This is a genomic window from Herbiconiux sp. FW305-C-125, from assembly GCF_058783455.1.
In genome coordinates, this window is sequence record NZ_JBYSYO010000008.1 from 1 (window position 1) to 114,084 (window position 114,084).

Genomic DNA, 114,084 nt, shown 5'->3' on the forward strand with positions numbered 1-114,084 from the left:
ACAACCTGCGCGCCAACACCAACCTGCGCATCGCGCTCCGGATGGCCGACGCCGACGACTCCAGCGACATCCTCGGCGACCCGATGGCCGCCTACTTCGACCAGTCGATCCCCGGCCGGGGCGCCGCGAAGACCGGTCCCGGCCGGCTCGCCGCCTTCCAGACCGGGTATGCGGGCGGCTGGACCACCAACGCCCCCACCCGCCCGCGCATCGACCTGGTGGAGATGGACTTCGGCTCCGGCGCGGTCTGGGAACAGCCCGAGGTCGAGGCGCCCGAGCTCGCCGACCCGGGGCCGACCGACATCGCCCGGCTCGTGTCGAGCATCCGCACTGCCGCGAAGATGGCCGACATCCCCGAGCCGCGCAAGCCCTGGCTCGACGAGCTCGCCGCCGTCTACGACTTCTCGCTACTGCCGAACCCGCGCACCGACGAGCGACTGCTGCTCGGCGTCATCGACGACCCGGCGTCGCAGAGCCAGCCGACCGTCTTCTACGAGCCCGACCGCGACGGCAACATGGCCGTCTACGGCACCGGTGGCTCGGGCAAGAGCGCGACGCTGCGGATGATCGCGGTCGCCGCCGCCGTCACGCCCCGTGGTGGGCCCGTGCACGTCTACGGTCTCGACTTCGGTTCGTCGGGCCTCAGCATGCTGCAGGAGCTGCCGCACGTGGGCGCGATCATCGACGGCGACGACGAGGAGCGGGTCATCCGCCTGCTCCGGATGCTGCGCGACCTCGTCGACGACCGCTCCGAGCGGTACTCCGCGGTGCGCGCCGGGTCGATCGGCGAGTACCGGCGCATCGCGAACGCGCCCGGTGAGGCGCGCATCCTGGTGCTCGTCGACGGCATCGGGGCGTTCCGCGAGCAGTACGAATTCGGCGGCCACTCGGCCTGGTTCACGACCTTCTCGCAGATCGCCACCGACGGCCGGCAAGTCGGCGTGCACATCGTCGTCGCCGGCGACCGACCCAACTCGGTGCCGGCCTCGCTCGGCTCCACCATCCAGCGCCGCCTGGTGCTCCGGATGGCGAACGAGGACGACTACTCGCTGGTGAACGCGCCGAAGGACACGCTCTCGGCCGTGTCACCGCCAGGCCGTGGCGTGATGGACGGCGACGAGGTGCAGATCGCGATGCTCGGCGCCGACCCGAACGTGGCGATCCAGGCGCGCGAGATCGCGAAGCTCGCCGAAGCGATGACGCGCCAGGGGGTGGCGCCGGCTGAGCCCGTGCGCACGCTCGGCGACTCGATCGCGCTCGGCACGCTTTCTGCCACCACCGCCGGCCCCGGGGCCGAACCGCAGCCCGTCATCGGGATGCGCGACGACACGCTCGGGCCGTTCGGGGTGGCGGCGCGAGGAGCGCTGCTCGTGGCCGGATCGGCCGGCAGCGGGCGCTCGACCGCGCTCGCCACCATCGCGACGGCGCTGCGGCGGGCCGACCCGAGCATCCGTCTGGTGCACATCTCGCCGCGCAAGACGAGCCTCACGCCCCTGCCGCTGTGGTCGCTCTCGCTCTCCGACCCGGCCCAGATCGCCGCGTTCGCCGATGACGTCTCGGCCCAGCTCGACGCCGAGACGCTGAAGCCCACCCAGTTCGCCCTCGTCATCGAGAACGTGGGCGAGCTGAACGGGTCGCCGGCCGAGAACGACGTCGACCGGCTGATCAAGCGCGCGCTCCGCGAGGACGTGTTCGTGATCGGCGAGAGCGAGTCGTCGACCTGGTCGGCGGCGTGGACGCTCGGCGGCTCGTTCAAGAACGCCAAGCGGGGCCTCTTACTGGTGCCCGGCGAGCTCGACGGCGACACCCTGCTCGGCACCTCGCTCGGCCGCTTCAAGCGCTCGGATCTGCCCCCTGGCCGGGGCTTCTTCGTGCAGGGCGGCCGCGTCACGAAGCTGCAGGTGGCGACCCGTGACGACTGATGGGGACGAATGGGTACTTCTCCCCATCGCGGGTTTCGACAGTCGTCCGTAGTGTCTTTCTCGTGAGGACGACCTCACAGGAAGTAGCGGAACCGGACAGCCCGGTCCGCGGAATGAAAGGGAGAGAATCATGGCCGTTTGGGGTCTCGATGTCGAGCAGGTCCGCTCGCTCAGCAAGCAGCTCAACACCCAGTCGCAGCAGGTTCAGCAGATCCTGACCACGCTCACCAGCGCTCTGCAGTCGGTGCAGTGGACCGGCCCCGACGCGGAGAACTTCCGCAACGAGTGGAACACCACCCACACCGCCGCGCTGAAGCAGGTCATCACCGCGCTCGAAGACGCCTCGCAGAAGGCCTCGAAGAACGCGTCCGACCAGGAGGCCACCTCGAACGCGTAGTTCGAGTTGGGCGGGGGTTCCGACGCGGAGCCCCCGCCCTTTTTCCTTCCACACATCGATCACACACATCGATCTGCACGCTTGAGAGGGTGTCATGGCTGGTGGTTTCTACGGGGCGGACGTCGAACAGCTCCGGCAGCTGGCGAAGAAGTTCGACAGCGCCGCTGACAATCTGAACACGGTGACGTCGACGCTCACCTCGAGCGTGAACCACACGCCGGCCTGGCAGGGGCCGGATGCGACGACCTTCCGCTCCGACTGGAACGGCACGCACACCGCTCAGCTGAAGGCCGCCATCCAGGCGCTCCGTAACGGCAGCAGCGACCTCGTGAAGAACGCCGAGGAGCAGAACACGGCGTCGACCGACGGCGGGGCGTTCGGCGGCGGATCGGGCGGGGGCGGGGGCTCGAACGGCGGCGGCAACGGTTCCGGCGGCGGCGGCTCGAACGGCGGCGGCTCCGCGGGTGGCGGAGGCGGCGGCGGTGGAGGTGGCGGCACCGGCGATGACACCACGACGCACTCCTCGAGCGATGCCCACGGCTTCGAAGCCGACGGACATGCGAGCGCCGGCACCGAGACCGGCCCCACGTCCGCCGAGGCGAACGCCGAAGCGGGCTGGCAGTGGGGTGCGGGCGCCAACGCCACCGGCGGCTGGGAGAACGGCTGGTCGGAGGGCGAGGGCACGGCCGAAGCGTTCGTGGGCCTCGACTCCAACGCAGAGGCGAGCGCGGGCATCAGCCTCGACGGGGCGGAGGCAAGCGCATCCGCTGACGCCATGATCGGCGGAACTGCCGGGGTCAACGGCAACGTGCAGGTGCTCGGCGGGCTCGCCGGCGCCGAGGGCAGCGCCGAGGTGATGGCCGGTGCCGAGGCCCAGGTGAACGCCGGCGCCACGATCGGCCCCGACGGCATCGGTGCCAACGCCGGCTTCGACGGCTTCGCCGGCGCCCAGGCCGGTGTCGACGGCAGCGTCTCGGCGGTCGGCGTGACCGTCGGCGGTGGCGCGGAGGTCTACGCCGGCATCGGCGCCCACGCGAACATCGACGCCGAGGTCTCCTTCGACAACGTCGGCGTCTCGGTCGACATCGGAGCCGCTCTCGGCATCGGCGCCGGCGCCAACTTCGACATCTCGTTCAGCCCGCAAGACGCCGTCGACTCGGTCGCCGGATTCTTCGGAATCGGCTGAGCGTCGGCCGACCCCCATCCGTTCGTCCCCGTTTCCTGAAAGGCTGGACCCATGACTCACACGCTGACCTTCCCCGGCGAATCCGCTCCCGCGTTCCCGTCGCTCACCCTCACGGTGCCCGACGACTGGCACGCGCTCTCCGTCACCGGTGCCGTACTGGCGGCCGGCAAGACCGTCGAGCAGGGTGAGTTCCGCCCCAACATCGTCGTCGCCGTCTCGCGTTACGCGGCCGGCTACACCCTGCAGACCGCCATCGACGCCGTCGTCGCCCGGGTCGAGTCCATCGAGGGCAAGGTCGAGCTGGTGCGCGACGAGCACGAGGTGCTCGGCCTCCCCGGCTTCCGCATCGAGTTCAGCTATCCGGATGCGCGGGTCGGCACCCTCATGCAGGGCGTGCGTCTCGCCGTGGTCGAGAACGGGCCCGTGGTCGACCTCGTGCAGCTGACCGCCACGGCCACCGGCACGCAGGCCACCGAGCTGTGGGGGGAGCTGCGCGAGATCCAGTCCTCGGCGGGTCTCTCGGCGGTCTCGGCGTAGGGCGCGGCATGGCCGACTCCGTCGCCGACGCGCAGGCGCGCGTGCTCGCCCTCAACAGCCCCGAGCTGCCCTTCGTCTACGAGGCGACTCCCGACGGCATCCGGGCCACCTGGAAGTACGCCGATGTGAAGTGGGCCGCGGTCACGGCCGCAGGTCTCATCTCCTCGGCCTACGAGCTGCGGGTGACGCTCGACCCGGCCGAGGCCGAGTGGACCTTCGACGAGACCGACACCCAGTCGTCGGCCACCGTGCACGCCACGGGCGACGGCGGCTTCGGCATCTCGGGCGGCACCTCGACCTTCAAGGGCCGGGAGAAGAAGGTCTCGTTCCAGTTCGGTGCCGGCACCGCCGCGAAGACCACCGACCGGCAGGGCTCCACCGAGGGCAACCTCTACGGCTGGTCGTTCTCGACCGACGAGGTGAAGCAGCCCCTCATCGACGCCCTCACCGCGGCGGGCTGGTCGCCGAAGAAGAAGGGCTTCTTCGGCAAGCTCTTCGGCGGCTGACCGCTCAGCTGAGTTCGGCGCGGCGGAAGCCCAGCTCGCGCTCGGCGCGTCGAAGCGGCGAACCCGCGAATGGCAGCTGTGACAGGTCGACCGCCGACGCTGCGGTGAGTGCGACCGCGTTGGCCGAGGCCGCCGCGCGTTCCGGCAGTCCGATGGCTGCGGCGAACTCACGCCAGTGTCGTGCTTTCACGCCGCGAGTGCGACCAGCCACCGGGAGCGCCAGGCTGTCGTCACCGTAGACGAGCGTGCACGGGAGGTCGTACATCGGCGCGATGGCCGTCTCGCCCGACGCGCTGCCGAGCATCGAGACGTTCTTGCCGTGGAGGTCGCCGTTCCCGGTGAGCCAGGCGAACACGAACTGCAGATAGAGGTTGCGGACGGCGACGGCCGGCGCGGTGCAGTGCCCGGAGAGCGCTGCGACCACCCGCTCGGAATCGATGTGGTACTTCGATGCGGGCGGCAGGCCGAGAACCTGGGTCGCGTCTTCGAGCGGTAGGCGTTCCCATCGCCCGCCGCCAGCGCGAACCCGGTCGAAGCGGGTCACGAGAAGGCCTTCGCGCCCCAGGCGATCGGTCACCTTTTGCGCGTCGGCGACCGCGATCTTCAACTTCGTCGCCGAACGGAGGTGCAGATCCTCGTTCTGCACCAAGTACGGATAGTCGGGCGGATCGAGCTTCAGGATGTATCGACCCGAACGGGTCGCGACAGGGGTGCTGATCATCTCCGCGCTCAGCTTGTCCTGCACGCCGGGGAGCGCATGCCGGTCGACCTCGTCGGCGAGCTCGAGGAAATCGAGCGTGGCGACCTCAACCGCATCCACCGCGGGTGGCGGCTCTGTCGGCGGGGCACCAGCCGGTACCACCTGCACATCGCCCGGCACGTCGGCCCCGACCGCGAGGAGGAGCGTCAGCTCGTCGTCGAGACTCGTCTTCACCGCATCCTGCAGCACTCTGAGCCGGCGGCCTTCGGGCAGCAGGCCGGCGAAGAAGGCCGGGACCGAACCGTGCGGTGACGAGACGGAGCCGTCGGTCACCGGCAAGGTCGACGCCACGGCCAAAGGCGACGGGCCATCGCGGTACTCCGAGAGGTACGCGAAGACCACGGAGCCGTCGGATGTTCGAGTCAGGCGGCCGGCGAGACGCCCCTGCTTGTAGACGTCGGCCGACGCCACGAAGCGGAGTTCGTCGAGACCGGCCACCATCAGCGCGCCTCCACTCGCAGGCCGAGCACGGCGGCGACAGCGATGACCGCAGCGAAGCTCACCGAAGCGGAGCCCTTCTCGATGTCGCGCACGGTTCGCTCGGAGATTCCGGCCAACTCGGCGAGTTGAGGCTGGGTCAGCCGGTGACGCTTGCGGGCAGCGCGGATGGCCGAGCCGACTTCTTTCGAGGCCTCCATCACGTCCTTACCGGCAAGATCTCACCGGATCTCCCCTCACCAGCCTCATTCTAGGGGATTCGAACGCGAATCGGCAGGATCACGCCGGAATGCGTCAAACCCACGGGGAAACGCCTCCCGAGCTCGCCAAGCGGCACGATGCTGCCGGTTCCACCCGACAAGCGCGGCGGGCAGATCGGGGGTGTCAGTGGCGGCGCGGCGACAGGCGCGCGGCCAGCACGGCGGCGCCGGCCCCTGCCGTGGCGAGGCCGGCGGCGACCGCGGCCAGCGGCGCGGCCTCGATGCCCGTCGCGGCGAGCGCGGGCGGATCGACGGGCGCGACCGGTGCGGGCGGAACCGGTGGCGCGGGCGGGGCGGGGGGCACGGGCATCCGGCCGAAGATGCCGTCGAGCCAGTCGTAGACCACCTCGTTGCGCACCTGCGGGGCCATCGGTGCGCAGTGGAACTGCGCCCCCTCGGCGGAAGTGAAGTCGTGCTGATCGACGGATGCCGCACTTGTCAGCCAGGGCCGGACGTCAGCCGCTTGGCCGACGAAGAAGTCGTCACCCTCGTAGGTGAGGAGGAGCGAGTGGGCGGTGACCGAGCCGAAAAGCGTGCTGTCGCCCGTGTAGGTGGCGATGGCGTCGAGCAGGCCCACCAGGTCTTGGATGACGACACCCGTCAGCGCCTGATCGTGGAACGCCTTGCCGAAGATCTCGCCGCGCTTGTTGAGCAGGAAGCGCAGTGAATCCTGCCCCGGCACGCCGTGCACGGGGAAGGAGGGGTAGACGTCGTTCACCCAGTACTCGTTCGGGATGCCCTTCAACTGCGCATAGGGCGCGGTGGCGTCATAGAACACCGGGTCGGCCACGACGGCCGCGAGACGGTGCTCGTACGCGGCCGCGCGCATGACGAGGAGGCCGCCGAAGCTCCAGCCGGTGAGCGCCACGGCGGCCGGGTCGGTCTCCGGCTGGGCGAGCACGAAGTCGACCAGCGGCGTGATGACGTCCTGCCAGAACGGGGTGAACGGGATGTTCTGCTCGAACAGCAGCGACCCCTGACCGGGGCCCTCGAACATCAGCGCGTTGTAGCCGCGGTCGAGAGCCGCCGCGCCGCCGAAGGCGAAGGTGTCGACCAGTTGGGCATCGCTGCCGTTGTTGATGATGACGGTCGGCTTCGGGCCGGGGCCGGCGGCGCGCGCCCAGTAGGCGGGCACCGTCACGGTCTGCACGACGGGGGTGCCCCCGGCATCCGGAAACCGCACCGCCATCGGGATCTCGACACGGGTCCAGACCGGCTCGAGCAGGGCGGCGGCTTCGGCCCAGCAGCGCTGCATCGCCTGGTAGATCTCGGGCTCGCGAGTGGGCGCGTCGCCGCCCAGCACGAAGAAGAGCACACCGGTGTAGTAGCCGGCAGCCCGCAGGTACTTCGACCGGGCACTGGCCAGGCGGCCCGCGGCCTTCTCGTCGTCGGCCGCAGCGGCGAGCTTCGCCGCCAGCGCCTCGAAGGTGTCGTTGTAGGGCTGGTACACCGGCAGGTTCGCTGTGCCGATCACGGCGAGCGCCGCCTGGACCTCCTGCACCGCCTCGGCGACCTCGCCCACTTCGGCGGCGCCGTACGCGGCCTCGCCGTAGTTGAACTGAGTCTGGAAGTTCAGGTCGTCCTGCTGCGGAAACGGGGTCAGACCGGAGGTGACCGCCGGCGGGTCCGTGGGCGCGGCCGGCACGCCGAGCCGAGCCGTGGTGGCGAGCGTCGCCGCCCCGGCGCTGGCCGGCGCCGCGACCGAGGCGAAGGCCGCGCCGACACCACCCACCGCTGCCAGGCCGAGCAGTCCGCGCCGGCTGACCGTACGCCGCTCGGCGCGCTCACCCTCGTCCGTCGTCGCCATGAATTCCCCCACCTCGTCGTGCCGCGCGCCGCGGACGCTCCTGGCAGCGTAGGGAGGAGCCCGGCGGCGGGGAAGCCCCCGTTCGGGATGTGCGCATCCGGTCGACGCCTGCTACGGCGCGGCCGTCCGCGGGAGATCGTTTCGAGTTGAGAAGTAGTGTTCAGCGGGTGTAACTTTGCAGTCTGCGCAAAGTTCGCGCGCCCTCCCCCATCTGCTTCGTCTGAGGATGCCCATGTCTCGCACCACCCCGTCGTCCGCCCGTCGCGCGACCAAAGCCGAAGCCCGAGCGGAGGAGTTCCGCGAGGCCGGCGGCAAGATGACGCACCGGCAGATCCTGTTCATCATCTTCGGCCTGATGGCCGGCATGTTCCTCGCCTCGCTCGACCAGACCATCGTCGGCACGTCGATGCGCACCATCGGCGACGACCTCGACGGCATCAGCCTGCAGGCCTGGGTGACGACCGGTTACCTCATCCTGTCCACCATCTCCACGCCGCTGTACGGCAAGCTCTCCGACATCTTCGGGCGTCGCCCGCTCTACATCATCGCCATCGCGATCTTCCTCGTGGGGTCGCTGCTGGCGGGCATCGCCACGAACATGTACGAGCTCGCCATCTTCCGCGCCATCCAGGGTCTCGGCGCCGGCGGCCTGATGTCGCTCGCGCTGACCGTGATGGGCGACATCCTCGCGCCGCGCGAGCGCGCCAAGTATCAGGGCTACTTCCTCGCCACCTTCGGCATCTCGAGCGTCATCGGCCCGCTGCTCGGCGGACTGCTCTCCGGCGCCGACCAGATCCTCGGCATCACCGGGTGGCGCTGGATCTTCCTGCTCAACCTCCCCATCGGCGCCATCGCGATGGTGATCGTGCTGCTCTTCCTGCACATCCCGCACACGAAGCGCACGGTGCGCATCGACTGGTGGGGGGTGGCCGCGGTCATCCTCACCGTCGTGCCGATCCTGCTGGTGGCCGAGCAGGGTCGCGAGTGGGGCTGGGGTTCGTGGGGCTCGATCCTCTGCTACGTCATCGCGCCGCTCGGCCTGGTCATGTTCATCCTGGTCGAGCGCCGGATGGGCGACGACGCCATCATCCCGCTGAAGCTGTTCAAGTCGCCCACCTTCTCGATGGCGACCATCCTCGGCGTGCTGGTCGGCTTCGGCATGTTCGGCGCCATGATGACCATCCCGAACTACCTGCAGATCGCCACCGGCGCCACGCCCACCGAGGCGGGCCTGTTGATGATCCCGATGGTGCTCGGCCTCATGATCTCCTCGATCGTGTCGGGTCAGCTCATCTCGCGCACCGGCCGCTACAAGATCTTCCCGATCGTCGGCACCGGGCTCCTCGTCGCCGCGTTCACCTACATGAGCTTCGTGTCGGCCGACAAGCCGGTCTGGTACGTGCTGATCGGCATGCTGGTGATCGGCCTCGGTCTCGGCCAGCTGATGCAGACCCTCACCATCGCGTCGCAGAACTCGGTCGGCCCGCGGGACATCGGTGTGGCGACCTCGTCGTCGACTTTCTTCCGCTCGATCGGTGGAACGCTCGGCACCGCCGTGGTGTTCTCGGTGCTGTTCTCGCGGCTCGGGCAGACCCTGGTCGCGTCGTTCACCGACCCGGCGATCATCGCCCAGACCCGTGCGGCGGCCGCCGACCCGGCGGTGCAGGGCAACCCGGCGAACGCCGCCATCCTGCAGGTGCTGCAGAACGCGCAGACCGACCCCTCCTCGCTCGGCACCGCGCTGAGCGGCGACACCTCGTTCCTCGTCGGCGCCGACTCGCGGCTCAGCCTGCCGTTCGTCGACGCCTGGGCGAACGCGACCTCGACCGTGTTCATCGTGTGCCTGGCCGTGGTGAGCGTGGCGTTCATCCTGAGCTTCTTCCTCAAGGCCACACCGCTGCGCCAGAAGTCGGCCCTCGAGGAGGCCGCCGACAACGACGCCGCCGTGCAGGCGCAGCTCGCCGCGGAGGAGATGGGCGCGCTCGTGCTGCCCGACGTCACCACGGGCTCGGTAGCCGTGCAGAAGCCGGCGGCGGATGCCACGGCCGACGCTCCCGCGCCCGCCCCGTCCGGCCCCCGGCACTAGGGTGCCCGCACGGGGCCGGCCGGCAGGCGGGCTCAGAAGTCGCGGAGGTTGCCGCGCAGGCCGCCCGTGCCGAAGGACGTGCGGAGGATGCCACGGCGGCGCAGGATCGGCACGAGCTCGTCGAGCATCCGGTGGATGGTCACCGGGTGCAGGTCGCCCGAGAAGATGAAGCCGTCGTTGTCGGCCTCCGCACCGAGCTCCTCGATGAAGTCGGCGACCTCGTCGGCCGTGCCGACGTAGCCGGCGCGCTCCGAGATGCGGCCGAGCCGCGCCTTGGCGGTGAGCAGCTGCCGTAAGGTCGCATCCGCGAAGTCGTCGAAGGCCCCGAGCAGGCCCTTGATGCTGCCGCGCGAGACGTGGTCGCCGAAGATCGCCGGATCGACCGGCCGGTCGAGGTCGAGCCCGGTGAGGTCGGTCTCGAGATCGCTCGACTGCCCGGCCGCGACCTGCAGCAGCGCCTCGTCGGAGGGGTGCGCCGACGCATCCACGATGCGCTGCGCCTCCTCGGGCGAGCTCACGATGATGGGTTTGAACACGAACAGGATGTCGATGTCGGCCGCCGAGCGGCCGTGCGCGCGGGCCGCGTCGAGCACCTTCGCGCGGTACGAGCGGATGCTCGCGACATCGAGCGAGGCCAGCGCGAGTTGCACCTCCGACTGCTCGCCGGCGAAGTTCAGGCCACGGCCGGAGCCGCCGGGCGAGACGACGACCGGGTCGACCGGGAGCGCGGAGCCCGTGCCCGTGCCCGACGCTCCCCCGAGCGACGGGAACGGCAGGGCATTCAGGGGCCCGTCGAAAGAGTAGTACTCCCCGCGGTGCTGCACGGGGTCGAGCCGCGACCCGTCGGCGAACCGGCCGGTCGAGGGGTCGGCGATGAGTGCATCCGTTCCCCAGCTGTGCCAGAGCGCCCGCACCGCGGTGAGCCACTCCTCGGCCCGGTCGTAGGCGGCGTCGTGCGCGAGCGGCTCGGCGCCGAAGTGGCGGGAGGAGCCGACATCCGTCACCACGTTAATGCCGAAGCGGTAGTCGCTCAGGTGCTGCAGCGTCGCGAACTGCCGGGCGGCCTGGTAGGGCGAGTAGGCGAGCGGGTTCACGGTGGGCGCGATGCCGATGTGCTCCGTCACGTCGAAGAGGTAGGGCGCGAGCAGCAGCGGATCGTGCTTCGGCCCGCCGTAGGCGCTGCGGATGCGCAGGTCGAGCGTGTCGGCATTGCCGAGCGAGAGCGCGTCTTCGATGATGACGAGGTCGAAGCCGGCCTGCTCGAGGGCGCGCACCGACTGCTGGTACAGGTCGGGCCGGTGCCAGGGGTAGTTCCACTCGTAGTACGGATGCCCCCACCCGTGCGGCCCGAACCCCCGCGACAGGAACCACCCGAAGTGCTGCTGCCGCGCCATCAGGCCGCCTCCCCCGCTCCGACCGCAGCGTCCGCGCCCGCCCGTTCAGCCCCGGCAGCGACGAGCCCGTCGGCACCCACCTCGCCGGGCTCGCGTCGGAACGACGGAGATTCGGCCGGGCGCGCGGTTTCGACGGAAAAATGGACGGCGTGTCGCGCCGACTCTCCGTCGTTCTGGGCCGCAGGAGCGGGAGCGGCGGCGGGCCCGGGAGCCGACGGCGCGGCGGCGGGCACGAGAGCCGACGGCGCGCCGGCGGACGCGGAAGCAGGAGCTGCCGCGAGCGCCCGCACGGCGGCGAGGCCGCGCTCGAGGTCGGCGAGCAGGTCGGCGACGTCCTCCACCCCGATCGACAGGCGGATGAGGCCGGGGCCGATGCCGCTCTCGCGCAGCTGCTCCTCGGTGCGGAACGCGTGCGACGTGGTGGCGGGGTGGATGATGAGCGACCGCGTGTCGCCGAGGTGCGTCATGTGCGTGAACAGCTGCACCGCGTCGATGAACGCCGCGGCCGCGGGCAGCCCGCCTGCCACCGTGAACGAGAACACCGACCCCCGGCCGCGCGGCAGGTACCGCGTGCCGAGCGAGTAGTACGGACTGGACGGCAGCCCGGAGTAGTCGACCGCCTCGACCTCCGGCTGCTCCTCGAGCCAGGCTGCCACCGCCTGCGCCGACCCCGACTGCCGGTCGACGCGCAGCGACAGCGTCTCGATGCCCTGCTGGATGAGGAACGCGTTGATGGGCGACGGCGTCGGCCCGAAGCGCAGCGCCACCACGTCGCGGGCGTAGGCGATGAACGCATCGGCGCCGTAGCGCGAAACGAAGCTGCGCCCACTGAGACCGTGCACGGGTTGGGTGAGATGTGGGAACAGGGTGCCGGATGCGCTCCAGTCGAACCCCGAACCGCTCACGATCACGCCGCCCAGCACCGCGCCGTGCCCGGCCAGGAACTTGCTCGCCGAGTGCACCACGATGTCGGCACCGTGCTCGAGCGGTCGCAGAAGGTAGGGGGTGGCGAAGGTGTTGTCGACGATGAGCGGGATGCCGTGGCGGTGCGCGACCGCCGCGACGAGCGCGAGATCGACGAGATCGTTCTTCGGGTTCGGGATCGACTCGACGAACAGGGCGCGGGTGCTCGGACGGATGGCCGCCTCCCACGCGGCGGCGTCGTTGGCGTCGACGACGAACGAGGTGTCGATGCCGAGCCGGGAGAAGTTGTCGAGGAACAGGCCGCGCGAGCCCTCGTAGATGCTGTTCGCCGATGCCAGGTGGTCGCCCGCCTGCAGGAGCGCGAGCAGCGCCACCGACAACGCGGCCTGACCCGACCCCACGAGGATGGCGTGCGACCCGCCCTCGAGCGCGGCGATGCGCCGCTCGACGGCGGCCGTGGTGGGGTTGCCGACCCGGGTGTAGCTGAAGCCGTCGTCGGCTCCGCCGAATCGGTCGCGCGCCTGGGCGAAGTCGTCGAACACGAAGCCGGCGCTGAGGTAGATGGGCGTCGCCCGGGGGTTGACACCGTCGTCGGGCACCGCCCCGGCGTGCACCTGCTGGGTCGCGAAGCCGAGTGACTGGACTCGCGTGCTCTCTCCGGTCATCGACCTCTCCTCTCGTGCGTCACCGATAGGACAGGGTGCCACGACCACTGTCTGACCAGGCCGTTTGCGAAGTTCTGTTACGTCGGCACCGCGCTCCGCCCGAGCGACGAAGGCGGCGAGCATCCGTATTCCCGAACAGGAATATGCGGCGGGCTTGACATCGCCCGAATTTCTCGCCTACGGTTGCCCACGAATCGTGAGAGCGCTCTCACGCATCGTTGTGAGAGCGCTCTCAATCCCTATCGACAACAATCCACGCACACAAGGGAGTGACCGTGAAGTTCTCACGACGCACCACAGCAGGGACCATCGCCATCGCCGGCGCGGCAGCGTTCGCACTGCTCGCCAGCGGATGCTCGTCCTCCGGCAGCGCAGCAGGCACCGCCGACGACCCCATCACCCTGACCGTCACCACGTTCGGCACGATGGGCCTCGACGACCTCTACAAGCAGTACGAGGAGCAGAATCCCGGCATCAAGATCGAGGCCACCAACATCGACACCGGCGGCAACGCCAAGACCGACTGGCAGACCAAGCAGGCCGCCGGCGCCGGGCTCCCCGACGTGCAGGCCGTCGAGGAGGGCTGGCTGAGCGCGGTGATGCAGGTCTCCGACCAGTTCACCGACCTGAGCGACTACGGCGCGAAGGACATCGCCGACCAGTGGGTCGACTGGAAGGTGAAGCAGGCGACGGATGCGAACGGCCGCATCATCGGCTACGGCACCGACATCGGCCCCGAGGGCCTCTGCTACAACCGCGACCTGTTCCAGGCGGCGGGCCTGCCGACCGACCGCGACGAGGTCGCGGCGCTGTTCGGCGGCGACGACGCCACCTGGGCCGACTACTTCAAGGTGGGCGAGCAGTACCACGCCGCCACCGGTAAGCCCTGGTACGACCAGTCCGGATTCATCTGGAACGCCATGGTGAACCAGCAGCCCGAGGGCTACTACACCGCCGACGGCGAGCTCAACATCGAAGACAACGCCAAGCTCAAGGAGCTGTGGGGCGAACTCGCCGGGGGCGCCGCCGCCGGCCTCTCCTCCGGCCAGACCCAGTGGGACTGGGGCAAGGGCAAGGCCTTCACCGACGGCTCGTTCGCGACCTTCGTCTGCCCCGGCTGGATGCTCGGCGTCGTGAAGGGCCAGGTCGAAGCCGCGGGCGGCGACGCCAGCTCGGGCTGGGACTTCGCCAACGTCTTCCCCGGTGGCCCCGCCAACTGGGGCGGTAGCTTCCTCACCGTTCCCACCTCGTCGAAGCACCCGAAGGAGGCAGCGGCCCTGGCCCAGTGGCTCACCGCCGCCAAGCAGCAGGCGGCCGCGTTCACCGTCGCCGGCACCTTCCCGAGCAACATCGAGGCGCAGAGCGACCCGGCCGTGACCGGCACCAATGAGCTGTCGACGTTCTTCAACGACGCGCCGCTCGGCTCCATCCTCGCTGAGCGCTCGAAGGGCGTCGTCGCCCAGTTCAAGGGCCCGGACGACTCGGTCATCCAGGAGCAGGTCTTCGGCCCGTCGGCGCTGTCGCTCGACTCCGGCACCGACGGCCAGACCGCGTGGAACAACGCGATCGAGCTGCTGAACCAGCTGGTCGTCAACAAGTAGTCCGCACCGCCGGGGCCCCAGGATCCACCACCGCCTGGGGCCCCGGCACTTCTCCGCCACCCGTCTCGCCCACCCGCCTCTCGACCGTCAGGGAACCACCGCATGACCGCAACGATCACCCCGCCGGTGAAGACGCCGGCGACGGATGCGCCCCCGCCGCCCCGCGCATCCGGCATGACCTTCCGTCAGCGCCTCAACAAGGCCGACGTGAAGTACTCGCCCTACGTCTACATCGCGCCGTTCTTCGTGCTGTTCGGGCTGGTGGGGCTCTTCCCGCTCGGCTACACCTTCGTCGTGTCGCTGAACGACTGGAATCTGCTCTCGGGCCCGGGCGAGTGGGTGGGCCTCGACAACTTCACCACCGAGCTCACCGATCCGTTCTTCTGGAACTCGCTGTTCAACACGGTCAGCATCTTCTTCCTCTCTGCGGTGCCGCAGCTGATCGCGGCGGTCGCGATCGCCGCCGTGCTCGACCAGAACCTGCGGGCGAAGACGTTCTGGCGCATGAGCGTGCTCATCCCCTACGTCGTCACCCCGGTGGCGGTCACCCTCATCTTCTCGAGCGCGTTCTCGGAGAAGTACGGGCTCATCAACAACATCCTCCAGGCCGTGCACCTCGGCCCGGTCGACTGGATGACGGATGTCTTCCCCTCCCACATCGCCATCGCCACCATGGTGAACTGGCGCTGGACGGGCTACAACGCACTCATCCTGCTCGCGGCGATGCAGGCGGTGCCCCGCGACATCCACGAGTCGGCCGCGCTCGACGGGGCCGGGCAGTTCCGGCGGTTCTTCTCGATCACGCTGCCGAGCATCCGGCCCACCATGATCTTCGTCATCATCACCGCCACCATCGGCGGCCTCCAGATCTTCACCGAACCGAAGCTCTTCAACCCCACCGTGTCCACTCCTGGCGGCAACGACCGGCAGTACCAGACCACGGTGCTCTACCTCTGGGATCTCGCGTTCAACCGGCAGAGCTTCGGCCGTGCCTCGGCGGTGGCGTGGCTGCTCTTCCTCGTGATCGTGCTGTTCGGGGTGCTCAACTTCCTCATCTCGCGGCGGATCGCGTCGACCGAGGCGCGGGTCGCGAAGAAGCGGAGCACCCGTGCCCTGGCCCGCTCGCGCGCCGAAGCGGAGCTGTCGAGCGGATTCGTGCCCGGCGTCTCCCCCGAGCTCGCCGAAGCCCACCACCCGACAGCCCCGTCCACGCCGGCCACCCCGTCCGACACGTCCGTCCCGTCCGCCCCGGAGGAGAACCGATGACCGCCACCGCGACGCGCCCCGCAGCCGCGGCGGCAGCATCCGCTCGGCCGGCACGCGCCACCGCCCCGCGCCGTCGCCGGCGCGACCACGGCATCGACCGCCGGCCCGGATTCGTGACCTACGGCATCCTGCTCGCCGTCTTCCTCGGCGGCGCGCTGCCGCTCTGGTGGTCGTTCGTGGTCGGCTCGAGCGACAGCCAGGTGCTCACCGCGACCTGGCCACCGCTCCTGCCCGGCGGCCAGTTCTGGGAGAACGTGAGCCAGGTGGTGAGCACCGTCCCGTTCTGGACCGCCCTCGGCAACAGCATCATCGTCGCGGGGGTGATCACCGCATCCGTCGTCTTCTTCTCGACGCTCGCCGGTTACGCGTTCGCGAAGCTCCGCTTCCGCGGGCGGGAGGGGCTGCTCGTCTTCGTCATCGCCACCCTCGCCGTGCCCACCCAGCTCGGCATCATCCCGCTGTTCATGCTGATGCGGCAGTTCGGCTGGACGGGGTCGCTCGGCGCCGTCATCGTGCCCACCCTCGTCACCGCCTTCGGCGTGTTCTTCATGCGTCAGTACCTGGTCGACGTCATCCCCGACGAGCTCATCGAGGCGGCCCGGGTCGACGGCGCGAGCATGATCTCGACCTTCTGGCACGTCGGGGTGCCGGCGGCGCGGCCGGCCATGGCCATCCTCGGCCTCTTCACCTTCATGACCGCCTGGACCGATTACCTCTGGCCGCTGCTCGTCGTGCCGCAGAACCCCACACTGCAGGTCGCGCTCAGCCAGTTGCAGTCGGCCAAGTACGTCGACTACTCGATCGTGCTCGCCGGCGCGGTGCTCGCGACGCTGCCGTTGCTGCTGCTGTTCGTGCTCGCGGGCAAGCAACTGGTCTCGGGCATCATGGCCGGCGCGGTCAAGGGCTGAGCGGGCACGAGCCGCGGCGGCCCTGCCGTCGGCTCGCGCTTGCACGTACCATTGCACAACCACCATTCAAGGAGCAGTAACCCCGCATGAGCACCTCATTCCCTCCCGGCTTCCTCTTTGGCTCGGCCACGGCCGCCGCACAGATCGAAGGCGCCGCGTTCGAAGACGGCAAGGAGGCCTCGATCTGGGACACCTTCGCCCGCGTGCCCAACGCCGTGCTGAACGGCGACACCCTCGACGTGGCGGTGGACCACTACCACCGGATGCCCGCCGACGTCGCTCTCATGAAGGAGCTGGGTCTGCAGGCCTACCGGTTCTCGACGAGCTGGGCACGCATCCGGCCCGGTGACCTGCACGTGAACACGGTGGGGCTCGACTTCTACTCGCGGCTGGTGGACGAGCTGCTCGAGGCGGGCATCCTGCCCTGGCTGACGCTCTACCACTGGGACCTGCCGCAGGCGGTCGAGGACAAGGGCGGCTGGGCGAACCGCGACACCGCGTATCGCTTCCGCGACTACGCCGAGATCGTGTACGGCGCGCTCGGCGACCGGGTGCGGCACTGGACCACCTTCAACGAGCCGTTCTGCTCGTCGCTGCTCGGCTACGCGGCCGGCGTGCACGCCCCCGGGCGGCAGGAGCCCGCGGCCGCGATCGCCGCGGTGCACCACCAGCACCTCGCGCACGGGCTCGCGGTGCAGCGCCTGCGCGACCTCGGGGCGCAGAACCTCGGCATCACGCTGAACCTCACAAACTCCATCCCGCTCGACCCGAACGACCCGGTCGACGTCGAAGCGGCACGCCGCTTCGACGGGCTGCAGAACACGATCTTCCTCGACCCGATCGTGCGCGGCGAATACCCCGCCGACGTGCGCCGCGACCTGGCCGCCTACGGCCTCGACGAGGTGACCGAGACCGGTCTGGTGCGCCCCGGCGACCTCGAGATCATCGCGCAGCCGCTCGAGTTCCTCGGGGTGAACCACTATCACGACGACGTGGTGAGCGGGCATCCGCTCGACGGGGCCGACGACCCGCACCTCGTCGACACCGGCCGACCGCTCAGCTCGCCGTTCGTCGGCTCGGAGTACATCACCTTCCCGCTGCGCGGGCTGCCGCGCACGGCCATGGGCTGGGAGGTCAACCCGGCGGGTCTGCACACCCTGCTGGTGCGCCTCGGCCGCGAGTACCCCGAGCTGCCGCCGCTCTACGTCACCGAGAACGGTGCCGCCTACGACGACGTGGTCGCGCCCGACGGCGCGGTGCACGACGAACTTCGCACCAAGTACGTGCTCGACCACATCCAGGCGGTGTCGGATGCGATCGCCGACGGAGCGGATGTGCGCGGGTACTTCGTGTGGTCGCTGCTCGACAACTTCGAGTGGGCCTGGGGGTACGGCAAGCGCTTCGGTATCGTGCGGGTCGACTACGACACTCTCGTGCGCACGCCGAAGGACTCGGCGCTGGCGTACGCCGAGGTCATCCGTCGTGCCGAGGGCGCGGCGGAGGCGGAGGACGCCTCGGCGGCCGCGCTCGACAGCGCAGCGCCGGTATCCTAGGCGGCAGCACACTGCTCGAGCGCTGGAGGTCTGCATGACGATCGACACCAGCGCGTCGCGCGCGCCGACCCTCGAGATGGTGGCCGCGGAGGCGGGAGTCTCGCGCGCCACCGTCTCGCGCGTGGTGAACGGGTCGCCGAAGGTCACCGCCGAGGTCACGGCCATCGTGAACGACGCGATCGCGCGCCTCAACTACGTGCCGAACCGGGTCGCCCGTTCGCTCGCCAGCCGGCGCACCGACGTGATCGCGCTGATCGTACCGGAGTCGACCTCGACGGTGTTCGCCGACCCGTTCTTCGCGCCGGTGGTTCGGGGCGTGGCCCGAGCCCTCTCCGACACGGATTACACGCTCAACCTGCTCATCGCATCCGAGCTCCGGCCGCAGAAGACCAGGCGGTACCTGCTCGGCGGCAACGTCGACGGGGCGCTCGTGGTCTCGCACCACGCCGAGGACCACTCGTACGTCGGCCTCGGCTCGCAACTGCCGATCGTGTTCGGTGGGCGGCCGATCAACCCGGAGACCTTCGACAGCTACTTCGTCGACGTCGACAACGTGCAGAGCGCGCGCACCGCCACGGAGCACCTGGTGGGTCTCGGGCGCCGGCACATCGCCACCATCGCGGGGCGGCAGGACATGCCGGCCGGCATCGACCGGCTCACCGGCTGGCGGGAGTCGATCGAGGCCGCGGGCGGTGACACCTCCCTCGTGGAGATCGGCGACTTCTCGCAGGACTCGGGCGCGTCGGCGATGAGCCGGCTGCTCGACCGCGGTGTGCCTCTCGACGGCGTGTTCGTGGCCAACGACCAGATGGCGGCGGGTGCCATCCAGCTGCTGCACGCCCGCGGGCTGTCGGTGCCGGGCGACGTGGCAGTGGTGGGCTACGACGACGACACCTTCGCGTCGACCCTCACCCCGCCGCTCACCACCATCAACCAGCCCTCGGCCGACCTCGGCGCCACCATGGCCGAGCTCCTTGTGCGCCTGATCGCGGGCGAGGAGGTGCCGCGCCGCACCGTCATCCCCACCCACCTGGTGCGCCGCGAGTCGGCCTGACGGGCGGGGCCTGGCATCCGCTCTGCTATTCCTCGAGATTCCGGATGAAGACGGCGAAGCCCGGGATGGTGAACTCGAGGCTGCCGCGAGTGGCCGGCTGGATGAATCCCTTGTCGATGAGGCGGGCGCGTGGAACTCCGAGGCTCTCGGCCGTCGTCCCCATCGTGTCGGCGATGTCGGCGCGTTTGACCGGACCGTCGCCGAGGCTGGCCATCGCGGCCATCAGCTGGCGTTCCTGGGCCGTTGCATTCGCCCATCGGCCCCGGAACAGTGCTTCGAGATCGGCTTGCATGGTCACCCGGCCGGCGCGTACGTGATCGGCGTTGATCGTCGATCCGGGTCCGGGCCTTCCCGCAGCGATCCACGAGGCGTCGGCGATGAGTTGCAGCGTGTAGGGGTAGCCAGAGGCGATGCTCACCGCTTCGGCCAGGGCCACATCGTCCCACGCGACACCGAGGCGGGCGGACGGTTCGATGATCGCGATCTCTTCCGCCTCGGTCGAAAGCAGTTGTAAAGGCCGGAAAGCAAGCCGCTCGGAAAAGGTGACGGCAGCAGCGACGACGTCCGGGGTGTTCGGCAGGCCGGCAGCGAAAACGGCCGCCGGCACATCGATGCCCTCGGCCTGCAGATGCTGCCACGTGTACGCGAGTGTTCGCAGGCCGGAGGCATCAGCCGCCTGGATCTCGTCAATGAGGATGACCAGGGCGGCGCTCTCTCCGTCGGCCGTGACCGCGCGGATGACATCTTCGAATTCGCGGGCCCCGGCAGGGGTCGCCGCATCGTCGGCGCCTCTCGGACGGAGGGTCGCGTCCACCCGAGCCACCCCGGGGACACCGACGCTGAGCGTGAGAGTCTGGAGGGAGGATCGGATGCGTGATCGAGCTTCGGAACGCCACGTCGTCGTGGCACGGCCGAGCGCATCCGCGATCTGGGAGATCAGTCCGGCGGGCTCGCCGGCGGTGACCCAGATCGTGAGAGCGCCCCTGCTCTCGGCGCGGAGCTGGTACTGACGCAGAAGAGACGTCTTGCCGTAACCGCGGGGGCCATGATCGACACGGATTCGTCCAACGAGACGGCGAAGGTCGACGAGATACGACAACCGCTCGTCGAACTCACCGAGCTGGGATGCCCGACCCGGAACCTCTCGGGCCAGCTCCCCTGGCGTATACGGACTCGGTTGCATGAGCGGCTACCTCTTACTGTTTGTTACTGAATCGGAGAACTGTAACAGACAGTAAGAGGATGACGACGCGCTGCAAGCAGATGCATCCTCCCCGAACTTCGTCATATTGTCGTACAATCGACACAACGGACCGATGGAGGTTGGCGTGACGTATTCGACGATGGTGCCGAGCGGCGTGACGACGGCTGCTGATTCCATGACCCATCTCCCCACGGGCGAGTCGATCTACGAGATCGTCGACCCCCGGTTCCTCGAGTGCATCGACCAGGTGGCACAGCTGGAGCGATTGCACGGCGGGCTGCGCTGGGCCGAGGGGCCGGTGTACTTCGCCGACCAGCACGCGCTGCTGTTCAGCGACATCCCGAACCGGCGCATCCTGCGGTACGACGAGCACTCGGGCGTGGTGACGACGTTCCGCACCGGCTCGCACAACGCCAACGGCAACACCCGCGACCTCCAGGGCCGCCTCATCACCTGCGAGCAGGGCGCGGGCCGCGTCACCCGCACCGAGCCCGACGGCAGCGTGACGGTGCTGGCCGACTCGTTCGAGGGGCGGCGGCTGAACGCCCCCAACGACGTGGTGGTGAAGTCGGATGGCACGATCTGGTTCTCCGACCCGTCGTACGGCCGCGAGACCAGCTTCGTCGGGGTGCCTCGGCCGCGCGAGCTCGACGTCGACGGCGTGTACCGGTTCGACCCGGCATCGGGCGCACTCGCGCTGGTCGCAGCCGACTTCAGCAAACCGAACGGCCTGGCGTTCTCGCCCGACGAGACGAAGCTCTACATCGTCGACTCCGGCTTCCTGCCCGACCCGGAGGGGCCGCGGCACGTGCGGGAGTTCGACGTCGGGCCGGACAATGCGCTGAGCGGCGGCGACGTGCTGGTGGAGATCCAGCCGGGCATCCCCGACGGCCTCCGCATCGACGACGCCGGCCGGCTCTGGATCGGTGCCGGCGACGGCGTGCACTGCGTCGCTCCCGACGGCACGTTGCTCGGCAAGATCCGGGTGCCCGAGGCATCCGCCAACCTCGCCTTCGGCGGCCCCGAGCGCAACCGCCTCTACATCACCGCCACGACCTCGCTCTACGCGGTCTTCGTCAACGTGCGCGGCGTGCAGCGCCCCTGACCGCGGCGGCCGTGGCTCCTCCCCGGCGAGCGCATACTGGATGAGGGGCGAAGCCCACCCGGAACGTTCGCCGCGCGCACGAAGGAGACCCCCCGATGCCCGAGATCGACACCCGGTTCGGCACGATCCACTACGAGGAGTTCGGAGACCGGCAGCTACCTCCGCTGGTGCTCGTGCACGGCCTGATGGGTGACGGGTCGACGGTCGCCCTCCTCGCCCAAGGTCTCAGCGCGGCCTTTCACGTGATCGCTCCGGATGCGCTCGGGCACGGCGAATCCGCCCGACCGGAGGGCTTCACCCTCCAGGACCAGGGCGCGATGCTGGGCGAACTCATCACCGGGCTCGGTTACGCTTCGGCGAACCTGGTCGGCATCTCGATGGGCTCCTACCTCGCAGCGCAGGCCGCCATCCTGGCCCCCGACCGGATCGCCGGACTCGTTCTCGTCGTCAGCAAGGCTCACGGCCAGACCTCCTCGGTGGCCGCCTACGCGGCGCGGCGCGGCGTCGACCTCAGCACCCTCAGCCCGGAGGAGACCATGGCGGTCATGGCGGATGCGGTCTGGTCGCCGCACACCCCGCCGGAGCGACGCGAGAACCTCCTCACGGCCACGACGGTGCGCACGCCGCTGAACCCCGAGGAGCAGGCCGCGGTCGAGCGATCCCTCGCGAATTTCGACCTGCGCCCCGGCCTGCCGTCGATCACCGCCCCGACCCTCGTGATCTCCGGCGCGTCGGACGGGCTGAACCCGCCCGAGGCCGGCCGCGAGGTCGCCGACGGCATCCCGGGTGCCCGGTTCGTGGTCTACGAGAACTCCGGGCACATGCTCCCGTACGAGGAGCAGGACAGGCTCGTCGAAGACATCACGGCGTTCCTCACGGCCTGAATGGACGGGGCCGATCGCGTGCCTGCGCGAGGATGCCCTGCACGATCGCGGTCGTCGCCCACTTCGTCCGCTCCTCCGGCGTGCCGGACGTGAACACCGCCGACCCCGCCCGATGCAGTGACGGATGCCGATCGGCCGACGCCGCGTCCAGCGTCTCGGTGAGGTCGGCGAGGTCCTGACCGGCCGGCGTCGCGTGCGCCGCCCACTCGGCCGCGGATGCCGTGGCGTGCTGGAGCAGGAGGTCGATGCCGCGCGCCGCGGTCTCCGTGTCGACACCCGCCGCATCCAGCAGTCGCATCAGCAGCTCGAGCAGATCGAGGTAGTGCGGGCCGTCGGGCCAGGTGGTGAGTGCCGCCGCGGCGAGCCCGGGCTGACTCGCGAGCAGCGCCGCGTAGTCGTCGACCACCCGCTGCAGCCGCTCCCGCCACTCCTCGCGACCGTCCCACGAGAGATCGAGTTCGGAGAGGTACCGGTCGATGAGCAGCGCGTTCAGCTCCGTGGTGTTGCGCACATAGACGTAGAGCGACGCCGGCCCGGTGTCGAGCTCGGTCGCGAGCCGGCGCATGGTCAGCGCCGCGGCGCCGTCCTGTCGCACGATCGCGACCGCGGCGTCGAGGATGGCCGCCCGCGAGAGCGGGGGCTTCGCGGGCCGATCGCGCCGGCTGATCGGTTCAGGTCGTGCCATGTGTTCAGCGTAGCGCTTGATCGTGACGAACATGTTCGTTACGATGCTGTTCGTACCACGGCGAGCGCCGGATGCACGCCCGCCACCGCGCCGAAGGGACCCCCATGACCAGCACACTGCCGACAGCCACACCCCCCGCCCTCTCCGCCAGGGGCGTGTGGTTGACGCTCATCGTCGTGCTCCTCGCCGACGCGATGGACCTGATCGACTCGACCATCACGAACATCGCGGCACCGTCGATCGTCGCCGACCTCGGAGCCGACGAGAGCGTGATCAAGTGGCTGGGCGCCGCCTACGCCCTCGCCCTGGGCTCGCTCCTCGTGCTCGGCGGCCGGATCGGCGACAAGTTCGGCCAGCGCGGCACCTTCATCGCCGGGATGGCCGGCTTCGTCGCCGCCTCTGTCGTCGCCGGCCTGTCGCTCTCGCCCGAGATGCTGATCGGCGCCCGCGTCGCCCAGGGCGTCTTCGGGGCCTTCCTCATCCCGCAGGGCATGGCCATCATGACCGCGACCTTCCCGAAGCCCGCCCTGCAGAAGGCGTTCAGCGTGTTCGCACCCATGCTCGGTGTCTTCGCCGTGGCCGGCCCCATCCTCGGCGGGCTGCTCATCGACGCGAACCTGTTCGGGCTCGAGTGGCGCCCCGTGTTCCTCATCAACCTCGTGCTCGGCGGGGTCGCCCTCGTCATGGCGGTGAAGTTCCTGCCCCGCGTGGCGCCGCGGCCGGCCACCCGCATCGACGTGCTCGGCAGCGTGCTGCTCATCGTGGCCCTCTTCGGCGTGCTCTTCGGGCTCATCCAGGGCTCGAGCGACGGCTGGGGGCCCTTGGCCATCACCGCCGTCGTCGGCGGCGCCGTCGTCTTCGCCGGCCTCGTCTGGCGGCAGGCGCGCACACCCGATCCGCTCCTCCCCCGCACCCTGCTGGCGAACCGCGGGTTCACCGCCGGCCTCGTGGTCGGGCTACTCGTGTTCGCCGGCTTCAGCGGGCTGATGTACGTGATCTCGCTCTTCCTGCAGCTCGGGCTCGGCTACTCGCCCACCCAGACGTCGCTCAGCCTCATCCCGCTCACCCTCGGCATCATGGGCGGCTCCGGCATCGCCGCCGCCCTCATCGTGAAGCTCGCCCGCCGTCTGGTCGTGCTCGGACTCGGCGCCATCCTGGCCGGCGTCGCGCTCATGCTCGTGTTCGTCACCACCACCGACGCCGACCTGACCTGGTGGCAGCTCGCCATCGCCACCCTCTTCATGGGTCTGGGTGCGGGCGTCTGCTTCAGCTCCATCTTCAACACCGCCCTCGGCGACGTCGATGCGCACGAAGCGGGCTCGGCCAGTGGATCGCTGAGCGCGGTTCAGCAGGTCGCCAACGGCATCGGATCGGCTCTCGTCACGAGCATCTTCCTGACCCTCCTGCCCACCGGCGACGTGGCCGCGGTGACCGTCACGCTCGTCGTGCTGCTGGCGGTCCTCGTCGCCTGCCTCCTCGTCGTGCCGCTCCTGCCCCGCACGGCGGTCGCCGAGGTGGAGTGACCCCGCGCCCGATCCGACCCCGCTCACCCGACCCGAAGGAGACGCCGATGACCGGCCACCCACTCACCCAGGCGGATGCCGAAAGCGCAGCCGACCGCATCCTCACCGCCTATAAAGAGGCCTGGGACGCCGGCGACGCCGACGCGTTCGGCGCCCTGTTCACCGCTGACGCGACCTACGTCATCTTCCTCGGCGACGCGCTCGTCGGCCGCGCAGCGATCACCGAGAACCACCGCGACGTGTTCACGACGTGGCAGGCCGGCACGAAGCTGCGCGTCGAGCCGATCGCCGTGCAACCACTCGGCAGCGACGCGGTGAGCGTGCTGACCGCGGGCGGCATCGACACGAACCCGGATGCGATCGTGCTCGACAAGCTCCAGACGTTCACCCTGGTGCAGACGGCGGAGGGATGGCGGATCGCCGCCTTCCACAACACCTCGATGAGCCGGCGGCGTTGACCCGGGCACGACCCGCACCCCGCACCCCGCACCCCGCGGTCAGCGGCGCGCGATGGGGTTGCGCGAGAGCGCCAGCACCACCACGATGAGCAGGCCCTGGATGATGAACTGCCACCCACCGCTCAGCCGCGTGATGTTCGCGAGCGTCGTGAGCAACGTCAGCAGCACCGCGCCCGCCCACAGGCCTGAGACGATGCCGCGACCACCGGCGATCAGCGATCCGCCGAGCACGACCACCGCGATCGACGCCAGCTGGTAGCTCGATCCGAGGCCGAGTGAGGGGCCGCCGCTGTACGCCGCGAGCAACACACCGGCGAGGCCCGCCATCCCGCCCGAGAGCACGTAGGCGGAGGCCCGGATGAGGGCCGGCCGCGCGTTCGCGAAGCTCGCCGCCACCGGCTTCTGCCCCACGGCCTCGACGCGGCGGCCGTAGCTCGTGCGCTTCAGCACGATGAACGCCACCACCGCGATCGCGACGCCCACGACACCGAAGACCGGGATCGGCCCGATCTGCGCCGTGGTGAACGACGACAGGGCGGGGCTCGCGACGCCGACGACGCTGCCCGAGTACACCAGCGTGATGGTCTGCAGGCCGAAGCCGACGGCGAGCGTTCCGACGAGCGGCGGCATGCCGACGAATTCGATCAGCACGGCGCTCACCGCTCCGGCCACGAGCCCCGCGACCACCGCGACCAGGATGCCCGCGGCGATGTTCACATCCTCACCGGCCATGATCTGGCAGGCGAGGAAGGCACTGAGCGTCATGACGTACGACACCGAGAGGTCGATGCCGCCGTTGCCGACGGTGATGACGAACAGCTGCCCGATGCCCACGATCACGAGGAAGGTGGCGATGATGATGCCGGCGCTGATCGTCTCGACCAACCCGCGGCCGGCGATGATGCCGATGGCGAGCCAGATGGCGATCATGCCGATGAAGGCCGGGGTGGCCGGATGCCGCAGCACCGTCAGTACCGTCGAGCCGAGCGAGGGGCGCGGCGCCCGCGCCTCCGGGGGCGTCTTCTCGGTGCGCGTTTCGAGTCGGGTCACAGCGTCCTCCGCACTTTCCGGATCCAGTTGACGAGGGCGCGCAGCACCAGCACGAGCACCAGCACCAAGCCCTGAGCGGCGGCCTGGAAGCTCGAGGACACGCCGATGAACTGCAGCAGCGAGCCCAGCAGCCCCACCACGAGGCCACCGGCGACCGCGCCGACCACCGACACCTCGCCGCCGCGGAAGCTGCCACCGCCCACGATCACGCCGGCGATGCTCAGCAGCACGTAGCTCTGCGCGATGTAGGGGTCGCCACCGCCGGTCTGCCCGCTGAGGTACAGCCCCGACAGCAGCCCGAAGATGGCGGCGAGCACGTAGAGGCTCACCTTGGCGCGGATGACCGACCAGCCGGCCCGGCGCACCCCCTCGGCGTTCGAGCCGGAGCCGCGGAGCACCGCACCGTACTTGCTGCGGTGGAGGAACAGCGCCACCACCACGGTCACCACCGTCAGCACGATGATGACCCCGGGCACGACGGCCGGGTTGAACCGCACGAACGACACGACACCCGGGGGCACCACGCCGCCCGGAGTGGGCAGGATGAGGATGGCGACACCGAGCCAGACGAACGACATGCCGAGGGTCACCACGATCGAGGGCAGTCCGCGCACCGCGATGAGCACGCCCATCGCACCGTAGGCGACCACCATCCCCGCCAGGAACAGGATGCCCGCGACGGGACTGTCGGGCAGGATGACCGCGATCACCACGTTGGCGAGCCCGATGAACGAGCCGATGCCGAGGTCGATGTCGCCCGCGGCGATGATGAACATCTGCGCCAGCACGGCGAAGATGAGCGGGATGAGCGGTGCGAGCACCAGGTTGATCCCGGTCGGCGACGCCACGAGCGGGCGCAGTGACACCATGATGCCGAAGATGACGAGCGCCGCGACGCTCGGCAGGAACCAGGGCCCGAACACGCCGCCGAGGCGGTCGCGCAGCGTCTGGCCGAGCGCCGGCGACGAACCGGGGCCACCGGTGGGAGCGGATGGAGCGGTGGTCATCGCACGGCCTCCTCGACATCGATCGGGTCGGCGTCCTGGCCGCCGAACGAGAGGGCGATCACCGCATCCTCCGTGGCCTCCGCACCGGTGAGAGTGGCGACGATCGTGCCCACCCGGAACACGAAGACGCGGTCGCAGTTGCGCAGCTCCTCGTTCTCGGTGGAGTACCAGACGACGGTCTGGCCCTCGGCCGCCTGCTGCCGCAGCAGGTCGTAGACCTCGCTCTTCGTGGCCTGGTCGACGCCGCGGGTGGGGTCTTCGAGCAGCAGCAGATCCGATCCCGCCGCCATCGCGCGGGCCATCAGCGCCTTCTGCTGCGTGCCGCCGGAGAGGCTCGTGATGCCGTCGGTCGGGCGACCCTTGATGCCGAGCCGGGAGTACCACTGGTTCACCAGGCTCCGCTCGGCGCTCGGCCTGATGAGCCCGGCGGTGGTCACCTTGCCGAGGCTCGTGAAGCTGATGTTCGACGCGACGTCCCAGAGCGGGAAGATGCCGCGCACCCCCCGGTCGCCGCTGACGTAGGCGGCGTCGCCCACCACCGACACCACGTGGTGCGTGGTGCGCTTGGGCGCCCGGCGCCCGCCCGGCCGGCGAGCGGATGCCCGGTACACCGCCTCGAGCGCGAGCAGTTGCCCGTGCCCTTCGAGACCGGCGAAGCCGATGATCTCGCCCTGGCGGATCTCGAACACCTCGGTGCCGCCGGTACCCGCCTCCTGTTCCAGCCGCACGACGACGTCACCCGAGCCGGTGCGCGCCGCCGCGGAAATCACCGCGCCCCCATCCGCCGTCGCCGTCTCCGGGGCGACCCGCGCACTCTCGTGCGCCGCCAGGCCCATCGCCGTGACGATCGAGTCCTTGGTGGCGGTGGCGGCGGGCTGCTCGCTGAGCACCCGCCCGTCGCGCATGACGTAGATGCGGGAGAGGTGGTCGATCATCTCCTGCAACCGGTGCGTGGTGATGATGACCGAGACCCCGTCTGCGGCGCGCTTCTCGAGGTAGGCGTAGAAGCTCGCGGTCGAGGACGCATCCAGCGACGACGTCGGCTCGTCGAGGATGACCAGTTGCGCCGGAGTGGTGCTGTCGATGAAGGTGCTCGCGCACTCGATCATCTGCCGGCGGGCGATCGAGAGCTCGTGGATCTTCGCGTCGGGGCGGATGCCGTGGCCCGGGAACATCTCGTCGAGCACGGCCCGCAGATTGCGCCAGGCCGTGCGCCGCCAGGAGATGCCTCGCGCCGAGTGGTCGAAGATCGCCGCGGTCTCGTCGACCCGGAGACTCGCACAGAGCGAGAGCTCCTGGTAGACGGTGCGCACCCCGAGCTTCTCGGGATGCGCCACCGCTTCGGTGGCCGGGCGCTCGACGCCCCCGATCGTCACCGTGCCGGAGTCGCCCGCGATGGTGCCGTTCACGACCTTGAGGATCGTGCTCTTGCCGGCGCCGTTGTGGCCCGCGATTCCGATGAGTTCGCCCCGCCTGGCGGTGAACGACGCGTCGTCCACCGCCAGGGTCGAGCCGAATCTCTTCGACACCCCTTGAACGATCAGGGTGTCGGGTGCTGACTGCTCTGGCATGCTGCCTTCTTCTCCGCCTCGGGTGGGTGGTGCTGCTCTCAGTTGCTCGGCGGCAGCGGCTCGTCCTGCAGCACCGGGTCGCCGTCGATGGCGGCCTTCACGTAGGACTGGGCCTGCTCGAGCGTGGTCGGGTTCTCGGCGATCTCGGTGTACTCGAGGGCGTTGGCCCAGGCGTCGCGGTTCTCCTCGGGAATGATGAGCAGCGGCGCGTAGACCGTCTTGTCGGGCAGGCTCGACGCGTCGTTCTGGTTGTTGATGAGCATCCAGGACAGCCACAGGGCGGTCGAGGAGATGCTCGGCTGCGACGAGATCGACATGGTCTTGTAGTCGGGGTTCTGCTGCGCGACCTTCACCCAGCCCTCGAGGCCCTGGCCCGAGTTGCCCTGGATGACGAGCGGCACCGGGTTGGTGCCGGCCTGGAGGAACGCGTCCAGCGTTCCGCCGCCGTCGTTCCCCTCGGTGAGCACACCGTCGATCTTCGGCAGCGACGGGAGGATCTTTGCCACCTCCTGCTGCGCAGTCGACTCGGTGAACTCGCCGTAGACCTCGCCGACGATCTTCATGTCGGGGTAGTTCTTCAGCACCTCGGTGGCGCCACGGTAGATGTCCTCGTCGACCGTGATGCCCGCGATGCCGCGCACGAAGAGGATGTTGCCCTTGCCGCCCAGCTGGTCGGCCATGAACTGGGCCTCGACCTTGCCGTAGGTCTCGTAGTCGAAGGCGACCTTGTAGGCGCAGTCGGCGGTGGCCAGCGAGTCGAAGACGACGACGGTGACTCCGGCGTCGCACGCCTCCTGGATGGCGCCGTTCAGGGCGGTCGGCGACGCGGCGTCGATGATGATCGCGTCGTAGCCCTCGAGCACCAGCGACTGGATCTGCTGCGCCTGCTGGGGCGCGGAGCCGTCGGAGTTCACGACCTTGAAGTCGCTGATCTTGTCGGGGTTGTCCTTCGCGGTCGCCTCGAAGCTCGCCTCCATCTGCTTGCGCCAGATGTTGCCGTTGAAGTAGTTGCTGAGGGCGATCTTGATCGGCTTGTCGCCGCCGCCGTCACCCGCGGAGTCGGTGGAACCCGCGTCGGAGCCGGAGCCGGAGCCGGCACAGCCGGTGAGAACCGCGGCGGAGGCCACGATCAGCGCGCCGACGGCGAGCTGACGGCGGAACCGCGATCGGAATGAGTTGATCATCGTTCGTTTCTCCTCGTTGAGAACGGGCAGCTATTGTAGGATTGTCGTACAACTGACGGGACCACCGTATACGCGACCCTCGAGCGGGCGCAACTCCCGTTGCCGAGTCGTGATCATGACGCACCGCCGTCGATGACCAGCGCGTGCCCCGTCACGAACGAGGATGCGTCGGTCGCGAGGTAGAGGAACGCCTCGGCGATCTCGTCCGCCCGGCCCTGTCGCTGAAGCGGCACCCCGGCCCGCACCGCCGCATCCTGAGCGGCGCGACCGCCCATGTGCGACACGATCGGATCGTTGAACGGCGTGTCGACCCAACCGGGTGCGACGCAGTTGACGCGGATGCCCTCCGGCCCGAGTTCGGCCGCCAGCGTGCGCGTGAACGCGATGATGGCGCCCTTCGACGCGGAGTACCCGGCGAGACCGGCCGGCGCCTTGAACCCGCCGACCGACGCCATGTTGACGATGGCCGGGGAGACGCCGTCGCGGAGGTAGGGCACCCCGTACTTCGCGGCGAGGAAGCACGAGCGGGCGTTGACCGACATGTGCAGATCCCAGTCCGACTCGGCCATCTCGGTGATCGGCGACGACCGTTGCACGCCCGCGTTGTTGGCGATGACGTCGATGCCGCCCAGCTGTTCGGCCGCCTCGCGGAAGAGGTTCTGCATCGCCTCGCCGTCGGAGACGTCGGTCGGCACGAACCAGGCATTGCCGCCACTCTCCCGGATTCTCGCGGCAGTTTCGCCCGCACGCGGGTCGATGTCGCCGATCACGACGCTCGCGCCCTCGGCCGCGAAGAGCTCCGCCGTGGCGGCTCCGATGTTGGCCGCGGCGCCGGTCAGCACGACGCGACGGCCCGCCATCCGGCCGCTCATCGGGCCCACCCCTCGAACAGGTCGACGGCCGCCCGGGCGATCGCCAGGTCTTCTTCGACCGACCCGCCGCTCGCACCCACCGCCCCCGCGACCTCGCCGTCGACCATGAGCGGGAAGCCGCCGCCGAAGGTGATGAGGCCGCGCTCCGACCCGTGGGCGAGACCGGCGAACGGGCCACCGGGCCCGGCCGCCTCGGCAAGATCGCCCGACGGCTGACGGAGCGACGCCGCGGTGTAGGCCTTGGCCGTGGCCACTTCGCCGGTGAGCACTGGCGCTCGGTCCTGGCGCCCGAAGGCGACGAGCTCGCGGGTGGCGTCGAGGATGGCGACACTCGCCGGCACGCCGATCTCGACCGCCCGGTCGAGTGCCGCGTCGAGCAGCAGCCGCGCTTCTTCGTAGCTGAGTACCCGCGCGGTGCGCGCCGCGGGTGAGGGGGTGGAGGTCATCGCCGTCCTTTCTCGTCGGCCACGGCGAGCAGCTTCAGAGAGGCGACCCTGCCGTTGACCTGTTACGGTCTTTCGTCATACGATCGTACAAGAGTCGTCCGAAGGCAGCCAGCCCCCTGACGCACTCGACGCACGATTCATCCGCCGAACGAAGGTGTTCATCCGATGCTCTCCCCCTCCGCTGATCCCGGCAACGACGATCGCGCCGATGTCGTCATCGTCGGAGCAGGCCCGGCCGGCGCCGTGGCGGCACGGCGCTTCGCCGAGGCGGGCTACCGGGTGGTCTGCATCGAGCAGGGCGACTGGCCCGACTACTCACAGTCGCACGTCGCCGACGAGTTCCTCGAGCTCAGCGCGGGCAAGCAGTGGAACCCGCAGCCGGCGGTGCGCCGTTCGTTCAGCGACTACCCCATCGACACGGCGCGGTCCGACGTCGAGCCCCTGCTCTGGAACGGAGTGGGCGGCAGCGCGGTCATGTACGCGGGCATCTGGATGCGCCTCATGCCCTCCGACTTCCGTGTGCGGTCGCTCGACGGCGTCGCCGACGACTGGCCGCTGAGCTACGAAGACCTCGCCTCCTATTACGAGCGCATCGAGCGCGACTTCGGCGTCTCGGGGTATCCCGGCGATCCGGCGTTCCCCGACATCGAGGCCTACCCCATGAAGCCCGCCCCGATCGGTGCCGGCGGCCGCATGATGGCCGAGGCGCACAACCGGCTGGGCTGGCACTGGTGGCCCGGCAGCAACGCGATCGCCACCGAGGACTACCGCAACCAGGGTGCCTGCGTGCAGCGCGGAGCCTGCATGTGGGGCTGCATCAACAAGGCGAAGGCCTCACCCGACGTGACGCACTGGCCAGACCTGCTGAAGCAGGGCGTGCGGCTGATCACCCGGGCCACCGCGCAGGAGATCGAGACGGATGCGCGGGGCCTCGCCACCGCGGTCGTCTACGTCGACGACGACGGAGTCACACACCGGCAGGAGGGCGACCTCGTCGTGCTCGCGGCCAACGGCCTCGGCACGCCGCGGCTGCTCCAGCTCTCCACCAGCGCGCGATTCCCGAACGGGCTCGCGAACGGCTCGGGGCTCGTCGGGAAGCGGCTCATGATGCATCCGTTCGCCACCGTCGTCGGCGTCTTCGACGAGCAGCTCGACCCGTGGAAGAGCGTCTGGGGTCAGCCCATCTACTCGCTCGAGTTCTACGAGACGGTGAAGAGCCGCGGCTTCGTGCGCGGCGCGAAGTGGAACGTCACCCCCACCGGCGGCCCCCAGGCCATGTCGGCGGCCTTCCCGTGGGGCGGCTCGGCCATCTGGGGCGACCGGTTCCACGAGACGGTGCGGGAGCGGCTCGGCCACTCGCTGGCCTGGGGAATCGTGGCCGAAGACCTGCCCGAGGAGCACAACCGGGTGGAGCTCGACGAGACCACGCGCGACCGCAGCGGACTGCCCGGGGTGCGCATGATCTACGAGACCTCGAAGAACACCAAAGACCTGCTCGCCTTCAACGTCGAGCGGGCGACCGAGTCGCTGCGCGAGGCCGGGGCGACGGAGACCATCGTGGCGCCCATGATCCGGGAGACCGGCTGGCACATCCTCGGCACGGCCACGATGGGCGACGACCCGGCAGCGTCGGTCGTCGACGGCTGGGGTCGCGCGCACGAGGTGCCGAACCTCATCATCGTCGACGGCAGCACCTGGCCGACCTCCTCCGGCATGAACCCGACGCCCACCATCGCGGCGTTCGCCCTGCGCGCCGCCGAGCACGCCGTGGCCGAGCGCCGCAGCCAGGCGGTGGCGCGATGACCGGCCTCGCCCCCACCGGACCCGGCCTCACCGCCGACGAGCGCGCGAAGCTCGCTGCCGTCGGCGACCTCCTGATCACGCGGTCGGGCGGGATGCCCAGCGCCTCCGACGCCCGCGTGCAGGAGGAGTACATCGACCAGGTCGTGTCGGTGCGCCCCGATCTGCTCGACGCCGTCCGCTCGGGCCTGACCGAGATCGCGGAGCCACTGCCCGCGAGCTTCGACGAGCTCGAGGCCCGCCGTCTCCCCGGCCTCCGGGCTCTGGCCGACGCGGTGACGGCCGCCTACTTCTTGAACCCCGACGTGGCCCAGCTGGTCGGGTACCGCAAGCGCTCGGTCATCCCGATCCGCTTCGACGACGACCTCGAAGGGCTGGTGGCGCCGGTGAGCGCCCGCGGCCCGATCTACCGACCCACCCCCTGAAAGGACGACGCGTGGCTTTCGATCATCGCGACGGCGGACCAGCCGAGAACCCCTACGCCCCCGAGATGGGCCGCACCTTCGTCGATCTCGACGAGACCGGCGAGCTCACGGTGCTCGACCCGGCGCGCGCCGAGACACTGGGCGCCTGGGTCGCACGGCTCATCCCCGGAAACGACGTGTGGCCCTCGGCGGCCGAGCTCGACACGGTCGCCTACATCGACGCCGTCGTGCGCAAGGCGCCGACGCTGCGCCCGGTGCTCCTCGCGGGTGTCGACGCCGCGGATGCGTCCGCGCGCGCCGCCCACGGCTCGCCGTTCACCGCCCTGCAGCCCGAGCAGCAGGTCGCGGTGCTCCGCGAGATCGAGTCGAGCGGGCATCCTGGCGCCTTCTCGATGGTGCTCGAACTGAGCTACGAGGCGTACTACCGGGCGCCGAGGGTGCAGGAGATCGTGCGCGAGCGCACCGGCTTCGACGTGCGCAACACGGTGGTCGGCAAGCCCATGAAGCCCTTCCCCGTCGAGCGGCTCGAGACCATCAGCACCCGACCCGACCACTTCCGGAGCGTGACCGCATGACCGATTCGATCGATACGGCCGAGGTGCTCGTGATCGGCGCGGGTGCTGCCGGCGCCGCCGTGGTGTGGAGCCTCGCCCGCCGGGGTGTCGACGTGCTCTGCCTCGAGCAGGGCGACTGGGTGCCGCAGGCCGAGATCCCCAAGAACCACGCCGACTGGGAGGTGCGCGGGCGCCACTACTGGAACCCGAGTCCCGGCAAGCGCCGCGGCGCGGCCGACTACCCGGTGACCAACCGCGGCGAGAACCCGGTCGACGTCTACATGTACTCAGCCGTCGGTGGCAGCGCCATCGGCTACGGCGCGCACTTCTGGCGCTTCGAACCCTCCGACTTCAAGGCGAAGACGATCGACGACTTCGGCGTCGACTGGCCCATCGACTACGACGACCTCGTGCCCTACTACGAGGAGAACGAGCGGATGATGGGCATGTCCGGCGTCGGCGGAGACCCGGTGCAGCCGGGCCGGCCAGCGGTGCCGCTGCCGCCCATCCCGATCGGCCGGCAGGGCGAACGCTGGATCGACGGCTTCGACCAGCTCGGCTGGTACTGGTGGGCGCAGAGCCAGGCGCTGCTCTCCGAGGACTACAAGGGCCGGCCGGCCTGCGTGAACCGCGGCTTCTGCGCCTTCGGCTGCCCGAGCGGCGCCCTCGCGCTGCCCTCGAACACCTACTGGCCCGAGGCGCTGGCCGCCGGCGCCCGGCTGCGCACGAACGCGCGGGTGCGTGAGGTGACGGTCGACGAGAACGGCGAGGCCACGGGGGCGCTCTACTACGACGAGAACGGACGGCTGCGGGAAGCCCGCGCGAAGATCGTGGTGATCTGCGGCAACGGGGTCGGCACACCGCGGCTCCTCTTGATGTCGAAGTCGGCGCAGTTCCCGAACGGCCTCGCCAACTCGAGCGGTCAGGTCGGCAAGAACTTCATGCCGCACGTGCAGACGATGGTGATCGGGCACTTCCCGGAGCCCACCGACGCCGACCACGGGGCCTGGGGCGGCACCGTGTCGTCGCGGCACTTCTACGAGACCGACCCCGGGAACGACTACGTGCGCGGCTTCACCATGGTGGCCATGCGCGGATACTCGCCGCTGAACACCGCGCTCGCCACCGCGCCCTGGGGTGAGGGTCACCACCAGGCCCTCGAGCACCACCTCAACCACGAGGCCACGATCTGGGTGTGCGGCGACGACGCACCCGAGGAGCACAACCGCATCGAGCTCGACGAGGAGAACCTGGACGAGTTCGGGCTGCCCGGCGTCGTCACCTATTACACGCTGAGCGAGAACTCGAAGCGACTGGGTGCCGACGGCGTGCGCCGAGCGACCGAGCTGGCCCACGCCGCCGGAGCGGACTCGGTGCGCACCACCGGGTTCGACTCCATCCTCGGCTGGCACCTGCTCGGCACCGCGCGCATGGGCGACGACCCGGCGAACTCGGTGGTCGACGCCGACAACCGGGCCCACGACGTGCCGAACCTCTACATCGTCGACGGCTCGAGCTTCGCCACCGGCGGCGCCGTGAACCCGACGCACACCATCCAGGCGCTCGCGCTGCGCGCGGCCGACCGGATCGGGGAGGCGCTCCGTGGCTGAGGGTGAGGGCGCTGAGGGTGAGGGGCCTGAGGGGCAGAGCGCGGTGTGGCAGGTCACCATCGTGCGCCTCGGCACGCGCAGCACCTCGCGCAGCGACGTCTACCTCAACTACCCGCTCTACCACGAGGCCGATGGGCCGATCGACATGGACTACTTCTTCTGGGTGCTCCGCAACGAGGAGCAGACCATCCTCGTCGACACGAGCTTCTCCCGGTACGGCGGCGAGTCGCGTGGCCGCACGGTGCTGCTGGAGCCGGCGGATGCGTTCCGCCGCGCGGGCGTCGAACCCGGGAGCACCCCGACCATCATCGTGACCCACGGGCACTACGACCACATCGGCAACCTCGCCCTGTTTCCCGAGTCGCCGCTCGTGCTGAGCCGGGCGGAGTACGAGTTCTGGACCGGACCGCACGCCGACAAGCCGCTGTTCGCCCACTCGGTCGAAGCCGACGAGCTCGACCACCTGCGGGCTGCGGTGGCGGACGGGCGGGTGCGCTTCGTCGCCGGGGAGACGACGGTGGCGCCGGGCATCCGGGTCGTCGAGGTCGGCGGTCACACACCCGGCCAGTGCGTCGTGTTCGTCGAGACGACGGAGGGCACCGTGCTGCTCGCCTCGGACGCCGTGCACTACTACGAGGAGTACGAGCGCGACATCCTCTTCACCTCGGTGAGCGATCTGGTGGAGATGTACGACAGCTTCGCGCTCATCCGCGACTGGGAAGCGAGCGGTGCCGTCGCGCACGTCGTCTCGGGCCACGACCCGTCGACGCTCGGGCGGTTCACGCCAGCGACGGGCGAACTGGCCGGCATGGCGGCGACCATCGGGAGCGACCCGGGGTCGGCTGCCGGAGAAGAAGGAGTGAATCGGTGACCAGCAAGAGATTCGACGGCGCGATCGCCGTCGTCACCGGAGCCGGCAACGGCCTCGGCCGCGCGTCGGCCGAGCGGCTGTCGGCGGAGGGGGCGTCGGTCGTGGTGGTCGACGTCAACGGCGAGTCGGCGGAGCGCGTCTCCGGCGCTCTCGCCGGCCCGTCGATCGCGGTGCAGGCCGACATCTCCACCGAGGAGGGCGTGCAGCGCTACATCGATGCGGCGGCCGCCGAGTTCGGCCGCATCGATCTGCACCACCTCAACGCCGGCATCTTCGGCAGCTTCGCGGCACTGCCCGACCTCTCGGTCGACGACTTCGAGCGGGTGATGGCGGTGAACGTGCGCGGTCAGTTCCTCGGGCTGCGGGCGGCGTTCCGCCGTTTCCGCGAACAGGGCGGCACCGGCTCGATCGTCGTCACCGCCTCGATCGCGAGCCTCACGGGGAGCGCCGACCTCCTGCCGTACGTCACGTCGAAGCACGCGGTGGCCGGCCTCATCCACGGCGCCGCGATGTACGGCGGACCGCTCGGCATCCGGGTGAACGGCGTTGCGCCCGGCATCGTGCCCACCGACCTGTTCGCGGCCGCCGCCACCACTTCTGGCGGCAAGAACGACATGGAGCAGCGCGCTTCAACCACGCCCCTGCGCCGCGCCGGCACCGCCGAGGAGATCGCGGCCGTCGCCGCGTTCCTGCTCTCGGACGACGCCGCCTACCTGACCGGACAGATCGTGTCGGCCGACGGCGGCGCCACGATCGTCAACACCGTGCGGCCCTCCGGCGGCGCCGGTGCCTGGAACACCGACCGCGTCGACGAGGCGCTGTACGGCGCGAACTGGAAGGACAGCGCACGATGACGGATGCCACGATCGGGTTCATCGGACTCGGCAACATGGGTGGGCGGATGACCCGCTGCATCACCGGCGCAGGCCGGGAAGTGATCGGCTTCGACGCGCACACTCCCAACATCGAGGCGGCCGGGGCGACTCCGGTCGGCTCCGCCGCGGAGGTGACCGACCGCGCCGACATCGTCTTCCTCTCCCTGCCCGACAGCCGCGTCGTGGAAGCGGTCGTGCTGGGCGAAAACGGCGTGCTGGCGCACGCACGCGACGGGCTGATCGTCGTGGATCTCAGCACCGCGAATCCGGACTCCACCCGGCGCATCACGGCCGCCCTCGCCGAGAAGGGCGCCCGCTACCTCGACGCCGGCATCTCGGGCGGGGCGGCGGCCGCCGAGAAGGGCACGCTCACCCTGATGGTGGGCGGCGACGAGGCGGCGCTCGAGACCGTGCGACCCGCCATGGAGTACTTCGCTTCGAACATCGTCTTCATGGGCGAGTCCGGCGCCGGGCACACCACCAAGCTGCTCAACAATTTCTTGAACGCCGTGGCCCTGTCGGCCACCGCCGAGGTGATGGTGGCGGGCCGGCGAGCAGGGCTCGACATGGATGCGCTGCTCGGCGTGCTCAACACCAGCTCGGGCGTGAACTTCGCCACCCTCAACCGCTTCCCGAAGATCGTGCACGGCGACTACCTCAAGGGCGGCCTGTCGAACGCGCTGATGATGAAGGACGTACTGCTGTACACCGAGCTCATCTCGGGTCTCGGAGTGGCCGGGCTGCACGCATCCGGGCCGCTCGCGAGCTTCGGGGCGGCGCTCGCCACAGGCCGCCAGAGCGAGATCAGCAACACCGTGGTCGACGTGCTGGGCGACCTCTCAGGCGGGGTGCGCCTGTACGACGAGACCGAGACAGGGAGCGACTCATGAGACTCATCCGCGCCGCCGAGCGGGCCGGAACGGCCGGCAAGACCGGATCGCAGTTCACCGGGCAGGTGTTCAACTTCCTCACCATGCCCGCGACCGACGGGATCACCATCAACACGGTGACCTTCACGCCCGGCGCCCGCACGTTCTGGCACAGCCACAGCCAGGGTCAGATCCTCGAGGTGCTGGCCGGGCAGGGCCTGGTGCAGTCCGAGGGCGGCCCTGCCGTGACCATCGGCGCCGGCGACACCGTCTGGGTGCCCGCGGGTGAACGGCACTGGCACGGCGCCGCGCCAGACTCCTTCATGACCCACACCGCGATCTCCCTCGGCCCCACCGACTGGAACGAGGAGGTCGCCGACAGCGACTACGACCCCCGCCTCAACGAAACGGACGAACGATGAACGAATCAACCCACGCCGAGACCTACGAGGCCGGGCTCGCCATGCGGCGCCAGGTGCTGGGGGCCGAGCACGTCGACCGGAGCCTCGGCAAGGTGACGGAGTTCTCCCGCCCGATCCAGGAGCTCGTCACCGAGTACTGCTGGGGCGAGGTGTGGACGCGCGAGGGGCTGCCGCCGCGCACCCGGAGCCTGCTCAACATCGTGATGCTCACGGCGCTGAACCGCTCGCACGAGCTCGGCGTGCACGTGCGCGGCGCGATCACGAACGGCGTGACCGAGGCCGAGATCCAGGAGGCACTGCTGCAGACCGCGATCTACGTGGGTGTGCCGGCCGCGCTGGAGTCGTTCCGGGTGGCCGAGAACGTGCTGGTGGAGCTGCGCGGGGCGGCGAACGATGGCTGAGTGGCCGGTCGTCGCCTTCGTCGGGCTCGGCAACATGGGCTTCCCGATGGTGTCGCGTCTGGTGTCGGCCGGGTTCGACGTGCACGGCTACGACGTCTCGCCCGACGCCATCGAGCGGCTCGTCGCCGTCGGCGCGCACGGCAGCGAATCGGCGGCCGAGGCCGCGAAGGGTGCCGCCATCGTGGTGCTGATGCTGCCCAACTCGGCGATCGTGCAGTCGGTGGTCGACACACTGATCGCCGCCGATGCGGTGGCAGGGCGGGTCATCGTCGACATGAGCTCCTCCGAGCCGCTCGCGACCCGTGCGCTCGCGGAGACACTGGCCGAGCACGGCGCCACGCTCGTCGATGCGCCGGTCTCCGGCGGCGTGGGCGGAGCGGTGGCCGGCACCCTCACCATCATGGTCGGCGGCGACGACGAGGGGTACGAGCGTGCCGTGCCGGTGCTGCGCGAGCTCGGCAAACCGGTGCGCACCGGACCGGTCGGTTCGGGCCACGCCGTCAAGGCGCTCAACAACCTGCTCTCGGCCACGCACCTCTGGGCCACCTCCGAGGCGATGGAGGCCGGAGTGGCCTTCGGCCTCGACCCCGAGGTGATGCTCACCGTGTTCAACGGCTCGAGCGGGCGCAGTGGCTCGACCGAGGCGAAGTGGCCGAAGTTCGTGCTCCCCGGCAGCTACGACTCCGGCTTCGGGCTCGCCCTCATGCTCAAAGACATGAAGATCGCGGTCGGCCTCGCCGAATCGACGGAAGCCCCGCACGAACTCGGCTCGCGCGCCGTCGATCTCTGGGCCGAAGCCGCCACGAAGCTGCCTGCCACGGCCGACCACACCGAAGTGGCAAGATGGGTGGCGGCCACCGGGTCCCGGGCGCGCCCCCGTTCCGCGGCACCGCGCCCGGTCGAGGGGAGCTGATTCTCATACCTGATCGCCGAGAGCACTGGGGGTGGGCCGCCGGCCCGCTGGGGATTCGAGGAGGCACATCGTGACGACGCCCAACTCGCTGTCCGGGTCGTGGGACGCCGTGCCCCTCGGCCGGGTCGCCGCGCCGCTGCGCGAGCAGGTCACCGACTCCATCCGGCAGGCGATCATGGACTTCTCGCTGCAACCTGGGCAACGCCTGGTCGAGCGCGAGCTGATGGAGCGCCTCGGCGTCTCGCGCACCACCATCCGCGAGGCCATCCGCGAGCTCTCGGCCGAGGGCCTCGTGACGGTGGTGCCGCAGAAGGGCGCCATCGTCGCCGCACCCTCCCTCGAAGATGCGATCGACCTCTACGAAGTGCGCGCGTCGCTCGAGTCGCTCGTGGTGCAGCGCTTCGTCGAGCGCGCCACCGACGAGCAGGTCGAGCGGCTCACCGGCGCGGTCGACTACCTCGAGTCGGTCACCACCGCCACCACCGCGGTGCGCGACGTGCTTCGGGCCAAGGACAGGTTCTACGTGGTGCTCATCGAGGGTGCCCGCAGCGCGGCGCTGCAGCAACTGCTGGAGAGCATCCAGGCGCGGGTGCAGGTGCTGCGCGCCACCTCGCTGTCGGAGTCCGGCCGGCCGCTCGAAGTGGTGCGGGAGCTCCGGGCTATCGTCGACGCGGTGCGGCGGCGGGATGCGCACGCGGCGTCGGCGCTGTGCGCGCTGCACATCCGTGCCGCGTCGGTGACGGCGCTCGCGCACCTGCGCGCGGAGGCCTAGGGGGCGTCTGGCGGCCGGGCTGCGGCGCTCGGGCTACCGGAACTCGGCGTCAGGCAGGCGGCGGCGGATGACGTCCACCGCATCCGGGCTCTGGTCGATCAGCACGTAGTTGCGCCCGAGCGCGGCTGCCACCGCGCCGGTGGTGCCGCTCCCCGCGAAGAAGTCGAGCACCCAGTCGCCTTCGCGGCTGGACGCCTGAACGATACGGCGCAGGATGCCCTCGGGCTTCTGCGTCGGATACCCGGTCTTCTCGCGGCCCGTCGGCGACACGATCGTGTGCCACCAGACATCCGTCGGCAGCTTGCCGGCCGCCGCCTTCTCCGGGGTCACGAGCCCGGGCGCCATGTACGGCTCGCGGTCGACGGTCGCCGAGTCGAAGTAGTACCCGCTCGGGCTCTTCACGTAGACGAGGATGGTGTCGTGCTTCGTGGGCCAGCGCTTGGTCGACTTGGCCCCGTAGTCGTAGGCCCAGATGATCTCGTTGAGGAAGCTCTCGCGGCCGAAGAGGGCGTCGAGCAGCACCTTCGCGTAGTGCGCCTCGCGGTAGTCGAGGTGGAGGTAGAGAGTGCCGTCGTCGGCGAGCAGCCGCCAGGCCTCGACGATGCGTGGCTCGAGGAACTCCCAGTAGTCGTCGAAGCGGTCGTCGTAGCTCAGCAGGTCGCCTTTGATGCGGTCGTAGGCCTGGCCCTTGAAGCCGGTGATGCGACCGGGGGTGCGGGGTGCATCCGGGTCGGCCGCCGCAGCCGTCGCCCGGGTCGCGGTCGACGAGCGGCGCACCTGCTGCCGCCCGGTGTTGAACGGCGGGTCGAGGTAGATGACGGTGAAGGATGCGTCGGCGAACGCGGGCAGAACCGTCAGATTGTCGGCGTGGTAGACGAGACCTTCGCCCCGGGCCGCCGCGTCGAAGGCGGCGAGGGGTGAATCGGCGACGGGCACCCTGCAATTGTGGCAGTCCCCAGGCACGCGGCGTATTCTCGGGCTCGATGAACACCGAGACCCGCGCCGAGATCCGCAACGAACAGGCGCAGAACCGCTACACCATCACTCTCGACGACGAGCTGGTGGGGTTCGCCGACTACCACCTGGTCGGCCACTCGATCGTGTTCACGCGCACCGAAGTCGACCCGCGCCGGCGGGGCAACGGTGTCGCCTCGCAGCTCGTACAGGGCGCGCTCGACGACGTGCGGGTCGGCGCGCTGGCCGTCGTGCCGCAGTGCAGCTTCGTGTCGTACTGGATCGACGCGCACCCCGACTACCAGGAGCTCGTCGACCGCGGCTAGGGGCTAGCGGCGGTCGCGGAACGCGGCGACGGCGTCGGCCGCGAGCTGGTGGTCGATCACGTCGGGCTCGCCCGATGCCGTGATGGTGCCCACCGGCGTGCCCTCGGCGAAGATCGGGATCGAACCGCCGTGCGCCCGCATCACCGAGTGGTCGATGTTGGGGTCGACGATGTCTTCGAACCGCGTTCCCGCCTGCTCGTGCCGACGGCGCACCAGGAGCGACGGAACGCCGAAGTACCAGGCCACCGCCGCCTTCCCGGCCAGCCACGGATCGTTTCCCGGGCCGGTGCCCGCGCCGATCTTCGCGCGGTAGACGAGATCACCCTCGAGCACGACGTCGACCGCCAGGTCGAGCCCGCGCTCGCGGATGAGCTCGGCGGCGATGGTGCCGAGCTCGTAGGCATCCGCTCGCCCGAACGACGGCAGGTCGAGGCTCGGCACCGCCTCGAGGCTCTCGACGGTGAAGACGGGAGGGTCGCTGTTCGTCGTCACGGGACGCGTCCGATCCATTCGGGGGTGCTGAACTTCGAGGTCACGAGAGCTTCGGCCGCCGCGCGCTCGTCCGGTGTGATCTCGGAGGGGGTCGCGCCGTAGAGCGCGGTGAAGGTGGCGATCAGGCGGTCGATGATCTCGCCGCGCGAGAGCCCGGTCTGGCTGCGCAACGGGTCGACCCGCTTCGCGGCCGACTTTGTTCCCTTGTCGCTCATCTTCTCGCGGCCGATGCGCAGCACCTCGGTCATCTTCTCGCCGTCCATGTCGTAGCTCATGGTGGCGTGGTGCAGCACGGCGCCGTTGCCGAGCCGCTTCTGGGCAGCACCGCCGATCTTGCCCTTCGCCGACGAGATGTCGTTGAGGGGCTGGTAGACCGCCTCGATGCCGAGCGACTTCAGCGCCTGGATCACCCACTCGTCGAGGAACGCGTAGGAGTCGGCGAAGCTCATGCCCTGCACGAGCGCGGCCGGGGCGTAGATGGAGTACGTGACGACGGCATCCGCATCCATGAACATGGCGCCGCCGCCGGAGATGCGGCGCACCACCTCGAAGCCGTACTTGGCGGCGTTGTCGAGGTCGACCTCGTTCTTCACCGATTGGAAGCTGCCGATCACCACGGCGGGCTGGTTCCACTCCCAGATGCGGAGGGTCGGGCCGCGCCGGCCCTCGCCGACCTCGTTCGCCAGCACCTCGTCGAGCGCGAGCTGCATCTGCGGCGTCTCCGGGCCGGAGTGGATGAGCTGCCAGTCGTAGTCGGAAAAGCTCGTCGCCGACGCCAGCGCGCGACGGATGGCGACCGCCACCCCCTCGGGCGAGAACCCGAGCAGCACCGCGCCGGCCGGCAGCGCCGCCGAGATCGCGGCCGCGATGGTCGCCGCGTCGGAATCGGCCGCCAGCCCGTTCACCGCCTGATCGATCAGCGGCAGCGCGTCATCCGGTTCGAGGAAGAAATCGCCGGCCAGCCGGAAATTGCGGATGCGCCCCTCGACCACGTCGAGATCCACCACCACCAGCTTCCCGCCGGGCACCTTGTATTCACCGTGCATCTGAGCCCTCTCTGCCGAACTCAGCCTACTTCGGCGCCCGGCGGTCGCGCCGTGCTCTTAGTCGAAGGTCACCAACCACGACGTGCCGTCGGGGCCGCCGGTCGAGCTCACGACGCTCGATGCGGCGACTGCCAAGGTCGACTTGTCCCAGACCGTCGCGAGACACGACCCCGGAGAGACGCCAGGCGAGGTCCACGCCTGAAACCACAGAGTGGGCGCGTACACGCCACCCACCGTGAGCGGCGAGGACATGTAGATGCCATTCGTGCAGCTGATGGACGCGTGATACCGGCTGAGGTCACCGTACGCGAGGCCCGACACGGCGCTCGGCGGCACGTTCTGCACGACGACCATGAAGGCGTTACGCACTGACCAGTCAGGACTGAAGCGGGCGGACGTGGCGTCATCCACGCTGGGAGTCGTCGAGGGCTTCGGGGTCGGTGCGGTGCAAGCGGGAACGTCGGAATCGCTCGAGCAATGTGGCATCGCGCTGGCCCCGGAGACGCCGGCGCCGACCAGAGCGCCGGCCAGGGCGAGACCGGCGGCGATGCGCATCAAGGCGTTTCGATGGGTGGTGAACATGAATCAGGTCCTTCATCTCAATGGCCCGACCCATCGCAGTGCATGACTTTACCTCATTTCAGGATGCTCGCCCGACAGCGATGGAAACACCGCGTTGACACGGCGTTCACGGGGAGCGATTAGCGTTGGGGTATGACTTCAACCGTCACTCGCGATGCAAGCCGTCTCGCCACGGCCCAGGCCATCCTGTTCGACCTCGACGGCGTGCTCACTCCGACCGTCGAGGTGCACATGCGTGCCTGGGAGCGCCTGTTCAGCGGCTATCTCGCCGAGCACGGCGCTGCGCCCTACACGGTCGACGACTACTACCTCCACATCGACGGCAAGCCCCGGGTCGACGGCGTGCGCTCCATGCTCGCCTCGCGAGGCCTGGAGCTGCCGCTCGGCACCCCGGACGACGCCCCCGGCGGCCCCACCGCGTGGGGCCTCGGCAACCTCAAGAACGGCGAGTTCGCGGCCGAGCTCGCCGAGCACGGCATCGCGCCCTACCCGGGCTCCCTCCACTTCCTCACCGCCGCCCTCGACGCCGGTTACGAGGTGGCCGTGGTGTCGAGCTCGCGCAACGCGGTGGCAGTGCTGGAGGCAGCGGGCATCCGCGACCGCTTCGAGGTCATCGTCGACGGCGAGGTGGCCGCGGCCGAGCACCTCCCCGGCAAACCCGCACCCGACACGTACCAGCGCGCCGCGGAGCTGCTCGGGCTCTCACCCGAGGAGTGCGTCGTGGTGGAGGACGCGCACTCCGGCGTCCAGGCCGGCCGCGACGGCGACTTCGGCCTCGTCGTGGGCGTCGATCGCGGCGTCGGCGCGCAGGAGCTGCTCGACTCCGGAGCCGACATCGTGGTCACCGACCTCGACGAACTCACCTCGGCGCTGCGCTGAACCTGCGCCGCGCCGCCGCTTTCGCTAGCATCGACCGACCGCGTCCTCCTCGTCCGAGAAGAAGCCCATGAATCCGATCGCCTCCGACCCGCTCGACCGCTCCCAGTTCCCGCTCGACGAGTGGGCGCTCACCGAGGCCGAGTTCCACACGTCGACCCAGGGCCGCACCGAGACGCTCTTCGCCATCGGCAACGGCTACCTCGGCCTCCGCGGCAACTTCGAAGAGGGCCACAAGGCCCACGCCGAGGGCACCTTCATCAACGGCTTCCACGACACCTGGACCATCCGGCACGCCGAGGAGGCCTACGGCTTCGCGCGCGTCGGCCAGACCATCGTGAACGCACCGGATGCCCGGGTCATCCGCCTCTACGTCGACGACGAACCGTTCGTGGTGGCCGATGCCGACACGATCGAGTACTCCCGCCGCCTCGACTTCCGCACCGGCGTGCTCGAGCGGGTGGTGGAGTGGCGCACGCCCTCGGGGAAGCGGGTGCTCATCCGGTCGCGACGGCTGGTGTCGTTCACCGACCGCCATCTCGCCGTCATCGACTACGAGGTGACGATGCTCGATGCGGATGCCTCGGTGCTCATCTCGAGCCAGATCCTCAACCGGCAGGACCGCGTCGACGAGTACTCGGCGGCGGGAGTCGGCGGCAACGGCGGTGGCAGCGCGGTCGCGGCGGGCGGCGCCATCGCCGACCCGCGAAAGGCCTCCGGGTTCGGCGACCGGGTGCTGCTGCCCCGGTTCAAGTGGGTGCACGAAGGGCGTTACGTGCTGGGCTACCGCACGGCGAACTCGGGCATGACGATCGCGGTCGGCGCCGAGCACCACCTCGAGACCGAGAACGACTGGGACGAGACGGAGCAGATCGACGACGACATCGCGAAGCACGTCTACCGCATCCACGCGAAGGCGGGTCAGCGCATCCGTCTGGTGAAGACGCTGGCGTACCACACCTCGTCGACCGTGCCCACGACCGAGCTCGCCGACCGCGCGAACCGCACGCTCGACCGCATCCGCGAGTCGCCGATCGAGGAGGTGTTCGAGCGCCAGCGCGAGTGGCTCGACGACTTCTGGGAGCGCTCCGACATCGTGGTGGCCGGCCAGCCCGACGTGCAGCAGGCCATCCGCTGGAACCTGTTCCAGCTCGCGCAGTCGACCGCCCGCACCGACGGTGGCGGCATCGCGGCGAAGGGTGTGTCGGGCTCGGGCTACGGCGGGCACTACTTCTGGGACACCGAGATCTACGTGCTGCCCTTCCTCACCTACACCTCGCCGCAGGTGGCCCGTAACGCGCTGCGCTTCCGGCAGGGCATGCTGCCGGCAGCCCGCGAGCGCGCGATCGAGCTCAACCAGCGTGGCGCGCTGTTCCCGTGGCGCACCATCAACGGCCTCGAGTCCTCGGCCTACTACGCGGCCGGGACGGCGCAGTACCACATCGACGCCGACATCTCGCACGCGCTGTCGCAGTACGTGTCCGCCACCGGCGACGAGGATTTCCTCTCCCGCGGCGCCATCGACATCCTGGTCGAGACCGCGCGGATGTGGGCCGACCTCGGCTTCTGGCGCGGGCACGGCGGGGCGTCGGAGACCTTCCACATCCACGGTGTGACCGGGCCCGACGAGTACACCACGGTGGTCAACGACAACCTGTTCACGAACGTCATGGCCCGCGCGAACCTGCGCGCGGCGGTGCGCCAGACGCGCCGGATGCGGGAGCGGGACCCTGAAGCATACGAGCGGATGGTGAAGCGGCTCGACCTGCAGGAGGACGAGATCCTCGAGTGGGCGACCGCGGCCGAGGCGATGCACATCCTCTACGACGACGACCTGGGCATCCACCCGCAGGACTCGCAGTTCCTCGAGAAGGAGCTGTGGGACCTCGAGAACACCCCGGCATCCAAGCGCCCACTGCTGCTGCACTTCCACCCGCTCGTGATCTACCGCTTCCAGGTGATCAAGCAGGCCGACGTGGTGCTCGCGCTGCTCCTGCAGGGCGACGAGTTCACCACCGACGAGAAGCGGCGCGACTTCGAGTACTACGACGCGCTCACGACGGGCGACTCGACGCTCTCGGCGTCGACGCAGTCGATCATCGCGGCCGAGGTGGGCTACCGGGAGCTCGCGCTGGGCTACTTCCACGCCGCCCTGTTCGTCGACCTCGGCGACCTGCACAACAACACGGCCGACGGCATCCACGTGGCCTCCACCGGCGGTGTGTGGAGCGCCCTGGCGTTCGGCTTCGGCGGGATGCGCGACTACCTCGGGACGTTCACCTTCGACCCGCGGCTGCCCGAGGAGTGGGAGTCGCTGGTGTTCCACGTCACGATCCACGGCTCGCTGATCGAGGTCGACCTGCGGCAGGACCGCATGACCTTCACGATCGAGAAGGGCGCCGCGGTCGAGCTGTTCGTGCGCGGCGAGCGGATCGAGGTGGGTCCGGGCGCACCGGTGACGGTGGCGCTGGCGGACGACCGCCCCTCGATCGAGGGCGCACCCACGACCTCCGACATCGAGGGCACCGTGCGGGCAGACGGCTCCGTCATCACGGCCTCGATGCCCACCATCGTGGCCGACCACGACGACGCGGAGGTCGTCGTCGGGATGGACTGATGGGTCACCCCGTCGGCGGCGCCAGGCCGAGGCGGGGGTAGAGCACCTCGAAGCCCTTCTCGAAGCCGCCCTCGAGCGCATCGACCACGTGGCCGGCGCCCGGGATGACGTAGTACGTCGTGTTCCAGCCGGCCGCCTTCGCCGCCTCCGAGGAGCCCTGCGCCTCGGGGATGAAGGTGGGATCGTTGCCCCCGACGGTGAAGATCGCGGTGGTGTCGGGGTACGCGTGCGCGCCCGACTTCAGGATGGCCTCCGGCTTCTGCGCCTCGAACGCCGCTGCGTCCCCGCCGAAGAGGTTCGCGATCACCTGGTCGGGCTCCTCCGACCCCGGGTACTCCTCCCCTGAGATGTCGAGCACGTTGCCCCACAGCTCGGGGTATTTGGCGCCGTACTTGAATGCGCATCCGCCGCCGTTCGAGTAGCCGGCGATCACCCAGTGCGCCGGATCGTCGATGATGCGGAGGTTCGCCCGCGCCCACGCCACGACGTCTTGCGTGATGAACGACTCGGCGTTGCCGAGCTTCGCGGTGTCGGCGCAGACGGGATCGACGTCGGGGCTGCCGAGCTGGTCGGCCACGATCACGATCGGCGCCAGGCCTTTGTTCTTCGCCGCGTACTCGTCGAGCACCGTCGCGATGTACTGCACGTCAGGGTTGCCCGGCTGGCCCATCATGAGGATGACGAGCGGCAGCTCGGGCGCGTTCGGCACCTGCGCGGCGGGCGGCAGGTAGATGCCCGCGGGCCTGCTGGCGAAGCCGGAGGCGGTAGCCGGGATGACCTGCGTGCCCGTCTTGCTCGTGGTCGGCATGTCGGCGGGCGGCGTCCAGGTCTCGTAGAGGGGCTTGCCGGCGGTGTCGGGGTCGGGGCTGCCGGTCGGCGTCGGATTGGGCTTGTTCGCGATGTCGATCGGGTTCTCGATGGTGATGCCCAGGAGCGCTGCGATGGTCGGGTTGAGCCCGAAGTAGGCGTTGATGCCCAGGGTTCCGGATGCCGCGAACAGCACGATGCCCACGATCGCGACGAGTTTGCGCCACCACCGCGACCGCCACAGGTTCACCACGGCGAGGCCGATGGCGGCGAAGGTGGCGACGATCCAGGCGTCGGTCTGCACGGTGAGCGGCACCCCGAACACGTTCAGCACCTCGACGACGGCGATGGTGCCGAACGCGACCAGGGCGCCGCCGAGCAGGCCGACCAGGGCGGTGAGCACCCAGCGGATGCGCGGCGGCCGCACGAGCAGGTAGACGAACGCGGCCGCGGCGAGCGCCCACACCACCCAGGGCACCGGCCCGTCGATGATGCGGATCTGGAGGATGGCGTCCACCTAGCGGGTTCCGGGTTCGTCGGGGCGGTGGTCCGAGCGGTCCGCGTCGTCCGGGTCGGGCGCGGCGAAGTGCTGGTCGAGCCAGGCGACGAGGTCGGCGACCACCTCGGCGCGGTTGGTCTCGTTGAAGATCTCGTGGCGCGCATCCGGGTACACCGTGAGCTGCACGTCGCTGAGACGCGACCGGTGGAGGTAGGCGTCGCGAAGCTTCTGGGCGCTGCGTTCGCCGCCCAGGGTGTCGTCGGAGCCGACCATGATGAGCAGGGGCACATCGGCGGCGAGTCGCTTCGCGGGTCGCCCGAACAGGCGCAGGGCGTCGGCGAGGCCGAACAGTTTCAGCACCTCGGCGGCGAACATCAGTTCGTCACCGGCGGCCCGCTCCTGGGCGGCGATGTCGCGGCTCAGCCACTCGTAACCGTTGCCCTGCCCACGGCCGGGGCGGTGCTTGCGGGTGAGGTCGCCGCCGTCCATGTGGCCGGGCATCCGGTACGCCGTGCCACTCAGCACGACGCCGGAGTAGTGGCGCAGCGCGGGTGTGTTGACGAGCTTCTGCACCATCAGCGAGCCCCAACTGTGCCCGAGCACGATGAGGGGGACGTCCGGATGCTCGCGACCGAGTTGCACGCCCAGCTGACGGATGTCGTCGACCGTCGCCCGCAGTCCGCCCTCGCCGAGGTCGCCGAGCCGGCTGCGGTCGTCGCCGTGCTGGGCGAGTCCTGTCGCGCCGTGACCCCGCTGGTCGGCGGCGTACACGCTGTAGCCCGCAGTGTTCAGATCGGCGGCGAGGGTGCCGTAGCGGAGGGCGTGCTCGCCGACGCCGTGGGAGATCTGGACGACCGCCTTCGGGTTCGGCACCGTCCACCCGTAGTAGGTGATCGTCACGCCGACTTCGTCGGTGAAGTGAGCGGTGAAATGGGCTGCCGGATGCGCGGCGGCGGGGTCCTGCGGCATACGTCATTGTTGCATGTTGTCCACAGGCCGAGGCGGATGGCGCGTTGTCCACAGATTGGGCGCCGGCCCTCGGTGGTCGCGGAAGTCGACATATCGTCAGTTCATGACCAGATCGAACAGTCACTCGTCCCGTCCCTCCCGCCTCTTCTCCCCGGCCGCCGGTGCCGGCGCTGCGATCGCCGTCGTGCTCGCGCTCGCCGGCGGTTCGACCGCCGCGTTCGCGGCGCCCCCACCCGATCACGCCGCGATACCTCGGGCGGTGAGCGGGGAGGAGCTCTCGGAGTCGCTCGTCGAGCGGATAGACGGTGCCGACCGCTATGCGGTGTCGGCGGCCATCTCGGCCCACAGTTACGACCCCGGCTCACCCGTCGCCTACGTCGCGTCGGGCGAGGTGTTCTCCGATGCGCTGTCGGCGTCGGCTGCGGCCGGAGCCGAAGGGGGAGCCGTCCTGCTCACCCAGAAAGACGCAATCCCCGCCGTCATCGCCACCGAGCTGCGCCGGCTGAAACCGCACGACATCGTCGTGCTGGGCGGCACGGCCACCATCTCCCCCGGCGTCGAGACGGCGTTGCGCGCCTTCGCGACCTCGGTGACCCGGGTGTCGGGCGCCGACCGCTACGAGGTCTCCGCCGCCGTCTCGGCGCGAGTGTTCGGGTCGCATCGGCCCGTGGCGTACGTCGCGTCGGGCTCGTCGTTCTCCGACGCCCTTTCCGGATCGGCGGCGGCCGGGAGGTTGGGCGGCCCGGTCCTGCTCGTGACGCACGACGCCGTCCCCACCCTCGTCGCCGACGAGCTGCGGCGCCTGGCTCCGGGCAAGATCGTCGTGCTCGGCGGCACGAGCAGCATCTCCGATTCGGTGGTGACGACCCTGCGGTCGATGGCGACGACCAGTCGCATCGATGCGCCGGACCGCTACGCCGTGTCGGCCGCGATCTCGGCCGACGCCTTCCCGCCGAGCGCGCAGACGGTCTACGTCGCCTCGGGCACGGTGTTCGGCGACGCCCTCTCCGGCGGCGCTGCCGCGATCGCGAACGCCGCGCCGATGCTGCTGGTCACCGCCGACGCGGTGCCGTCGTCCGTGGGCGTCGAGCTCGATCGGCTACGGCCGCACCGCATCGTCGTGCTCGGCGGCACGGCATCCGTCTCGAGCGCGACCCTCGAGCAGCTCCGCGACTTCCTCCGGCGGTGATGACCGTGGGCATCCCGGCCGGTGACGGCTCACGACTCGCGCGTGATCTCGACGGTCACGAACAGTTTCGACCCGAACGGCCCGGCGTAGACGCCGCGCAGCGGCGCCACGTCGTTGTAGTCGCGGCCCCGGCCGACGATCACGTGGCGGTCGCCGATCTCGATGGAGTTGGTGGGGTCGAAGCCGCGCCATTCGCCGCAGAACCACTCCACCCAGGCGTGGGACTCACCGGCGATCGTCTCACCGATCGCGGCGTCCGGCTTCGGGTGCAGATAGCCGGAGACGTACCTGGCCGGGATGCCCACCGACCGCAGGGCACCGATCGCGATGTGCGTGATGTCCTGGCAGACCCCGCGCTTGTCGAGCCACGCCTCGCGCGAGGTGGACTGCACCCCCGTCACACCCTGAACGTACTCGACGCGCCGGCCAATCTCGGTGCAGATCTCGAGGGCGGCGTCGCAGGGCGAGTCGTGCCTCGCGGCGATCTCCTCCGCGAGAGCGGCGAGGTCGGCGGCCGGCTCGGTCAGCCGGGTCTGCTTCGTCTGCTCCACCTGACTCGTGGCCTGCGCGGCCGCGGCGACCAGCGAGTCCCAGTCGATCGGGTGCGGCTCATGGGTGCGGGGTCGCACCTCCACCAGAGAGGTCGCGGTGAGCGAGAGCTCGCGGTGCGGCGTCAGAATCTCGAACGACGAGACCCGGGTGCCCCAGTAGTCCACGTAGTTGTGCGAGGAGGAGACGGGCGCGATCTCGAGCGAGGAGTGCAGCACGAACTGGCCCTCAGACGAGACAGGCAGCATGCGCGCCTCGTTGTAGGAGGCCTGCACCTCCCCTTCGTAGCGGTAGCCGGTGACGTGGCGGATGCGGAGACGTTTCATGCGCTTTCCCCGATCCAGCTCGGTGCAGCGTTCGTGGGGAAGTACCGTTGACGAACCGCCTCCGATGCCGCGCTCGTGGCCTCCTGCACACCGTCCATGTGGCGCGGCAGCTCCTGCAGGATGTCGGTGATCGGCCGGTACTCGAGTTGCGAGCGGATCTGTCCGAGCAACCGTTGGGCGCTGTCGGAGACTCCGACCCGCTCGTTCCGGGGAGCGAGGTCACGCAGGCACTGCTCGGCCCGGGTCACGGAGTAGAGGATCGAGCGAGGGAACAGCCGGTCGAGCAGGAGGAACTCGGCTGCGTTGCGCGCCGAGGGCACACCCCGGTATGTCCGCAGGTACGCCTCGTACGCCCCGCACGAGCGCAGAATGGTCGTCCACGACGGGCCGGAGGCCTCGGTGAGCGACCGCGTGGCGAGCAGCCGGGCCGTCATGTCGGCCCGTTCGATCGACCGGCCGAGGGTGAAGAAGTGCCATGCCTCGTCCCGGCTGGCCGACGAGTCCATGATGCCCACGGCGAGCGCGGAGCGGTCACGCACCCAGCCGAAGAACTCGTGGGTCTTCTCGGCGGCGACGCGTCGCGGCATCCTGGCCCGGGTCGTGTTGAGGCACTCCCAGAGTTCGGTCGACACGATCTCCCTGGCTCGTCGGGCGTTCTCGCGTGCGGCACCCAGCGAGTAGGCGATGGAGGCCGGGTGAGCGCGGTCGACGGCGAGCGTGGCGAGTACGTCGGCGCGGGTGAGCGACCGGGCGTCGTCGGGCACGTCGCTGCCCATCACCGAGAGCAGCGAGCGGCAGGCCAGGTTCTCCTCGATCCACGGGTCTTCGAGCAGCAGCTGGAGGTGCACGTCGAGGATGCGAGCCGTGCCGTCGGATCGTTCGATGTATCGCCCGATCCAGAACAGCGATTCGGCGATTCGCGAGAGCATGGCCATCACGACTCCTCTCCGCGGCCGGCCGGCTGATGGCTGCGCTGTTGCTGTTGCTGCTGCGCTTGATCCTGGTTTCGCGGACGATCCTCCGGCGAGTGGTCGGGCTGGTGCCCCACGATGGTGATCGACTGCGTGTTGGCGGCCTGTTCGGCGACGAGACCTTGGATGTTGTGCCCGTCGGCCGACGACGAGAGCACGTCCTGGCCCACCACCCAGGTGTCCTTCGATCCGCCTCCCTGCGAGCTGTTCACCACGAGTTGCCCCTCAGGCAGGGCCACCCGGGTCAGCCCACCGGGCAGCACCCAGATGTCGCTGCCGTCGTTGACGGCGAAGGGCCGGAGATCGGCGTGGCGGGGCCGCATGCCCTCCTCGACCAGCGTGGGGATGGTGGAGAGCTGCACCACGGGCTGGGCGATCCAGCCGCGGGGGTCGTCGATGAGACGAGCGCGCAGGGTCTCGAGCTCCTTCGGGGAGGCGTCGGGGCCCACGACGAGACCTTTGCCGCCCGAGCCGTCGACGGGCTTCACCACGAGTTCGTCGAGCCGGTCGAGCACCTCCTCGAGCGCCCCCGGGTCTTCGAGCCGCCAGGTGTCGACATTCGGGATGATCGCTTCCTCACCGAGGTAGTAGCGGATGAGGTCGGGCAAGTACGTGTAAACGAGCTTGTCGTCGGCCACGCCGTTGCCCACCGCGTTCGCGATGGTCACGTTGCCGAGCCGGGCGGCGAGCAGGAGCCCGGGCGAGCCGAGCATCGAGTCGGCGCGGAACTGGAGCGGGTCGATGAACTCGTCGTCCACACGGCGGTAGATGACGTCGACACGGGTCGGGCCGGCCGTGGTGCGCATCCACACCTTGCCGCCCGAACAGAACAGGTCGCGGCCCTCGACGAGCTCAACACCCATGAGCCGGGCGAGCAGGGTGTGCTCGAAGTACGCCGAGTTGTACACACCCGGGGTGAGCACCACGACGGTCGGGTCGTCCACGCCCGACGGCGCCGACGCGCGCAGCGCCTGAAGCAGCTTGTTGGGGTAGTCGCCCACCGGGCGCACCCGCATCGACACGAAGAGCTCCGGCAGGGTCTGTGCCATCACGCGGCGATTCGAGATGACGTAGGAGACGCCGCTCGGTACGCGGACGTTGTCCTCGAGCACCCGCCACGCGCCCTTCTCGTCGCGGATGAGGTCGATCCCCGACACTTGGATGCGCACGTTGTTCGGCGAGACGATCCCGGCTGCCTCGCGATGGAAGTGGTTCGACGAGCTGATCAGGCCGGCCGGGATGACGCCGTCGCGCACGGCGGCCTGCGACCCGTAGATGTCGGCGAGGAAGGCCTCGAGGGCGCGTACGCGCTGCTTGACCCCGGCCTCCACATCGACCCACTCCTGCTGCGCGATCACGCGCGGGACGGCGTCGAGCGGGAACGGCCGCTCCTCACCCGCGAAATCGAAGGTCACGCCCTGGGCGAGGTAGGAGCTCGCGAGCGCATCCGTGCGGCCGCGCAGCTCCTCTTGCGTCATGCGCGCCAGCGCGGTGTAGATGTCCTTGTAGGCCTCACGCGCCTCGACCGGGTCGTGCGACTTCGGTTCGGGGAACATCTCGTCCCACGCGGGGGCCGCGCCTCGCCGCGTCCGCGGCATGAGGGTGGCGCCGTAGCCGTCGAACAGGTCAACCATGCGGGCGAGCCTACAGCGGCGGTGTTGCGGCGGTGTTTCCGAGTTCTGCGGCGAAGTGCCTCACGGGCCCGCCGTCGATTCGCGAACGATCAATTCGGGCTGGAAGACCACGTGCCGGCAGTCGGTGGTGCCGGGCTTCTCGATCTCGGCCATCAGGAGTTCCGTCGCCGTGCGGCCCATCTCCCACGCGGGCTGACGGATCGACGAGATCGGGATGGCCGCGTTCGCCGCGAACGAGATGTCGTCGTACCCGATGAGCGCGATGTCGTCAGGCACCCGCACCCCGGCGTGCGTCAACGCTTGCAGCGCCCCGAGCGCGATCAGGTCGTTCGCCGCGAACACCGCATCGGGACGCTGGGCCTTGGGCAGAGCGAGCAGCTGCTCGACTCCGAGACGTCCTGCCTCGGCCCGCATCGAGTCGAGCTCCAGCACGCGCACCGGGCGCGCATCCCGTTCGCGCGCAGCGTCCTGCGCGCCGCCCGCGCGCTGAGCAACCTGCACGATGGCGCGGGTGCCACCGACGAAGGCGAGGCTCGTGCGCCCGGTGTCGAGCAGGTGCTCGGCCGCGATCTGGCCGCCCCGGTAGTCGTCGACCGAGACCGACGAGAAGCTCCGCGCGTTCTCGTGCCGGTCGACCAGCACGACCGGCGAACCGCGTTCGCGCAGCCGCTCCAATCGGGCGAGCACGTCGCCGACGGGGGTGATGAGAAGGCCCGCCACGCGCTGCTCCTCGAACAGGTCGAGGTAGGTGAGTTCGCGCGCCGCGCTCTCGCCGGTGTTGCCGAGGATGAGAGAGCGGTTGAAGTCCATGAGGGTGTCCTCGACTCCCCGCGCGATGTCGGTGAAGAACGGGTTGCTGACATCGAGCACCATGATGCCGACCGTGCGGCTCTGGCCGACCCGCAGTTGGCGGGCGGCGTCGTTGCGAACGAAGCCCAGCTTGTCGATGGCCGCCTGCACCCGCTTCGCCGTCTCCGGCGCCACGGGCTTCGACTGGTTCAGCACGTTCGAAACCGTTCCCACCGACACTCCGGCGAGCGCCGCGACGTCACGCACGTTAGCGGTTGCCATTCACACCTCACTGTGGCCGAGACGGTGTCGTTGCGACGCGGAGCCACTCGAATTCGAACGTTTCACGACAATAGCGCGCCAGCGCCACCGTTGACGAGTGCGGACCCCATGTCGTAGATTGTGGGTTCGTCGTTATAACGTTTCACCAGCCTGTCCACCGTCGGCCAGGCCCCACCCGATGAGGGGAACCCGATGCAGCGCGTGTGCTTCCAGCTCCAGGTGAAGCCTGAGCACATCCCGGAGTACACCCGCCGGCACGCGGCGATCTGGCCCGAAATGGCTGAGGCGCTCGCCGCGAGCGGCTGGCACAACTACTCGCTGTTCCTGCGCCCAGACGGCCTGCTGATCGGCTACTTCGAGACGCCGTCGCTGGAGGCGGCACAGGCCGCCATGGCGGCGACCGAGGTGAACGCTCGCTGGCAGGCCGAGATGAGTGCCTTCTTCGTCGACCTCGACGGGGCGCCGGATACCGGATTCCTGCAACTGACGGAGATCTTCCACCTCGAGGATCAGCTGGCCTGACCGAGCCCGACCCGAGCAGTGAATCGTTTCATCGACGCCGCCCGACCACCTCGACCACCTCGACCACACGATCGAACACACGAAAGAGATATCCCCCATGGTTCAGTTCAGCGACATCGCTTCCGACCTCGAACGTCAGGCCATCGAGTTGCCGAGCTGGGCGTTCGGTAACTCAGGCACCCGGTTCAAGGTCTTCGGTACACCGGGCACTCCCCGCACACCGGAGGAGAAGATCGCGGATGCGGCGGAGGTCAACCGCTACACCGGTCTCGCCCCGAAGGTGGCACTGCACATCCCGTGGGACAAGGTGGAGAACTACTCGGCGCTGCGCTCCTACGCCAACGACCTCGGCGTCGACCTCGGAACCGTGAACTCGAACACCTTCCAAGACGAGGCGTACAAGTTCGGCTCGCTCACCTCGAGCGACCCGGCAGTCCGGCAGAAGGCCATCGACCACCACCTCGAGTGCATCGAGATCATGCACCTGACCGGCTCCCAGGATCTCAAGATCTGGCTCGCCGACGGCACGAACTACCCCGGGCAGGGCGACATCCGTTCGCGCCAGGACTGGCTCGCCGAGTCGCTCCACACCGTCTACGACGCCCTCGGCAACGAGCAGCGTCTGGTGCTCGAGTACAAGTTCTTCGAGCCGGCGTTCTACCACACCGACGTGCCCGACTGGGGCACCTCCTACGCGCACGTCTCCGCCCTCGGCGACCGCGCGTTCGTCTGCCTCGACACCGGCCACCACGCGCCGGGCACGAACATCGAGTTCATCGTGGCGCAGCTGCTGCGGCTCGGAAAGCTCGGCTCGTTCGACTTCAACTCGCGCTTCTACGCCGACGACGACCTCATCGTGGGCGCGGCCGACCCGTTCCAGCTGTTCCGCATCCTGTTCGAGGTGGTGCGGGGCGGGGGCTACGCCGCCGACTCCCCCGTGGCCTTCATGCTCGACCAGTGCCACAACATCGAGGACAAGATCACCGGCCAGATGCGCTCGGTGCTCAACGTGCAGGAGATGACGGCCCGCGCGCTGCTCGTCGACCGCGAAGCCCTGCTCGCGGCCCAGAACGCGAACGACGTGCTGGGCGCGAACGGCATCCTGATGGATGCCTTCTACACGGATGTGCGCCCGCCCCTGGCCGAGTGGCGCGAATCGCGCGGCCTTCCTGCCGGCCCGATCGCCGCCTTCAAGGCGTCCGGCTACCAGGAGAAGATCGTCGCGGAGCGGGCCGGCGGGGCGCAGGCGAGCTGGGGCGCCTGACCCGCGCCCACAGGTTTGCGGCCCGGGCCCTGGTGGTGGGAGTCCCGGGCCGCAATTCACAGCGACATAAGGCTGGGGCCGCAGTGACGCCCCGCACCGGCGGCGCGAGTGTGCCGTAGGGTCAGTGAGTGGCGAACGACGGATCGGCGGCGGGCGAGGGCGTGAGCGCGCTCCGGCCGCCCGCGAATTCAGCGCCGGTTCACGCCGAGCAGGCGCGACAGCGCACCGTCGGGGCCGCCGTGCAGCTCGGTACCGAGGTGAGCATCAACCTTGGCTCCGCCCTAGCGGGACTCGTCATCCCGATCGTCGGCGCTCCCATCGTGGTGGCCGCCCGTCAGCTCGTGATGGCAGCGGTGCTGCTCCCCTTCTACCGCCCGAAACGAGCCGAGCTCAGCTGGCGCCGGCTCTGGCCCGCGATCGCGCTCGGCGTGGCCCTCGCGGCGATGAACCTCAGTTTCTACCAGGCCGTGCACATCCTCGGCCTCGGCATCGCCGCGACCATCGAGTTCCTCGGCCCGCTCACCCTGGCACTCGTCACCTCCCGCCGGCTGCTCGACGTGATCTGCGCGATCGCCGCCGGAGGCGGGGTCTTCCTGCTCACCGGGTTCGACGGCACCGTCGACGGCTGGGGCATCCTGCTCGCCCTCACCGCTGCGGCGGCCTGGGCCGCGTACATCGTGCTCACCCGCCGCGTCGCCACCCGGCTGCCCGGCCTCGAGGGGCTGACGGTCGGCGGCATCGTGAGCCTCGTCATCCTGCTCCCATTGGCTGCCGTGACCATCGACCCCGGCGCCTTCGACTGGCAGGTCATCGCCCTGCTCGTCGGGGTGGGCATCCTGTCATCGGCGCTGCCCTACAGCCTCGACACGTTCATCCTGCGCCGCATCACCCCGCGGTTGTACGCCATCATCACGGCCTTCGGCCCGGTCGTCGCTGCCGTGTTCGGCTGGCTCATCCTCGCCGAGCAGTTCACCGCGCTCGAGGTCGTGGCGATCGCCATCGTCTGCACCGCCGCCGGTACCGCCATCGCCACCCAGCGCGAGCAGCCGGGCCCTCGAACGTCCGACCTCAAGCGCGCCGCCGAGATCACGCCCTGACAGCAGGCCGAAGGGCACGAATGCGTTGAGCATCCGCTAGCGTCGGCTGTGGACAGGAGAGCAATGGGAGGCGTGCGGTGATCGGCGCGGAACGCCGCGAGCGCCTGCTCGGGCGGCTGGAACAGGACGGCGTCATCCGGCTCGAGGAGACGGCCGCCGAGCTCGGCGTCTCGACCATGACGGTGCGCCGCGACCTCGAGGCGCTCGAGCGTGAAGGCGTTGCGGTGCGCGTGCGCGGCGGTGCGGTCGCCGCCGTGAAGGCCCGCTCGTTCGAGGAGCGCCAGGGAGTCGACGACGCCGCCAAGACCGAGATCGCCCGCAAAGCACTCGACCTCGTGCCGGCGTCGGGCGCGATCGCGGTCGACGCGTCCTCGACCTCCGGCCACCTGCTGAGCCAGCTGCGTCACGCCTCAGACCTGGTCGTGGCCACCAACTCCGCACACAACCACGCCCGTGCCGCCGCCGCGCGGGGCACCCGCGCCATCCTGGTCGGCGGAGAGCTCGAACCGCAGACCGACAGCTTCGTCGGGCCGATCGCCTGCGCCGCGGCCGGGATGCTCAACTACGACCGCTTCTTCACCTCGGCCTCGGCCGCCGACCTCGAGTACGGCACGAGTGAGACGATCCTCGAGGAGGCCCAGGTCAAACGCGAGATGGTGCGGGCCGCGCGCGAGACCGTGCTGCTCATCAACGCCACCAAGCTCGGCCGCCGCGCCACCGCGGCCGCCATCCCGTGGGAGCACATCTCGGTCGTCGTGACCGAACTCGATCCCGCCGACTCCCGCTTGGACGCCCTGCGCCCGCTCGTCGAGCTCCGCTGACGCCGAACGTCTCGAATCCGTTCACCGCCGCGTGGTTGACGGTCAGAAACACCGCTGTTAGGTTTTGTGAAGTTCACATGATTTGACATGACCGGAGAACCCATGACCTCCCGCGCCGCTGCCGACCTCATCGCACGATCGAACCGCCTCGGTTCCGACCCGAAGAACACCAACTACGCCGGCGGCAACACCTCCGCCAAGGGCCTCGACATCGACCCGGTGACGGGCGAGGAGGTCGAGCTGATGTGGGTGAAGGGCTCCGGCGGCGACCTCGGCACCCTCACCGAGAGCGGGCTCGCGGTGCTCCGCATCGACCGGCTGCGCGCGCTGCAGAACGTCTACCCCGGCGTCGACCGCGAAGACGAGATGGTGGCGGCGTTCGACTACACGCTCTTCGGCAAGGGCGGCGCAGCCCCGAGCATCGACACCGCCATGCACGGCCTGGTCGACGCCGCGCACGTCGACCACCTGCATCCCGACTCGGGCATCGCCATCGCCACAGCGGCCGATGGCGAAGCGCTCACCACCACCGTCTTCGGCGACAAGGTCGTCTGGGTGCCGTGGCGCCGCCCCGGCTTCCAGCTCGGCCTCGACATCGCCGAGATCAAGCGCAGCCACCCGGATGCGGTGGGCTGCATCCTCGGCGGTCACGGCATCACCGCGTGGGGCGACACCAGCGACGAAGCCGAGGCGAACTCGCTGTGGATCATCGACACCGCCGCCGAGTACATCGCCGCGCACGGCCGGCCCGAACCCTTCGGCCCGGCCCTCGCGGGCTACGGTGCCCTGCCGGCGGCCGAGCGGCGCGCCAAGGCCGCTGCGCTCGCGCCCACGATCCGCGGTCTCGCCTCCACCGACAAGGCACAGGTCGGCTCGTTCACCGACGCCGAGGTCGTGCTCGACTTCCTGGCTTCCGCCGAGCATCCGCGGCTCGCCGCTCTCGGCACGAGCTGCCCCGACCACTTCCTCCGCACGAAGGTCAAGCCGCTCGTGCTCGATCTGCCCGCCGACGCCTCCGTCGAGGAGTCGATCGCCCGCCTGAAGGAGCTGCACGCCGAGTACCGTGCCGACTACGCCGCGTACTACGACCGCAACGCCAGCCCCGACTCCCCCGCCATGCGCGGCGCCGACCCGGCGATCGTGCTGGTGCCGGGCGTCGGCATGTTCTCCTACGGCGCCAACAAGCAGACCGCCCGGGTCGCCGGCGAGTTCTACATCAACGCCATCAACGTGATGCGCGGCGCCGAATCGCTGAGCAGCTACGCGCCCATCGACGAGGCAGAGAAGTTCCGCATCGAGTACTGGGCGCTCGAAGAGGCGAAGCTCCAGCGGCTGCCCAAGCCGAAGTCGCACGCCACCCGGGTCGCCCTCGTGACCGGCGCGGCCTCCGGCATCGGCAAGGCCATCGCCACCCGGCTCGCCGCCGAGGGCGCCTGCGTCGTCGTGGCCGACCTCGACCTGGCGAAGGCCGAGGCGGCGGCCGCCGAACTCGGTGGAACGGATGTCGCGATCGGGGTGCAGGCGAACGTCACCAGCGAGGCCGACATCGAGGCGGGCATCCGCGCCGCCCTGTTGCAGTTCGGCGGGCTCGACCTGGTGGTGAACAACGCCGGGCTCTCGATCTCGAAGCCGCTGCTCGAGACCACCGAGGCCGACTGGGACCTGCAGCACGACGTCATGGCCAAGGGCTCCTTCCTCGTGTCGAAAGCCGCCGCCCGCGTGCTGATCGAGCAGGAGATGGGCGGCGACATCGTCTACATCTCGTCGAAGAACTCGGTCTTCGCGGGCCCGAACAACATCGCCTACTCGGCGACGAAGGCCGACCAGGCGCATCAGGTGCGGCTGCTGGCCGCCGAGCTCGGCGAGCACGGCGTGAAGGTGAACGGCATCAACCCCGACGGCGTGGTGCGGGGCTCCGGCATCTTCGCCGGAGGCTGGGGCGCGAAGCGCGCGGCGGTCTACGGCGTGCCCGAGGAGGAGCTCGGCGCCTACTACGCCCAGCGCACCCTGTTGAAGCGCGAGGTGCTGCCGGAGCACGTGGCGAATGCCGTCGCCGTGCTGACGGGCAGCGACCTCACCCACACCACGGGCCTGCACGTCCCGGTCGACGCCGGCGTCGCCGCCGCCTTCCTGCGGTGACCCCCCGCACAATCCTCGCGACCCGTCAGTTTTGGCCCTATAGTCCGAGTTTCAGGGCCAAGATCGACGGGTCGACAGGAGGGGGCGCGCGATGACCGCAGCGGTTGCCGCCGTCGACCTGGGCGCCACGAGCGGGCGCGTGATGCTGGGCTACGTCGGGCACGACGAGTTGCGGCTCGTGCCCGTCGCCCGCTTTCCGAACAACCCCGTGCGGGTGCTCGACGGGTTGCACTGGAACATCCTCGAGCTCTACCGCAACGTGCTCGCGGGCCTCGGTTCGGCGCTCCGCGACGAGCCCGACGTGCGCAGCATCGGCATCGACTCCTGGGCGGTCGACTATGCGCTGATCCAGGGCGGCCGGATGCTCGGCAACCCCTACCACTACCGCGACGAGCGCACGGCGGCAGGTGTCGACGCGACACACTCGGTGGTCGGGCCGGCGGAACTGTATGCGGCCAACGGACTGCAGTTCCTGCCGTTCAACACGCTCTACCAGCTCGCCGCCGAGCAACTCGAGGGGTCGCTCACGGCGGCCGAGACGATGCTGCTCATCCCCGACCTCCTCGGTTTCTGGCTCACCGGCGAGCGCCGGGCCGAGCAGACCAACGCGTCGACGACCGGGCTGATCGACGTGCACACGGGCGAGTGGAACGAGGAACTGATGCGGCGCCTCGGGTTGCCGCGCGGCCTCTTCCCCGAGCTGATCGCGCCCGGCTCGACCGTCGGCAGCCTGCTTCCGGCGGTGGCGGCCGAGATCGGCGCCGCCACGGCGCGTCCGGTGCCGGTCAGCGCGGTCGGCTCACACGACACCGCCTCTGCAGTGGTCGCGGTGCCCGCCACCGGTGAGGACTTCGCCTACATCTCCAGCGGCACCTGGTCGCTCGTGGGCGTCGAGCTCGAGCATCCGGTGGTCTCCGACGACAGCCGGGCCGCCAACTTCACCAATGAGGGCGGCGTCGACGGGCGCATCCGCTACCTGCAGAACGTGTCGGGGTTGTGGCTGCTCTCGGAGTCGGTGCGCACCTGGGAGCGCGAGGGCGAGCAGATCGACCTGCCCACCCTGCTCTCGGCCGCGGCCGCCGTGACCACACCGGTCGCGGTGTTCGACGCCGCCGACCCGGTGTTCGTGGCGCCCGGAGACATGCCGGCGCGCATCGCGGCGTGGTGCTCAGCACGCGGGGTGGCGGCGCCGCAGAGCCGGGCCGAGGTGGTGCGCAGCATCCTGGAGAGTCTGGCGGATGCCTACGCCCGCTCCCTCGAGACCGCTGCGGCGCTCTCGGGCAAGCGGATCGACGTGGTGCACGTGGTGGGCGGCGGTTCACAGAACGCGCTGCTCTGCCAGCTCACCGCCGATCGCACCGGGCGCACCGTGCTCGCGGGCCCCGTCGAGGCCACCGCCGTCGGCAACGTGCTCGTGCAGGCGCGCGCTCAGGGGCTCGTGGCCCGTGACTCCTCGCTCGAGGCGCTGCGCGCGATCGTGGCGAAGACCTTCGCACCCGTGCGGTACACCCCCACCTCGCACTGAGCCGTCCGCGACTCGGCGCAAGACGGGCAACGGGCGCGTCATCGTCCGGTTTGCGACGAGTAGCGGTCGCTGCTCGCGGGTAGGGTGGCGGCGTGGGTGCGGGAGCGGCGGAGCGGTCGGATGCGACCGGCGCTACGGGCGCGACTCCGGTCGTGAGCCGGGGTGTGCTGTTCCCTGAGGAGTCGGCAGCCTTCGTGCGGCTCGAACGGTACCGGCCGAGCGACGACCTCGCGGGGCTGGTGCGGCACTACTGGATTCCACGCTGGAGCCTGCCCACGGGGCGGTCGCACGAGGAGCTGCTGCTGCAGTACGCGACCTGCAACCTCGTGGTGAGCGACGAGTACGCCGCGCTGTTCGGCCTCGCCCGCGGGGTGGGGTCGCGCACGCTCACGGGCACGGGATGGGCGTTCGGCGTGATGCTGCAGCCGGGGACGGCGCGCATCGTGCTCGACGCGGACGCGGGCCCCAACGCGGGCGCGGGCCCGGACGGCGACGCGGGCCCGGACAGCGGCGCCGGCGGCGTCGCGGGCGGCGGCGTTCGGCCGAGCGGGGCGGATGCACGGCCGAAGCGCACCGTCGCGAGCCTGTCCGACGCTCCCGAGCCGATCGCCGGGCTGGTGCCGGGGGCGGTCGAGGTGACGGCGCGCATCCGCTCGCTCCGGGACGACGACACGGGCATGATCGCAACCTTCGAAGCCTGGCTGCGCGGGCTGCGGCTGGACGCGGGGCGAGGTGCCGTCATCAACGACGTGGTGCGGGCAGTGGAGTCGGAGCCGGGCATCCGCAGCGTCGAGGAGCTCGCGGCGCGGTTCGGGCTCGGGGTGCGGAGCCTGCAGCGGCTCACCGCCGAGTTCGTGGGCATGAACCCGAAATGGCTGCTGCAGCGCCAGCGGTTGCAGGATGCCGCGGCGCGGCTGCGCGAGCATCCGCCCGCCGCCCTCGCCGAACTCGCCGCCGAACTCGGCTACGCCGACCAGGCCCACTTCAGCCGTGACTTCACCAGGGCCGTCGGGCTGGCTCCCGGCGAGTACTCACGGCGGACTCAGGTCGATTCCGGGCGGAACGTGTCAGAATTGCCGAACCAGAAGGTGCAGGCAGAATGAAGATGGGACGCGAACTGAACATCGTCAGTTACAACCTCCGCAAGCACCACGCCAGCGGTGAGCTGCGCGATCTCAGCCGGCTCTACGACGTCGACGTCATGTGCCTCCAGGAATGCGACACCGAAGACATCCCGGAGCGGATCGACCACCTCGTGCTCGCCGACTCCACGAAGACCAATCGGCTCGGCCTCGCGGTGTACTACCGCGACGAGCGCTTCGACCTGCAGGCCACCCGGGTGTTCGCGCTCCGCAAGTCGATGCACGACCGCGTGATGGCGCCGGCGCACGAGCGGCTGCTCGCGGCGAAGCTGTTCGACAAGGAGATCGGCAAGGAGATCCTCGTGGGGTCGTTCCATGCGGCGCCGCTCACCGCCTCGAACTCCCTGCGACGCAAGCAGATCGCGGCCGCCCACAGCGCGTTGCGCGTGATGGGGCCGGGCCTGCCGACCGTGATGGTGGGCGACTACAACTACCCGTGGTTCCGCGCGAACCTCTCGGAGCGCATGGAGGAGTCGGGCTACCTGCTCTCGTTCAGCGACAAGCCCACTTACGCCCGGTACAAGTACTTCAAGGGCCACTTCGACTTCGTGACGAGCGCCCACACCCGCATCGACTCCATCGACACGCTGCCCCAGGGCCAGAGCGACCACCTGCCGATCCTGGTGCGGGCGGGCGTCGAGGACTGACTCGGGCGGGCTGACTCAGGCGGGCCGACTAGTGCGGGCCGACTAGTGCGGAGCGCTGTCGTAGTGCTCCTGACGTTCTGAGACGGCGTCGCGGTTGCGCTCGGCCCACTGCTTGAGCTGGCGCACGGTGCCGTGGAGCGACAGGCCGAGCGGAGTCAGCTCGTAGGAGACCGTGACGGGCACGGTGGGCGTCGCCGTTCGGGTGACGAGCCCGTCGCGCTCGAGGGTGCGGAGGGTCTGGGAGAGCATCTTGGGGCTCACCCCGGCGAGCACCCGAGTGAGCTCGGAATACCGCATCGGCCGTGGCTCACCGTCGCAATCGGGGCCGCTGCCGAGCGCGGAGAGCACGAGAGTCACCCACTTTCCCGAGATCTGCGCGAGCACGCGCTGGCTGGGGCAGGCAGCCAGGAAAGCGTTGTACTCGGTCTTCGCGCTCGCCCGGCGCTCTGCGGCGGTCATCGTCGTCATCGTCGTCTCTTCTCGCTCGGGTAGTAAGGCACTTCTGGGTAACTACTACCCAAAGGGTAGCCGAGGAGCGAGGCTGAAGGGGTTCGTTGATCCGATCTGAAAGGTTCTCGCATGCGCGACACCCTCCCGCAGCTCCCCGGTGGCACCTGGACCCTGGGCGACAAGCCCGTCTCCCGCTTCGGTTTCGGTGCCATGCAACTCGCCGGCCCGTGGGTGATGGGGCCCCCACGCGATCGCGACGGGGCGGTCGCGGTGCTGCGCGCGGCCGTCGCCGCCGGTATCACGCACATCGACACCGCAGAGACCTACGGTCCTCGCGTGGTGAACGAGCTGATCCGGGAGGCGCTGCAGCCCTACCCCGACGAGTTGCTCATCGCGACGAAGGCGGGCGGCCGACGCGACGCGCAGGGCGGCTGGCCGCCGGCACGGACCCCGGATGAGCTGCGCGCCCAGATCGACGACAACCTCGAGCTGCTCGGCGTCGACGCGCTCGATCTCGTGCACCTCCGCCTCGGCGACGCGAACGGACCCGTCGCGGAGGACATCGAAGCAGCCTTCGGCACGCTCGCCGATCTGCAGCGCCAGGGAGTCATCCGGCACCTCGGCGTCAGCAACGCCACCGCCGAGCAGGTCGCCCAGGCGCAGTCGATCACACCGATCGTCTCGGTGCAGAACGGTTACAACCTCGCCAACCGGCAGGATGACGACCTCATCGACCGGCTCGCCGCGGAGGGAGTGGCGTACATCCCGTTCTTCCCGCTCGGCGGCTTCACCCCGCTGCAATCCGAGACGCTCTCCGCGGTCGCCGCACGACGCGCGTCGACCCCGATGTCGGTGGCGCTGGCGTGGTTGCTGCGCCGCTCGCCGAACATCCTGCTCATCCCCGGCACCTCGTCGGTCGCGCACCTGCACGAGAACATCGCGGGCGCCGGGCTGGAGCTGTCGGATGCCGACCTGCGAGATCTCGACGGCATCGCCGGCTGACGCCCACCTCCGCGGGCGGGTCCGCGGCGGCTCTAGTAGCCGTCGCGGTCGCGGCGGGAGTTCGCGCCCGGGCCGTAGACCACGATGCCGGCGATCGGGATGAGCACGAAGAAGATCCACGACCAGCGGAACCCGTCGGGCGTGTAGTACCCGAAGAGGAAGAACAGGCCGAGGGCGATGAACGGCGACAGCGAGACGATGACGCGGCCGGCGGTTCCGCCGAGGGGCTGACGGCGGCCCCCGCCGTTGCCACTGGGGTCGTAGACCTGCTCGCGGGCCACCGGCGGTGCGAAGTCGGGGTCGGGCGCCGGTGCGGTCGCCGACGCCGGGATGCTCTGCGCCGAGGTGTCGGGCAGGTCGGCGAACAACGGAGCGAGGTCGCCCCGGGTCACGGCGCTCTTGGCCGCCGTGGAGCGTTCGGTGAACTCGTCGGTCGTGATGCGGCCGTCGGCGAGCGCGCGCGCCAGCGCCGAAACGGCACCGTCGCGGTCGGAATTGCTCAGTCGCTGTGCGGCGGTGGCGGGGTCGCTGTAGTCACTCATCCCCCCAGAGTGCCGCATCCCGCGGCATCCGGGAAGCGGCCATGCCACCGCAGTTCGTGTAGAGTGTGGTCGGACCATGTGGTCTGACCACACTCGGGAGGGGGAACGGATGAGCGGCACGGCGCTCGAGACCGCCCGCGCCTGGGAGGTGGTGCTGCAACGCATCGAGAGCGACCTCCTCTCCGGCGCCCTCAAACCGGGCGACCACCTGCCGGCCGAACGTGCCCTCGCTGCCGAGCTCGGCGTGGGGCGTTCGAGTGTGCGCGAGGCGCTGCGGGTGCTCGAGGTGCTGGGGCTCATCCGCACCGCCACCGGGTCGGGCCCGCAGTCCGGCGCCATCATCATCGCCCGGCCCACCGGCGGCATGTCCGCGTTGGTGCGGTTGCAGGTCGCGGCGAGCGGATTCGCGGTCGCCGACGTGGTGAAGACCCGGCTCGTGCTCGAGTCGGCCGTCGTCGGGGAGCTGGCCGAGGCATCCGCACCCGACCTCTCGGCGGCGCTCGAACTGCTCGACGCGATGGAGCAGGATGCGCCGCTCACCCGCGACGAGTACCTCACCCTCGATCAGGCGTTCCACCTCGCGCTCGCGGTGGCGTCGGGCAACGAGGTGATGGCGTCGATGATGGCTGGGCTGCGCGACTCCATCGAGAGCTACGTGCGCGCCGGTGCGAGCGGCCTGCCGTCATGGCCGGACACCGAACGGCGCCTCAAGGCCGAGCACCGGGCCATCGTGGCCGCGATCGAGACGCACGACGCCGAGCTGGCGCGCACGCGCATCCGCCAGCACATCGAGACGTATCACACCGAGACGAAGGTCTCTCTTGGCACCGAGACGAAGGTCTCTGAAGGCACCGAGACGAAGGTCTCGGGCATCCACCCGACCGCCGATTGAAGAGGAACACCATGGTTCAGCGTCGCATCCCGAAGATCAAAGACCTCGCCCCGCTCATGCAGTTCAAGGCGCCCGAGCTCAACGCGAAGAAGCGGCGTCTCGACGCGGCGCTCACGATCGCCGATCTCCGCGCGATCGCCAAGCGCCGCACCCCGAAGGCTGCGTTCGACTACACCGAGGGGGCGGCGGAGGGCGAGATCAGTCTGCAGCGGGCGCGGCAGGCGTTCGAGGACATCCAGTTCAACCCGTCGATCCTCCGCGACGTGTCGACGGTGAACACCGGGTGGGATGTGCTCGGCGCCCCGGTCGCCCTCCCCTTCGGCATCGCCCCGACGGGGTTCACGCGCATGATGCAGACCGAGGGGGAGGTCGCGGGCGCGGGCGCCGCAGGGGCAGCGGGCATCCCGTTCTCGCTGTCGACCATGGGCACCACCGCGATCGAAGACGTGAAGGCGGCGAACCCGAACGGGCGCAACTGGTTCCAGCTCTACATGTGGAAAGACCGCCCCCGCTCGATGGCGCTCGTCGAACGCGCCGCGGCGGCCGGCTTCGACACGCTCCTCGTCACCGTCGACGTGCCCGTCGCCGGGGCGCGGCTGCGCGACAAGCGCAACGGATTCTCGATCCCCCCGCAGCTCACGGCCGGCACCGTGGTGAACGCCATTCCCCGACCGGAATGGTGGATCAACTTCCTCACCACCGAACCCCTCGCCTTCGCGTCGCTCGACCGCTGGTCGGGCACGGTGGGCGAGCTCCTCGACTCGATGTTCGACCCGACGGTGACCTTCGAAGACCTCGAGTGGATCAAGGCGCAGTGGCCGGGCAAGGTCGTGGTGAAGGGCGTGCAGAACATCGAGGATGCCCGGCGCCTCGCCGATCTCGGAGTCGACGGCATCACCCTCTCGAACCACGGCGGGCGCCAGCTCGACCGTGCGCCCATCCCGTTCCATCTGCTGCCCGACGTCGCGCGCGAGCTCGGCTCGGAGTTCGAGGTGCACCTCGACACGGGCATCATGTCGGGCGCCGACATCGTTGCCTCGGTCGCGCTCGGTGCGCGGTTCACGCTCGTGGGCCGGGCGTACCTCTACGGTCTGATGGCGGGCGGCCGACAGGGCGTCGACCGGATGATCGACATCCTCGGCACCCAGCTCGCCCGCACCATGCGACTCCTCGGCGTCAACTCGCTCGAAGAGCTGAACCCCTCGCACGTGACGCAGCTCGAGCGCCTCGTGCCGCGCGCCGTGGCGCCGGCCGCGGTCGCCGCGGCGGAGGCGGCACCCACGGCGGCCGCAGCCGCCCGCGCGCGCAGCGCCCGCACCGGCGCCGCCGCGACGAAGGCGCCGGCGAAGCCGGCCGCGTCCCGCGCCCGCAAGCCGGTCACGAAGTCCGAGGCGGCCACCGCCGCCGACGCCTGACGCCACCCCCACGCGTCCGTAACGACGGACATTCGGCCCGGAACGCGGGTACGACGGAGCGCCGACGGCGTGTCACGACGAGGTTCCGTCGTTCCGGGGCGCACGCCGCCCGCGTGGTTCGCGGCGCGGGTGCGGCGCCCCGGGCCAGCGGGCCGGCGGGGGGGGCGCGGCGCGGGTCAGGCGGTGAGCTCGGCGAGGAGGGGTGGGTTGGCGCCGGCACGCGAGACGGTGATGGCGGCGCAGCGCACGGCGAAGGCGCCGATGTCGGCGAGCGCTGTCGCGTCGAAAGCGGAGCCGTCGCGGAGGGCTTCGGCCGGCGTGCCGGCGTCGAGCAGCTCGGCCAGGCGGAACACGAGCGCGCTCATCAGCGAGTCGCCCGCCCCGATGGTGTCGACCACCTCGACGCGCACGCCCGGAATCGCGACCCGATCGGTCGCCGTGGCGAGAATCGCGCCCTCGCCCCCGCGCGTCACGACCACCAGGGCCGGGCCGAGGGCGAGGATGCGCGTGACCGCCGCATCCGCATCCGTCGCGAGTTCCGGGTAGAGCCACGCCGCATCCTCGTCGCTGAGTTTCACGACGGTGCTGAGGCCCGCGATCTCTGCGAACCGTTCGAGCGCCTCGGCGTGCGTGCCCACGAGGGCGGGCCGGATGTTCGGATCGAACGTCACCAGCGCCCCGCGCGCCGCAGCAGCCCGCACGGCGTCGACGACCGCGCGGCCGCCCGGCTCGATGAAGGCGCCGATCGAGCCGACGTGCACGATCTCGGCGGCCGGCACCGCGACATCCGTCGGCAGCGACCAGCGCAGGTCGAAGGTGTAGTGCGCCGATCCGTCGGGCTGGAGTTCGGCGGTCGCGCTCGAGGTGGGCTCGTCGCGGAAGGAGGCGGGAGCGATGGTGACGCCCGCCGATTCGAGGTGTTCGGCGATGGCGCGGCCCCGCGCATCCGGCCCCAGCGCCGTGAGCAGGGTCACGGGCCGGCCGAGGCGCGCGAGCCCGTAGGCGATGTTCATGGGCGAGCCGCCCGGATGCTCGGCGCCGTCGACCACGTCGACGAGCGACTCTCCGATGGCGAGCGCGGCAACAGGCATCGGGACAGGCCTCTCTACGGTGGGGGGGTGGCTGCGAGTCAGTCTAGGGCGCGCCGGTGTGCGAGGATTGCCGCCGAGGGAACGGGGTGCGGATGGGATTCTTCGACAAGCTGTTCGGCGGCGGCCGGAGCGGTGAGCCGATCACGGCGGCCGATCTCGACGCGCGCACCTTCACCGTGACCGCGCTGCGCGAGGGGTACGACAGCCAGGAGGTCTCCGACTTCCTCGACCTCGCCGTCGCCACGCTCGCCGCCTACGAACGCGGAGAGACCGACGGTCTCGACCTCCTGACCGCCCGACAGGTGGTCGAGAAGCGCTTCACGCAGACGAAGTTCCGCTCGGGCTGGGACCAGGGCGAGGTCGACGATGCCCTCGACGACGTCGCCGTCACCCTCCGTCAGTTCGAGGGCCAGTTCGAGGGTGCGGGCGAAAGCACCAGCGCCGGCTGAGCGGATTCGCGCACGCCGGGCCGGATGCGCCGCCCTGCCTCGGCGCGCACGTAATCTTGTGCGGTGCCCGCTGACTACGACCGCTATGGCTCCGACGTGCTCGCCACGTACAACCGCCGCGCCAAGCCGGCCGAGCTGCCGAAGGTGGAGGCCGAGTTCGACCTCGTGGTGGAGGAGGTGGCGAGCGACTTCTGCGGCAGCGTGACCCGGGTCGAGGGCCGCACGGTCGAACTCGAAGACCGGCACGGCAAGCGCCGGGTGTTCCCGCTCGGCCCCGGCTTCCTGCTCGAAGGGCGGCCGGTGCAGCTCGTGCACCCGAAGACGGCGGCGACGCGGGCCGCCCAGACCGGACTCAAACGCACCGCCTCCGGCTCCATCGCCGCGCCGCAGGAGCGCGCCCGGGTCGCCCGCGCCAGCCGCATCTACGTCGAGGGCCGGCACGACGCCGAGCTGGTCGAGAAGATCTGGGGCGACGACCTCCGCGGCGAGGGCGTCGTGGTCGAGTACCTCGAGGGGGTCGACGACCTCGACGCCGTCGTGCGCGAGTTCGCGCCTACTCGCGAGCGCCGCATCGGCGTGCTGGTCGACCACCTCGTCACCGGCTCCAAGGAGAGCCGCATCGCCGAGGCCGTGGCGCGCGGGCCATTCGGGGCGAACGTGCTGGTGGTGGGGCATCCGTTCGTCGACATCTGGCAGTCGGTGACGCCCGCGGCGCTCGGCATCCGCGCGTGGCCCGTCGTGCCGCGCGGGGTGGAGTGGAAGCACGGCATCTGCGAGGCGTTCGGCTGGCCGCACGCCGACCAGGCCGACATCGCGCGGGCCTGGAAGCGCATCCTCTCCCGGGCGAAGAGCTACACCGACCTCGAGCCGGTGCTGCTCGGGCGGGTCGAGCAGCTGATCGACTTCGTCACCGAGCCGGTCTGACCCGCCCGGCCGTCACGTCGTCGAGACCCGGGGTGGCGAGGAGCCCGGCCAGCAGCTCCAGGTAGGCGCCGCGGTCGACGCGTTCGATGACCGTCGCGTTCGCCGGCACGCCGAACTTCGGCCACGCCATGGCGGAGTGACCGCGGGTGACCTCCCCCATCGTCTCGATCTGCACCCGGTAGCGCCCGGACTCGAGCACCAGCTCCTCGTGCAGCACGGTCGCGACGGTCATCGAGTCGGGATGCGTCGACCCCGCCAACCCCACCGCCTCACACACCTCGAGGGTCCTGTCGCACGCGGCGCGGAAGAACCGCTGCAGGGGCAGACCCTTCGCGGTGATGGTGTCGTACTCGGCCCGGGTCACGGTGGCGTCGCGCACGGTCACCGGCGCCCACGGGAGCACCCGGATGTCGTCGAAACCGGCCTCGAAGACGATGCGCGCGGCCTCCGGGTCGGCGTAGAAGTTGAACTCCGCGCTCGGCGTGGTGTTGCCACGGTCGTTGTTGGAGCCGCCCATGATGACGAGGCTCTTCACCGTTGCCGGGAACGAGCGGTCTTTCACCACAGCGGTGGCGACGTTCGTGAGGGGCCCGATCGCGACGACCGTGACCTGCCCGGGCTCGTCGGCGCACAGCCGGATGAGGGCGTCGACGGCGTGCTCGCCGGCGACGGAGCCGAGACCGGCGGTGTCCAGCGCTCCGTGGGCCGTACGTCCGATCAGGCCGCCGACACCGTCTCCGTGCACCTCCGCCGCCGAAGTCCACGGCCGGAGCATGGGCCGTGTGCAGCCCCGGTGCACCAGCGTCTCCTCGCCCCGGCCGGCCGCCTGCACCGTCAGGAGCGCGTTCGCGACCTGCTGCTCGAAGTCGACGTTGCCGGCGACGATCGTGATGGCCCGCAGCTCGGCCGCCGGGTCGAGCAGGCCGAAGAGCAGCGCGATGCAGTCGTCCTGCGCCGTGTCGGTGTCGATGATGAGCGGGATGCTCATGCCGCCTCCCCCTGCTCGAAGTGCTCCCGCACGGTGGCGAGGTAGCGGTCGCGAGACGCGTCGTCGAGGAACGACGAGCGGAACGAGTTCTCCGCAAGTACCCGCAACGCGTCGCGGTCGAGGCCCGCCTCCGCGTGCAGAGCGGCGAAGGTGTCGCCGACGTAACCGCCGAAGTACGCGGGATCGTCGGAGTTCACCGACACGAGGAGGCCCGCGTCGAGCATCCGCCCGATCGGATGACCGGCGAGCGCACCCACCACCTTCAGCCGCACGTTCGAGAGCGGGCAGACCGTCAATGGCACCCGCTCGGCCACGAGGCGCGCCACCAGGGCGGGGTCGTCGAGGCATCGCACGCCGTGATCGATCCGTTCGGCGCCCAGCCGGTCGAGCGCCTGCCAGACGTAGTCGGCCGGCCCCTCTTCGCCCGCGTGCGCCACGCGGCGTAGTCCGAGCTCGGCCGCCCGCGCGAAGACCTGCTCGAACGCAGCCGGCGGGTAGCCGACCTCCGCGGAGTCGAGCCCCACGCCCGCCACCCGGTCGAGGAAGGGAACGGCGCTCTCCAGGGTCTGCGCCGCTTCGTCGGCACCGCGGTCGCGCAGGAAACACAGGATGAGCGCGCTCGTGACGCCGTGACGCTCCGCACTCGTCGACATCGCGGCCCACAATCCGCCGATCACGACTCCGATGTCGACACCGCGACTCGTGTGCGACTGCGGGTCGAAGAAGATCTCGGCGTGGCGCACCCCCTGACGCGCCGCGCGCTCGAAGTACGCGTCGGCGATCTCCGTGAAGTCCTCCGCCGTCTGCAGCACGGCGGTGACCGCGTAGTAGACGTCGAGGAACGACTGCAGATCGGCGAACTCGTAGGCTGCGGCGAGCGCACCGGCGTCGGCCCAGGGCAGCGTCACGCCGTTGCGCGCCGCCATCCGGAAGGCGTGCTCGGGTTCTATCGTGCCCTCGATGTGCAGGTGCAGTTCCGCCTTGGGGATGGCGTCGATGAATGCGAGGTGCACGGGAGTCCTTTCAGCTGATGTTGTCGAGTTGATCGCGGCCCGCCGCGGCGAGCACGGCCCGGAGCACGGCGGGGTCGAGCGGGATGCCGTGCTCCAGCCGCTCGGCGCGGAGCCGGCGCGAGCGGTCACCCGGCACGAACGGCGACCCGCGCCCGTCGTCGCGGGAGGTGCGGATGCGGTCGAGGTACTCGCCGAGCGATGCTCCGCCCGCGCCGAAGGCCCGCGGGTCGATGCCGACCACGAGGTCGGCCTTCGTCGACGGCGAGGTGGTGTCGAGCGTGCCACGCACGTGCTCGCCGAACGGCGCTGCGGCGAGGAGGGCGGTGATGACACCGAGGCAGAGCGACAGCCCGTAGCCCTTGCTGCCCCCGAAGGTGGAGAGCGTCGTGAGCAGGGCGGCCTCGGCCGCCGGCTGCCCGGACGCGTCGATCCCCCAGCTGGCAGGCACGGGCGCCCCGGCTGCCGCCAGCCGGATGACCTCGCCCATCGAGACGGTGCTCGTCGCCATGTCGAGCACGAGCGGCCCATAGGCCCCCTCGACCGGCACGCCGATCGCCACGGGGTTCGTGCCGAGCAGAGCCTCGATCGAGTGCGGCGGGTGCACCATCGCCTCGGTGGTGGACGTGACGATTCCGATGACGCCGGCGCGCGCCAGCCGCTCGACGTAGGTGCCGAGGAGGCCGAGGTGGTTCGCTCGCCGCACCGCGACCACGCCCACGCCGTGCGTCCGCGCCGCTGCCAGTGCCAGCTCCAGCGCGAGGTCGGCGGCGCACGGGCCCAGTTCGCCGCGCGCATCCACCGTCGCAGCCACCGGGCTGTGCCGCAGGACTTCGGCTTCAGCATTCACGTCGATCACCCCGTTCGCGATCCGGGCGAGCAAGACGGGCAGTCGCGCGAGGCCATGCGAGGCATGGCCGCGCAGATCGGCTTCGACCAGGTTCTCCGCCTGCAGGCGCGCTTTGGCCCGAGGCACCCCCGCTCGCTCGAGCGCGGCGACACAGGCCGCCCGGAGCTCGGCGGCGGAGACGACCGCGGTGCCCGCGGCCGTGACGCTCACGCGCCGAGCGGGGTGACCGACCCGCTCAGGATGGTCATGGCGTACCAGTAGTGGTAGCCGCGCCCGGCGGTGATCGGACCGAGCTCGTGCAGTTCCTCGTACTCCGACTCGCCGAACTCGAGGGTCGCGTCACCGGAGTAGACGCTGCCGATCTCCATGTCGCGCAGCATCAGCGTCGAGAGTTCCAGCACCGACGCCTCGGGGCCGGCGAGGCTCGGGAACATCCGCAGGTACAGGTGCGGGATGCTTGCGGGCGGCGGCACGTAGCCGGCCTCCTCTGCGGTGTCGAGAGTGACAGATGCGGTGGCCAGCCGCCGGTTCATGCTGCTGACGTGCGCGTGGAAGGTGTGACCGGGCTCGCGCCGTGGCCCGCCGGTGCCGATCTCGACCGGCCGGGAGAGGAACGCCGACCCGAGCTTCTTCGGGAAGCCCTGCACCAGTCCGCGGATCTGTGAGAGCTCCGTGCTCACCCAGGAGAACGCGAGAAAGCCCACTCTCTGCTCTCCCTTCATGGCGTGGATGAGGAGGTAGGCCTCGTCGTGCTGGCCGCGGGCCGGGTCGGCGCGCATCCGCGGATCCGCATCCGCGCCCGCGTTCCACCGGCCGAAGCCGAAGCTCGCGGAGCCCTCGGGGGTCGGCACGAGACCGGTCGGCAGGTACTTCGCGAGCGTGTCACGGTCGGCGGTGAAGTCGACCACGAGCATCTCGGCCGAGTAGTCCCACGGCGGCGGCGGGAACAGCGCCGACTTGCCGGTGGGCGAGAGCGGCAGGGTGAAGCCCTTCAGGCCGGTGGCCGCGAACGCAGGGTCGCTGTCGTGCTCGAAGGGTGCGGATGTCTCGGTGCTCACTGCTGGTTCGTCCTTGCCTTGGCCGTCCGATCTTCATCGAACAGGATGCTGCTGATCTGGTCTTCGTAGTCGTGGAACTCGGGGCTGCGCATCACCTCGGGCGACCGCGGCCGCTCGATGGCGATGTCGATGGTGGCGGTCACCTTGCCCGGCCGGGGCGTCATGACGACTACCACGTCGGAGAGGAAGACGGCCTCGCTGATCGAGTGGGTCACGAGCAGGGTGGTGATCTCCCGCTCGCTCCAGATGCGCATCAGCTCGAGGTTGAGGTTGCGGCGGGTGAGTTCGTCGAGGGCGCCGAACGGCTCGTCCATCAGGAGCACCCTCGGCTCGGTGATGAGTGCCCGGGCGATCGCGGCGCGCTGCCGCATTCCGCCTGAGAGCTGCGCGGGCCGGGCGTTCTCGAAGCCCGTGAGGCCCACCAGGCCGATCACGTCGTCGATCTCGGCGCGCGACACCTTCTTGCCGGTGACCTCGAGCGCGAGCTGGATGTTCTTGCGCACCGACCGCCACGGCAAGAGCGACGGGTCCTGGAACGCGATGGAGAGGTGCCGGCTTCTGCGAGCCGTGTCCGGGTCCTCCCCGTGCACGAGCACGCGGCCGCTGGTGGGCTCGTCGAGCCCGCCCAGGATGCGCAGGGCCGTCGACTTGCCGCATCCGGACGGCCCGACGAGTGACACCAGCGCTCCGCGGGGAATGGCGATGTTCACGTCGTGCAGAGCCACGACCTCGTGCCGCCCGATGGAGAAGCGCTTCTCGACGTGCTCGAACGACAGACCGAGGTCGGTCGCGGCGATCGGAGTCGTCATCGTCATACCCGGTTCTTCCCGGCGTAGACCTCATCGAGGATCTCGGTCGTCACGATGTCGGTCACGTCGACGTCGAGCTTCAGCTGGTCGAACACCTGCTGGGTGCCGGCGATGAGCGAGTCGGACATGGTGCACAGACCGTTCGCGGTGCTCTCGTCGGAGACCACGAAGTCGAGCTGACCCTCCAGTCCGGCGCGCTGCTCGTCGGCGTTCAGCCCCAGGCTCTTGCCGTAGGTGTTGACCGTGAGGTCGATGGCCTGGTCGATCTGGCCGCCGAATGCGACGTCCTGCCAGCCCATGATCTCGCCCCGCAGGAACTTCACCAGCTGGGCGCGCTTGGCGTCATCCTGCAGCGTCTCCTCCTTCACGGCGTAGGCGGCCGAGATGGGGTTGTAGCCGAAGTCGGCGAGCAACATGGTCTCGAGGGTGACGTCACTTGCGATCTGTGCGATTCGCGTCGAGCCGTAGCCCTGCACCGCGTCGACCGTGCCGCTCGCGACCGGAGTGATGTCGTAGCTGCCGGGGACCTCGGTGATCTTCGAGCGGTCGACGCCGTTCAGGGCGAGGAAGGCCGCCCAGTCGCTGTCGTTCGAGGCGAAGACGCCGACGGTCTTGCCCTCGAGGTCCTGCGGCGAGGTGATGGGGTTGTCGGAGCGGGAGATGACGGTCAAGCCGTACTTCTGCCACAGCGCGCCGACGATCTTCAGCTTGATTCCGTCCGAGACGAGGAGGTTGGCGGCCGAGACGGCCTTGCTCGACGAGACGAACGCCTGCCCGGCCGCCACCAGCTGCTGCGGGTTGGTGTTGGGACCGCCGGGCAGGAGCTTCACGGCGAGGCCCTGATCGCTCCAGTAGCCGTTGGTGTCGGCGAGGTAGCTGCCGGCGAACTCGTAGTCCTCGGTCCAGGACAGCTGCCAGCCGATCGGTGCCCCCGCGGCCGCGGAGCCGGTTCCGCTCGGGGACGGGCTGCCGCAGGCCGCGAGCAGGGTTGCGGCCCCAATGCTGCCGAGCCCGCCGAGGATCAGCGACCGGCGGGAGATGCCGGCCGGCGGGGTGGGGAGGGTGAGGCGGGTGGTCATGATCGTCTCCTTGGGTCGGATGGTTCGTGTGGTGGGGTGAGTGCGTCGGTTGCAGGTGGTGCGGATGAGGATGGTCCTGCGGCCCTACCGGCGGATGAGCCGTTCGGGTGCGTAGTAGGCGAGCGCCATCGATTCGGCGATCTCGACGATCACGTAGAGCGCCATCGTCATGAGGGTGGTGACCGACACGGTGGCCCACAGCGGCTCGTAGCCGCCGACGCCCTGCATCGAGATCACGACGAGGTACCCGAGCCCGTCGCCGGTGGCGAGCCACTCGGAGACGAAGGCGCCGAACACCGCGCCCGGCACCGCGAGGCGCGCGGCCACGAAGACCCCGGCCACGGCGCTCGGGAAGCGCAGTCGGGTCATCACCGTCCAGGGCGTGGCGGCGACGCTCTGGAAGAAATCGAGCGTGGTCGATTTCGGCGAGCGCAGGCCCTGGGAGACCCAGACGAGGGTCGGGAAGAACACGGTGAGCCCCGTGATGATGGTCGTGACGAGGAGCCCCCGGCCGAACAGCAGGATGAACAGCGGGAGGATCGCGAGGATGGGCACGGTCTGGATGAGCAGCACGGTCGGCAGCGTGGCCCGCTCGACGGCCGGCACGGTGACGAAGAGCATCGCGAGCAGCACGCCCACGACCGTGCCGACGAGATAGCCGGTCAGGGCGTGCCCGAGCGTGGTCCACATGGCGCCGAGCACGAGGTCGCGGTGTGCTGCGGAGTCGGGCTGGCCCACCCAGTACGACCAGACGTCGAGCGGCGTCGGCGTGCCGAAGGCGTCGAGGGCGAGGGCGTGCACGCTGACCGTCCAGAGCACGCAGATGAGGGCGAGCGCGAGAACGAGGAATGCCACCGTCACCAGGATGCGTCGGCCGCCCGCGGCCAGGAGGGGGTAGATGTTCATGCTCAGCGCGCTCCCCTCGAGTCGACCGCCCAGGAGTTGCAGGCACGGTCGAGGAGCGCGATGAGGCCGTAGACGACGATGGTGCCGAGCACGATCACCGCACAGGTGGCCCACACCCGAGCTGGCTGCAGGTAGGCGAGGGCGTTGACCATGAAGATCCCGAGCCCCTCACTCGCGCCGAGCCACTCGCTGGCGATCGCGCCGAGCACCGCGCCGGGCACACCGAGCTTCAAGCCGGCGAAGATCTCCGGCAGGGCGGTGCGGAAAGAGATCTTGCGGAGCACCGTCCAGCGGCTGCCGCTGAGCGAGCGCACCAGCAGGATCTGACTCTCGCCCACCGCGCGCAGTCCCGACACCGTGGCGAGCAGGGTGGGGAAGAAGACGACGATCGCGACCACGGCCACGCGCGTGCCCTCGAGCCCGAACATGGTGCCCAGGATGGGTGCGATGGCGAGCGTCGGCAACGAGTAGATCACCAGCGCGAGTTTGGTGACCACGAGCTCGGCACCGACCGAGAACGACAGTGCCACCGCCAGCAGGATGGCGAGGGCCTGGCCGACCAGGAAACCGACGGCCGCCGTGCGCGCGGTGGCGAGACCGTTGACCACGAGCAGCTCGCCGTCGGTCCAGAGCTGTTGCACGATCACCGACGGCGCCGGGAACACATAGCTCTGAGCAAGCACCGTGCGTGCCGCGATCTCCCACGCGACGACGAGCAGCGCCACCAGGGCGAGGGTCACGAGCGGCCCGATGAGACGACGGGGGCCCAACCGCGCCGACCGCTCGATCGGGGTGACGACCTCGTCGATCTCCTCGTCGATGTCGTCGGTGACCGAGTGGGAGAACTCACGTTCCTCGGTGTCCATGATTGCCATACGTCCTCACAGTTTTAAGTGCGAGGTCGATTCTGCAACATAAATGTTCACGCAGGATGCCTGATGCGCGCAAATAAGCGACTTTGTGGCGCTACTGCAACATAGCTTTTACATTCGAGCCGCTGACGAAACCTGGCTGAAACGTTCCGCGAGTCACCAGTTACCGGTCTGGAACAGGGCGGTGCGGAAACGCATCATGTGCGCCGACCGCACTCCGGCGATGTGGCTGACCGCGTCGAACCCCTCGCCGATCTGAGCCTCGTTCGCGCAGAGCAACTCGACACTGAGCGGCCGATGCCCCGTGGATTCGCTGATGAAGTTGACGTTCGGCATCCCCGCGAGGGAACGCACGATGCTCGTCGAGTCCCCTTTCGTCTCCATCAGCAATCGCACCGCCGTCACGCCCGGTGCCCTCGCATCGGGGCGGGTACGGATCTGGATCGTGTGATCTCCGGTCAATCGCATCACGCGCTGACGGGTGGCCGGCACCGAGAGACCGGATGCCGCGCTCATCGCCGTGAGCGAGACACGGGCGTCCCGCTCGAGCATCGCCAGGAGCATCCGGTCGACGTCGTCGAGGGCGCGGTCGGACTGGTCTCCCGTGCGCCACAGCAACTCGTCGAGCGGCGGCTCGTCACGCCGGGCGCCCGTGAACGCGAACACCGGTGACCAGCTGCGCAAGACGATCGAGGTCGACAGCGACGCGATCTCCGGCTCGGACCGCACGACACCGTTGACGAGGTCGACCAGACCGGCGTTGGACGAGGTGCTCACCTGAACCAGGAGCCGCTCGTAGTCGTCGGCCACACCGATCCAGGCGACGCCCGGAACCTGCGCCAGTCGCGTGGCCAGGTCGCTGTTGCCGCGTTCGGCCGCGATCTCGATGTGCGCCACCACGGGACGGCCGAGGATGCTCGGGTCGATCAGTGCCACGGTGCGGATGAGCCCCCGCTCGACGAGCCGCTCGTAGCGTGCCTTCACGCGAGCCGGGGGCAGGGCCGTATCGCGGGCCAGCTTAGCGATCGACGCCCGGCCGTCTCGTTGCAGCGCAGCGATGATGCGGTGATCGGTCTCGTCGAGATCGGGCCAGGGCGTCGGCCCCGGACGCGCGGTGTCGCGGTCCGGCCATTCACTCACGGGTCCTCCTCGGCGTCGATCGGCAGGATACTCTCACTCATGAATGGAGCCGTGTGAAGGGAGCGGGACGACGTGAAAGCCGACCACGACGCTGCCGTGCCGAGCCCGGATGACGCGGTCATCCTGCTCGCCCGGCGGCTTCCCAAAGCCGAACTGCATATGCACCTTACCGGTTCGCTGGCACCCTCCGACTACCTGCGCCTGCGCACCGCGAGCACGGGCGAGCGGCCGAGCGCGGCCGACTTGGCGCGGGCATACGACAACCTCGGCGCCGCCAAGTTCTTCGCCGACCTCGATGTCGCCGCCGGCCTCTGGCGGGATGCCGAGGGACTCGAGCGCGCCACCGCCGCCGCACTCGACACCGCCTTCGATCGGGGCGCGCGGCATATCGAGCTGCTCTGCACGCCCGCACTCAGTCACTCCCAAGCCGGGCTGTCGGTGCGGGAGACCTTGGGGGCGGTCGACCGGGCGTTCGCGGCGGCGCGGGAGCGGCTCGGCGTCAGTGGTGGGATCGTGGTGGAACTGCACCGCCCCGACGGTGATCGGGACGCCGTGAGCCTGGTGGAGGAGTCGATCGCGCTGCGCGCCGAGGGGATGCGCATCCTGGGCATCGGAAGTGACGGCGACCACCGCTCGGCGCCGTTGTCAGCGTTGCAAGACGCTTACCGTCGCGCCAAGGATGCCGGCCTCCGCATCACCGGGCACGTCATGTCGGCGGCCGAGACCCGCCTGGCGCTCGACTGGGGGTTCGATCGACTCGACCACGGCTGGCCGTCGGCGTCGTCGCCGTCGCTGGTGGCGGCGATCGCCGCATCGGGCGCCGCCATGACCTTCACGCCGATGGCGTACGTGCTGGGCGGGCATCCGGCGTCGCTGCCGTGGCACGAGGCCTACCGCATCCTGAGCGATGCGGAGATCGACCTCGTGATCGGCACGGACGATCCGGCACTGCACCACACCGACCTCACGCACTCCTACGAGATCGTGGCGCGCCGAGTGGGCTGGGGGCGGCGCGAGCTCGCCGAGGCCGCGCGGCGCTCCTTCCGGCAGGCGTGGGTCGCCGACGGCGACGCCGGCCTCATCGCCGCGCACCTCGACGAGATCGCCCTGCTCGAGCGCGACCCCTGGGGCGCACGCGAGCACGGCTGACCGCAATCACGCCTGGACTGCTCAGGAGGCGCCCGTCCGCGCCGAGTGTGCGGCCAACGAGACCTCGAAGGTCGTACCGCGCTCCGGTGTGCTCGTGACTCGGATCGTGCCGTCGTGCGCGCTGACCAGGGCCTGCACGATCGCGAGGCCGAGCCCCGAACCGCCGGCTGAACTCCGTGCGGTGTCGCCGCGCCAGAACCGTTCGAACAGATGCGGGAGCGCCTCGCTGGGGATGCCCGGCCCCGAATCGTGCACGCGGACGACGTGGCGGGTGTCGCCGGCGACGACGCTGACCCCGACCGGGGCGTCGGTGTGCTGCAGGGCGTTGCCGACCAGGTTCCGCAACACCTGGGTGAGGCGGGGGCCGTCGCCGAGCACGATCGGGCGCCCGTCGACGGAGACGTCGATGGGGCGCCCCGGGTGAACGATCCGGGCGTCGGCGACGACGTCGCGGGCGAGCGCACCGAGGTCGACCTCGTCGCTCTCCAGCGGCCGACCGGCGTCTGTCCGGGCCAGGAGGGAGAGTTCGTCGGTCAGTTCCCGCAGGCGCTGGAGTTGGCGCTCGACCCGGAGCATGGCCTCGTCGCGCTGGGCCTCGTCGCGCAGACCACCGCGCAGGTAGAGCTCGATCCAGCCGTGCGCGGCGGTGAGGGGTGTGCGCAGCTCGTGCGAGGCATCGGCGACGAACGCGCGCATCCGATTCTCCGCGTCCTCCTGCGCGTCGAACGCGGTGTTCACGGTCTCGGCCATTCGGGCGATGGCGGGGTCGCCTGCGTGGTCGACGGGCAGACGCAACGTGCGGTCGCCGTTGGCGATCCGCTCCGCCTGATTGGCCATGGCGCCGAGCGGCCGCAGCCCGCGGCCGACCACCAGGGCCGCGACGGCGATGAGCGCCGAGGTGGTGGCGATCGCCACGGCCACGAGAGCCGTGACGACGAGGGTGGCCGTGAGGTCGCGGGGCGAGGTGCGCATGCTGAGGACCACCGCGGTGACCTCCGAGGTCACCCCACCTCCGTCGTACCGCAGACCGAGACCCTGCACGTCGACACGCTCGGCGAGGTAGGAACCCGACGTCGGTGCCACCTCGGGCCCGGCGTCGGCGACGACCTCGGTGACGTCTTCCGCCGGAAGTCCGGATGTCGCGACCGCCTCGTCGCCGGCGAGGAGGACGACGCCGATGTCGTTGGCGACGAAGTTCTGCAGCGTGTCGAAGTCGATGGTGACTCCACCGCTGAGGCGCAGACTCGCCTGAACCCGGTCCGCTGCCGCGGTGAGCCGGTCGGTGTCACGATCCAGGAGGATCGAAGGCACCGCGATCGCACCGATCGCCGCGAAACCCAGCACGATCACGACGACGACGAAGGAGAGGCTGAGGGTCAGGCGGCCTCGGATGGACCGCACCGCTATGCCTTCCCGGGATCGTGGATGCGGTAGCCGAACCCGCGAACGGTGACGATCATCGGCTGCTGCTCGGTGTCGATCTTCCGCCGCAGGCTCGAGATGAATCGTTCGACGACGTTGGCGTCCCCGCCGAAGTCGTACATCCAGATCTCCTGGAGGATGACACTCTTCGAGAGCACCCTGCCGGCATTGCGCATGAGCAGTTCGAGCAGACGGAACTCCGTCGGCGACAGCTCGACCGGGTTCCCTGCCCGGGACACGAGATGCCGGTCGACATCGACGCTCAGGTCACCCACCTGCAGCAGATCATCCACGGTCGGTGACTCGTCACCAGCATACCGCCGGCGCAGTATCGCCTCGATGCGGGCGATCAACTCGGTCGCATTGAACGGCTTCACCAGGTAGTCGTCGCCGCCGAGCCGAAGACCACGCACCCGGTCGTCCACACCGTCCCTGGCGGAGAGGAAGATGATGGGGATCCGCGCGTCGCGATCGCGGATGAGGCGCGCCAGCTCGAAGCCGTCCATCATCGGCATCATCACGTCGAGCACGACGACATCCGGCCGGTCGGTGGTGATGGCCTCGAGAGCGGGTATCGCGCCGTCGGCGAGCGAGGTCTGGAACCCGCTGAAGGTGAGTGTCGACTCGAGCATGGCACGGATCTCCTCATCGTCGTCGACGAGGAGAACGCGCGGGCTCATGTCGCCATCCTCTCAGTCATCACACCGAAGCCGGTGGACCCCACCGGGTCCGGCACCGGAATCGTCCGCGCGCGCCGGACGCCGACGAACACCGCGCCGGCGCCGACGAGCGCCCACACGATCAGGCACAGGACCGGAGCCGCCAGGGCGGACCCGAGGTCTGAGGCCGGGATTTGCACGGCGATGCTCGTGAACGCGGAGACGGGGAGGAACGGATCGAGGGCGGCGATCCACGGGGGCGCGGTCTGCAGCGGCAGTGCCGCCGAAAGGGTCGCGAGCTGGAGGAGGGTGAGGACCGCGACCGCGACCCCGCCCCAGCGGCCGAGGAGCACACGGAGCCCGGTCACCACGGCCGTGAAGGCGATGGCGGCCAGCACGGCGACGGCACCGAACGCGATCCCGGAGGCCAGGTCGAGTCCGAATGCGGCGAGCACCAGGGTCACCACGAGCCCCTGCGCGGCGGCGATCGCGGTCGCGCCCCGCAGCACTCCGAGCGTGAGGCGCCCGGTGGACATCGGCGACATCAGCGCCGCGGCCGAGAGCGCGCGCGACCGGATCAGCATCGTCGCGACGGCGCCGATCCACAGCACCACTGCGGCGATCACCGCCGGCAGCCAGCCCGCCGCCGAGCTGTTCGCAGTCGTCACGACGGTGACCGGCTGCGCGACCACGTCCGCGAGATCGCTGATCTCGTCGTCGGTGTAGGCCGGGGCCGCGGCAACGCCCTCGGCGAGCTTCGCGGCCAGCTCGTCGGCACCTGCGGAGGCCTCGTTCGCCCCGGCGACCAGATCGGCGCCGCCGGTCGCGACGGTGTCGGCGCCCGTCGCCGCATCGGCCGCGGCGACGGCGAGGCGATCGGCGCCCGAGGCCGCCGTCTGGGCCCCGGCCACGAAGTCGGCAGCACCTTGCGCGTAGGTGGCGGATGAGCCGGCGAGGGTCTGGGCGCCCGAGGCGGTCGCCGCTGCGCCGTCCGCGACCTGGCCTGCTGCCGTCGCGAGTTCTCCGGCCGACGATGCCGCCCCGGCGACCGCGCCGCAGTACTGCGGCCCCGCGGTCGGCGGGCAGGACGCGGCGAGGTTCGCGAGCGCACCGGCGAGCTGCTGCTGCGACGCCGCGATCGCGGCGGCGCCGTCGCCGAGCTGGGTCGCACCGGCCGCGAGCGTGCCCGCGCCCGCGCCGAGGTCGGCCGCTCCGTCGGCCAGGACCGTCGCGCCCGCCGCCAGCCGGTCGTTCCCGGCCGCGACGTCGGCCGCCCCCGCGCTCAGCTGATCGAGCCCGTCCGCCACCCGGGTCGTGCCCGCGCCGAGTTGCTCCGCGCCGTCTCGCACGCGTGCGGTGCCGTCGGCGAGCTGCTCGGCGCCGTCGGCGGCGTCGGCGAGCCCGCCGGACAGCTCATCGATGCCGGAGAGGGTGCTGCTGACGAATGCGGTGGTGATCTCGCGGCCGAGGGTGTCGGCGGCGGTCTGGGTCACGATCTGCGCGGCCGCCGCCGACGCAGGGGAGGCAGCGGGGTCGGTCTGCAGCGTCAGCCCGGTCGCGACCGGATCGTCGCCGCCGGCCGAGAGCACGGAGGCCGAGAAGTCCTCCGGGATGGTCAGCACCGCGAAGTAGTCGCCGTCGCTGAGCCCTTCGGCGGCGTCGGTCTCGTCGGTGACGGTCCAGCCGAGGGTGATGGAGTCGTCGGCGGGGTGCACGAGCGCATCCGTCAGGGCCCGCCCTGCCGCCATGGGCCGGTCACCCGTGACGATCTGGTCGTTGTTGACGATGGCGACCGGGATGTCGTCGATTCGCTCTGCCCGATCCGCCGACCCGGCCGCCAGCACCGCGGCGCCGGCGAGTGGCAGAGCGATCGCGACCCCGACGAGGAGCGCGAGTACGCGGTGACGGCTGCGGTTCATGCTGAAGCTCCGATCTCGAGTGGGAGAGACGACGCGGTGGCAGCTGCGGCCTCGGCCGCGGTGCCGGACCCAGACCCGGACCCGGACCCGGACCCGGCCACGATCACGGTCGCGCCGGCGTCGGCCAGCCGTCGGACATCGCCCGGGGGCGGCGGGTCGGGGAGGAACAGGATGCGAGCGCCGCACGCATACGCCACCGCCGCCGAGAGCAGCTGTCGGGCGCACCGGTCCAGACCGGCGAGCGGCATATCGATGTCGGCGAAGAGGTCCTGCACGATCCGCAGACGCTCTCGCCGGACCCCGCGCCGGCCGCCGGCCAGCCCGATCAGCGTCAGCGCGTGGTCCCGCGCCGTGCCGGAGAGCGGGATGTCGTCCCCGGCGGCGACCGCCGTGAGACGCCGGGCCCTGGCGGCTGACTCGGGGAGCACCAGCCCCGCAACGGTCAGCGATCCGGAGACGAACGGTGTCCGGCCGCTGAGGGCGTGGAGGAGCACGAGCTCGGCGTCGGGCGCACGGCCGCCGCCGAGTGCCGCCGTCTCACCGAACCGCACGTCGATGCTGAGCGGCGGATCGCTCTCCCTGACCCGGAGCTCATGGGCGCTGATGGCGAGGCCGGCGGCATCCGTGTCGTCGACGGCCGTCTGCCGCAGCACGGCTTCGCCTTCGATGTCCACGACCGGAAGGACCCGTCCCAGCCGGCGCGGCAGCCACCAGGCAGACCGGCCGAGGGCCGCCATGATCGCGGGCACGAGCGTCATCCGCACCAGGAACGCATCGACGAAGACCCCGACCGCGAGGCCGAACGCGATGGGCTTGATGGTGTCGGTGCCGCCGGGCACGAAGGCGACGAACACGGCGATCATGATCACCGCGGCGGCGGTGACCACAGGAGCGGAGTGCCCGAAACCGCTCTGCACCGCCGCCCGTGCGTCGCCGGTGTGGCTGTACTCCTCGCGCATCCGGCTGACCAGGAACATCTCGTAGTCCATCGCGAGCCCGAACAGCACCCCCATGACCAGGATGGGCAGGAAGCTCACCAGCGGGCCGGGCGAGTCGCCGCCGAGCAGGGGCGGGAACCACCCCCACTGGAAGACGGCGACGATCGCACCGAACGACGCTCCGACGGAGAGCAGGAATCCCACCGTGGCCTTGATAGGCACCCAGATGGACCGGAAGACGAGCAGGAGCAGCACCAGCGAGAGCCCCACGACGGTCAGCGTGAACGGCAGAAGCGCCGCCTGCATCCGCGCGGAGATGTCGATGTTGACCGCCGTCGTGCCGGTCACCCGGATGTCCGAGAGGCCGTACTCCTCCTCCCATCCGGGTGCATCGGCTCGGAGCTCCGCCACGAGCGCCGCCGTTCGGGGGTCGTTCTGGCCTCCCTCGGGGATGACGCGGAGGAGGCCCGTGTCTCCCGCTGCGTTCGGGGTCGCCACCGGAACGGCCACCACCCCGTCGAGGCTCTCGAGCTCGCTCTGCAACTGGTCCAGCGCTTCGACGGGCTTGTCGGTCGACAGCACATCCGTGGTGAGCAGGAGCGGCGCATTCCACCCCGGGCCGAAGGATGCGGCGACGGCGTCGTAGTGGTCGCGTTGCGCGCTGCCGACCGGCTGCGTGCTGGCGTCACGGAGGCCCAGCTGCATCGTCGTGGCCGGCAGGGCGATGGCGCCGACCCCGAGCACAACGAGCACGATGGTCACGGCCGGCGCCCGCGTGATCAACCGCACCCAGCGCTGCGCGAGCGGCGGCTTCGTCCGGGACTTCCGAGACTTCCGAGGCCCCCGCCGGGCACGGGGCCGGAGTCGTGTGCCCGCGAGCAACGCGATCGCGGGCAGCAGGCTGAGGGCGACCAGCACCCCCATGGCGACCGCGACCGCTCCGCCGATCGCCATGGTCGTCAGCGTCGGGATGCCGACCACGAGCAGCCCGCCCAGCGCGATGACGACGGTGAGACCCGCGAACACGACGGCGGTGCCGGCAGTGCCGAGAGCGCGCGCCATCGCCTCGCCGGGCGGCTGCCCCTGCGCCAGCTCATGGCGATGCCTCGACAGGATGAACAGGGAGTAGTCGATCGCCACCGCGAGCCCGAGCATGCTCGAGAACGCCGAGGTCGACGGCGAGATCGCGGTCAGATGCGACGCGATGAACAGGCCCCCGAGGGTCAGTCCGACGCTCGTCAGCGCCCCCACGAGTGGCATCCCGGCCGCGAGCAGCGACCCGAAGACGATGAAGAGCACAAGCAACGCGATCCCCATGCCGATCACCTCGCCGAGATGGCTCTGCTCCTCCTGCACCGTGTAGCTGCTGCCGCCGATGGTCGAGACGACACCGTCCGCGTCCGTGGCTGCGGCATCCCGAGCCTCGTCGAGCACGGATTCCGGCGGTTTGCGGTCGTCGAACTGCACGGTGGCGAGGGCGGCATCGCCTTCGTCGTCCAGGGTGAGGTCGTCGACCGCGCTGACCCCGGCGACCCCCTCGACGGCGGCGACTGCGTCCAGCCGCGACTGCACGACCGCGCGATCCGCGGCGTCGCTGATGTCACCGTCATCCGCTCGGAAGAGTAGTTGCGCGCTCGCACCGGAAGCCGCGGTGCCGAAGCGGGAGGTGAGGATGTCCTGACCCTCCTGCGATTCGGTACCGGGAATCGAGTTGTCGTCTTCGAAGGCGGCCCCGGCCGTGAAACCGACGCCGCCGATCACGAGGAGCAGTGCCACCCAGACGCCGATGACGGCAAGGCGGTGTCGGCCGATGAATCGGCCCAGGCGGTGCAGAGCGAGCGACATGAATCCTCCGTGACGAACTGGGGTCGCGTTCCATCCGAATGCCCACGCCTGACGGTCGCCGCCCCGCGTACCTGACGGTCTCCTGACGGGATGCGGTCGCGACGGGTTCGTCAGCCACCCGTCAGCGCACCGTCAGGTGGGCCGGCGTCTCGCGTGGAGGGTGCCGTGCTCGACTCGCTGAATGGCTATCACCCGCCCGCGTCGCGTGCTCCTCATCGTCCTCGGATCGGTCCTCGCCGGACTCGCCGCCCTCACGGTCACCGCAGAGCTGCTCGCCCGCACGCAGATCGACTCGACCCTCGACTCGCTCACCGCCGGTACCCCGGGGATCGAAGCGGGCTCCGGGGACGGTCTCGCGCTGTGGTCGCTCGCCACCGGACGCGCCGCGATCACGGTGACGGTGGACGACACCGCCCTGCAGAGCATCCTCGCCTGCCGAACCGGCAAGGATGTCTCGGTCTCGACCAGCCGCGAGGGAATGGACGTCGAGATTTCGATCGAGCTCCCGGAACGAACGGTTCCCGTGAACATGCGACTCGTCCCCCGGGAGGAGGACGGGAGTTGGCTGCTCGTGCCCGACGCGGTCGGAGTCGCGGGGTTCTCTCTGCCGGCACCGCAGGTGGCTCGTCTTCTCGGCGACCGGGCGCCTGACTGGTTGGGCACCGGCATCGCGCTGCCCGCGGCTGGCGGTCTGTCGGTGACCGATGTCACCGTGACCGCCGGAGAGACCCGGCTGTCCGTCTCCGCCCCGATTACCCCGCCGGCAGCCGACCGCGACAACCCGTTCGCCGCACTCGTGTGCGAGTGACGGAACACCCCATCCTGAAGGAGATTTGATGAGCACCCCTGACGAGAACCCGAGCGCTGACGAGGCGGCCGACACCGAGGCCACGGGCGGAGTGACGGAACGACCGCGCTCACGGCGCCAGTTCCTGAAGATCGCGGGCGTCAGCGCGCTCGGCGCCGGCTTCGCGATCAGCGCAGGCATCCCCATCGTCCGGCACCTGACCAGCCACACACCACCACGGGTGGCGCCCGTTTCCGGTGGCACCCTGCGAGTCGATCACGTGACCGTCATCGATCCGCGGGACGGCAGCCGCCGAGACGACACGTCCATCCTGATCGACGGCGGCCGAATCATCGCCGTCGGCGCGCTCGATTCCCTCCCCCGCACCAGCGGGACCACGGTCGTCGACGGTGCCGGCCGGTTCGCGGTTCCCGGCTACAACAACATGCACACCCACGCCATCCAGGCCGAGAAGCCGGCCCTGATGATGGCGACGATGCTCGCCGAGGGCGTCACGGGGATGCGGCAGATGCTCGGCACCACCGACCTCCTCACCTATCGCGCCGAAGGCCGTCTTCCTTTGTCGACCACCACCCCGCGCCTGCTCGCGATGCCGGGCGACATCCTGACCCCCTTCAACGCAGGCTCCGTCGACGACGTGCGGCGCGCCATCGACGACCAGTACGACAACGGCGCCGACTTCATCAAGATGATCCTCACCGATCGCGACGTCTTCTTCGCCGCCATCGAGCACGCCCACGCCAAGGGTCTCCGAATCGCGGGCCATCTCCCCGAATCCGTCCTCCCCTCCGAGGCGTCGGCGGCGGGATTCGACTGCATCGAACACCTCGGCGCCTCCAACGGCATCTGGATCGAGACGTCGTCGCGACGAGAGGAGCTCTGGGCCGAGGACGACACCGCCCTCCCCGTTCCGCACTGGGTCGCCGGCCTTCCCTTCGCCGGCGAGGTCTTCACCGCCACCTCCGCGAAGAAGCTCATCAATCCCGCCGCCTTCGACCCGCCCGAGGCCACCGCGTTCGTGGCCCGAGCCATCGCCTCCTTCGACGAGAGCGCGACCCGGGCGCTCGCCGCGACCTTCGTCGCGAACGGCACCTGGCACTCACCCACCCTCGTGCGCTTGCGCACGCAGTACCTGATGGACGATGCCGCCTACCGCGACGATCCGTGGCTCGAGCGGATGAGTCCCACTGTTCGACGCGACTACGACGACGTGCTCGCCACCTACCGGGCCCTCCCCGCCGCGACCCGGGAGACCTACGGGCAGGTGTACGACGCCGTGCTGGCGACGACCCGGATCTTCCACGAGGAAGGCGTGCCGATGATGGCCGCCACCGATGGCCAGGGCAAAGCGCCCGGCCAGCACCTGCAGCTGGAGTTCCAGGAGCTCGGCAAGGCGGGCATCTCCCCGCTCGACGTGCTGCGCATGGCCACCACCACGCCGGCGGCCTTCCTCGGGCGCTCGGCGACGATGGGTGTCATCGCCCCCGGAGCCGACGCCGACCTGCTCCTCCTGGGCTCCGATCCGACGTCGTCGATCGACGGGCTCGGTTCCATCACGGCCGTCGTGCGGGACGGGCACCTCACCACGTCCGAGGAGCTGGACGCCCTGATCGACCGACTGACCGACGAACCCGAGTCGGATGCAACGAGCTTCGGCATCGACCCGTCGACCGCGACGTACTGCTGCTGAGCGCAGTCGCCCCTGCTCCCTCTTCGCGACCCGTCGATTTTGAGGGTCAGTCGTCGCCGAGGAGGATGGCGGCGGCCGCGATCATCTCGAGCATGCGCTCGCGCATGTGCCCGATGTGCTTCTTCACCGCCGGCTCGATGCCCGCGTAGTCGTGGGCGACCATGGCGCGGTAGAGCTCGTCGTACTCCTCGGCGCAGGAGAGCAGGCGCGACTGCATCGACGCCGCGCGCAGCCAGAAGCGCTGGATGCGCCGCCGGGTCTCGCGCACCGTCTCGGCCACCAGCACGTTGCCCGAGAGCGTGTTCGCGTAGCGGTGGAACAACTGGTCGGCGAGCGCCCAGCTCTGCCGGTCGTCGTTCGCCGCCGCCTTGTACATGTCGTCGACGTAGCCCTTGAGCTTCTTCGCCTCGTCGTCGGTGAGGGTGGAGGCCGCCTTCCGGCAGATGTACGTGTCGAGCACCTCGAGCAGGTCGCAGGCGTCGTTGACCTCGGTCGCGGTCAGCTGTGAGACGGTGAAGCGCGCGTTGTCGGTGCGCTTGACCAGCCCCTCCTTCTCGAGTCGCTGCAGGGCCTCGCGCACCGGGGTGCGGCTGATGCCGAGCTGACTGGCGAGCCGGTTCTCGCTCAGCGGCGACCCCGATCGCAACCGGAAACCCGTGATCTCGGCGAGCAACCACTCGTATGCGTCATCGACGCGGGAACCCGCCTCGGAAGAAACGGCCATCATCACCTGCCCTCAGCATCCGATTGTAGTGCGCGGATGCGTGAGGCAGGCCCGAACGCCCAGGCGGCTCAGGCGGCCAGGAGGAAGGCGCTCGGCGCGTCGACGTGAGCGTGAGGGCCGGGAGCGGTGCCGCGGAGCTCGGTGCGCGACTCGAGCGAGATGACGGGGGCGACGGGTCGGGCGGCCGCGGGAGTGGTGGGTGCCGCTCCCGCGAGCTCGCGGCTGACCGCGTCGAGCAGCTCGGCGAGCGACAGATCGAGCACGCGGCAGACGGTGGCGAGGATCTCGCTCGACACCTCCTTGCGCCCGCGCTCGATCTCGGAGAGATAGGGCACCGACACCCGCGAGTCCCGCGCCAGATCGCGCAGCGTGAGGCGGCGTTCGAGGCGGATGCGCCGCAGAACGTGACCGATCGCGTGGCGGAGGAGCATGAGCCCAGGCTACGACGCGAGCCCGGCCCGGCGCATCCGTTGGGCCGGGCGGGTCGCTCGTGTCTGCTGACAGCAGAATCCGGCGCCGCGTGCGGTCTGCCCTTGGCAGATCTGCCGACCGCAGAAGCGGGGGTGACGGATGCGCGACCCGGCGCATCCTGAAACCTCACCCGGCCCTCGGGCCGCACCGGAAGGATTCCCATGACCGACAGCCCCGCCGCCACCGATCCCCAGATCTACCGGCGCCTGCTCGACGAGCGCATCGTCTTCCTCGGCACCGAGGTGACCGACGTCGTGGCCAACGAGATCTGCGCGAAGCTCCTACTGCTGAACGCGGTGGCACCCGAGAAGGACATCTACCTCTACATCAACTCACCCGGCGGATCGGTGACCTCGGGGTTCGCCATCTACGACACGATGAACTTCGTGCAGGCCGACGTGGTGACCGTGGCCCTCGGCTTCGCGGCGTCGATGGGCCAGTTCCTGCTCTCTTCGGGCACGCCGGGCAAGCGCTACGCCCTCCCCAACGCGAGCGTCGTCATGCACCAGCCGCACGGCGGATTCGGGGGTTCGGCGGCCGACATCCAGACCCAGGCGAAGCAGATCCTGGCCTTCAAGCACCGGATGGCCGAGCTCACGAGCGCTCAGACCGGACGGCCGCTCGCCGAGATCACGGCGGATGCCGACCGCGACCGGTGGTTCACCGCGGCCGAGTCGCGCGAGTACGGCTTCGTCGACCACATCGTGTCGTCGGCGCAGGGGCTGCGGGGATAGCCGGGCTGCAGGCTGCCGCGTTCAGGCGGCGCTGCCGAGCTCGCGGAGGACCTCGGCGAGCTCGTCGACCGCCCAGTCGAGGTCGGCCTCCTCCACCACGAGCGGCGGGGCGAGGCGGATGGTCGAACCGTGCGTGTCCTTCGCAAGGATGCCGCGCTCGAGCAACAGCTCGCAGACGCGGCGTCCCGTGGCGAGGTTCGGGTCGATGTCGATGCCCGCCCAGAGGCCCGCGCCGCGCACCGCGACCACACCGTGGCCGATGAGCTGGCGCAGTCGGGAGTGCAGCCGGCCGCCCAGCCGGGTGGCGCGCTCCTGGTAGGTGCCGGACGCGAGCATCCGCACCACCTCCAGGGCGACCGCGGCCGCGAGGGGGTTGCCGCCGAAGGTGGAGCCGTGCTCGCCGGGGCGCAGCACGCCGAGCACGTCACGGTTCGCCACGACCGCCGACACGGGCACGATGCCGCCGCCGAGCGCCTTGCCGAGGAGGTACACGTCGGGCACGACGCCCACGAGGTCGCAGGCGAAGGTCGCGCCGGTGCGGCCGAGACCGGACTGGATCTCGTCGGCGATGAACAGCACGTTCTGCTCGGTGCAGAGTTCGCGCACGGAGCGGAGGTAGTCGTCGGGCGGAACGATGATGCCCGCTTCACCCTGGATGGGCTCGAGCAGCACGGCGACCGTGTCGGGGTTCTCGTCGAGGGCACGGGTGAGGGCAGCCGAATCGCCGTAGGGCACGCGCACGAATCCGGGGGTGTAAGGGCCGAAGTCGTCGTGTGCCACCGGGTCGTCGGAGAAGCTCACGATGGTGGTGGTGCGGCCGTGGAAGTTGCCGTCGGCGACGATGATCGTGGCGCGGCCCTGCTCGACGCCCTTCACCCGGTAGCCCCAGGCGCGGGCGAGCTTGATGCCCGACTCGACGGCCTCGGCGCCGGTGTTCATGGGCAGCACCATGTCTTTGCCGGCGAGCGCGGCCAGCTCGGTGACGAAGGGGCCCAGGCGGTCGGAGTGGAACGCGCGGCTGGTCAGGGTGACCCGGTCGAGCTGTGCTTTGGCCGCCTCGACGAGCCGCGGATGCGTGTGCCCGAAGTTCACCGCCGAGTAGGCGGCGAGGCAGTCGAGGTAGCGGCGGCCGTCGACGTCGGTGACCCAGGCGCCGTCGCCCGAGGCGATGACGACGGGCAACGGATGGTAGGTGTGGGCGGCGTGCGCGTCTTCCATCCCCATCGCGCGGGACGCGGCGGCGGAGTCGGATGGGCTTTCCGCCCGTGAACGCCCGCCACGCCAAGAAAGCCCATCCGACTCCGCCGCCGCTTCGTCGTGGGCCGGCGCCGCGCCCGCCCTGGTGTTGTTGAACGTGCTCATGCTCGGAGCTCCAGGGTGCAGCACTTCACGCCGCCGCCGCCGAGGAGGAGTTCGGAGAGGTCGACGCCGATGGGGTTGTAGCCGCGCTCGCGGAGCTGGCCTTCGAAGCCTTTCGCGCGCGACGCGATCACGACGTTGAGGCCGTCGGAGATCGAGTTGAGGCCCAGCACCGACCCGTCCTGCTCGCTGACGATGATCGCATCCGGGTAGAGGCGTTCGAGGGTGCGGCGGCTGGCGTCGTCGAACGCGCTCGGGAGGTAGGCGATGTTCGCGCCGGCGTCGTCGGTGAGGGGGTCGAGCACGGAGATCGCGGTGTCGAGGTGGTAGAAGTTCGGGTTCACGAGCGTGAGGCTCACCACCTCACGGCCGAACAGGTCGGCGACCTCGCGGTGGCTGTCGGTGGCGCTGCGGAACCCGGTGCCGGCGAGGATGCGCTCGCCGACGAGCAGGAAGTCGCCCTCCCCCTCGTTCACGTTCTTCGGCTCGACGACCTCGAAGCCCTGCTCCCGGAACCACTCCATGAACGCGGGCCCCTCGGGCTGACGCTGCGGATGCGTGAACTTCGCCCCATAAGCCACGTTGCCGATCACGAATCCGCCGTTGGCGGTGTAGACCATGTCGGGCAGCCCCTCGACCTGATCGATCAGCTGCACCTCGTGGCCGAGTTCGCGGTAGGTGTCGTAGAGGGTCTGCCACTGCCGCACGGCGAGGCTCGTGTCGGTGGGGACGGCGGGGTCCATCCACGGGTTGATGCGGTAGGCCACCGTGAAGTGCTCGGGGCGGCACATGAGGTAGTGCCGCGGGGTGGCGGTGCGGCTGCGCTGCGTGCCCTGCTCGGCGGGAGCGGAAGCGGGATCGAGGGTCGGGGTCGGGGTCGACATGTGGTCTCCTGACACGGGGTGCTCGAGCGATCGGCAGTCCGATTGCTCGAAGTGCGGATGGCGGACCAGCGCGCTGTCCTGGGGCCCCGACCGGGGCACGCCGTCTTCAGTTTGACACGCACTTTCCGCTGTTTCGCGTCGTGGCGCAGCTGAATGTTGCGGAGATGCGGCATCCACGCACATTCCTGGCGTAGCATCGCGGCATGGACGCTCTCGACCACCGCATCATCGATTTGCTCAAGATCAACTCCCGAAGCGGGTACGGCGACATCGGACAGGTGGTCGGGCTCTCGGCATCGGCGGTGAAACGGCGGATCGACCGTCTGGTGGCCGACGAAGTGATCACGGGCTTCACCATCCAGCTGAACCCCGCGCTCGACGGCACGGTGACGGAGGCGTATGTCGAGCTGTTCTGCCGGGGCACGGTGGCCCCGGCGGAACTCAAACGCATCCTGTCCGGCGTGCCGGAGGTCGTGGACGCCGGAACCGTGACGGGGAGCGCCGACGCCATCGTGCACATCCGCTCGCGCGACATCCCGAGCCTCGAGGATGCGCTGGAGCGCGTCCGCATCGCCCCCAACGTCGATCACACGCGGAGCGCGATCGTGCTCTCGAACCTCATCCGGCGTTGAGCGCTCGGCGTTCGGGGGTGGCGTGATGGGCGAACTCGGGTTCGAGCTGCAGCTCGACGACGCCTCGGGGGTGCCGCCGTTCGAGCAGGTGCGGGCGCGTATCCGCGATGCGATCTCGGCGGGTGAGCTCGCGGCTGGCGCGCGGTTGCCGACCGTGCGCGCGGCGGCGGCCGAACTCGGCCTGGCGGTGAACACGGTCGCCCGCGCCTATCGCGAGCTCGAGGCGGATGCGCTGATCGAGACCCGCGGACGCCTCGGCTCCTTCGTCGCGACCTCCGGCTCGGCCGCCCAGCGCGAACTGCAGCGCTTGGCGCGCGCCTACGCCGACCGGGCCTTCGCCCTCGGCATCCCGCCCGAGGAGGCCCTCGGCCTCGCCCGCGCCGCTCTCGGCCTTCCCGCCTGACGCGCCCACGGCGCGGCGCGGACGGGCGCCGCGCGGTTACGGGAGGATGCCGTCGAGCAGGGCGGTCGGCGTTCCGAAGCGGTGATTGGTCGCGCTGATGGCCTGCTCTTTGAGAAAGGGCAGCAGTTCGATGCGCCCGGCACGGGTGACCTCGTCGGCGTAGACGGCGACGTCGCAGCTGCCGCCGAGCGCCTCGGCGAGCGCGCGAGCGTCACCACCGATGAGGCGGATGCGCGGCACCACCCCGATGTACTCGGGGGCCCGTGCCAGCCAGGCGGTGTCGTTCTCGATCACCACGCGGACGGCCCGTTCTTTCAGGAGGGCCCGCAACGGCCTCGGCAGCTTCGCCGCGGAACTCACGATCACGCGGGACCGAGCGAGTGTGGCCGCAGCCAGCACACGCACGAGCTGGTGCAGTGGCTCACTTTCGGAGAGCCGGATGACGACGGGCACCGGCAAGTAGCGCAACACGTTCTTCTCGACGCCGAGTTCCGACTCGTCTCGCGGCGCGAACACCCTCTCCCAGGCCGACTGGTCGCTCTTCGCCCCTCGTCGCGCCACGTCGAAGTCGGTCCACTCCAGGCCCGCCGTTGCGGTGTCGAGCAGCTCGGCCACCCGTTCGTCGAGCCCGGCGAGACTCAGCCCCTCGCTCGGCTCTCCCGGTTCGTTGCGCCATGAACCGAGGTGCACCAGATAGTTCGGCCCACCGGCCTTCGCACCGGCACCGACCGACGACTTCTTCCAGCCACCGAACGGTTGCCGCCGCACGATGGCGCCGGTGATTCCGCGGTTGATGTAGACGTTGCCCGCCTGCACCCCGGCGAGCCATTGCTCGATCTCCGCCGGGTCGAGCGAGTGGATGCCCGCCGTGAGCCCGTAGGGCACCGCGTTCTGCAACTCGATCGCCTTCTCGAGCGTCGGTGCGTGCATGATTCCGAGCACCGGGGAGAAGTACTCGGTGAGATGGAACGGCGTGCCGGGCAGGACGCCCTCGCGAACCCCTGGCGACCACAGCCGCCCGGTCTCGTCGCGCGGCCGCGGCTCCACCAGCCACCGCTCCCCCACCCCGAGGGTCGTGAGAGCCTCGGCGGCCTTGCCTGCGGCCGGCTCGATCAACGGCCCCATCTGCGCGGCGGGGTCACTCGGGTACCCCACTCGCAACGAGGTCACTGCGTCGACCAGCTGTCGGGTGAACCGTTTCGACTGCGCGACCGACCCGACGAGGATCACGAGGCTGGCCGCTGAGCACTTCTGCCCGGCGTGACCGAACGCGCTCTTGACGACATCGGCGACGGCGAGATCGAGATCGGCACTCGGAGTGACGACGATGGCGTTCTTGCCGCTCGTCTCGGCCAGCAGGGGCAGGTCGGGTCGCCAGGAGCGGAACAGCTCGGCGGTCTCGTAGGCACCGGTGAGGATGAGCCGGTCGACACGCTCGTCTGACATCAGGCGCCGGCCGAGTTCCCCCTCTTCGACGTCGACGAGGCGCAGGGCGTCTCGAGGGATGCCGGCCTCCCAGAGCGCCTCGACCATCACGGCGGCCGAGCGCTTGGCCTGCGGGGCGGGCTTGATGATGACCGCGCTGCCCGCGGCGAGCGCCGCGAGCACCGAGCCGGCGGGGATCGCGACTGGGAAGTTCCAGGGCGGAGCCACCACGGTGAGCGCGGAGGGTTCGAAGACGGCTCCGTCGACCGCGTCGAGCTCCACAGCCGTCGTGGCGTAGTACTGGGCGAAGTCGACGGCCTCGCTCACCTCGGGATCGGCCTGGTCGATGGTCTTGCCCGTCTCGGCTGCCATCACCTCGATCAGGCGGTCGCGGTTCGCCTCGAGGGCGTAGCCGGCCCGGCGGATGAAGCCGGCCCGGTCGGCAGCCCCGCGGGCACCCCACGCGGCACCGGCGGCGACGGTGTGGGCGACGAGGTGTTCGAGATCGAGCGCATCGGTGACGCGCGCCTCGGCGATCGTGTCGAGACCGAGCGTCGACCCAGCGACCCGGGCCAGGATTCGCTCGCCCCAGACCCGGTTGGCCGCCAGCGAGGGGTCGGTGTCGGGTGCGTTGTGGAACGGGCCGGACGCCGGCTCCAGCTCGCCCAGCAGTCGGTCTTGCGTGCGGTTCGGCGGCGGCGCCGCCTCGGCGGATGCCTCGAACGCCTGCACTGCGGCGAGGAAGCGGTCGCGCTCCTTCGCGAACGCGGCCGGATCACCGGCGAGGTCGAACACCGACGACATGAAGTTCGCGTCGCTGGCGTTCTCTTCGAGGCGGCGCACCAGGTATCCGATGGCGACGTCGAACTCGGCGGGAGCCACCACGGGTGTGTAGAGCAGGAGATGTCCGACGGTCGCGCGCACCGCCTCAGCCTGCGTCGTCGCCATCCCGAGGAGCATTTCGAAATCGACCGCCTCCGACACTCCGCGCTGCTCAGCCAGGAGCCACGCCCAGGCCACGTCGAACAGGTTGTGCCCTGCCACTCCGATGCGCACCGCATCCACATGCTCGGGCCGCAGCGCCCAGTCGAGCACCCGCTTGTAGTTGGTGTCGGTCTCGAGCTTCGACCCGTAGGTGGCCAGGGGCCAGCCGTGCAGCGCTGCGTCGACGTGCTCCATGGCGAGGTTCGCGCCCTTCACGACCCGCACCTTGATGGGCGCGCCGCCACGTGACCGCCGTTCGGCGGCCCAGGCATGCAACCGCTGCAGCGCGGTCAGGGCATCGGGCAAGTAGGCCTGCAGCACGATCCCGGCCTCGAGTTGGAGGAACTCCGGTCGGTCGAGCACGCGTTGGAAGACGGCGATCGTGAGATCGAGATCGCGGTACTCCTCCATGTCGAGGTTCACGAACTTGGGGGCGGGGGCGCGTTGGGCACCTGCCGCCGGCTCGGGCGTGAGCGGCCCCTTCTGCGCCGCGATGCGGTACAGCGGCGCGAGACTCTCGGCGACGCGCTCGACCGTCTGCTCGAACGCCCACATCGAGAGGTTGCCGGCGACGGAGGACACCTTGACCGAGACGTAGTCGACATCGGGCCGCTGCAACAGCGCTTTGGTTCCCTCGAGCCGGTTGGCCGCCTCGGCGTCGCCGAGCACGGCCTCGCCCAGCAGGTTGATGTTCAGTCGCACGCCGTCGCGTCGCAACGCCCGAACGGCGGGGCCGAACTTCGCGGGCCGCGCATCGACCACTAGGTGGCCGACCATGCGTCTCAGCACGCGCCGGGCGATGGGGATGACGACACCGGGCACGACCTCGCCCAGCACCCCGCCGGCCGCGATCGCGGCGCGGAGCGGTGCCGGCAGGAAGCGCGGCGCCAGCTTCGCCAGCTTCTGCAGACTCTTGCCCGCGACGAAGAAGTCTTCGGGCCGCGCCACACCGTCGACGAAGCCCACCGTGAACGCGAGGCCGTTGGGGTCTTTGAGCACTCCGGCCAGGCGCTCGGCTGAGGGATCGACGGGAGAGTCTTTGCTCTCGTCGAGCCAGCGCCGCGCCAGGTCGACGGCTGCGCGAGCCAGATCGAGGGGCGCGGGCTGGGAGTCTGTGTCGTTCTGCTCAGCCATGTCTTCGAGGATAGGACGTTGGGTCGCAGGTTACGCTCAAGGCGTGCAGGCTGTGGATGAGTTCGACGTGGTGGTCATCGGTGGAGGACACAACGGACTCGTAGCCGCCTGTTACCTCGCGCACGCGGGTCGGCGCGTGTGCGTGCTCGAGCGCCTCGAGGAGCTGGGCGGCGCGGCCGTCTCGACGTATGCCTTCGACGGAATGGATGCCCGTCTCTCCCGCTACTCGTACCTGGTCAGCCTCCTGCCGCAGCGCATCGTCGAGGAGCTGGGGTTGCGCATCCGTCTGCTCCGCCGACGGTATTCCTCGTATACCCCGGTGCCCGGAGCAGACTCGGGCGGCGGACTGCTGATCGACAACGACGACCCGCAGCAGACTCGATCGTCGTTCGCGGCGATCGGCGCGGAGCCGGACGCCGACGCGTTCGCCCGGCTCTCCGCCGACCTGCGCCGCGTGGCGACCGCCCTGTGGCCCACTCTCACCGAGCCGCTGCCGACCCGAGGCGAAGCACGCCGGATGCTCGGTGACGACGCCCTCTGGAGCGCCGTGTTCGAGCGCCCGATCGGTGAGTTGATCGAGCAGCGCCTCCAGAACGATGTGGTGCGCGGGGTGGTGGCGACGGACGCGTTGATCTGCACCTTCGCCTCCGTGCACGACCCCGGGCTCAGGCAGAACATCTGCTTCCTCTACCACGTGATCGGAGGCGGCACGGGCGACTGGGACGTCCCGGTCGGCGGCATGGGCGCGGTCACCGGCGAGCTCGTGCGCGCGGCCCGTGAGGCCGGCGTCGAGTTCCGCACCGGGGCGGAAGTCGTCTCGCTCAGCCCCGAGGGAGTGGTGGAGTACCGGATGCGTGCCGGCGCGCCGAGCGGGTCAGCGCGTCCGCGTGCGCCCCGACGGGTGATCGGCGCGCGCGTACTGGCGAACGTGGCACCGGCCGTGCTCGACCGTCTTCTGGAGGCGGGTGGCGCGCCGAGCACGGTCGGCGCGCCTGGCGCACGCCCCGAGGGTGCTCAGGTCAAGGTGAATCTGCTCCTCCGGCGCCTGCCTCGCCTGCGCGACTCGTCTGTCGCGCCCGAAGCGGCGTTCGGCGGCACCTTTCACATCAACGAGTCGCTCACCCAGTTGGAGGAGGGCGTTCGAACGGCCGAACGAGGCGAGCTGCCGCAGCCGTTGCCGGCGGAGATCTATTGTCATTCGCTCACCGATCCGAGCATCCTCTCCCCCGCGCTGCAGGAGCAGGGCGCACACACCCTCACCGTCTTCGGGCTGCACACGCCGCATCGTCTCGGCGTCGACGCGGCGACCCTGGAACGGGCCGTGCTCGACTCGCTCAACAGTGTGCTCGCCGAGCCGATCGAACCGCTGCTGCTGACGGATGCGCACGGCCGTCCGTGCATCGAGACCAAGACGACGGCCGACCTCGAACGCACGTTGGGCATGCCGGGCGGCAACATCTTCCACGGACCGCTCGACTGGCCCTTCGTCGAGGACGACGCGCCGCGCGGCACGGCGGCGGAGCGCTGGGGTGTGGCGACGGAGCATCCGCGCATCCTGATCTGCGGGTCGGGTTCGCGGCGCGGGGGCGCCGTGTCGGGCCTCGGCGGCCACAGCGCGGCGATGGCGGTGCTCGAGGACGATCTCGATCGCTGATGAAACCGAACGTGCCTGACCGAGCCGCCGTCCGCCTCGCAGCGCGACAATAGGGACATGACGAACCCGGCGGCGCCCACGCGGCGCATGCTGCCCTTCGATCCCGCGCTCGTGCACCTGCGCGGAGCGGTCGCCGCAATGATCGCAGTGCTGCTGAGCTTCTGGTCGATGGTCGAGTTCTCGGGGTTCGCCCCCGTGGATGTCGACGCGATCGTGCTCAGCGTCGTGGTCGCGGTGATGCTGACCCGGCGCGACCTGGGCGACGACCTGCGTGAGCGGGCCGGTGACCTGGGCGTTCTCGCGGTGGCGACGGTGATCGCTGCGCTGGTGGGCATGCTGTCACACCAGGTGGAGTTCCTCGGCGAGACGGTATTCGTTCTCGCGCTGGGTGGGTTCGTGTGGGCGCGGCGCTTCGGCGCGCGAGCCGCGCGGCTCGGCACCATCGCGACCCTGCCGTTCATCGCCACCCTCGTCACCCCGCTCCCCCTTCCCGTGACGTCGGGCTTCACCCTCTGGGCGCTCGTCGCGATCGCGGTCGCGTTCGGGTGGACGAGCCTGGTGCAGTGGGTGCGGGCGCGGCCGGCCGACCGGCACACCGCCACGGCCGTCACCCGTCCCGCCGCGCATCCGGCGCTATCCGATTCCGGCGCGGATGCGCATCCGTCGCCCGCGCCTCGCGAATCGGCAACGCCGGCCGCGTCGGCGGGACGGCGTCGCATCGCGCCGAGCACCCGGATGGCAGTGCAGCTCGTCGTCGCGCTCGGAGCGGCATTCCTCGCGGGGCATATGCTCTTTCCCGATCATCTGGTCTGGCCCGTCATCACCGCGTTCATCGTGTGTGCGGGGAATCGGGGGCGAGGCGATGTCGTGCACAAGGGTGTCCTCCGCGTAGCGGGCGCACTCGCCGGGACCCTCCTGGCGTCGCTGATCACCGGCATCACCCTCCCGGGCGGTGCGCTCGCGATCACCCTCATCTTCGTGGCGCTCACGCTCGCCCTGTGGCTTCGTCCAGTGAGCTACGCCTATTGGGCGGCCGGCGTCACCGCAGCACTCGCCCTGCTCTACGGCTACTTCGGGCAGACCGGCCCGGGAGTTCTCGAGAGCCGACTGCTCGGTGTGCTCGTGGGCGGCGTGCTGGGGGTCGCGGCGTCGTGGTTCATCCTCCCGGTGCGCACGACGGATGTGCTGCGCCCCCGCTCGGGTGCTGCCCTCCGCGCCCTTGCCGCCTACACCGCCGCTGTGCGTGAGGGCAGTTCCGCCTCCAAACTGGACGAGCGACGGCACGCCGCCGAGCGCGCCATCGCCCAGGTGGCGGAGGCGGCGGGTGCCCCGCGCGCCCTCGAGCGAGTCCGCACCGCACTCGTCGCCTCGCGGTGGACACCGCGCATCGTGCACGCGTGGGCAAGCGCACGCCGCGTCCCCTCCGCTGACCTCGCCGCCCTCGTCGCGGCCGCGGGGCCCGAGCTCGATGCGCTCGCACGAGCCGTTGCATCCGGCGCCGACGGACGTGACTCGCTGACCGCCCTCGGTCGCCGGATGCGCTCTCTCCGCGCCGCCCTCGAAGAGCTCCGCCACCCCGCCGCCTAGCCCCGGGGCCCTCTCGCAAGCGCACCACGGCGACACTTCAGTCCACAGGAGTCACACCCAGTTCTCGCACGGTCTCTGTCAGCGCACAGCGTCCCATGGGGAGCAGCGACCACCGCCCATCTCCGAAGAGTGAGATGGCGATCGGTTTCTCGATGCCCGCAACGGTCATGATCATGGCCGCGTGCGGGTACACGGCCCAGTGTCGGCCGAGCGTCACGGTCAGCGCCGCCAGAGGAATGGAGACGATCGGGTGTTCTTGTTCTGCAGCCCGCCAGATCTCAAAGGCTCCGTCACGAAGGGTTACCACCGGCATGAATGAGATTGCGTATCCATCGACCGTGCGGAGTTGATCGAGGCCGTTGTCGACGTTTCCCAATACGAGGAACGCCCTGGAACCGGTCAAGGTCGCGACTCTCCTGGCCTTTCCCTTGAGCACGTGGATTGCAATCAAGCCGAGCGCGAGAAACGGCACGCAGAACGCAGCGGCCAGCAGCAAACTTCGAGCCAGGCCGCCACTGCCACTGATCTTGGACAGTGCCAGCGCGATCCACGCAGCTATGCCGAGCAGTGACGCCACGAACGGGGCCGGCGAGTTCCATCCAGATTTTCGCGAGTGCATCAGTCGGCGCCTGCGCCTATCACCAAGTGGACGGCGGAGGGTCTGACGCTCGTCGTTCGAGAGTCCTCGCTACCTCAGAGACCTGCCTGTGAGAGAGTCGCTTGAACGTCAATCGACCCGGTAAGCCATGCAGACCGAAGTCGACGGGAGTCGTTTCACCGCTCAACCAGAGACGCAAGCCGAGTGCCGTGTGCGTTGACAAGTCGACCATCTCCGCCGAAGCACTCACGACGTCTTGGCGCATCAGAATGACGGCTGGCGGCATCTTCGCGTTCGACCACGCCAGCAATTGATCCTCACTCACGGCCATCGCCCAGAACCGGTGATCGCTGTCGCTGGTCATCGAAGTGAGGCGGCGAAGCTTACGGGTAGTTTCGACGATGAACATTGAGCTGTGTGGATGGGACGCGGCTGCCCAGACGACCAAGTCGCTCGCACGCGCTGCCACACGTGCTGCGTAGAACGACATCAATGCGGGCGTCAGGGCCAGCACCACCGCCATGCTGCCGAAGGTGACCCACGGGGATATCCCAAGCAGACTTCCCTGATGCGCCAAGTTCGGGAGTACCAGGATCACGACAATGAGAGGCATAGCTGCGCTGAGCAGCCGTCGTGACCGTCGCCTTAGCATCGACACGCCCACCCCGCTGCTCCGAACGCGATCGCTCTGATGGACCTACATGACGTGGATAGTTCACTGGTCACGTGCCTCATCGCCGGGTCCCGTACTTCTGTCTGCGTCAATATGAGAATTACTCGCCATGGTATTAGGCGCCTCCGAGGCTCCGGGACACGGGTCTGGCCCGGATGTGCCGTCGGGTCGAAGCCATGCACCTGTGGGGATTCCGGACGAAGGTATCTCGAAGGAGGTGGCCTGGTACGAACCCGGCTTCCCGGCTGGCCCGTCGACGACCAAGGCGATCTCCTTCATTCCTTCCACTGATGGCATTCCCGGCGCGCGGAACCTTTCATCAGAGAGGTCGAGAATCCCGGACGGTCCGAGGTCAATTGGTTCCCCCGGAACCAGGTCAACATCGCGAAGCTCGTCGTCTGCCTTGCGATAGCTGAGCGATACATTGACGACGTCGGTGGGCTCGCACATGAGAACCAGAACCGAACCGCTTGGCGACATCCTCAATGCCATCGGGCTGTCACCGAAGTCATCACATCCCGAAAGGAGCACGGCGCACGCCGCGAAAACGCACGCGAGCGCTACTCCGCGTGCTCCTACCTTGCCCATGAGCAGTCCCGGTTGTAGGTCGAGTTCGTGACGGGCCCAGCCTGCTGTTCGAAACGATTGTCGCAGCTGGCCATACCCTGGATGAGGTAGCTGGGAGAGAAGAACGCGCCGTTCTGGGCCCATTGCACAGAATGCTCAGCTTCATGATTGAGGAAATCGGGACGTAGCTGACTTGGGGAGGATCCGGTCAGAATGGTGTCGCCCAGAGTCAGACCGTTTCCAGGTCCGACGGCCTTCACGCCCGTGCAGAGAAGATTGCCAGTCTTCGCATAGATGCCGCAGGTCCCACCGCTGTAGTTGGAGATAGCGAGCCCAAATAAGGTCGGAATGGCATTCATGAAGGAGCGCAGTCCAATTCCGACGCTGCGCGAGAGACTTCCGCCACTCGGGCCCGTGATGGTGTGAACGCTACCGCGTGATTGCCGGTTTACGCCCTGGCCGTAGCCCCAGTGATTGTCGTAGGGGCCGAGGGCACGCCGGCCGTCGAGGTCGAAGGCGTTGATGGGGTCGGTGGGGTAGTTGTAGGCGCTGGTGTTGCCGCCCTCGACGGGGTCGAGGGCGAGGAAGCGGCCGAGGGACGGGGAGTACATCCGCGCACCCATCTCGATGGTCGCGATGGCGGCGGCGTGTTCGTAGAACTTTCCCTTCGAACCGACCCAACCAGGATCGAAGTTGCCGGGCTGTGTGTCAGGAACAGCCTGGTTGGCCGTCTGGGAACCGATGACCATTGTGGCGAGGTCGATGGGTTGACCAAAGGGATCGAACAGCGCGAAGCCGGTTTGCGTACCGGTCTCGTCTGCCGTGTAGGTGATGTCACCGTGCAGGTTCGGGTAGCTCCACACCCCGGTGGTGAGTGTTGCATCACGAGAGACCGTCACGCCACCCGGGAGGGAGAGCGTGATCTTCGTGACCGCAAACGGACCCGCAGGGGAGGCGGCCTCGAGCACGAGTGGCCCGGAGTAGCGAACCGTGTTCATTACAGCGGCCCCGAGCAACTCGGTGCGCTGCACGATCGCACCCGTCGCATCACGCACGTAGGTGACCGTGATCTTTGAGGAGCCTGTGCCGACCGTGGTCTGGGTATGTCGGTCGCTGGCATCGTAGGTGAACGTCTGGTCGCCGAGCTTCGTCACGTTGCCGTGGGAGTCGTAGCTGACTGTACCCGCGGCGAGGCTGACCGCCGGACGGATCATCGTGGGCGGCGCTGCCGCGGTGCCGGTCACGGACTCGGTGCTCCCGGTCAGGCGATCGTCAGCGTCGTAGCAATATCGGGTCACGTATTGCAGCCCCTTACCGCCGGTCGGAACATCGGTGAAGGAGGTGCGATTGCCGTTCGCGGCTGCGGCCACGCCGGTGCCGCACGTGTTCGTGGGCGCGAAGCCATAGGTCAGGGTGTGGCCGGGCACAGTGGCGGTGGTCAAGCGGCCAGCCGAGTCATAGCTGTACCTGTAGGTGAATGCGCTCGAGGCGTTCGTGATCGCGGCCTGCAGCACGCGACCTGACTGCGACAGCACGGATGCGTCACCGACCGTGCCGCCAGCCCCCACGAACTGCCACTGCGAACCGGCCGCGCGACCAGCCGCGTCGTACATGACCGAGGACAAGGACGTGCCATTCGAGTAGGTCACCGACGTCAGCCGGCCTGCGGCGTCGAAGCTCGGCTGAGCCAGGACGGTGGTGCCGCCTCCCGACGTGTCGGTGATCGACTTCACGTGGCCATCCTTGAAGTACGTATAGGCGAGCGAGTACCCGGTACCCGCGGCAGGAGTCGTCGTCGCGGTCACGACCTGACCGAGGAGGTTGTAGGTCGTGGCGCTCACCGTTCCCCACACGTCCGTCGAGGACACGATCCGGCCGAGAAGGTCGCGTGTTGTGGTGATCGATCCGGTGTCGTCCTTCACCGACGAGACGAGCGGATTGGTGACCGTCACTCCCCGAACCACCTGTTCCGCGGAGTAGGTGTACGTGATGGTGTGATCGACGTACCCGGCCTTGTACGTGTCGTATGTGCTCGTCACCTCGCCGCGCGAGTTGTAGGTCGTGCACGATGTGCCGCTGTCACCGTCGGTCTTGTGCGCCACCGCCCTGCCCATCAGGTCGTAGCCATAGGTGGTACTGACGTTCGCGGACACTCCCACGGTCGCGTCGGCATTGCTGCTGCGATGAGTCTTCACAGCGCCGTACTGTGGCGTGCCACCGTCGACCGAGCAGAGCCCGATGCCAGCCGTCCCGAGTGTCTCGCCCGTTGCGTAGTAGCGGGTTTCGGTTGTCGACTGTGCCGCACCGGACTTCACGGCTGCCGGTGAAAAGTTCTGGGCTGGCCGGTTCGCGCCGTCATACGTCGCGCGGGACTCGAGCCTCGATCCGGTTGGATCGGTGGTCGTACTGGCCGTGAGCCCCAGCCAGGGGCTGGGCCCATAGCTCGTCGCGGTTGCCAGCGACGGCACCTGGGCGTCGCTCAATCCCGCCACGACCGGCGCACTGTCGAATGTGGTCGTGCCAGTGGTCAGTCCATAGTCAGGATGCAACCACGACCCTGGGATGGGCGCGAACGTGCCCGTCGACCCGTTACCGGCCACCCAATTCAGCTGCAGTTTCGCCGTCGACGTGCTGTCGACGTATTCGACCGTGATCGGCACCGTCAGCCGGGTCGCATCGACGTGGATCGTGCCCTTGTTCGTGGGGTGCACCCCGCTGATCACGAAGTTGTCGATCAGCAGACGCCGATCCACCACCAACCGCATGCCGTCGTCGACGCTGCCCTGGAAGGTGTAATCCCCCGCGCTCGGCAAGGTGATCGTTCCGGTTAGGCGAACGCTCCAATGGTCCGCGTTCACGCCGGTCGCTGGCACTGAGGTACCCCAGTCCCGATCCACCGCACCCGGATCGCTGCTGCCGATTCCGAGGCCATACGCCACCGGAGCTCCGGCAAGTCCTTCGGTGTTGTAATACGTCGCGGCTAGTCCGGCCAAGCCGTCATCGTAGGACGTCGACGTCCGCGCTACCGGGATGCTGCAGGCGATCGGCAGCCGCGTCACCGCATCGAAGCAGGACGCAGCGGCCGGACCGTAGACGTCGGTCACCCGATCGACAGAGTTGTATACGGTCACCGTCTTCAAGCCCGCCGCATCCGTAGAGGACAAGACCAGGTCCTTTTCCGGGTCCCACTGACGGCTCGTAGTTCGCCCCGTCGCAGCGTCCTCTGTGACAGTGGTATCGGTCAGCCACCGAAGGGACGAGTCGTAGGTCACCTTACGTGCCTTGCCGTTCGTCGCAGTCGACGCTGTCGTGTCGAGGCCTTCGACGCTGACGTACGACACCCGCCTGGTTGCATCGTAAGTGTAGGAGTGGCTCGGGCGAGTCGCCATGTCGACTCCACCAGGAGCCGGCAGGGTGACTGACTTCACCCGGTCATCCGGGCCGTAGTTCGCAAGGCCGGCTTCCTCGTACGTGATCGTCGTCGCGGATGCATCGGATCCGGTTCCCCCGCTGGGGATGTGGACATTGAACTCCCAGTCATTCGCCGCGTAATCGCGGATCAACGACATGCGGCCGAGAGCGTCGTACCCGAACGTAGTCGACTTGCTCCCCGGATCGGTGATCAGCGCGATCTGACCGGCGCTGTTGTAGGAGATGCGCGTCGTGTCGTCGCCCCCGACGACATGGCCGGGATAGATGATCATGCACAGCTTGTCCGGAGGGGCCGGCGCGTAGCCGGCGCCGGTGGGGGTGCGACATGCTTTTCCTGACACGGGGTCTTTGTCGGATGCCGGCAGCCCGACGTCGGCGGGCAGGTCGGCGCCGTACACGAATCGCACCTCGCGCGCATACACCGGCGGGGAGGCGCCGTTCGACGACGACGCATCCGAGACGCGGTCCAGTCGTCCAACCCCGACGCGGTACTCTCCCGTTCCACCCCGGTACCCCACAATCGGTGCGACCGGCTTCCGCACATCCAGCGCGCTCGATGTCGCCTCCAACAATCCGGCCACATTGAACCGATATGTCGTCCCGGTGTCGTCCGCCAACGTCACGCGGGGCCTCGCGGGGTTGACACTCGTGTCGAGGGACACGGTCACTGATCCGTACTCCCCCTTGGGCGCGAGGTACGAGTTGTCGCCCTGCTTGGTGTACGTGTGAACTTTGCCTGACGAGTCCGTGATCGTCACCGAAGACGTTTCCACCTGCGCGTGCGAGTACGCCGTTCCCGCGCCAGCGATCGGCGTCGACGCCGACCATCCCGACGGCAGGATTTCCGGCGACCTGGTGAACCAACTGCTCGGCACGATCACGCGTGTGTCGTCTGACGCGCCCTTCTGCTTCGCGAAGAGCGTGATGTGAGCAGCACCGATCTTCTCGCGATAGTCCGTCACGAACTCATACGGAGTGTCCTTCGTAGCCACGATGTCCGAACTCCATGCCAGCGAATTGATGGCCGGATCAGTCCAGCGATCGAGTTGCATGGTGGATGCTCCGCCGACGCGGATGCGGTACCCATCATCAGAGACTGCTCCGAGAACCCAGGTTCCTGAACTCGGAAAGCGGATGAAGCCCTTCCACGACACCAGGAAGTCGTCGGCGGGGACGCCGGATGCCGGGGCGGCGGTGCCCCAGTCGGCCGTCGGCGCTCCCTCCGATCGCACCAGCACCGGACCCTTGGTCTTCGTGCCGAACGCCCCATCCCGGGACGCGCTGTCGTCGTAGTAGTACGCGGTGAGGCCGGTGTTCGATGGCTTCTGCGAGTTGTAGCTGAACGACATGCCCATGGGCCCACCCGCCGTCGCCACAATTGGTGACGCGAAATTGAGTGCCAGGTTACCGTTGGCGAGGTTCACCGTGGCAGGGCCTGCGGAGTCGTGAGGTGACGGGCTCGAGGCGCCGAGTCGCAGGTCGACTCTGAACGCGTTGGTGAAAATCGGGCCGTAATCGCCGCGATCGTCACGAGTGGAGACACTCCATTTGTAGGAGCCACCGTCTTGCACCGTCCCGACGGGAAGTGTCCACGAAGACCCGCCGATCCAGCCGCTCGTCGCGACGGTACCCGTCATGGAGTCCGATCCGGTCGCCACCCGGAACTGATACTGCACTGGCGCTCCGATCTGCGAGACGACCGATCCCACCGTGAGCGTCGGCGTGAGGCTCGATACCGTCGCGTTGTCGGCTGGGGACCAGGTGTCCCGCGCCGGCATGGCGGCCGCGTCGGTCACGAATGACAGGATGGATGTGTTGCGTTTCGTGCCGAACCCATTGACGCCATCGAAGCCGTCTTTGACGTACTCCACCCAGTAGTAGCGGGTGTTCGGCTGCAGGGCATTCGGGGGCAGCGTGTAGTGCCCCTCACCGATCCAGCCACTGTCGACATTCCAGGTGGCCAGTGGGTTGGGATTGGTGCCGAGATGGAACGCGTAGAAGAGACCCCCGCCACCCGGGTCGGTCTGACCGGTGATGGTCAACGTGGGATTGAGTTTGGTTCGCGCCTCGTCGTTCGGTGGGGTGGATGACGTTCCGGCCCCCGGAAAGTCCTTCCAGGCGACGCCCAGGGTCGTCTCCAGGTGCTGGTAGCTGAACTCCCCTGGTTCTTCCTCGCCCGCGATGAGGAAGTAGTTGCCGCTGGAGTTCGCTCGCACCCACCCTCCGATGGTGCTCGCAACTCCGCTGCCCGTCGTGTTGCCACCGGCCGAATCGACCTGCATCACGTCGACCAACGACCCGACGCCGTGGTAGCTGAAGGCGGTGGCCGTATAGATCGCGGCTTGATGTCGTCCGTCGTCGCCATCGCCGTAGATGCCGCTGACACCGATCTGCGCGTTCAGCACCTGCTTGCCGAAGAACTGCTCGTAGTCGTAATGCAGCACCGTGCGCCAATAGCCGCCGTTGTTGGAATTGCCGATCTGCACGCCTGAATCGATGTTGCTCAGGCCGTTCGACTTGTAGCTGTGCACATCGTGATTGCCGGCATAGCTCTCCATCGTCGGGTCGACGAGTACCGGGTAGACGCGGGATGGACTGTTCAACCACGACCGGTCGACGCTGACAGCGATGATCCATCGCTCGCCGCGGTGCAGCACCGAAGTGTGCGCGCCGATCGACGCATCGCCGCGCTCGCCATCGTCCTTCGATGCGCTGTCGTAGGCGATGGCCGGCGGCATCTCGAACACGATCGCCCCGTCCGCGTCGGTGAACCTGACGGCGCCCATGGCGTCCTTCGTGGGCGTGAGCCCGTCGGTGTCGAGGCTCCACGACCACGAGACCACGCCGTCATCGCCAGGCGCCGACCTCAGGCGCAGGTTCTCTTTCACTCCGCCGTTCGTGACGTCGTACACCAGATCGGTGTTCTCGAAGACATCCCGGTACTCGACGTGACTGCGAGCATCGGGCCCGTCGCCGGCGCCCTTGTCGATGCCGCTCGCCCGCGCGCCGTCGAGACGGAGGCCGACGGTGTGGTCACCGCTCGACACCTCGAGCACGCGTGGCTCACCCGCGTTCTCGGCGAATCGTGGCTCGAGCGGGTGCCGCTTCACCTCCCCGCCGCCGAGTCCCAGCCACGACCAGGGGCCGGTGCTCTGCACATTCGTCTCGATCGGCACCCAACGACCGTCGTCATCGACCACGTTCATCGGCTCGCTCGACGTCTCGGTGTAGTGGACACCATCGGGCAACGCGTAGGTCTGGTCGTATTCCGACCGCTCGACGATGTCGGAGTCCGACAGGGAGTCGGGATCGATGGCGCCTACGCCGGCCTCAGGGCTGAGATCTGCCGGCGGGAGCGGTGCAGGGACCGATTCGTTGCCGAGGTCGTCGAAGTCCCCGCTCGGCAGCGCGCCGTCTGGGAGAACCGGATCGTCGGTGAATTCGGGAGCGGGCGCCGCCGTGATGTCTGCCGGTGACGGGCCAGATGGATCGGGTTCAGTCTCAGCGCTCGCGGGCACCGCGACGCCCCCGACCAGGGTGGCGACGACGATCCAGCCGGCGACGGCGAACATGGTTGCCGTGTTGCGACGGCGGCGAGCAAGGAACACCCGAGACACCCCAAGTCAGTCGCGAGATCGCTCTCGCGTGGTCGGAACTCCCCCGAGTGCCGCCCGACGACCATAGCTGATTAATCGTCAGGTAATCAATCGCGATGCTTTCCCTGTGGAATACCCGCGGTCGACGCGCTTGTTGTGCTGAAGAGGATGGGTGATCGTCAGCACATCCCGATCGGAGCAACCGTGTCCTTCACCCGCGAAACCGTCCGCCACCCGATGGCGGTGCGCCACCTCCGCGTCGCGCGGGTCACCCCGCTCACGCCGACGCTGACGCGGGTGACCCTCAGCGGCGACGAGCTCGCCGGGTTCGCGAGCGCCGGGCCCGCCGACCACGTGAAGGTGTTCTTCCCCGACCCCGCCACGGGCATCTTGAGCGCACCCGAGTTGAAGCCCGACGGCATCCGTCGCCCGGAGTCCGGCGTCGTGATCTCCCGCGACTACACCCCGAGGGCGTTCCGGCCGGCCGGCACCGGCCCGGACGGTGCGCCCGAGCTGGACATCGACTTCGTGCTGCACGGCCCCGAGGGGCCCGCCTCGGCGTGGGCCGCGAGCGCCGCGCCGGGCGACGAGCTGGTGATCGCGGGCCCGCGAGGGTCACGCCTGGTTCCGGGGGGAATCGCGCGGGCGGTGCTCCTGGCTGACGAGACCGCGCTGCCCGCCCTCGCCCGCTGGCTGGAGCTGCTGCCGCCCGACGTCGAGATCACGGCTCTCGCCGACGTTGCCGACGCATCCGTTCCGCCCTACCTCCCGAATGAACTGCGCCTGCGCGCCGACATCGTCTGGCTCTACCGGGAGAACGGCCCCGATCAGCTGGTCGCGGCGCTACGCGGACTCGGCGCGCCCGACGACGAGACGTTCGTCTTCGGGGCGGGCGAGGCGAGCATGCTCGTCCCCGTCCGCCGGTACCTCCGTCGCGAACTCGGCCTGCCCGCCGCCCAGGTCGCGCTCAGCGGCTACTGGAGGCGCGGCGTCGCGAACCTCGACCACCATGCGCCGCTCGACCCGAGCGACCCCGACTGACCGGAGCCCAGGGCTACGCCCATACGCTCGGCGCGGCCGCCTTGCTCGGCGGGAGCTGCGCATCCACGCCCCACGCCGGCAGCCACGGCGGCATGCGTCCGTCATCGGGCGCTGGCCCTGCGATCTCGCGCAGCTCGTCGACGGTCACGATCCCGCCCGAGCGCTTGAGGAAACGGGCTCGGATGTACGCTCGCGCGAAGATCTCGCCGCCCACCACGAACCGCTGCTCCACATACATCGCCTTGGCGTCGTAGCCGAGTACGCGCGTCTGCACGTCGAAGCGCTGCCAGAGTTCGAGCGAGCGCCGGAAGCTGATCGTCTCCGACACGACCACCGGATACCAGCCGCGCTGCCTGAGCACCGACCACATGCCGCTGCGCTGCATCAGGTCGATGCGCGCGATGTCGAGGATGGAGAGGTACACCCCGTTGTTCATGTGCCGCAGCACGTCGAGGTCGGTGGGCAGCACGCGGAACGGCGTCGACCCGACGTCCCACACCCCGAGCGGGGAACGGAAGCGCGCGCGCAGCGATTTCAGCAGGGTCCGGAAGAAGAAATGCACGAAGCCGATGGTAGAGAAACGCTCACGGGAGCGGCAGGCGCGTTGTGGATCTCTACAACGGCGGATGCTCCCGGTCGGGGCGGCGCGCATCCGCGGCGACTAAAATCGCCGGATGCCCATCCCGAAGATCATCCTCTACTACGTCTTCGCGCCGGTGCCCGACCCGGCGGCCGTGCGGCTCTGGCAGCGCGATCTGGGTGAGGCCTTGGGGCTGCGCGGGCGCATCCTGATCTCGGCCGACGGCATCAACGGCACCCTCGGCGGCGAGCTCGACGCCCTCAAACGGTACGTGCGCAAGACGCGCGAGTTCGGCCCGTTCGCCGAACTCGACGTGAAGTGGAGCGACGGTACCGCGCTCGAGCCGGCGCCGGCATCGAAGCACACGCCCTACCGCCCGAGCACCGACTTCCCGCGGCTCAGCGTCAAGGTGCGCGAGGAGATCGTGAGCTTCGGCGCCCCGGGCGAGCTGCAGGTCGACGCGCGCGGGGTGAAGGGCGGCGGCACGAAGTTGCAGCCGCAGGAGTTGCACGAACTGGTCGCCGCTCAAGGCGACGCGGTGGTGTTCTTCGACGGCCGCAACGCGTTCGAGGCCGAGATCGGCCGGTTCGCCGGCGCGGTGGTTCCGGATGTCGCCACCACCCGCGACTTCGTCGCCGAGCTCGACAGCGGCAAGTACGACCATCTGAAGTCAGCGCCGGTGGTCACGTACTGCACGGGCGGTATCCGTTGTGAGGTGCTCTCCTCGCTCATGACCGCGCGAGGCTTCACCGAGGTGTATCAACTCGACGGCGGCATCGTTCGGTACGGCGAGACCTTCGGCGACCGCGGACTCTGGCAGGGCTCGCTGTACGTGTTCGACGGTCGCGGATCGGTGACGTTCAGCCCCG

At 69.7% G+C, this 114,084-nt stretch carries 100 protein-coding genes (1 of these 100 only partly in view); 53 read left to right on the forward strand and 47 right to left on the reverse strand.

Translation table 11 applies throughout. From position 1 onward, the window contains the following. The 5 genes from AC3WLB_RS17620 to AC3WLB_RS17640 all read left to right on the forward strand — a co-directional run. Positions 1 to 1,922 (forward strand): FtsK/SpoIIIE domain-containing protein (locus tag AC3WLB_RS17620; RefSeq protein ID WP_492508206.1); only part of this gene is annotated, 1,922 nt, incomplete at its 5' end. A gap of 130 nt (positions 1,923 to 2,052) precedes the next feature. Continuing rightward, positions 2,053 to 2,319 (forward strand): WXG100 family type VII secretion target, encoded by a 267-nt coding sequence (locus AC3WLB_RS17625; RefSeq protein WP_022895128.1) that lies wholly within the window; start codon positions 2,053 to 2,055, stop codon positions 2,317 to 2,319. 94 nt (positions 2,320 to 2,413) lie between these two features. Continuing rightward, a complete protein-coding gene (locus AC3WLB_RS17630; protein ID WP_492508208.1) occupies positions 2,414 to 3,505 on the forward strand; it encodes a WXG100 family type VII secretion target in 1,092 nt (363 codons plus the stop codon). A 51-nt stretch (positions 3,506 to 3,556) separates the two neighbouring features. Further along, on the forward strand, positions 3,557 to 4,042 hold the full coding sequence (locus AC3WLB_RS17635; protein WP_492508210.1) for an LpqN/LpqT family lipoprotein: 486 nt from the start codon (positions 3,557 to 3,559) through the stop codon (positions 4,040 to 4,042). 8 nt (positions 4,043 to 4,050) lie between these two features. Beyond that, complete coding sequence (locus tag AC3WLB_RS17640) at positions 4,051 to 4,548, forward strand: hypothetical protein (RefSeq protein WP_492508212.1); 498 nt, start codon at positions 4,051 to 4,053, stop codon at positions 4,546 to 4,548. A gap of 4 nt (positions 4,549 to 4,552) precedes the next feature. On the opposite strand, the gene AC3WLB_RS17645 is transcribed toward AC3WLB_RS17640, so the two are convergent. From AC3WLB_RS17645 to AC3WLB_RS17655, 3 genes are all read right to left on the reverse strand, one after another. Continuing rightward, entirely contained in the window at positions 4,553 to 5,749 is a 1,197-nt protein-coding gene (locus AC3WLB_RS17645; RefSeq protein ID WP_492508214.1) for a type II toxin-antitoxin system HipA family toxin, read from the reverse strand. Beyond that, positions 5,749 to 5,946, reverse strand: a complete 198-nt coding sequence (locus AC3WLB_RS17650) for a helix-turn-helix transcriptional regulator (RefSeq protein WP_022896607.1) — start codon at positions 5,944 to 5,946, stop codon at positions 5,749 to 5,751. The genes AC3WLB_RS17645 and AC3WLB_RS17650 overlap by 1 nt, the downstream gene beginning before the upstream one ends. A gap of 184 nt (positions 5,947 to 6,130) precedes the next feature. Further along, the gene (locus AC3WLB_RS17655; protein ID WP_492508217.1) at positions 6,131 to 7,813 is read right to left on the reverse strand and encodes an alpha/beta hydrolase family protein; all 1,683 of its coding nucleotides are present in this window, start codon (positions 7,811 to 7,813) and stop codon (positions 6,131 to 6,133) included. A 316-nt stretch (positions 7,814 to 8,129) separates the two neighbouring features. Between AC3WLB_RS17655 and AC3WLB_RS17660 the strand changes: the two genes are divergently transcribed. After that, a complete protein-coding gene (locus tag AC3WLB_RS17660; RefSeq protein ID WP_492508509.1) occupies positions 8,130 to 9,899 on the forward strand; it encodes an MDR family MFS transporter in 1,770 nt (589 codons plus the stop codon). A gap of 32 nt (positions 9,900 to 9,931) precedes the next feature. Here AC3WLB_RS17660 and AC3WLB_RS17665 read toward each other — a convergent pair whose 3' ends face one another. Next, complete coding sequence (locus tag AC3WLB_RS17665; RefSeq protein WP_492508219.1) at positions 9,932 to 11,293, reverse strand: LLM class flavin-dependent oxidoreductase; 1,362 nt, start codon at positions 11,291 to 11,293, stop codon at positions 9,932 to 9,934. Next, positions 11,293 to 12,882 carry an O-acetylhomoserine aminocarboxypropyltransferase/cysteine synthase family protein gene (locus tag AC3WLB_RS17670; RefSeq protein ID WP_492508221.1) on the reverse strand — a complete coding sequence of 530 codons (1,590 nt, stop codon included), beginning with the start codon at positions 12,880 to 12,882 and terminating at the stop codon, positions 11,293 to 11,295. The genes AC3WLB_RS17665 and AC3WLB_RS17670 overlap by 1 nt, the downstream gene beginning before the upstream one ends. A gap of 275 nt (positions 12,883 to 13,157) precedes the next feature. Here AC3WLB_RS17670 and AC3WLB_RS17675 point away from each other — a divergent pair, with 275 nt between their 5' ends. From AC3WLB_RS17675 to AC3WLB_RS17695, 5 genes are all read left to right on the forward strand, one after another. Next, on the forward strand, positions 13,158 to 14,483 hold the full coding sequence (locus AC3WLB_RS17675) for an ABC transporter substrate-binding protein (RefSeq protein WP_492508223.1): 1,326 nt from the start codon (positions 13,158 to 13,160) through the stop codon (positions 14,481 to 14,483). Positions 14,484 to 14,585: 102 nt separating this feature from the next. Next, a complete protein-coding gene (locus AC3WLB_RS17680) occupies positions 14,586 to 15,749 on the forward strand; it encodes a carbohydrate ABC transporter permease (RefSeq protein ID WP_492508225.1) in 1,164 nt (387 codons plus the stop codon). Then, complete coding sequence (locus AC3WLB_RS17685; RefSeq protein ID WP_492508227.1) at positions 15,746 to 16,657, forward strand: carbohydrate ABC transporter permease; 912 nt, start codon at positions 15,746 to 15,748, stop codon at positions 16,655 to 16,657. Before AC3WLB_RS17680 ends, AC3WLB_RS17685 begins: the two co-directional genes overlap by 4 nt. 86 nt (positions 16,658 to 16,743) lie before the next feature. After that, positions 16,744 to 18,210, forward strand: a complete 1,467-nt coding sequence (locus AC3WLB_RS17690) for a glycoside hydrolase family 1 protein (protein WP_492508229.1) — start codon at positions 16,744 to 16,746, stop codon at positions 18,208 to 18,210. A 34-nt stretch (positions 18,211 to 18,244) separates the two neighbouring features. Then, positions 18,245 to 19,264, forward strand: a complete 1,020-nt coding sequence (locus AC3WLB_RS17695) for a LacI family DNA-binding transcriptional regulator (protein WP_492508231.1) — start codon at positions 18,245 to 18,247, stop codon at positions 19,262 to 19,264. Positions 19,265 to 19,289: 25 nt separating this feature from the next. Here the strand turns inward: AC3WLB_RS17695 and AC3WLB_RS17700 are convergent, their stop codons facing one another. After that, positions 19,290 to 20,447, reverse strand: a complete 1,158-nt coding sequence (locus AC3WLB_RS17700) for an ATP-binding protein (RefSeq protein WP_492508233.1) — start codon at positions 20,445 to 20,447, stop codon at positions 19,290 to 19,292. Positions 20,448 to 20,592: 145 nt separating this feature from the next. Here AC3WLB_RS17700 and AC3WLB_RS17705 point away from each other — a divergent pair, with 145 nt between their 5' ends. Both AC3WLB_RS17705 and AC3WLB_RS17710 read left to right on the forward strand, forming a co-directional pair. Next, entirely contained in the window at positions 20,593 to 21,573 is a 981-nt protein-coding gene (locus AC3WLB_RS17705) for an SMP-30/gluconolactonase/LRE family protein (protein ID WP_492508235.1), read from the forward strand. 95 nt (positions 21,574 to 21,668) lie between these two features. Continuing rightward, complete coding sequence (locus tag AC3WLB_RS17710) at positions 21,669 to 22,457, forward strand: alpha/beta fold hydrolase (protein WP_492508237.1); 789 nt, start codon at positions 21,669 to 21,671, stop codon at positions 22,455 to 22,457. Here AC3WLB_RS17710 and AC3WLB_RS17715 read toward each other — a convergent pair. Beyond that, entirely contained in the window at positions 22,447 to 23,142 is a 696-nt protein-coding gene (locus AC3WLB_RS17715) for a TetR/AcrR family transcriptional regulator (RefSeq protein ID WP_492508239.1), read from the reverse strand. The two genes, AC3WLB_RS17710 and AC3WLB_RS17715, sit on opposite strands and share 11 nt — an antisense overlap. A gap of 104 nt (positions 23,143 to 23,246) precedes the next feature. On the opposite strand from AC3WLB_RS17715, the gene AC3WLB_RS17720 reads away from it, so the two are divergent. Further along, positions 23,247 to 24,665, forward strand: coding sequence for an MFS transporter (locus tag AC3WLB_RS17720; RefSeq protein ID WP_492508241.1), 1,419 nt, complete (start codon positions 23,247 to 23,249; stop codon positions 24,663 to 24,665). 47 nt (positions 24,666 to 24,712) lie between these two features. After that, positions 24,713 to 25,123: an SgcJ/EcaC family oxidoreductase gene (locus tag AC3WLB_RS17725; RefSeq protein WP_492508243.1), complete on the forward strand. Its 411-nt coding sequence runs from the start codon at positions 24,713 to 24,715 to the stop codon at positions 25,121 to 25,123. 39 nt (positions 25,124 to 25,162) lie between these two features. On the opposite strand, the gene AC3WLB_RS17730 is transcribed toward AC3WLB_RS17725, so the two are convergent. The 6 genes from AC3WLB_RS17730 to AC3WLB_RS17755 form a co-directional block, all read right to left on the reverse strand. Beyond that, complete coding sequence (locus tag AC3WLB_RS17730; protein ID WP_492508245.1) at positions 25,163 to 26,173, reverse strand: ABC transporter permease; 1,011 nt, start codon at positions 26,171 to 26,173, stop codon at positions 25,163 to 25,165. Then, on the reverse strand, positions 26,170 to 27,180 hold the full coding sequence (locus tag AC3WLB_RS17735) for an ABC transporter permease (protein WP_492508247.1): 1,011 nt from the start codon (positions 27,178 to 27,180) through the stop codon (positions 26,170 to 26,172). Before AC3WLB_RS17735 ends, AC3WLB_RS17730 begins: the two co-directional genes overlap by 4 nt. Continuing rightward, entirely contained in the window at positions 27,177 to 28,751 is a 1,575-nt protein-coding gene (locus tag AC3WLB_RS17740) for an ATP-binding cassette domain-containing protein (RefSeq protein WP_492508249.1), read from the reverse strand. Before AC3WLB_RS17740 ends, AC3WLB_RS17735 begins: the two co-directional genes overlap by 4 nt. A 38-nt stretch (positions 28,752 to 28,789) precedes the next feature. After that, entirely contained in the window at positions 28,790 to 29,935 is a 1,146-nt protein-coding gene (locus AC3WLB_RS17745) for a substrate-binding domain-containing protein (RefSeq protein ID WP_492508251.1), read from the reverse strand. Positions 29,936 to 30,048: 113 nt separating this feature from the next. Further along, entirely contained in the window at positions 30,049 to 30,807 is a 759-nt protein-coding gene (locus AC3WLB_RS17750) for an SDR family NAD(P)-dependent oxidoreductase (protein WP_492508253.1), read from the reverse strand. Then, positions 30,804 to 31,253: a GlcG/HbpS family heme-binding protein gene (locus AC3WLB_RS17755; protein ID WP_492508255.1), complete on the reverse strand. Its 450-nt coding sequence runs from the start codon at positions 31,251 to 31,253 to the stop codon at positions 30,804 to 30,806. Before AC3WLB_RS17755 ends, AC3WLB_RS17750 begins: the two co-directional genes overlap by 4 nt. Positions 31,254 to 31,418: 165 nt before the next feature. Here AC3WLB_RS17755 and AC3WLB_RS17760 point away from each other — a divergent pair, with 165 nt between their 5' ends. From AC3WLB_RS17760 to AC3WLB_RS17810, 11 genes are all read left to right on the forward strand, one after another. Beyond that, positions 31,419 to 33,056: a GMC family oxidoreductase gene (locus tag AC3WLB_RS17760; protein WP_492508257.1), complete on the forward strand. Its 1,638-nt coding sequence runs from the start codon at positions 31,419 to 31,421 to the stop codon at positions 33,054 to 33,056. Continuing rightward, positions 33,053 to 33,478: a hypothetical protein gene (locus AC3WLB_RS17765; RefSeq protein WP_492508259.1), complete on the forward strand. Its 426-nt coding sequence runs from the start codon at positions 33,053 to 33,055 to the stop codon at positions 33,476 to 33,478. The genes AC3WLB_RS17760 and AC3WLB_RS17765 overlap by 4 nt, the downstream gene beginning before the upstream one ends. Before the next feature lie 11 nt (positions 33,479 to 33,489). After that, positions 33,490 to 34,053, forward strand: a complete 564-nt coding sequence (locus AC3WLB_RS17770) for a gluconate 2-dehydrogenase subunit 3 family protein (RefSeq protein WP_492508261.1) — start codon at positions 33,490 to 33,492, stop codon at positions 34,051 to 34,053. Beyond that, the gene (locus AC3WLB_RS17775) at positions 34,050 to 35,642 is read left to right on the forward strand and encodes a GMC family oxidoreductase (RefSeq protein ID WP_492508263.1); all 1,593 of its coding nucleotides are present in this window, start codon (positions 34,050 to 34,052) and stop codon (positions 35,640 to 35,642) included. The genes AC3WLB_RS17770 and AC3WLB_RS17775 overlap by 4 nt, the downstream gene beginning before the upstream one ends. After that, positions 35,635 to 36,513, forward strand: coding sequence for an N-acyl homoserine lactonase family protein (locus tag AC3WLB_RS17780; protein ID WP_492508265.1), 879 nt, complete (start codon positions 35,635 to 35,637; stop codon positions 36,511 to 36,513). Before AC3WLB_RS17775 ends, AC3WLB_RS17780 begins: the two co-directional genes overlap by 8 nt. Continuing rightward, positions 36,510 to 37,367, forward strand: coding sequence for an SDR family NAD(P)-dependent oxidoreductase (locus AC3WLB_RS17785; RefSeq protein WP_492508267.1), 858 nt, complete (start codon positions 36,510 to 36,512; stop codon positions 37,365 to 37,367). Before AC3WLB_RS17780 ends, AC3WLB_RS17785 begins: the two co-directional genes overlap by 4 nt. Further along, a complete protein-coding gene (locus AC3WLB_RS17790) occupies positions 37,364 to 38,278 on the forward strand; it encodes an NAD(P)-dependent oxidoreductase (protein WP_492508269.1) in 915 nt (304 codons plus the stop codon). Before AC3WLB_RS17785 ends, AC3WLB_RS17790 begins: the two co-directional genes overlap by 4 nt. Then, positions 38,275 to 38,679, forward strand: coding sequence for a cupin domain-containing protein (locus AC3WLB_RS17795; RefSeq protein ID WP_492508271.1), 405 nt, complete (start codon positions 38,275 to 38,277; stop codon positions 38,677 to 38,679). The genes AC3WLB_RS17790 and AC3WLB_RS17795 overlap by 4 nt, the downstream gene beginning before the upstream one ends. After that, positions 38,676 to 39,080 carry a carboxymuconolactone decarboxylase family protein gene (locus AC3WLB_RS17800; protein ID WP_492508273.1) on the forward strand — a complete coding sequence of 135 codons (405 nt, stop codon included), beginning with the start codon at positions 38,676 to 38,678 and terminating at the stop codon, positions 39,078 to 39,080. The genes AC3WLB_RS17795 and AC3WLB_RS17800 overlap by 4 nt, the downstream gene beginning before the upstream one ends. After that, positions 39,073 to 39,993 (forward strand): NAD(P)-dependent oxidoreductase, encoded by a 921-nt coding sequence (locus tag AC3WLB_RS17805; protein WP_492508275.1) that lies wholly within the window; start codon positions 39,073 to 39,075, stop codon positions 39,991 to 39,993. The genes AC3WLB_RS17800 and AC3WLB_RS17805 overlap by 8 nt, the downstream gene beginning before the upstream one ends. Positions 39,994 to 40,063: 70 nt before the next feature. Next, the gene (locus tag AC3WLB_RS17810) at positions 40,064 to 40,765 is read left to right on the forward strand and encodes a GntR family transcriptional regulator (RefSeq protein WP_022898480.1); all 702 of its coding nucleotides are present in this window, start codon (positions 40,064 to 40,066) and stop codon (positions 40,763 to 40,765) included. A 33-nt stretch (positions 40,766 to 40,798) separates the two neighbouring features. On the opposite strand, the gene AC3WLB_RS17815 is transcribed toward AC3WLB_RS17810, so the two are convergent. After that, positions 40,799 to 41,701, reverse strand: a complete 903-nt coding sequence (locus tag AC3WLB_RS17815; RefSeq protein ID WP_492508277.1) for a DNA-methyltransferase — start codon at positions 41,699 to 41,701, stop codon at positions 40,799 to 40,801. A gap of 47 nt (positions 41,702 to 41,748) precedes the next feature. Between AC3WLB_RS17815 and AC3WLB_RS17820 the strand changes: the two genes are divergently transcribed. After that, positions 41,749 to 42,045: a GNAT family N-acetyltransferase gene (locus tag AC3WLB_RS17820; RefSeq protein ID WP_022898478.1), complete on the forward strand. Its 297-nt coding sequence runs from the start codon at positions 41,749 to 41,751 to the stop codon at positions 42,043 to 42,045. Between the two features lie 3 nt (positions 42,046 to 42,048). Here AC3WLB_RS17820 and AC3WLB_RS17825 read toward each other — a convergent pair whose 3' ends face one another. The 3 genes from AC3WLB_RS17825 to AC3WLB_RS17835 are packed head-to-tail and all read right to left on the reverse strand — an operon-like array spanning position 42,049 to position 44,165. Continuing rightward, entirely contained in the window at positions 42,049 to 42,537 is a 489-nt protein-coding gene (locus AC3WLB_RS17825; protein ID WP_492508280.1) for a heme-binding protein, read from the reverse strand. Then, on the reverse strand, positions 42,534 to 43,583 hold the full coding sequence (lplAB, locus tag AC3WLB_RS17830; protein ID WP_022898476.1) for a lipoate-protein ligase LplAB: 1,050 nt from the start codon (positions 43,581 to 43,583) through the stop codon (positions 42,534 to 42,536). The genes AC3WLB_RS17825 and lplAB overlap by 4 nt, the downstream gene beginning before the upstream one ends. A 57-nt stretch (positions 43,584 to 43,640) precedes the next feature. Next, a complete protein-coding gene (locus tag AC3WLB_RS17835) occupies positions 43,641 to 44,165 on the reverse strand; it encodes a hypothetical protein (protein WP_022898475.1) in 525 nt (174 codons plus the stop codon). 132 nt (positions 44,166 to 44,297) lie between these two features. Between AC3WLB_RS17835 and AC3WLB_RS17840 the strand changes: the two genes are divergently transcribed. Both AC3WLB_RS17840 and AC3WLB_RS17845 read left to right on the forward strand, forming a co-directional pair. After that, a complete protein-coding gene (locus AC3WLB_RS17840) occupies positions 44,298 to 45,044 on the forward strand; it encodes an HAD family hydrolase (protein WP_492508282.1) in 747 nt (248 codons plus the stop codon). A gap of 67 nt (positions 45,045 to 45,111) precedes the next feature. Further along, positions 45,112 to 47,658, forward strand: coding sequence for a glycoside hydrolase family 65 protein (locus tag AC3WLB_RS17845; RefSeq protein WP_492508284.1), 2,547 nt, complete (start codon positions 45,112 to 45,114; stop codon positions 47,656 to 47,658). Between the two features lie 4 nt (positions 47,659 to 47,662). On the opposite strand, the gene AC3WLB_RS17850 is transcribed toward AC3WLB_RS17845, so the two are convergent. Next, on the reverse strand, positions 47,663 to 48,982 hold the full coding sequence (locus AC3WLB_RS17850; protein WP_492508286.1) for an alpha/beta hydrolase: 1,320 nt from the start codon (positions 48,980 to 48,982) through the stop codon (positions 47,663 to 47,665). Beyond that, positions 48,983 to 49,933, reverse strand: a complete 951-nt coding sequence (locus AC3WLB_RS17855) for an alpha/beta fold hydrolase (RefSeq protein WP_492508288.1) — start codon at positions 49,931 to 49,933, stop codon at positions 48,983 to 48,985. It lies immediately after the preceding gene. A 103-nt stretch (positions 49,934 to 50,036) separates the two neighbouring features. On the opposite strand from AC3WLB_RS17855, the gene AC3WLB_RS17860 reads away from it, so the two are divergent. Continuing rightward, the gene (locus AC3WLB_RS17860; protein ID WP_492508290.1) at positions 50,037 to 51,122 is read left to right on the forward strand and encodes a cell wall-binding repeat-containing protein; all 1,086 of its coding nucleotides are present in this window, start codon (positions 50,037 to 50,039) and stop codon (positions 51,120 to 51,122) included. A 29-nt stretch (positions 51,123 to 51,151) separates the two neighbouring features. Here AC3WLB_RS17860 and AC3WLB_RS17865 read toward each other — a convergent pair whose 3' ends face one another. From AC3WLB_RS17865 to AC3WLB_RS17880, 4 genes are read right to left on the reverse strand one after another with little or no spacing between them, the layout of a single operon-like run. Further along, positions 51,152 to 51,997, reverse strand: coding sequence for a transglutaminase family protein (locus AC3WLB_RS17865; RefSeq protein WP_492508292.1), 846 nt, complete (start codon positions 51,995 to 51,997; stop codon positions 51,152 to 51,154). After that, positions 51,994 to 52,926, reverse strand: a complete 933-nt coding sequence (locus AC3WLB_RS17870; protein WP_492508511.1) for an alpha-E domain-containing protein — start codon at positions 52,924 to 52,926, stop codon at positions 51,994 to 51,996. The genes AC3WLB_RS17865 and AC3WLB_RS17870 overlap by 4 nt, the downstream gene beginning before the upstream one ends. Before the next feature lie 5 nt (positions 52,927 to 52,931). Next, positions 52,932 to 54,602 (reverse strand): circularly permuted type 2 ATP-grasp protein, encoded by a 1,671-nt coding sequence (locus AC3WLB_RS17875; protein WP_492508294.1) that lies wholly within the window; start codon positions 54,600 to 54,602, stop codon positions 52,932 to 52,934. A 60-nt stretch (positions 54,603 to 54,662) separates the two neighbouring features. Then, on the reverse strand, positions 54,663 to 55,673 hold the full coding sequence (locus tag AC3WLB_RS17880) for a LacI family DNA-binding transcriptional regulator (protein WP_492508296.1): 1,011 nt from the start codon (positions 55,671 to 55,673) through the stop codon (positions 54,663 to 54,665). A 192-nt stretch (positions 55,674 to 55,865) separates the two neighbouring features. Between AC3WLB_RS17880 and AC3WLB_RS17885 the strand changes: the two genes are divergently transcribed. From AC3WLB_RS17885 to AC3WLB_RS17920, 8 genes are all read left to right on the forward strand, one after another. After that, positions 55,866 to 56,195: an L-rhamnose mutarotase gene (locus AC3WLB_RS17885; protein WP_492508298.1), complete on the forward strand. Its 330-nt coding sequence runs from the start codon at positions 55,866 to 55,868 to the stop codon at positions 56,193 to 56,195. Between the two features lie 97 nt (positions 56,196 to 56,292). Further along, on the forward strand, positions 56,293 to 57,459 hold the full coding sequence (rhaI, locus tag AC3WLB_RS17890) for an L-rhamnose isomerase (protein WP_492508300.1): 1,167 nt from the start codon (positions 56,293 to 56,295) through the stop codon (positions 57,457 to 57,459). Between the two features lie 128 nt (positions 57,460 to 57,587). After that, entirely contained in the window at positions 57,588 to 58,556 is a 969-nt protein-coding gene (locus AC3WLB_RS17895; RefSeq protein WP_492508302.1) for an EamA family transporter, read from the forward strand. Between the two features lie 77 nt (positions 58,557 to 58,633). Next, a complete protein-coding gene (locus tag AC3WLB_RS17900) occupies positions 58,634 to 59,377 on the forward strand; it encodes a DeoR/GlpR family DNA-binding transcription regulator (RefSeq protein ID WP_492508304.1) in 744 nt (247 codons plus the stop codon). Between the two features lie 87 nt (positions 59,378 to 59,464). Beyond that, positions 59,465 to 61,516 carry a bifunctional aldolase/short-chain dehydrogenase gene (locus AC3WLB_RS17905; RefSeq protein WP_492508306.1) on the forward strand — a complete coding sequence of 684 codons (2,052 nt, stop codon included), beginning with the start codon at positions 59,465 to 59,467 and terminating at the stop codon, positions 61,514 to 61,516. Positions 61,517 to 61,607: 91 nt separating this feature from the next. Continuing rightward, positions 61,608 to 63,041, forward strand: coding sequence for a rhamnulokinase (locus tag AC3WLB_RS17910; protein WP_492508308.1), 1,434 nt, complete (start codon positions 61,608 to 61,610; stop codon positions 63,039 to 63,041). Between the two features lie 92 nt (positions 63,042 to 63,133). Next, positions 63,134 to 64,144 (forward strand): helix-turn-helix domain-containing protein, encoded by a 1,011-nt coding sequence (locus AC3WLB_RS17915; protein WP_492508309.1) that lies wholly within the window; start codon positions 63,134 to 63,136, stop codon positions 64,142 to 64,144. 2 nt (positions 64,145 to 64,146) lie between these two features. Next, positions 64,147 to 64,830: an endonuclease/exonuclease/phosphatase family protein gene (locus tag AC3WLB_RS17920; protein WP_492508311.1), complete on the forward strand. Its 684-nt coding sequence runs from the start codon at positions 64,147 to 64,149 to the stop codon at positions 64,828 to 64,830. A gap of 42 nt (positions 64,831 to 64,872) precedes the next feature. On the opposite strand, the gene AC3WLB_RS17925 is transcribed toward AC3WLB_RS17920, so the two are convergent. Then, entirely contained in the window at positions 64,873 to 65,298 is a 426-nt protein-coding gene (locus AC3WLB_RS17925; RefSeq protein ID WP_492508313.1) for a winged helix-turn-helix transcriptional regulator, read from the reverse strand. Positions 65,299 to 65,409: 111 nt separating this feature from the next. Here AC3WLB_RS17925 and AC3WLB_RS17930 point away from each other — a divergent pair, with 111 nt between their 5' ends. After that, a complete protein-coding gene (locus AC3WLB_RS17930) occupies positions 65,410 to 66,282 on the forward strand; it encodes an oxidoreductase (protein ID WP_492508315.1) in 873 nt (290 codons plus the stop codon). A gap of 32 nt (positions 66,283 to 66,314) precedes the next feature. Here AC3WLB_RS17930 and AC3WLB_RS17935 read toward each other — a convergent pair whose 3' ends face one another. Further along, positions 66,315 to 66,824, reverse strand: coding sequence for a DUF1707 SHOCT-like domain-containing protein (locus AC3WLB_RS17935; protein ID WP_492508317.1), 510 nt, complete (start codon positions 66,822 to 66,824; stop codon positions 66,315 to 66,317). A gap of 109 nt (positions 66,825 to 66,933) precedes the next feature. On the opposite strand from AC3WLB_RS17935, the gene AC3WLB_RS17940 reads away from it, so the two are divergent. Both AC3WLB_RS17940 and AC3WLB_RS17945 read left to right on the forward strand, forming a co-directional pair. Continuing rightward, complete coding sequence (locus tag AC3WLB_RS17940; protein ID WP_492508319.1) at positions 66,934 to 67,716, forward strand: FadR/GntR family transcriptional regulator; 783 nt, start codon at positions 66,934 to 66,936, stop codon at positions 67,714 to 67,716. Positions 67,717 to 67,727: 11 nt separating this feature from the next. Next, positions 67,728 to 69,131 carry an alpha-hydroxy acid oxidase gene (locus AC3WLB_RS17945; RefSeq protein WP_492508321.1) on the forward strand — a complete coding sequence of 468 codons (1,404 nt, stop codon included), beginning with the start codon at positions 67,728 to 67,730 and terminating at the stop codon, positions 69,129 to 69,131. 176 nt (positions 69,132 to 69,307) lie between these two features. Here the strand turns inward: AC3WLB_RS17945 and AC3WLB_RS17950 are convergent, their stop codons facing one another. Next, positions 69,308 to 70,222 carry a carbohydrate kinase family protein gene (locus AC3WLB_RS17950; protein WP_492508323.1) on the reverse strand — a complete coding sequence of 305 codons (915 nt, stop codon included), beginning with the start codon at positions 70,220 to 70,222 and terminating at the stop codon, positions 69,308 to 69,310. A gap of 92 nt (positions 70,223 to 70,314) precedes the next feature. Here AC3WLB_RS17950 and AC3WLB_RS17955 point away from each other — a divergent pair, with 92 nt between their 5' ends. Together AC3WLB_RS17955 and AC3WLB_RS17960 are read left to right on the forward strand one after the other, a co-directional pair. After that, on the forward strand, positions 70,315 to 70,671 hold the full coding sequence (locus tag AC3WLB_RS17955) for a DivIVA domain-containing protein (protein WP_492508325.1): 357 nt from the start codon (positions 70,315 to 70,317) through the stop codon (positions 70,669 to 70,671). A 63-nt stretch (positions 70,672 to 70,734) separates the two neighbouring features. Beyond that, positions 70,735 to 71,595 (forward strand): DUF3097 domain-containing protein, encoded by an 861-nt coding sequence (locus AC3WLB_RS17960; RefSeq protein ID WP_022894870.1) that lies wholly within the window; start codon positions 70,735 to 70,737, stop codon positions 71,593 to 71,595. Here AC3WLB_RS17960 and AC3WLB_RS17965 read toward each other — a convergent pair. The 9 genes from AC3WLB_RS17965 to AC3WLB_RS18005 all read right to left on the reverse strand — a co-directional run bounded on the left by AC3WLB_RS17965 (position 71,579) and on the right by AC3WLB_RS18005 (position 80,307). After that, positions 71,579 to 72,583 (reverse strand): nucleoside hydrolase, encoded by a 1,005-nt coding sequence (locus AC3WLB_RS17965; protein ID WP_492508328.1) that lies wholly within the window; start codon positions 72,581 to 72,583, stop codon positions 71,579 to 71,581. The two genes, AC3WLB_RS17960 and AC3WLB_RS17965, sit on opposite strands and share 17 nt — an antisense overlap. Beyond that, positions 72,580 to 73,596: an adenosine deaminase gene (locus AC3WLB_RS17970; RefSeq protein WP_492508330.1), complete on the reverse strand. Its 1,017-nt coding sequence runs from the start codon at positions 73,594 to 73,596 to the stop codon at positions 72,580 to 72,582. Before AC3WLB_RS17970 ends, AC3WLB_RS17965 begins: the two co-directional genes overlap by 4 nt. A 10-nt stretch (positions 73,597 to 73,606) precedes the next feature. Continuing rightward, positions 73,607 to 74,653 (reverse strand): Ldh family oxidoreductase, encoded by a 1,047-nt coding sequence (locus AC3WLB_RS17975; protein WP_492508331.1) that lies wholly within the window; start codon positions 74,651 to 74,653, stop codon positions 73,607 to 73,609. Then, positions 74,650 to 75,501, reverse strand: coding sequence for an acetoacetate decarboxylase family protein (locus AC3WLB_RS17980; RefSeq protein WP_022897011.1), 852 nt, complete (start codon positions 75,499 to 75,501; stop codon positions 74,650 to 74,652). The genes AC3WLB_RS17975 and AC3WLB_RS17980 overlap by 4 nt, the downstream gene beginning before the upstream one ends. Further along, a complete protein-coding gene (locus AC3WLB_RS17985) occupies positions 75,498 to 76,316 on the reverse strand; it encodes an ABC transporter ATP-binding protein (protein ID WP_492508333.1) in 819 nt (272 codons plus the stop codon). Before AC3WLB_RS17985 ends, AC3WLB_RS17980 begins: the two co-directional genes overlap by 4 nt. Further along, positions 76,313 to 77,389: an ABC transporter substrate-binding protein gene (locus tag AC3WLB_RS17990; protein WP_022896995.1), complete on the reverse strand. Its 1,077-nt coding sequence runs from the start codon at positions 77,387 to 77,389 to the stop codon at positions 76,313 to 76,315. The genes AC3WLB_RS17985 and AC3WLB_RS17990 overlap by 4 nt, the downstream gene beginning before the upstream one ends. 84 nt (positions 77,390 to 77,473) lie before the next feature. Continuing rightward, a complete protein-coding gene (locus tag AC3WLB_RS17995) occupies positions 77,474 to 78,295 on the reverse strand; it encodes an ABC transporter permease (protein ID WP_492508335.1) in 822 nt (273 codons plus the stop codon). Positions 78,296 to 78,297: 2 nt separating this feature from the next. Then, entirely contained in the window at positions 78,298 to 79,170 is an 873-nt protein-coding gene (locus AC3WLB_RS18000) for an ABC transporter permease subunit (protein ID WP_083890321.1), read from the reverse strand. A 153-nt stretch (positions 79,171 to 79,323) separates the two neighbouring features. Beyond that, positions 79,324 to 80,307 (reverse strand): Lrp/AsnC family transcriptional regulator, encoded by a 984-nt coding sequence (locus AC3WLB_RS18005; protein ID WP_022896998.1) that lies wholly within the window; start codon positions 80,305 to 80,307, stop codon positions 79,324 to 79,326. Between the two features lie 72 nt (positions 80,308 to 80,379). On the opposite strand from AC3WLB_RS18005, the gene AC3WLB_RS18010 reads away from it, so the two are divergent. Continuing rightward, complete coding sequence (locus AC3WLB_RS18010; RefSeq protein ID WP_492508338.1) at positions 80,380 to 81,456, forward strand: hypothetical protein; 1,077 nt, start codon at positions 80,380 to 80,382, stop codon at positions 81,454 to 81,456. A 21-nt stretch (positions 81,457 to 81,477) separates the two neighbouring features. Here AC3WLB_RS18010 and AC3WLB_RS18015 read toward each other — a convergent pair whose 3' ends face one another. From AC3WLB_RS18015 to AC3WLB_RS18030, 4 genes are read right to left on the reverse strand one after another with little or no spacing between them, the layout of a single operon-like run. Continuing rightward, entirely contained in the window at positions 81,478 to 82,857 is a 1,380-nt protein-coding gene (locus AC3WLB_RS18015; RefSeq protein WP_492508340.1) for a sensor histidine kinase, read from the reverse strand. 2 nt (positions 82,858 to 82,859) lie between these two features. Beyond that, positions 82,860 to 83,558, reverse strand: coding sequence for a response regulator transcription factor (locus AC3WLB_RS18020; RefSeq protein ID WP_492508342.1), 699 nt, complete (start codon positions 83,556 to 83,558; stop codon positions 82,860 to 82,862). Next, positions 83,555 to 85,456: a YhgE/Pip domain-containing protein gene (locus AC3WLB_RS18025; protein ID WP_492508344.1), complete on the reverse strand. Its 1,902-nt coding sequence runs from the start codon at positions 85,454 to 85,456 to the stop codon at positions 83,555 to 83,557. Before AC3WLB_RS18025 ends, AC3WLB_RS18020 begins: the two co-directional genes overlap by 4 nt. Then, positions 85,453 to 88,239, reverse strand: a complete 2,787-nt coding sequence (locus AC3WLB_RS18030) for an MMPL family transporter (RefSeq protein WP_492508346.1) — start codon at positions 88,237 to 88,239, stop codon at positions 85,453 to 85,455. The genes AC3WLB_RS18025 and AC3WLB_RS18030 overlap by 4 nt, the downstream gene beginning before the upstream one ends. A 181-nt stretch (positions 88,240 to 88,420) precedes the next feature. On the opposite strand from AC3WLB_RS18030, the gene AC3WLB_RS18035 reads away from it, so the two are divergent. Both AC3WLB_RS18035 and AC3WLB_RS18040 read left to right on the forward strand, forming a co-directional pair. Then, entirely contained in the window at positions 88,421 to 89,047 is a 627-nt protein-coding gene (locus tag AC3WLB_RS18035) for a hypothetical protein (RefSeq protein WP_492508348.1), read from the forward strand. 28 nt (positions 89,048 to 89,075) lie between these two features. Beyond that, positions 89,076 to 90,737, forward strand: a complete 1,662-nt coding sequence (locus AC3WLB_RS18040) for an amidohydrolase family protein (protein WP_492508350.1) — start codon at positions 89,076 to 89,078, stop codon at positions 90,735 to 90,737. 46 nt (positions 90,738 to 90,783) lie between these two features. On the opposite strand, the gene AC3WLB_RS18045 is transcribed toward AC3WLB_RS18040, so the two are convergent. Then, complete coding sequence (locus AC3WLB_RS18045; protein ID WP_492508352.1) at positions 90,784 to 91,461, reverse strand: GntR family transcriptional regulator; 678 nt, start codon at positions 91,459 to 91,461, stop codon at positions 90,784 to 90,786. Between the two features lie 68 nt (positions 91,462 to 91,529). Continuing rightward, positions 91,530 to 91,892, reverse strand: a complete 363-nt coding sequence (locus tag AC3WLB_RS18050) for a helix-turn-helix domain-containing protein (protein WP_492508354.1) — start codon at positions 91,890 to 91,892, stop codon at positions 91,530 to 91,532. A 201-nt stretch (positions 91,893 to 92,093) separates the two neighbouring features. Between AC3WLB_RS18050 and AC3WLB_RS18055 the strand changes: the two genes are divergently transcribed. Further along, positions 92,094 to 92,666: an ATP-dependent Clp protease proteolytic subunit gene (locus AC3WLB_RS18055; RefSeq protein ID WP_492508356.1), complete on the forward strand. Its 573-nt coding sequence runs from the start codon at positions 92,094 to 92,096 to the stop codon at positions 92,664 to 92,666. Between the two features lie 21 nt (positions 92,667 to 92,687). On the opposite strand, the gene rocD is transcribed toward AC3WLB_RS18055, so the two are convergent. Both rocD and ddaH read right to left on the reverse strand, forming a co-directional pair. Further along, complete coding sequence (gene rocD, locus AC3WLB_RS18060; protein ID WP_492508513.1) at positions 92,688 to 93,890, reverse strand: ornithine--oxo-acid transaminase; 1,203 nt, start codon at positions 93,888 to 93,890, stop codon at positions 92,688 to 92,690. Positions 93,891 to 94,024: 134 nt separating this feature from the next. Continuing rightward, complete coding sequence (ddaH, locus tag AC3WLB_RS18065; protein ID WP_492508358.1) at positions 94,025 to 94,909, reverse strand: dimethylargininase; 885 nt, start codon at positions 94,907 to 94,909, stop codon at positions 94,025 to 94,027. 203 nt (positions 94,910 to 95,112) lie between these two features. Between ddaH and AC3WLB_RS18070 the strand changes: the two genes are divergently transcribed. Both AC3WLB_RS18070 and AC3WLB_RS18075 read left to right on the forward strand, forming a co-directional pair. After that, positions 95,113 to 95,541 carry an Lrp/AsnC family transcriptional regulator gene (locus AC3WLB_RS18070; RefSeq protein WP_492508360.1) on the forward strand — a complete coding sequence of 143 codons (429 nt, stop codon included), beginning with the start codon at positions 95,113 to 95,115 and terminating at the stop codon, positions 95,539 to 95,541. Positions 95,542 to 95,566: 25 nt separating this feature from the next. After that, entirely contained in the window at positions 95,567 to 95,944 is a 378-nt protein-coding gene (locus tag AC3WLB_RS18075; RefSeq protein ID WP_492508362.1) for a GntR family transcriptional regulator, read from the forward strand. 36 nt (positions 95,945 to 95,980) lie between these two features. On the opposite strand, the gene AC3WLB_RS18080 is transcribed toward AC3WLB_RS18075, so the two are convergent. Then, positions 95,981 to 99,487: a proline dehydrogenase family protein gene (locus AC3WLB_RS18080; RefSeq protein WP_492508363.1), complete on the reverse strand. Its 3,507-nt coding sequence runs from the start codon at positions 99,485 to 99,487 to the stop codon at positions 95,981 to 95,983. Here AC3WLB_RS18080 and AC3WLB_RS18085 point away from each other — a divergent pair. Both AC3WLB_RS18085 and AC3WLB_RS18090 read left to right on the forward strand, forming a co-directional pair. Further along, positions 99,486 to 101,141, forward strand: a complete 1,656-nt coding sequence (locus AC3WLB_RS18085) for a phytoene desaturase family protein (RefSeq protein WP_492508364.1) — start codon at positions 99,486 to 99,488, stop codon at positions 101,139 to 101,141. The two genes, AC3WLB_RS18080 and AC3WLB_RS18085, sit on opposite strands and share 2 nt — an antisense overlap. A 57-nt stretch (positions 101,142 to 101,198) precedes the next feature. Then, positions 101,199 to 102,728: an FUSC family protein gene (locus AC3WLB_RS18090; RefSeq protein ID WP_492508365.1), complete on the forward strand. Its 1,530-nt coding sequence runs from the start codon at positions 101,199 to 101,201 to the stop codon at positions 102,726 to 102,728. Positions 102,729 to 102,765: 37 nt separating this feature from the next. On the opposite strand, the gene AC3WLB_RS18095 is transcribed toward AC3WLB_RS18090, so the two are convergent. After that, positions 102,766 to 103,305, reverse strand: a complete 540-nt coding sequence (locus AC3WLB_RS18095; protein WP_492508367.1) for a hypothetical protein — start codon at positions 103,303 to 103,305, stop codon at positions 102,766 to 102,768. A 1,269-nt stretch (positions 103,306 to 104,574) separates the two neighbouring features. Next, positions 104,575 to 111,570, reverse strand: a complete 6,996-nt coding sequence (locus AC3WLB_RS18100; RefSeq protein WP_492508369.1) for a PA14 domain-containing protein — start codon at positions 111,568 to 111,570, stop codon at positions 104,575 to 104,577. Between the two features lie 228 nt (positions 111,571 to 111,798). Here AC3WLB_RS18100 and AC3WLB_RS18105 point away from each other — a divergent pair, with 228 nt between their 5' ends. Further along, positions 111,799 to 112,635 (forward strand): siderophore-interacting protein, encoded by an 837-nt coding sequence (locus AC3WLB_RS18105; RefSeq protein ID WP_492508371.1) that lies wholly within the window; start codon positions 111,799 to 111,801, stop codon positions 112,633 to 112,635. A 13-nt stretch (positions 112,636 to 112,648) separates the two neighbouring features. On the opposite strand, the gene AC3WLB_RS18110 is transcribed toward AC3WLB_RS18105, so the two are convergent. Beyond that, positions 112,649 to 113,197: an acyl-CoA thioesterase gene (locus tag AC3WLB_RS18110; RefSeq protein ID WP_492508373.1), complete on the reverse strand. Its 549-nt coding sequence runs from the start codon at positions 113,195 to 113,197 to the stop codon at positions 112,649 to 112,651. Between the two features lie 112 nt (positions 113,198 to 113,309). Between AC3WLB_RS18110 and trhO the strand changes: the two genes are divergently transcribed. Further along, a protein-coding gene (gene trhO / locus AC3WLB_RS18115; protein ID WP_492508375.1) for an oxygen-dependent tRNA uridine(34) hydroxylase TrhO crosses the window boundary here: on the forward strand, positions 113,310 to 114,084 show its 5' portion. The gene runs 155 nt beyond the window's last position; only the first 775 of its 930 coding nucleotides appear in the window; the start codon lies at positions 113,310 to 113,312; its stop codon lies beyond the right edge, outside the window.

Coding starts and splice junctions, on each gene's coding strand:
- AC3WLB_RS18055 (WP_492508356.1), top strand. CDS start 92,094: ATGACCGACAGCCCCGCCGCCACCGATCCCCAGATCTACCGGCGCCTG.
- AC3WLB_RS17905 (WP_492508306.1), top strand. CDS start 59,465: ATGACCGGAGAACCCATGACCTCCCGCGCCGCTGCCGACCTCATCGCA.
- AC3WLB_RS17755 (WP_492508255.1), bottom strand. CDS start 31,253: ATGACCTCCACCCCCTCACCCGCGGCGCGCACCGCGCGGGTACTCAGC.
- rhaI (WP_492508300.1), top strand. CDS start 56,293: ATGGTTCAGTTCAGCGACATCGCTTCCGACCTCGAACGTCAGGCCATC.
- AC3WLB_RS17655 (WP_492508217.1), bottom strand. CDS start 7,813: ATGGCGACGACGGACGAGGGTGAGCGCGCCGAGCGGCGTACGGTCAGC.
- AC3WLB_RS17735 (WP_492508247.1), bottom strand. CDS start 27,180: ATGACCACCGCTCCATCCGCTCCCACCGGTGGCCCCGGTTCGTCGCCG.
- AC3WLB_RS17740 (WP_492508249.1), bottom strand. CDS start 28,751: ATGCCAGAGCAGTCAGCACCCGACACCCTGATCGTTCAAGGGGTGTCG.
- AC3WLB_RS17965 (WP_492508328.1), bottom strand. CDS start 72,583: ATGAGCATCCCGCTCATCATCGACACCGACACGGCGCAGGACGACTGC.
- AC3WLB_RS18050 (WP_492508354.1), bottom strand. CDS start 91,892: ATGCTCCTCCGCCACGCGATCGGTCACGTTCTGCGGCGCATCCGCCTC.
- AC3WLB_RS17670 (WP_492508221.1), bottom strand. CDS start 12,882: ATGACCGGAGAGAGCACGCGAGTCCAGTCACTCGGCTTCGCGACCCAG.
- AC3WLB_RS17805 (WP_492508275.1), top strand. CDS start 39,073: ATGGCTGAGTGGCCGGTCGTCGCCTTCGTCGGGCTCGGCAACATGGGC.
- AC3WLB_RS17820 (WP_022898478.1), top strand. CDS start 41,749: ATGAACACCGAGACCCGCGCCGAGATCCGCAACGAACAGGCGCAGAAC.
- AC3WLB_RS17955 (WP_492508325.1), top strand. CDS start 70,315: ATGGGATTCTTCGACAAGCTGTTCGGCGGCGGCCGGAGCGGTGAGCCG.
- AC3WLB_RS17880 (WP_492508296.1), bottom strand. CDS start 55,673: ATGGCAACCGCTAACGTGCGTGACGTCGCGGCGCTCGCCGGAGTGTCG.
- AC3WLB_RS18030 (WP_492508346.1), bottom strand. CDS start 88,239: ATGTCGCTCGCTCTGCACCGCCTGGGCCGATTCATCGGCCGACACCGC.
- AC3WLB_RS17860 (WP_492508290.1), top strand. CDS start 50,037: ATGACCAGATCGAACAGTCACTCGTCCCGTCCCTCCCGCCTCTTCTCC.
- AC3WLB_RS17920 (WP_492508311.1), top strand. CDS start 64,147: ATGGGACGCGAACTGAACATCGTCAGTTACAACCTCCGCAAGCACCAC.
- AC3WLB_RS17665 (WP_492508219.1), bottom strand. CDS start 11,293: ATGGCGCGGCAGCAGCACTTCGGGTGGTTCCTGTCGCGGGGGTTCGGG.
- AC3WLB_RS18085 (WP_492508364.1), top strand. CDS start 99,486: ATGTCTTCGAGGATAGGACGTTGGGTCGCAGGTTACGCTCAAGGCGTG.
- AC3WLB_RS18040 (WP_492508350.1), top strand. CDS start 89,076: ATGAGCACCCCTGACGAGAACCCGAGCGCTGACGAGGCGGCCGACACC.
- AC3WLB_RS17985 (WP_492508333.1), bottom strand. CDS start 76,316: ATGACGATGACGACTCCGATCGCCGCGACCGACCTCGGTCTGTCGTTC.
- AC3WLB_RS17720 (WP_492508241.1), top strand. CDS start 23,247: ATGACCAGCACACTGCCGACAGCCACACCCCCCGCCCTCTCCGCCAGG.
- AC3WLB_RS17950 (WP_492508323.1), bottom strand. CDS start 70,222: ATGCCTGTTGCCGCGCTCGCCATCGGAGAGTCGCTCGTCGACGTGGTC.
- AC3WLB_RS18035 (WP_492508348.1), top strand. CDS start 88,421: ATGGCTATCACCCGCCCGCGTCGCGTGCTCCTCATCGTCCTCGGATCG.
- AC3WLB_RS17695 (WP_492508231.1), top strand. CDS start 18,245: ATGACGATCGACACCAGCGCGTCGCGCGCGCCGACCCTCGAGATGGTG.
- AC3WLB_RS17865 (WP_492508292.1), bottom strand. CDS start 51,997: ATGAAACGTCTCCGCATCCGCCACGTCACCGGCTACCGCTACGAAGGG.
- ddaH (WP_492508358.1), bottom strand. CDS start 94,909: ATGTCGACCCCGACCCCGACCCTCGATCCCGCTTCCGCTCCCGCCGAG.
- AC3WLB_RS17835 (WP_022898475.1), bottom strand. CDS start 44,165: ATGTTCACCACCCATCGAAACGCCTTGATGCGCATCGCCGCCGGTCTC.
- AC3WLB_RS17700 (WP_492508233.1), bottom strand. CDS start 20,447: ATGCAACCGAGTCCGTATACGCCAGGGGAGCTGGCCCGAGAGGTTCCG.
- AC3WLB_RS17745 (WP_492508251.1), bottom strand. CDS start 29,935: ATGATCAACTCATTCCGATCGCGGTTCCGCCGTCAGCTCGCCGTCGGC.
- AC3WLB_RS18000 (WP_083890321.1), bottom strand. CDS start 79,170: ATGGCAATCATGGACACCGAGGAACGTGAGTTCTCCCACTCGGTCACC.
- AC3WLB_RS18020 (WP_492508342.1), bottom strand. CDS start 83,558: ATGAGCCCGCGCGTTCTCCTCGTCGACGACGATGAGGAGATCCGTGCC.
- AC3WLB_RS17715 (WP_492508239.1), bottom strand. CDS start 23,142: ATGGCACGACCTGAACCGATCAGCCGGCGCGATCGGCCCGCGAAGCCC.
- AC3WLB_RS17945 (WP_492508321.1), top strand. CDS start 67,728: ATGGTTCAGCGTCGCATCCCGAAGATCAAAGACCTCGCCCCGCTCATG.
- lplAB (WP_022898476.1), bottom strand. CDS start 43,583: ATGCACGGTGAATACAAGGTGCCCGGCGGGAAGCTGGTGGTGGTGGAT.
- AC3WLB_RS18080 (WP_492508363.1), bottom strand. CDS start 99,487: ATGGCTGAGCAGAACGACACAGACTCCCAGCCCGCGCCCCTCGATCTG.
- AC3WLB_RS17795 (WP_492508271.1), top strand. CDS start 38,275: ATGAGACTCATCCGCGCCGCCGAGCGGGCCGGAACGGCCGGCAAGACC.
- rocD (WP_492508513.1), bottom strand. CDS start 93,890: ATGGGGATGGAAGACGCGCACGCCGCCCACACCTACCATCCGTTGCCC.
- AC3WLB_RS17660 (WP_492508509.1), top strand. CDS start 8,130: ATGACGCACCGGCAGATCCTGTTCATCATCTTCGGCCTGATGGCCGGC.
- AC3WLB_RS17845 (WP_492508284.1), top strand. CDS start 45,112: ATGAATCCGATCGCCTCCGACCCGCTCGACCGCTCCCAGTTCCCGCTC.
- AC3WLB_RS17650 (WP_022896607.1), bottom strand. CDS start 5,946: ATGGAGGCCTCGAAAGAAGTCGGCTCGGCCATCCGCGCTGCCCGCAAG.
- AC3WLB_RS17875 (WP_492508294.1), bottom strand. CDS start 54,602: ATGGTTGACCTGTTCGACGGCTACGGCGCCACCCTCATGCCGCGGACG.
- AC3WLB_RS17910 (WP_492508308.1), top strand. CDS start 61,608: ATGACCGCAGCGGTTGCCGCCGTCGACCTGGGCGCCACGAGCGGGCGC.
- AC3WLB_RS17775 (WP_492508263.1), top strand. CDS start 34,050: ATGACCGATTCGATCGATACGGCCGAGGTGCTCGTGATCGGCGCGGGT.
- AC3WLB_RS17840 (WP_492508282.1), top strand. CDS start 44,298: ATGACTTCAACCGTCACTCGCGATGCAAGCCGTCTCGCCACGGCCCAG.
- AC3WLB_RS17990 (WP_022896995.1), bottom strand. CDS start 77,389: ATGACCACCCGCCTCACCCTCCCCACCCCGCCGGCCGGCATCTCCCGC.
- AC3WLB_RS17790 (WP_492508269.1), top strand. CDS start 37,364: ATGACGGATGCCACGATCGGGTTCATCGGACTCGGCAACATGGGTGGG.
- AC3WLB_RS18075 (WP_492508362.1), top strand. CDS start 95,567: ATGGGCGAACTCGGGTTCGAGCTGCAGCTCGACGACGCCTCGGGGGTG.
- AC3WLB_RS17800 (WP_492508273.1), top strand. CDS start 38,676: ATGAACGAATCAACCCACGCCGAGACCTACGAGGCCGGGCTCGCCATG.
- AC3WLB_RS17690 (WP_492508229.1), top strand. CDS start 16,744: ATGAGCACCTCATTCCCTCCCGGCTTCCTCTTTGGCTCGGCCACGGCC.
- AC3WLB_RS17625 (WP_022895128.1), top strand. CDS start 2,053: ATGGCCGTTTGGGGTCTCGATGTCGAGCAGGTCCGCTCGCTCAGCAAG.
- AC3WLB_RS17635 (WP_492508210.1), top strand. CDS start 3,557: ATGACTCACACGCTGACCTTCCCCGGCGAATCCGCTCCCGCGTTCCCG.
- AC3WLB_RS17645 (WP_492508214.1), bottom strand. CDS start 5,749: ATGGTGGCCGGTCTCGACGAACTCCGCTTCGTGGCGTCGGCCGACGTC.
- AC3WLB_RS17885 (WP_492508298.1), top strand. CDS start 55,866: ATGCAGCGCGTGTGCTTCCAGCTCCAGGTGAAGCCTGAGCACATCCCG.
- AC3WLB_RS17870 (WP_492508511.1), bottom strand. CDS start 52,926: ATGCTCTCGCGAATCGCCGAATCGCTGTTCTGGATCGGGCGATACATC.
- AC3WLB_RS17995 (WP_492508335.1), bottom strand. CDS start 78,295: ATGAACATCTACCCCCTCCTGGCCGCGGGCGGCCGACGCATCCTGGTG.
- AC3WLB_RS17685 (WP_492508227.1), top strand. CDS start 15,746: ATGACCGCCACCGCGACGCGCCCCGCAGCCGCGGCGGCAGCATCCGCT.
- AC3WLB_RS18100 (WP_492508369.1), bottom strand. CDS start 111,570: ATGTTCGCCGTCGCCGGCTGGATCGTCGTCGCCACCCTGGTCGGGGGC.
- AC3WLB_RS18025 (WP_492508344.1), bottom strand. CDS start 85,456: ATGAACCGCAGCCGTCACCGCGTACTCGCGCTCCTCGTCGGGGTCGCG.
- AC3WLB_RS17680 (WP_492508225.1), top strand. CDS start 14,586: ATGACCGCAACGATCACCCCGCCGGTGAAGACGCCGGCGACGGATGCG.
- AC3WLB_RS17765 (WP_492508259.1), top strand. CDS start 33,053: ATGACCGGCCTCGCCCCCACCGGACCCGGCCTCACCGCCGACGAGCGC.
- AC3WLB_RS17640 (WP_492508212.1), top strand. CDS start 4,051: ATGGCCGACTCCGTCGCCGACGCGCAGGCGCGCGTGCTCGCCCTCAAC.
- AC3WLB_RS17930 (WP_492508315.1), top strand. CDS start 65,410: ATGCGCGACACCCTCCCGCAGCTCCCCGGTGGCACCTGGACCCTGGGC.
- AC3WLB_RS18090 (WP_492508365.1), top strand. CDS start 101,199: ATGACGAACCCGGCGGCGCCCACGCGGCGCATGCTGCCCTTCGATCCC.
- AC3WLB_RS17940 (WP_492508319.1), top strand. CDS start 66,934: ATGAGCGGCACGGCGCTCGAGACCGCCCGCGCCTGGGAGGTGGTGCTG.
- AC3WLB_RS17750 (WP_492508253.1), bottom strand. CDS start 30,807: ATGAGCGGCCGGATGGCGGGCCGTCGCGTCGTGCTGACCGGCGCCGCG.
- AC3WLB_RS17935 (WP_492508317.1), bottom strand. CDS start 66,824: ATGAGTGACTACAGCGACCCCGCCACCGCCGCACAGCGACTGAGCAAT.
- AC3WLB_RS17630 (WP_492508208.1), top strand. CDS start 2,414: ATGGCTGGTGGTTTCTACGGGGCGGACGTCGAACAGCTCCGGCAGCTG.
- AC3WLB_RS17760 (WP_492508257.1), top strand. CDS start 31,419: ATGCTCTCCCCCTCCGCTGATCCCGGCAACGACGATCGCGCCGATGTC.
- AC3WLB_RS18045 (WP_492508352.1), bottom strand. CDS start 91,461: ATGGCCGTTTCTTCCGAGGCGGGTTCCCGCGTCGATGACGCATACGAG.
- AC3WLB_RS17725 (WP_492508243.1), top strand. CDS start 24,713: ATGACCGGCCACCCACTCACCCAGGCGGATGCCGAAAGCGCAGCCGAC.
- AC3WLB_RS18070 (WP_492508360.1), top strand. CDS start 95,113: ATGGACGCTCTCGACCACCGCATCATCGATTTGCTCAAGATCAACTCC.
- AC3WLB_RS17855 (WP_492508288.1), bottom strand. CDS start 49,933: ATGCCGCAGGACCCCGCCGCCGCGCATCCGGCAGCCCATTTCACCGCT.
- AC3WLB_RS17925 (WP_492508313.1), bottom strand. CDS start 65,298: ATGACGACGATGACCGCCGCAGAGCGCCGGGCGAGCGCGAAGACCGAG.
- AC3WLB_RS17710 (WP_492508237.1), top strand. CDS start 21,669: ATGCCCGAGATCGACACCCGGTTCGGCACGATCCACTACGAGGAGTTC.